Source organism: Kitasatospora sp. NPDC001095, from assembly GCF_053598615.1.
This window is the reverse complement of sequence record NZ_JBSFKQ010000002.1, coordinates 171,509-285,242: the sequence shown is the minus strand read 5'-3', so window position 1 is coordinate 285,242 and position 113,734 is coordinate 171,509. Positions and strand designations below refer to the sequence as shown.

At 72.3% G+C, this 113,734-nt stretch carries 100 protein-coding genes, 4 tRNA genes, 1 rRNA gene and 1 pseudogene (2 of these 106 cut by a window edge); 32 read left to right on the top strand and 74 right to left on the bottom strand.

Translation table 11 applies throughout. From position 1 onward, the window contains the following. From ACWDBB_RS03160 to sigJ, 14 genes are all read right to left on the bottom strand, one after another. A protein-coding gene (locus ACWDBB_RS03160; protein WP_449787965.1) for a hypothetical protein crosses the window boundary here: on the bottom strand, window positions 1-975 show its start. Its footprint begins 1,650 nt before the window's first position; the window shows 975 of its 2,625 coding nt (coding positions 1-975); it begins with the start codon at window positions 973-975; its stop codon lies off the left edge, out of view. A gap of 234 nt (window positions 976-1,209) precedes the next feature. Then, a complete protein-coding gene (locus tag ACWDBB_RS03155) occupies window positions 1,210-1,800 on the bottom strand; it encodes a hypothetical protein (RefSeq protein WP_449787964.1) in 591 nt (196 codons plus the stop codon). A gap of 168 nt (window positions 1,801-1,968) precedes the next feature. Continuing rightward, complete coding sequence (locus ACWDBB_RS03150; RefSeq protein WP_449787963.1) at window positions 1,969-3,021, bottom strand: PstS family phosphate ABC transporter substrate-binding protein; 1,053 nt, start codon at window positions 3,019-3,021, stop codon at window positions 1,969-1,971. 465 nt (window positions 3,022-3,486) lie between these two features. Next, entirely contained in the window at window positions 3,487-3,891 is a 405-nt protein-coding gene (locus tag ACWDBB_RS03145; protein WP_392881564.1) for a hypothetical protein, read from the bottom strand. Continuing rightward, window positions 3,881-4,294 carry a hypothetical protein gene (locus ACWDBB_RS03140; RefSeq protein WP_449787962.1) on the bottom strand — a complete coding sequence of 138 codons (414 nt, stop codon included), beginning with the start codon at window positions 4,292-4,294 and terminating at the stop codon, window positions 3,881-3,883. Before ACWDBB_RS03140 ends, ACWDBB_RS03145 begins: the two co-directional genes overlap by 11 nt. Window positions 4,295-4,484: 190 nt before the next feature. Further along, window positions 4,485-6,299, bottom strand: a complete 1,815-nt coding sequence (locus ACWDBB_RS03135; protein WP_449787961.1) for a GAF domain-containing protein — start codon at window positions 6,297-6,299, stop codon at window positions 4,485-4,487. Between the two features lie 117 nt (window positions 6,300-6,416). Then, complete coding sequence (gene cydD, locus ACWDBB_RS03130; RefSeq protein WP_449787960.1) at window positions 6,417-9,908, bottom strand: thiol reductant ABC exporter subunit CydD; 3,492 nt, start codon at window positions 9,906-9,908, stop codon at window positions 6,417-6,419. Between the two features lie 4 nt (window positions 9,909-9,912). Then, complete coding sequence (gene cydB / locus ACWDBB_RS03125) at window positions 9,913-10,938, bottom strand: cytochrome d ubiquinol oxidase subunit II (protein ID WP_449787959.1); 1,026 nt, start codon at window positions 10,936-10,938, stop codon at window positions 9,913-9,915. A 34-nt stretch (window positions 10,939-10,972) separates the two neighbouring features. Then, a complete protein-coding gene (locus ACWDBB_RS03120; RefSeq protein ID WP_449787958.1) occupies window positions 10,973-12,517 on the bottom strand; it encodes a cytochrome ubiquinol oxidase subunit I in 1,545 nt (514 codons plus the stop codon). A gap of 416 nt (window positions 12,518-12,933) precedes the next feature. Further along, window positions 12,934-13,335 (bottom strand): EF-hand domain-containing protein, encoded by a 402-nt coding sequence (locus tag ACWDBB_RS03115; protein ID WP_449787957.1) that lies wholly within the window; start codon window positions 13,333-13,335, stop codon window positions 12,934-12,936. Window positions 13,336-13,497: 162 nt separating this feature from the next. After that, complete coding sequence (locus ACWDBB_RS03110; protein ID WP_449787956.1) at window positions 13,498-14,382, bottom strand: LAETG motif-containing sortase-dependent surface protein; 885 nt, start codon at window positions 14,380-14,382, stop codon at window positions 13,498-13,500. A 238-nt stretch (window positions 14,383-14,620) separates the two neighbouring features. Then, window positions 14,621-16,120, bottom strand: a complete 1,500-nt coding sequence (locus ACWDBB_RS03105) for a sensor histidine kinase (protein ID WP_449787955.1) — start codon at window positions 16,118-16,120, stop codon at window positions 14,621-14,623. A gap of 11 nt (window positions 16,121-16,131) precedes the next feature. Further along, window positions 16,132-16,920, bottom strand: coding sequence for a response regulator transcription factor (locus ACWDBB_RS03100; protein WP_392881539.1), 789 nt, complete (start codon window positions 16,918-16,920; stop codon window positions 16,132-16,134). A 191-nt stretch (window positions 16,921-17,111) separates the two neighbouring features. Then, complete coding sequence (gene sigJ, locus ACWDBB_RS03095) at window positions 17,112-18,107, bottom strand: RNA polymerase sigma factor SigJ (protein WP_449787954.1); 996 nt, start codon at window positions 18,105-18,107, stop codon at window positions 17,112-17,114. A gap of 194 nt (window positions 18,108-18,301) precedes the next feature. On the opposite strand from sigJ, the gene ACWDBB_RS03090 reads away from it, so the two are divergent. The 3 genes from ACWDBB_RS03090 (at window position 18,302) to ACWDBB_RS03080 (ending at window position 20,591) form a co-directional block, all read left to right on the top strand. Then, the gene (locus ACWDBB_RS03090; RefSeq protein WP_449787953.1) at window positions 18,302-19,444 is read left to right on the top strand and encodes a nuclear transport factor 2 family protein; all 1,143 of its coding nucleotides are present in this window, start codon (window positions 18,302-18,304) and stop codon (window positions 19,442-19,444) included. 84 nt (window positions 19,445-19,528) lie between these two features. Next, window positions 19,529-19,645, top strand: a 5S ribosomal RNA gene (gene rrf, locus ACWDBB_RS03085). A 232-nt stretch (window positions 19,646-19,877) separates the two neighbouring features. Beyond that, window positions 19,878-20,591, top strand: a complete 714-nt coding sequence (locus ACWDBB_RS03080; RefSeq protein ID WP_030246527.1) for an IclR family transcriptional regulator — start codon at window positions 19,878-19,880, stop codon at window positions 20,589-20,591. 98 nt (window positions 20,592-20,689) lie between these two features. Here ACWDBB_RS03080 and aspS read toward each other — a convergent pair whose 3' ends face one another. From aspS to ACWDBB_RS03040, 8 genes and pseudogenes are all read right to left on the bottom strand, one after another. After that, a complete protein-coding gene (aspS, locus tag ACWDBB_RS03075) occupies window positions 20,690-21,997 on the bottom strand; it encodes an aspartate--tRNA(Asn) ligase (protein ID WP_449787952.1) in 1,308 nt (435 codons plus the stop codon). Between the two features lie 127 nt (window positions 21,998-22,124). Next, window positions 22,125-23,231 (bottom strand): methyltransferase domain-containing protein, encoded by a 1,107-nt coding sequence (locus ACWDBB_RS03070; RefSeq protein WP_449787951.1) that lies wholly within the window; start codon window positions 23,229-23,231, stop codon window positions 22,125-22,127. Continuing rightward, window positions 23,228-23,650 carry a hypothetical protein gene (locus tag ACWDBB_RS03065; protein WP_449787950.1) on the bottom strand — a complete coding sequence of 141 codons (423 nt, stop codon included), beginning with the start codon at window positions 23,648-23,650 and terminating at the stop codon, window positions 23,228-23,230. The genes ACWDBB_RS03070 and ACWDBB_RS03065 overlap by 4 nt, the downstream gene beginning before the upstream one ends. A gap of 111 nt (window positions 23,651-23,761) precedes the next feature. Continuing rightward, window positions 23,762-24,553 carry a helix-turn-helix domain-containing protein gene (locus ACWDBB_RS03060; protein WP_449788104.1) on the bottom strand — a complete coding sequence of 264 codons (792 nt, stop codon included), beginning with the start codon at window positions 24,551-24,553 and terminating at the stop codon, window positions 23,762-23,764. Next, entirely contained in the window at window positions 24,550-25,077 is a 528-nt protein-coding gene (locus tag ACWDBB_RS03055; RefSeq protein WP_449787949.1) for a DUF6879 family protein, read from the bottom strand. The genes ACWDBB_RS03060 and ACWDBB_RS03055 overlap by 4 nt, the downstream gene beginning before the upstream one ends. Beyond that, window positions 25,064-25,252: pseudogene (locus ACWDBB_RS03050) on the bottom strand (hypothetical protein); the annotation flags it as partial. The gene ACWDBB_RS03055 and the pseudogene ACWDBB_RS03050, both read right to left, overlap by 14 nt. Window positions 25,253-25,433: 181 nt before the next feature. Next, window positions 25,434-26,003 (bottom strand): hypothetical protein, encoded by a 570-nt coding sequence (locus ACWDBB_RS03045; protein WP_449787948.1) that lies wholly within the window; start codon window positions 26,001-26,003, stop codon window positions 25,434-25,436. Window positions 26,004-26,136: 133 nt separating this feature from the next. After that, the gene (locus ACWDBB_RS03040; RefSeq protein WP_449787947.1) at window positions 26,137-26,490 is read right to left on the bottom strand and encodes a UBP-type zinc finger domain-containing protein; all 354 of its coding nucleotides are present in this window, start codon (window positions 26,488-26,490) and stop codon (window positions 26,137-26,139) included. A 156-nt stretch (window positions 26,491-26,646) separates the two neighbouring features. Here ACWDBB_RS03040 and ACWDBB_RS03035 point away from each other — a divergent pair, with 156 nt between their 5' ends. Further along, window positions 26,647-27,219 (top strand): YceI family protein, encoded by a 573-nt coding sequence (locus ACWDBB_RS03035; RefSeq protein WP_449787946.1) that lies wholly within the window; start codon window positions 26,647-26,649, stop codon window positions 27,217-27,219. A gap of 69 nt (window positions 27,220-27,288) precedes the next feature. On the opposite strand, the gene ACWDBB_RS03030 is transcribed toward ACWDBB_RS03035, so the two are convergent. Both ACWDBB_RS03030 and ACWDBB_RS03025 read right to left on the bottom strand, forming a co-directional pair. Continuing rightward, window positions 27,289-27,492, bottom strand: a complete 204-nt coding sequence (locus ACWDBB_RS03030) for an EF-hand domain-containing protein (protein ID WP_449787945.1) — start codon at window positions 27,490-27,492, stop codon at window positions 27,289-27,291. 106 nt (window positions 27,493-27,598) lie between these two features. Beyond that, a complete protein-coding gene (locus tag ACWDBB_RS03025; RefSeq protein ID WP_449787944.1) occupies window positions 27,599-28,078 on the bottom strand; it encodes a ricin-type beta-trefoil lectin domain protein in 480 nt (159 codons plus the stop codon). 425 nt (window positions 28,079-28,503) lie between these two features. On the opposite strand from ACWDBB_RS03025, the gene ACWDBB_RS03020 reads away from it, so the two are divergent. Then, complete coding sequence (locus tag ACWDBB_RS03020) at window positions 28,504-29,142, top strand: nucleotidyltransferase domain-containing protein (protein ID WP_449787943.1); 639 nt, start codon at window positions 28,504-28,506, stop codon at window positions 29,140-29,142. 145 nt (window positions 29,143-29,287) lie between these two features. Here ACWDBB_RS03020 and ACWDBB_RS03015 read toward each other — a convergent pair whose 3' ends face one another. Together ACWDBB_RS03015 and ACWDBB_RS03010 are read right to left on the bottom strand one after the other, a co-directional pair. Further along, window positions 29,288-29,488, bottom strand: a complete 201-nt coding sequence (locus ACWDBB_RS03015) for a DUF397 domain-containing protein (RefSeq protein ID WP_449787942.1) — start codon at window positions 29,486-29,488, stop codon at window positions 29,288-29,290. Beyond that, window positions 29,481-30,347, bottom strand: a complete 867-nt coding sequence (locus ACWDBB_RS03010) for a helix-turn-helix domain-containing protein (protein ID WP_449787941.1) — start codon at window positions 30,345-30,347, stop codon at window positions 29,481-29,483. Before ACWDBB_RS03010 ends, ACWDBB_RS03015 begins: the two co-directional genes overlap by 8 nt. A 232-nt stretch (window positions 30,348-30,579) precedes the next feature. Between ACWDBB_RS03010 and ACWDBB_RS03005 the strand changes: the two genes are divergently transcribed. Both ACWDBB_RS03005 and ACWDBB_RS03000 read left to right on the top strand, forming a co-directional pair. After that, window positions 30,580-30,942 (top strand): ATP-binding protein, encoded by a 363-nt coding sequence (locus ACWDBB_RS03005; RefSeq protein WP_449787940.1) that lies wholly within the window; start codon window positions 30,580-30,582, stop codon window positions 30,940-30,942. After that, window positions 30,939-31,190 carry a hypothetical protein gene (locus ACWDBB_RS03000; RefSeq protein WP_449787939.1) on the top strand — a complete coding sequence of 84 codons (252 nt, stop codon included), beginning with the start codon at window positions 30,939-30,941 and terminating at the stop codon, window positions 31,188-31,190. Before ACWDBB_RS03005 ends, ACWDBB_RS03000 begins: the two co-directional genes overlap by 4 nt. 84 nt (window positions 31,191-31,274) lie before the next feature. Here the strand turns inward: ACWDBB_RS03000 and ACWDBB_RS02995 are convergent, their stop codons facing one another. From ACWDBB_RS02995 to hisC, 5 genes are all read right to left on the bottom strand, one after another. Continuing rightward, entirely contained in the window at window positions 31,275-31,946 is a 672-nt protein-coding gene (locus ACWDBB_RS02995; RefSeq protein WP_449787938.1) for a DUF5666 domain-containing protein, read from the bottom strand. 10 nt (window positions 31,947-31,956) lie between these two features. Next, entirely contained in the window at window positions 31,957-33,168 is a 1,212-nt protein-coding gene (locus tag ACWDBB_RS02990) for an ABC transporter permease (RefSeq protein ID WP_449787937.1), read from the bottom strand. Next, complete coding sequence (locus tag ACWDBB_RS02985; protein WP_449787936.1) at window positions 33,165-34,004, bottom strand: ABC transporter ATP-binding protein; 840 nt, start codon at window positions 34,002-34,004, stop codon at window positions 33,165-33,167. Before ACWDBB_RS02985 ends, ACWDBB_RS02990 begins: the two co-directional genes overlap by 4 nt. A 9-nt stretch (window positions 34,005-34,013) precedes the next feature. Beyond that, window positions 34,014-35,402 carry an efflux RND transporter periplasmic adaptor subunit gene (locus tag ACWDBB_RS02980; RefSeq protein ID WP_449787935.1) on the bottom strand — a complete coding sequence of 463 codons (1,389 nt, stop codon included), beginning with the start codon at window positions 35,400-35,402 and terminating at the stop codon, window positions 34,014-34,016. A gap of 356 nt (window positions 35,403-35,758) precedes the next feature. Further along, window positions 35,759-36,838 (bottom strand): histidinol-phosphate transaminase, encoded by a 1,080-nt coding sequence (gene hisC, locus ACWDBB_RS02975; RefSeq protein WP_449787934.1) that lies wholly within the window; start codon window positions 36,836-36,838, stop codon window positions 35,759-35,761. 343 nt (window positions 36,839-37,181) lie between these two features. Here hisC and ACWDBB_RS02970 point away from each other — a divergent pair, with 343 nt between their 5' ends. From ACWDBB_RS02970 to ACWDBB_RS02955, 4 genes are all read left to right on the top strand, one after another. Further along, entirely contained in the window at window positions 37,182-38,339 is a 1,158-nt protein-coding gene (locus ACWDBB_RS02970; protein ID WP_188296553.1) for a LacI family DNA-binding transcriptional regulator, read from the top strand. A gap of 421 nt (window positions 38,340-38,760) precedes the next feature. Further along, on the top strand, window positions 38,761-39,909 hold the full coding sequence (locus ACWDBB_RS02965) for a metallophosphoesterase (RefSeq protein WP_449788103.1): 1,149 nt from the start codon (window positions 38,761-38,763) through the stop codon (window positions 39,907-39,909). Window positions 39,910-40,198: 289 nt separating this feature from the next. After that, window positions 40,199-41,059, top strand: coding sequence for a hypothetical protein (locus tag ACWDBB_RS02960; protein ID WP_449787933.1), 861 nt, complete (start codon window positions 40,199-40,201; stop codon window positions 41,057-41,059). A gap of 144 nt (window positions 41,060-41,203) precedes the next feature. Next, window positions 41,204-41,767 (top strand): hypothetical protein, encoded by a 564-nt coding sequence (locus ACWDBB_RS02955; RefSeq protein WP_449787932.1) that lies wholly within the window; start codon window positions 41,204-41,206, stop codon window positions 41,765-41,767. A 24-nt stretch (window positions 41,768-41,791) separates the two neighbouring features. Here ACWDBB_RS02955 and ACWDBB_RS02950 read toward each other — a convergent pair whose 3' ends face one another. Continuing rightward, window positions 41,792-42,721, bottom strand: a complete 930-nt coding sequence (locus ACWDBB_RS02950; RefSeq protein WP_449787931.1) for a LysR family transcriptional regulator — start codon at window positions 42,719-42,721, stop codon at window positions 41,792-41,794. Between the two features lie 130 nt (window positions 42,722-42,851). Between ACWDBB_RS02950 and ACWDBB_RS02945 the strand changes: the two genes are divergently transcribed. Continuing rightward, a complete protein-coding gene (locus tag ACWDBB_RS02945; protein WP_449787930.1) occupies window positions 42,852-43,238 on the top strand; it encodes a VOC family protein in 387 nt (128 codons plus the stop codon). 63 nt (window positions 43,239-43,301) lie between these two features. Here the strand turns inward: ACWDBB_RS02945 and ACWDBB_RS02940 are convergent, their stop codons facing one another. From ACWDBB_RS02940 to ACWDBB_RS02905, 8 genes are all read right to left on the bottom strand, one after another. Continuing rightward, the gene (locus ACWDBB_RS02940; RefSeq protein ID WP_449787929.1) at window positions 43,302-43,739 is read right to left on the bottom strand and encodes an SRPBCC family protein; all 438 of its coding nucleotides are present in this window, start codon (window positions 43,737-43,739) and stop codon (window positions 43,302-43,304) included. A gap of 149 nt (window positions 43,740-43,888) precedes the next feature. Continuing rightward, window positions 43,889-44,311, bottom strand: a complete 423-nt coding sequence (locus ACWDBB_RS02935) for an LppU/SCO3897 family protein (RefSeq protein ID WP_449787928.1) — start codon at window positions 44,309-44,311, stop codon at window positions 43,889-43,891. A gap of 251 nt (window positions 44,312-44,562) precedes the next feature. Further along, window positions 44,563-44,961, bottom strand: a complete 399-nt coding sequence (locus tag ACWDBB_RS02930; protein ID WP_449787927.1) for a type II toxin-antitoxin system VapC family toxin — start codon at window positions 44,959-44,961, stop codon at window positions 44,563-44,565. Between the two features lie 37 nt (window positions 44,962-44,998). Continuing rightward, window positions 44,999-45,226 (bottom strand): AbrB/MazE/SpoVT family DNA-binding domain-containing protein, encoded by a 228-nt coding sequence (locus ACWDBB_RS02925; protein WP_449787926.1) that lies wholly within the window; start codon window positions 45,224-45,226, stop codon window positions 44,999-45,001. A 119-nt stretch (window positions 45,227-45,345) separates the two neighbouring features. Then, window positions 45,346-47,160 (bottom strand): phosphomethylpyrimidine synthase ThiC, encoded by a 1,815-nt coding sequence (gene thiC / locus ACWDBB_RS02920; RefSeq protein ID WP_449787925.1) that lies wholly within the window; start codon window positions 47,158-47,160, stop codon window positions 45,346-45,348. Window positions 47,161-47,472: 312 nt separating this feature from the next. Beyond that, window positions 47,473-47,673: a DUF5326 family protein gene (locus ACWDBB_RS02915; RefSeq protein ID WP_049653234.1), complete on the bottom strand. Its 201-nt coding sequence runs from the start codon at window positions 47,671-47,673 to the stop codon at window positions 47,473-47,475. Between the two features lie 224 nt (window positions 47,674-47,897). Next, window positions 47,898-48,569, bottom strand: a complete 672-nt coding sequence (tenA, locus tag ACWDBB_RS02910) for a thiaminase II (RefSeq protein WP_392881434.1) — start codon at window positions 48,567-48,569, stop codon at window positions 47,898-47,900. Window positions 48,570-48,613: 44 nt separating this feature from the next. Beyond that, on the bottom strand, window positions 48,614-48,931 hold the full coding sequence (locus tag ACWDBB_RS02905) for a cupin domain-containing protein (protein ID WP_392881927.1): 318 nt from the start codon (window positions 48,929-48,931) through the stop codon (window positions 48,614-48,616). A gap of 120 nt (window positions 48,932-49,051) precedes the next feature. On the opposite strand from ACWDBB_RS02905, the gene ACWDBB_RS02900 reads away from it, so the two are divergent. After that, window positions 49,052-49,432 carry a phage holin family protein gene (locus ACWDBB_RS02900; protein ID WP_449787924.1) on the top strand — a complete coding sequence of 127 codons (381 nt, stop codon included), beginning with the start codon at window positions 49,052-49,054 and terminating at the stop codon, window positions 49,430-49,432. An 83-nt stretch (window positions 49,433-49,515) separates the two neighbouring features. Here ACWDBB_RS02900 and ACWDBB_RS02895 read toward each other — a convergent pair whose 3' ends face one another. After that, entirely contained in the window at window positions 49,516-49,941 is a 426-nt protein-coding gene (locus tag ACWDBB_RS02895; RefSeq protein WP_449787923.1) for an SsgA family sporulation/cell division regulator, read from the bottom strand. A 196-nt stretch (window positions 49,942-50,137) separates the two neighbouring features. Beyond that, complete coding sequence (locus ACWDBB_RS02890; RefSeq protein WP_449787922.1) at window positions 50,138-50,941, bottom strand: IclR family transcriptional regulator; 804 nt, start codon at window positions 50,939-50,941, stop codon at window positions 50,138-50,140. Between the two features lie 241 nt (window positions 50,942-51,182). Here ACWDBB_RS02890 and ACWDBB_RS02885 point away from each other — a divergent pair, with 241 nt between their 5' ends. Next, window positions 51,183-51,743 (top strand): NUDIX domain-containing protein, encoded by a 561-nt coding sequence (locus ACWDBB_RS02885; protein ID WP_449787921.1) that lies wholly within the window; start codon window positions 51,183-51,185, stop codon window positions 51,741-51,743. Here the strand turns inward: ACWDBB_RS02885 and ACWDBB_RS02880 are convergent, their stop codons facing one another. The 4 genes from ACWDBB_RS02880 to pdhA all read right to left on the bottom strand — a co-directional run bounded on the left by ACWDBB_RS02880 (window position 51,744) and on the right by pdhA (window position 57,050). After that, on the bottom strand, window positions 51,744-53,354 hold the full coding sequence (locus ACWDBB_RS02880) for a globin domain-containing protein (protein ID WP_449787920.1): 1,611 nt from the start codon (window positions 53,352-53,354) through the stop codon (window positions 51,744-51,746). 233 nt (window positions 53,355-53,587) lie between these two features. Further along, on the bottom strand, window positions 53,588-54,910 hold the full coding sequence (locus ACWDBB_RS02875) for a dihydrolipoamide acetyltransferase family protein (protein WP_449788102.1): 1,323 nt from the start codon (window positions 54,908-54,910) through the stop codon (window positions 53,588-53,590). Then, complete coding sequence (locus tag ACWDBB_RS02870) at window positions 54,910-55,878, bottom strand: alpha-ketoacid dehydrogenase subunit beta (RefSeq protein ID WP_449788101.1); 969 nt, start codon at window positions 55,876-55,878, stop codon at window positions 54,910-54,912. The genes ACWDBB_RS02875 and ACWDBB_RS02870 overlap by 1 nt, the downstream gene beginning before the upstream one ends. Before the next feature lie 29 nt (window positions 55,879-55,907). Then, entirely contained in the window at window positions 55,908-57,050 is a 1,143-nt protein-coding gene (gene pdhA, locus ACWDBB_RS02865) for a pyruvate dehydrogenase (acetyl-transferring) E1 component subunit alpha (protein WP_449787919.1), read from the bottom strand. Between the two features lie 164 nt (window positions 57,051-57,214). On the opposite strand from pdhA, the gene ACWDBB_RS02860 reads away from it, so the two are divergent. After that, complete coding sequence (locus ACWDBB_RS02860) at window positions 57,215-57,661, top strand: Lrp/AsnC family transcriptional regulator (RefSeq protein ID WP_449787918.1); 447 nt, start codon at window positions 57,215-57,217, stop codon at window positions 57,659-57,661. Between the two features lie 7 nt (window positions 57,662-57,668). On the opposite strand, the gene ACWDBB_RS02855 is transcribed toward ACWDBB_RS02860, so the two are convergent. After that, window positions 57,669-58,253 carry a TetR/AcrR family transcriptional regulator gene (locus tag ACWDBB_RS02855; protein WP_359823956.1) on the bottom strand — a complete coding sequence of 195 codons (585 nt, stop codon included), beginning with the start codon at window positions 58,251-58,253 and terminating at the stop codon, window positions 57,669-57,671. A gap of 139 nt (window positions 58,254-58,392) precedes the next feature. Between ACWDBB_RS02855 and ACWDBB_RS02850 the strand changes: the two genes are divergently transcribed. The 6 genes from ACWDBB_RS02850 to ACWDBB_RS02825 all read left to right on the top strand — a co-directional run bounded on the left by ACWDBB_RS02850 (window position 58,393) and on the right by ACWDBB_RS02825 (window position 68,642). Then, window positions 58,393-59,661 carry a hypothetical protein gene (locus ACWDBB_RS02850; protein WP_449787917.1) on the top strand — a complete coding sequence of 423 codons (1,269 nt, stop codon included), beginning with the start codon at window positions 58,393-58,395 and terminating at the stop codon, window positions 59,659-59,661. Between the two features lie 161 nt (window positions 59,662-59,822). After that, on the top strand, window positions 59,823-61,523 hold the full coding sequence (paaN, locus tag ACWDBB_RS02845) for a phenylacetic acid degradation protein PaaN (RefSeq protein ID WP_449787916.1): 1,701 nt from the start codon (window positions 59,823-59,825) through the stop codon (window positions 61,521-61,523). 146 nt (window positions 61,524-61,669) lie between these two features. Then, window positions 61,670-63,160 (top strand): FAD-dependent monooxygenase, encoded by a 1,491-nt coding sequence (locus ACWDBB_RS02840; protein ID WP_449787915.1) that lies wholly within the window; start codon window positions 61,670-61,672, stop codon window positions 63,158-63,160. Window positions 63,161-63,592: 432 nt separating this feature from the next. Next, on the top strand, window positions 63,593-65,749 hold the full coding sequence (locus ACWDBB_RS02835) for a protease pro-enzyme activation domain-containing protein (protein WP_449787914.1): 2,157 nt from the start codon (window positions 63,593-63,595) through the stop codon (window positions 65,747-65,749). A gap of 300 nt (window positions 65,750-66,049) precedes the next feature. Further along, entirely contained in the window at window positions 66,050-67,057 is a 1,008-nt protein-coding gene (locus ACWDBB_RS02830) for an XRE family transcriptional regulator (RefSeq protein ID WP_449787913.1), read from the top strand. A 268-nt stretch (window positions 67,058-67,325) separates the two neighbouring features. Beyond that, window positions 67,326-68,642 carry a peptidoglycan-binding protein gene (locus ACWDBB_RS02825; protein ID WP_449787912.1) on the top strand — a complete coding sequence of 439 codons (1,317 nt, stop codon included), beginning with the start codon at window positions 67,326-67,328 and terminating at the stop codon, window positions 68,640-68,642. A 39-nt stretch (window positions 68,643-68,681) separates the two neighbouring features. Here the strand turns inward: ACWDBB_RS02825 and ACWDBB_RS02820 are convergent, their stop codons facing one another. From ACWDBB_RS02820 to ACWDBB_RS02800, 5 genes are all read right to left on the bottom strand, one after another. Next, window positions 68,682-69,428, bottom strand: coding sequence for a TrmH family RNA methyltransferase (locus ACWDBB_RS02820; protein ID WP_449787911.1), 747 nt, complete (start codon window positions 69,426-69,428; stop codon window positions 68,682-68,684). A 335-nt stretch (window positions 69,429-69,763) separates the two neighbouring features. Then, on the bottom strand, window positions 69,764-71,968 hold the full coding sequence (locus ACWDBB_RS02815) for an FUSC family protein (protein WP_449787910.1): 2,205 nt from the start codon (window positions 71,966-71,968) through the stop codon (window positions 69,764-69,766). A gap of 9 nt (window positions 71,969-71,977) precedes the next feature. After that, on the bottom strand, window positions 71,978-73,213 hold the full coding sequence (locus tag ACWDBB_RS02810) for an HTTM domain-containing protein (RefSeq protein ID WP_449787909.1): 1,236 nt from the start codon (window positions 73,211-73,213) through the stop codon (window positions 71,978-71,980). After that, on the bottom strand, window positions 73,210-73,872 hold the full coding sequence (locus tag ACWDBB_RS02805) for a DUF5819 family protein (protein ID WP_449787908.1): 663 nt from the start codon (window positions 73,870-73,872) through the stop codon (window positions 73,210-73,212). Before ACWDBB_RS02805 ends, ACWDBB_RS02810 begins: the two co-directional genes overlap by 4 nt. 106 nt (window positions 73,873-73,978) lie before the next feature. Then, a complete protein-coding gene (locus ACWDBB_RS02800; RefSeq protein ID WP_449787907.1) occupies window positions 73,979-75,178 on the bottom strand; it encodes a rhodanese-like domain-containing protein in 1,200 nt (399 codons plus the stop codon). A gap of 278 nt (window positions 75,179-75,456) precedes the next feature. On the opposite strand from ACWDBB_RS02800, the gene ACWDBB_RS02795 reads away from it, so the two are divergent. After that, on the top strand, window positions 75,457-78,201 hold the full coding sequence (locus ACWDBB_RS02795) for a SpoIIE family protein phosphatase (protein WP_449787906.1): 2,745 nt from the start codon (window positions 75,457-75,459) through the stop codon (window positions 78,199-78,201). Between the two features lie 79 nt (window positions 78,202-78,280). Here ACWDBB_RS02795 and ACWDBB_RS02790 read toward each other — a convergent pair whose 3' ends face one another. Together ACWDBB_RS02790 and ACWDBB_RS02785 are read right to left on the bottom strand one after the other, a co-directional pair. Continuing rightward, a complete protein-coding gene (locus ACWDBB_RS02790) occupies window positions 78,281-78,994 on the bottom strand; it encodes a hypothetical protein (protein ID WP_392868717.1) in 714 nt (237 codons plus the stop codon). A 256-nt stretch (window positions 78,995-79,250) separates the two neighbouring features. Next, a complete protein-coding gene (locus ACWDBB_RS02785; protein WP_449788100.1) occupies window positions 79,251-81,020 on the bottom strand; it encodes a phosphatidylglycerol lysyltransferase domain-containing protein in 1,770 nt (589 codons plus the stop codon). A 398-nt stretch (window positions 81,021-81,418) separates the two neighbouring features. On the opposite strand from ACWDBB_RS02785, the gene ACWDBB_RS02780 reads away from it, so the two are divergent. Together ACWDBB_RS02780 and ACWDBB_RS02775 are read left to right on the top strand one after the other, a co-directional pair. Beyond that, window positions 81,419-82,072, top strand: a complete 654-nt coding sequence (locus ACWDBB_RS02780; RefSeq protein ID WP_234348583.1) for a response regulator — start codon at window positions 81,419-81,421, stop codon at window positions 82,070-82,072. Further along, a complete protein-coding gene (locus ACWDBB_RS02775; RefSeq protein WP_449787905.1) occupies window positions 82,069-83,214 on the top strand; it encodes a sensor histidine kinase in 1,146 nt (381 codons plus the stop codon). The genes ACWDBB_RS02780 and ACWDBB_RS02775 overlap by 4 nt, the downstream gene beginning before the upstream one ends. A gap of 95 nt (window positions 83,215-83,309) precedes the next feature. Here the strand turns inward: ACWDBB_RS02775 and ACWDBB_RS02770 are convergent. Further along, window positions 83,310-83,393 (bottom strand) — tRNA-Leu (locus tag ACWDBB_RS02770). A gap of 422 nt (window positions 83,394-83,815) precedes the next feature. On the opposite strand from ACWDBB_RS02770, the gene ACWDBB_RS02765 reads away from it, so the two are divergent. The 6 genes from ACWDBB_RS02765 to pknB all read left to right on the top strand — a co-directional run bounded on the left by ACWDBB_RS02765 (window position 83,816) and on the right by pknB (window position 92,295). Continuing rightward, on the top strand, window positions 83,816-84,676 hold the full coding sequence (locus ACWDBB_RS02765) for an FhaA domain-containing protein (RefSeq protein WP_392868713.1): 861 nt from the start codon (window positions 83,816-83,818) through the stop codon (window positions 84,674-84,676). 46 nt (window positions 84,677-84,722) lie between these two features. Next, the gene (locus tag ACWDBB_RS02760) at window positions 84,723-85,268 is read left to right on the top strand and encodes an FHA domain-containing protein FhaB/FipA (protein ID WP_449787904.1); all 546 of its coding nucleotides are present in this window, start codon (window positions 84,723-84,725) and stop codon (window positions 85,266-85,268) included. Window positions 85,269-85,321: 53 nt separating this feature from the next. Then, the gene (locus ACWDBB_RS02755; RefSeq protein WP_449787903.1) at window positions 85,322-86,929 is read left to right on the top strand and encodes a PP2C family protein-serine/threonine phosphatase; all 1,608 of its coding nucleotides are present in this window, start codon (window positions 85,322-85,324) and stop codon (window positions 86,927-86,929) included. 160 nt (window positions 86,930-87,089) lie between these two features. Next, window positions 87,090-88,466, top strand: a complete 1,377-nt coding sequence (locus ACWDBB_RS02750) for an FtsW/RodA/SpoVE family cell cycle protein (protein ID WP_449788099.1) — start codon at window positions 87,090-87,092, stop codon at window positions 88,464-88,466. Further along, window positions 88,463-89,920 carry a peptidoglycan D,D-transpeptidase FtsI family protein gene (locus ACWDBB_RS02745; protein WP_449787902.1) on the top strand — a complete coding sequence of 486 codons (1,458 nt, stop codon included), beginning with the start codon at window positions 88,463-88,465 and terminating at the stop codon, window positions 89,918-89,920. Before ACWDBB_RS02750 ends, ACWDBB_RS02745 begins: the two co-directional genes overlap by 4 nt. A gap of 260 nt (window positions 89,921-90,180) precedes the next feature. Next, window positions 90,181-92,295, top strand: coding sequence for a Stk1 family PASTA domain-containing Ser/Thr kinase (pknB, locus tag ACWDBB_RS02740; protein ID WP_449787901.1), 2,115 nt, complete (start codon window positions 90,181-90,183; stop codon window positions 92,293-92,295). 143 nt (window positions 92,296-92,438) lie between these two features. Here the strand turns inward: pknB and ACWDBB_RS02735 are convergent, their stop codons facing one another. The 5 genes from ACWDBB_RS02735 to ACWDBB_RS02715 form a co-directional block, all read right to left on the bottom strand. Then, the gene (locus ACWDBB_RS02735) at window positions 92,439-93,305 is read right to left on the bottom strand and encodes a class E sortase (protein ID WP_449787900.1); all 867 of its coding nucleotides are present in this window, start codon (window positions 93,303-93,305) and stop codon (window positions 92,439-92,441) included. A gap of 37 nt (window positions 93,306-93,342) precedes the next feature. Next, the gene (locus ACWDBB_RS02730; RefSeq protein WP_449787899.1) at window positions 93,343-94,377 is read right to left on the bottom strand and encodes a class E sortase; all 1,035 of its coding nucleotides are present in this window, start codon (window positions 94,375-94,377) and stop codon (window positions 93,343-93,345) included. A gap of 5 nt (window positions 94,378-94,382) precedes the next feature. Next, window positions 94,383-95,048, bottom strand: coding sequence for an aminodeoxychorismate/anthranilate synthase component II (locus ACWDBB_RS02725; RefSeq protein ID WP_449787898.1), 666 nt, complete (start codon window positions 95,046-95,048; stop codon window positions 94,383-94,385). Window positions 95,049-95,102: 54 nt separating this feature from the next. Then, the gene (locus tag ACWDBB_RS02720) at window positions 95,103-95,282 is read right to left on the bottom strand and encodes a hypothetical protein (RefSeq protein WP_392925213.1); all 180 of its coding nucleotides are present in this window, start codon (window positions 95,280-95,282) and stop codon (window positions 95,103-95,105) included. Window positions 95,283-95,351: 69 nt separating this feature from the next. Beyond that, window positions 95,352-96,116: a DUF881 domain-containing protein gene (locus ACWDBB_RS02715; RefSeq protein ID WP_449787897.1), complete on the bottom strand. Its 765-nt coding sequence runs from the start codon at window positions 96,114-96,116 to the stop codon at window positions 95,352-95,354. A 167-nt stretch (window positions 96,117-96,283) separates the two neighbouring features. Between ACWDBB_RS02715 and crgA the strand changes: the two genes are divergently transcribed. Continuing rightward, entirely contained in the window at window positions 96,284-96,532 is a 249-nt protein-coding gene (gene crgA, locus ACWDBB_RS02710; protein ID WP_049656797.1) for a cell division protein CrgA, read from the top strand. Between the two features lie 337 nt (window positions 96,533-96,869). Here the strand turns inward: crgA and ACWDBB_RS02705 are convergent, their stop codons facing one another. Further along, window positions 96,870-97,787, bottom strand: a complete 918-nt coding sequence (locus tag ACWDBB_RS02705; protein WP_449787896.1) for a rhomboid family intramembrane serine protease — start codon at window positions 97,785-97,787, stop codon at window positions 96,870-96,872. A gap of 339 nt (window positions 97,788-98,126) precedes the next feature. On the opposite strand from ACWDBB_RS02705, the gene ACWDBB_RS02700 reads away from it, so the two are divergent. Further along, entirely contained in the window at window positions 98,127-98,864 is a 738-nt protein-coding gene (locus tag ACWDBB_RS02700) for a DUF5324 family protein (RefSeq protein WP_449787895.1), read from the top strand. A gap of 82 nt (window positions 98,865-98,946) precedes the next feature. Here ACWDBB_RS02700 and ACWDBB_RS02695 read toward each other — a convergent pair. The 13 genes from ACWDBB_RS02695 to dnaA form a co-directional block, all read right to left on the bottom strand. After that, a tRNA-Ala gene (locus ACWDBB_RS02695) sits at window positions 98,947-99,019 on the bottom strand. Window positions 99,020-99,203: 184 nt separating this feature from the next. Further along, window positions 99,204-99,332 carry a DLW-39 family protein gene (locus ACWDBB_RS02690; RefSeq protein ID WP_014137031.1) on the bottom strand — a complete coding sequence of 43 codons (129 nt, stop codon included), beginning with the start codon at window positions 99,330-99,332 and terminating at the stop codon, window positions 99,204-99,206. Between the two features lie 402 nt (window positions 99,333-99,734). Further along, a tRNA-Ile gene (locus tag ACWDBB_RS02685) sits at window positions 99,735-99,808 on the bottom strand. Window positions 99,809-99,918: 110 nt separating this feature from the next. Then, a tRNA-Ile gene (locus ACWDBB_RS02680) sits at window positions 99,919-99,995 on the bottom strand. 16 nt (window positions 99,996-100,011) lie between these two features. Then, window positions 100,012-101,406, bottom strand: coding sequence for a class I SAM-dependent methyltransferase (locus ACWDBB_RS02675; protein ID WP_449787894.1), 1,395 nt, complete (start codon window positions 101,404-101,406; stop codon window positions 100,012-100,014). Between the two features lie 260 nt (window positions 101,407-101,666). Then, on the bottom strand, window positions 101,667-102,476 hold the full coding sequence (locus tag ACWDBB_RS02670; protein WP_449787893.1) for a DUF3566 domain-containing protein: 810 nt from the start codon (window positions 102,474-102,476) through the stop codon (window positions 101,667-101,669). 99 nt (window positions 102,477-102,575) lie between these two features. After that, window positions 102,576-105,113, bottom strand: coding sequence for a DNA gyrase subunit A (gene gyrA / locus ACWDBB_RS02665; protein WP_449788098.1), 2,538 nt, complete (start codon window positions 105,111-105,113; stop codon window positions 102,576-102,578). Window positions 105,114-105,244: 131 nt separating this feature from the next. Then, entirely contained in the window at window positions 105,245-107,260 is a 2,016-nt protein-coding gene (gene gyrB, locus ACWDBB_RS02660) for a DNA topoisomerase (ATP-hydrolyzing) subunit B (protein WP_449787892.1), read from the bottom strand. 269 nt (window positions 107,261-107,529) lie between these two features. After that, on the bottom strand, window positions 107,530-108,099 hold the full coding sequence (locus ACWDBB_RS02655; protein WP_449787891.1) for a DUF721 domain-containing protein: 570 nt from the start codon (window positions 108,097-108,099) through the stop codon (window positions 107,530-107,532). A gap of 145 nt (window positions 108,100-108,244) precedes the next feature. Further along, complete coding sequence (gene recF, locus ACWDBB_RS02650; RefSeq protein WP_392868691.1) at window positions 108,245-109,378, bottom strand: DNA replication/repair protein RecF; 1,134 nt, start codon at window positions 109,376-109,378, stop codon at window positions 108,245-108,247. Between the two features lie 41 nt (window positions 109,379-109,419). Further along, complete coding sequence (gene gnd / locus ACWDBB_RS02645; RefSeq protein ID WP_392868689.1) at window positions 109,420-110,295, bottom strand: phosphogluconate dehydrogenase (NAD(+)-dependent, decarboxylating); 876 nt, start codon at window positions 110,293-110,295, stop codon at window positions 109,420-109,422. A gap of 171 nt (window positions 110,296-110,466) precedes the next feature. Beyond that, on the bottom strand, window positions 110,467-111,597 hold the full coding sequence (gene dnaN, locus ACWDBB_RS02640) for a DNA polymerase III subunit beta (RefSeq protein ID WP_392868688.1): 1,131 nt from the start codon (window positions 111,595-111,597) through the stop codon (window positions 110,467-110,469). A gap of 945 nt (window positions 111,598-112,542) precedes the next feature. Beyond that, window positions 112,543-113,734: the 3' portion of a chromosomal replication initiator protein DnaA gene (dnaA, locus tag ACWDBB_RS02635; RefSeq protein ID WP_449787890.1), read on the bottom strand. Its footprint extends 644 nt past the window's final position; the window shows 1,192 of its 1,836 coding nt (coding positions 645-1,836); its start codon lies off the right edge, out of view; its stop codon occupies window positions 112,543-112,545.

Here is a 113,734-nt window from a genome sequence, read left to right as displayed (position 1 = left end):
CGCCCGGGCCTGCGGCTCACCGCCGGCCGGGATGTAGCCCACGGTCATCGGGGACTCGCCCAGGCACAGGCCCGAACGCCACTGCTGCATCGCCCGGTTGGCCATTTCGAGGCCCGCGACACCGAAGTCCTGGGCGCTCGCGACGCAGGAGTCCGGGGTGGGCGCGAAGGAGAGCGGGACCACCGTGCGGTGGAGCCAGGCGCACTGCTCACTGGTGCGGTTCTTGGTCTTCGAGTTGATCCGGCCGGGCTTCATGACGCCGTCGGAGGCGGCGTTGTAGAACCGGTCCCGGTCCATCCGGTGGTCGTTGCAGTCCGCCTTGCCGCCCCGGATGTTGTAGAGGTCCGTCGGGTCGCCGCCGTAGTTCGGCTCGACCACGATCGAGCAGGGGTGGGTGGCGTCGCAGCCGAGCGACGGGCTCTCCTTGGAGCTCCACACCTCGATGGCGGCGGTTCCGGACCCGTCCGGTCCGGTCGGCGCCAGCACCATGTTGGTGGGGAAGTCCGGCGTCTCGGTGTGCACGGGCCGGGCCGGCTGCTCGAATCCCAGACCGCGGTCACCGCCGTAGAGGGTGCTGCCGTAGCAGTCCGTCACGGCGGGGTCGAGCCCGCGGCACTGGTAGACCCGCACCGTGTACAGGTTGAAGGTCGAGTTCACGGGCGTGCTCGTCACCGGACCACCGGTCTGGGTGATGCTCGGCGTGAAGCCGCTCCAGGAGACCTGGAGGACCTGGTTGGTCAGGTTGGTCGTCTGGGAGACCGTCACACTGCCCTCGTCGCCGTACGTCCCGCCGGCCGGGATCCAGACCTTCGGACCGGTCACGGTCGTCGAGGAGTCGGCGTGAGCCTGCGGCGCCGCGCCCAACCCGATCGGAATGACGGCGAGCGCCGCCACCACCGCCTTGGCGAGGGCCAGGGCCGGCAGTCGACGGCGCCACCTTCCCCGACCTCTTCGGTCGGGTACGCGGGTTCTCATGCGGGGCCTCCGGGAGATGCGGGCCGCCGAGGGAGGCGGCGCGAGGGCGTCGGATCGCGCTGGGGACGGACGATTCCGTGCGTACTATTCGGCCAGCCGGACATGGCGGGATCCGGTCGGCCAGGTGTACGAGACCACAACGCGGCGACTCCGTACCGGAGTTGGAAGGTCCGCATGCGGGCGGGCCCGCGCCGAGGCGCGGGCCCGCCGGACTGCGGCGACGCGGTGCCCCGATCAGGCGGCCGGGGTGAAGGTCAGCGCCAGCGAGCCCACCTTCTGGCCACCCGTGAAGTACGTGGTGCCGAGGGTGGTGTCCAGGTAGTTCGCACCGGCCGGGTCCACCTGGAAGCTGTCGGACTTCAGGTTCTGGACGGCACCGTTGCGGTTGATCACGTTGCTGCGCGGGTCCAGCAGCGGCACCGGGGTGTCCGAGCCGTTCGGGACGCCGGTGAAGTAGCCCTTGGAGACCGAGAAGTCGATCTGCTTGAAGGTCACGCTCTTGCCGGTCTTGAGGTTCAGGAACAGCAGGCCGCCGCCGAACTGCACGTGGCCGTAGAAGGACGGGATGTTCGCGGCGCCACCGGTGACCGGGAGCGTCACGGTGAGACCGGTGGCCGGGTCGGCGTTCGGGTCGGCCGGCTGCAGCGGGATGACCAGGACGCCGTTCAGCGCGGCGTTCGTCAGGAAGTCCAGGTCGGCGGTGATCACGGCCTGGCCGCCGGCGGGGGTGGGGGTGGTGTCGGCGACGGCCGCCCCGCTCGCGGCGGTCACGGCGAGGACGACGGCGGCACCGGTCGAGGCCAGGCGGGCACTGATGCGGGACATGCCGAACTCCTTGGGAGAGGGAGAGGGAGAGGGGTCGTGCGGTTCGAAGAAGCTCATGCGTGGGTGACACCGCCGCAGGCGGGCACGGCCGGCCGGACGCGGGCTCGGGCGGCCGGCGGCCGCAGGGGGCGGAGGGCCCCTGCGGCCGCCGGGATGGTGCGGGGTGGGTCAGGAGGTGGTGACGCTGCCGCAGCCGAAGTCGAGCGGCAGGAAGCCGAAGCTCTTGATGTCGGCGGTGCCGTTGGTGCAGAACCAGCCACCGTCACCGAAGATGCCGCGCAGGGTGGCGGCGCGGGTGGTGTCGACCGCGGGGGCCCAGTCGTCCTTGCGGAAGACGTTGTAGACCACGCGGCCGTACAGGGTGTCGGCGTAGTTGCTGTTGATGACCTTGTTGGTGGTGTCCACCGGGCCGCCGACGACGCCGTCGATGTTGCGGATGGTCAGCGGGCCCTGGACGTCGGCGCCGCTGCCCTTGCCGAAGTACACCTGGCCGATGTAGTGGGCGACGGAGTAGGGGACCACCGCGTTGACGTCGTTCAGCAGGGCGTCGCTGCCCTGGTTCTCCTGGACGCTGCTGTTGACGCAGGCGCCCGGGGTCAGGGCGGTGACGCCACCGTTGATGGCGGTCAGGAAGAAGGAGCGGGTGCCGGAACCGGTCTGCGGCAGGAAGGGCTTGATCGTGGCGTTCGGGAGGGACGCGTTGATCTGGTTCCACTTGGTGACGGTGCAGGTGTAGATGTCCTTCAGGTTCGCCGTGGTGAGGTTCGCCGGCGCGTTGCCACCGCTCTTGGCGGCCCAGGCCACCGCGTCCTTCGCCAGGGCGACGAAGTTGTCGGTGGTCGGGTCGGTCGCGACCGGGCCGCGGGAGGAGCGGGCGAAGTCCACGGTGGCGTTGGTGTTGGCGTTCAGCGCGTTGATGCCGGCGCCGGAGCCGTTCGGGCGGGTGATCGCGGTGGCACCGGTCTTGGTGGTGATGGTGCCGGTGGGGATCGCGTCCCAGCTGTAGACGCGCGGGGCGGTGGAGCTGGTCAGCGACGCGTTGTAGTCGGTGGCGAGCTGGTTCAGGAGCGCCTGGGTCGTGTCGGAGCCGACACCGACGAAGTCGATGGCGCGGGGGGTGACACCGGCGGCCGGGTCGGCGACGGCGGTGCCGCCGGCGACGGTCGCGACGGAGGTCGCCAGCGCGGCGACGGTGAGCAGCTTGGCAGCGGTCTTGCGCATGTTCCTCTTCCTCCGGGGGAGAGACGTACATCGCGTGAACCCGTACTCCGTCCGGGAGTTCGGGGCCGTGTGGCCGCGTCCGCTGCGGCCTCGCCGGCAGTGCCGATCCTGTCCGGCGGGGAGGTTCCGCCGGAAGAGAGGTCGACTCCGGCCGGGAATGTCGACTCATCGGTTCGGCGAGGTTTAGTCACTGGTCAGCGCGCACGTGACAGGGGCACCACCTGGCCTCGAAACCCGGTCGACGTTCTTCTGCAGGAGGCTGCTCGGGGTGTTGCCGGAAACCTCCCCTTCACCGGAACAGCACGCGGGGAGATCCGATGCGGGGGAATCGCTTCCGGCACCGCGCCGCCCGGCGGCCGCCTCCGGGAACGCTTCAGGCAACGCCTCCGGGGCGCTTCCGGGAACGCCTCCGGGAACACTGACATGACGGTCCGTCGAACGACCGACCGTCATGGAGCCGGTCACCTACAGCGGCCGGCGGCCGTCCCGTCCGGAGCGCCGCAACTCCTGCCCCACCCACTGCAGTCCGGCCAGGAACCCGTCGATCCCCGCCTGGCACTGGTCCCGCCGCAGGTACCCGCGCGCGCTGCGGGCGACCGGAACGGCGTCGGCCGCCCCCGGCCGGGTGCTGCGCACCGGCAGGTAGGCAGCCCAGACCCACTGGCGCCCTTCGGACTGGCCGACCGAACATCGAAGCGCGGCCCGTTCGATCAGCAACTCCCGTACGGAATCGGCGAGTTCCTCCTCGCTACGATAGGTCCGCACGCCGACCCCGAGCGGCCGCCCGTTGGCGGCCCGCAACGCCCAGCCGAGGCAGCGGTCACCCGCCGGCACGATCAGCAGCCGCGGACCGCGCCGCTCAGCGGCCATCGGTGCGTCTCGACGTCACGGCGGGCTCCGGCAGTTCGCTCGGCGGCTGCTTGGAGAGCAGCACCACGAACCTCCGGAAGGCGTTCTGGCAGGTCGCGTACCGCTCGTACGCGCGGCTGGACCGCACCTCGGGGAGAGCGCGCGAACCCGGGACGACCCAGATCCAGCCGATGCCCTCCCGTACGTGGGTGATCCGCGCGGTGAGCCCGGCCGCCGTGGCGCGCAGGTCGTCGAAGCCCCGCTCGGCCTCCCCCGCCGTCTCGAACGCGGCCGGGGTGATCGCGACCACCCGCCCGTTGGGCGCCTTCAGTTGCCAGCGGTAGCGCCCGTCCGCCGCCCGTTCGGCGCGGAACCCCCCTCGACTTGCCCCTGCTGCGGTGTGACCGCGGCCGGCAGCGTCCACTGCCCCCTCCGTCCGGTTGCCCTCCGGATTCCCCTCCGAGCGGGAGCAAAGCTATGTGTGCACACGGAGGCCCCGAAAGCCCAGAACGTTCACAACTTGCGCTGTTGGCCGGGAAGTTCTCCCTCGTTTAACTTTCACTTGTTCCGCTCGGAAGCGGTCCGGAAGTCGGTCGGAAAGCGGCCTGGAACCGTCAGAGCCGGGCCGTCCAGCGCACCATCGTCCCCTTCCGGTACGGCCCGCTCTCGTGCCACGCGTCACCGCCGAGCGCCTCGGCGCGCCGGGTGAGGTTGAGCAGGCCGCTGCGCCGCCCGCCCTTCGGGATGCCCACCCCGTCGTCGGTCACCGTGAGCAGCACACCGGGCCGCCCGCCCCGGTCCAGCGACTCCGGGTCGCCGCCCATCGGGCGGCCGTCCTCGTCCAGGTGGGCGGTCGCGTCGATCTCCACGCCGACCCGGGAGGCGCGTGCGTGCCGGGCCGTGTTGGAGAGCATCTCGCGCAGGGCGGCCAGCAGTTGGCGTCCGGTCTTCTCCCCCACCAGGCTCTCCACCGGCCCGACGAAGCTCACCGAGGGTTTGAAGCCGAGCGCCGCCGAGGCCTGGCTGGCCTCCCGCAGCACCCGGGTGCGCAGGGTGTCCGGGGCGTCGCCGTGGTTGTCGTGCTGGAGGGCGTAGATGGTGGTGCGGACCTCCTGGATGGTGGCGTCCAGCTCGTCCACCGCCTTGCCGATGCCGACCCTCACCTCGGGGACGACCGCCCGGCGGGCGGCGCTCTCCAGCATCATCCCGGTGGCGAACAGCCTTTGGATCACCAGGTCGTGCAGGTCGCGGGCGATCCGGTCGCGGTCCTGGAAGACGGCCAGTCGCTGCTGGTCGCGCTGCCCCTCGGCGAGCCGCAGGGCCAGCGCGGCCTGCGAGGCGAAGGTCTCGGCGAGCTGCTTCTCGCTGTCGGTGAACGGCGCCGCGCCGCAGGGGCGCCAGACGCAGAGCCCGCCGAGCACCCGGCCCGCGGCGACCATGGGTACGGCCATGGACGGGCCGAAGCGGCGGGCGAGCCGGATCACCACGGTCGGGTCGCTGGACATGTCGTCCAGGTAGACGCTCTCCCCCGCGAGCAGCCGGGCCGCGAAGCTCTCCCTGGGCAGCAGTTCGCCGCGGACGTACTCGGCCAGCTCGCCGGAGGCGTGCGCGACCCGCATCTGCCCGTCGTCCTCGCCGCCGTCCTCGGGGCCGGTGGGCAGCAGGATCATGCCGAGCGCGGCGTCCGCCAGCTCCCGCACCTGCTCGGCCGCGACGGTCAGCGCGGTCTCCGCCTGCTCGGCGGAGAGCAGGGCGGTGGTGACGGCGGCGGCGCCGGCGATCCAGCGTTCCCGGCGGCGGCCCTCCTCGTACAGCCGGGAGTTCTCGATGGCCACGCCGGCCGCGGCGGCGAGGGCGTGCACCACCTGCTCGTCCTCGGGGGTGAAGGCGCCGCCGCCCTTCTTCTCGGTGAGGTAGAGGTTGCCGAACACCTCCGCGCGGACCCGGATCGGCACGCCCAGGAAGGTCCTCATCTGCGGGTGTCGCGGAGGGAACCCGGAGGAGCGCGGGTCGGCGCCGAGGTCGGTCAGCCGCAGCGGCTCGGGACGGTCGATGAGCGCGCCGAGGACGCCCCGGCCGGTGGGCAGTTCGCCGATCTCGGTGGCGGTCTCGTCGTCGACCCCGACGTGGATGAAGTCGGCCAGGCCGGTGCCGCCGGGGGCGACCACTCCGAGCGCCGCGTACCGGGCGTCGACCAGTTCGGCCGCCCCCATGGCGATCCGGTGCAGGGTGGCGTGCAGGTCCAGCCCGGCCCCGATGGAGACCACCGCCTCCAGCAGCCGCTGCATCCGGTCGGTGACCGCGGCGGCCGACTGCAGGCGCTCGGCGACCTCGGTGACCAGGGTGTCCAGCCCGAGCGAGGCGATCTCGGGCACCCGATGGGGCGTCGGCTCGGCAGTGGCCTCGGGAAGGTCCGGCGTGGGGTCCATGGAGAAAGCCTAGTTTGTACGCTTTTCAGCCGAAGGACGGCGTGAGGGCCGGGCGGACGAGCGGTGCGACGGGCAGGCCGACGGGCGGCGCGACGACCGACCCGACCAGCGGCCCGACTAGCGGTACGAGGGGACGGCCTCCAGCAGCCCGTCCGCCTCCCGCTCCCGCCGCCACATCGCGTGCAGCCGCCCGTGCGGGTCGGCGACCAGCTCCGACCAGCGGCCCCGCTCGGCCACCCGTCCCCCGTCCAGCACCAGCACCTCGTCCACCGTGGCGTCGTCCAGCCCGGCCAGCCGGTGGGTGATCAGCACCGTGGTGCGGCCCGCGGTGGCGGCCAGCAGGTCGGCGGTGAGCGCGTCGGCGGTGGGCAGGTCGAGGTGCTCGGCCGGCTCGTCCAGGACCAGTACGGGGAAGTCCGCGAGCAGCGCTCGCGCGAGCGCCAGCCGCTGGCGCTGGCCCCCGGAGAGCCGGGCGCCGTGTTCGCCGACCATGGTGTCCAGGCCGTCGGGCAGGCTCTCGGTCCACTCCAGCAGCCGGGCGGCGGCCAGCGCGGCGCGCAGTTCCTCCTCCCGCGCCTGCGGCCGGGCGAGCCGCAGGTTCTCCCGCAGCGAGCTGTCGAAGACGTGGGCGTCCTGGGCGCAGAGCCCGATCACCCGGCGGACGGACTCGCCCGCCAGCGCTCGGGCGTCCACGGCCCGGGGGCCGCCGTCGGCGAACCGCACCTTCCCCGCGCTCGGCTCCAGGAAGCGCAGCAGCGCCTGGGCGAGGGTGGTCTTGCCGGAGCCGGACGGGCCGACCACGGCGATCCGCCGCCCGGCCGTGAGGTCGAGGTCGACCCCGGTGAGCGCGTCCACCGACTGCCCGGGGTGCCGGACGGTCAGTCCGCGCACCGCGACGGGCAGCGGCTGCTCGGGCAGCGCCGCCGGCTCGGCGGGCTCGGTGACCGGCTCCGGTGCGTTCAGCACCTCGTCCAGCCGGGCCCGGGCGGCGCGGCTGCGCTGGCGGGCCTGGACGGCGAGCGGCATCCCGGTGACGGCCTCGAAGGCGGCCAGCGGAGTCAGCACCACCACCGCCAGGCAGACCGGCGCCAGCGCCCCGTCGCGCACCCCCTGGACGCCGACGGCGGCCGCGGCGGCCACGGTCAGCCCGGTGAGCAGGGCGACCAGTCCGGTGCCGAGCGCCGTGGTGGCGGCCGAGCGGGCGGCCAGCCGGGTCAGCGCGGCGTCGGCGGTGCGGACGGCGGCCAGCCGGCCGGGCAGCGCGCCGGCCACGGTCAGCTCGGCGGTGCCGGTGAAGGCGTCCACCACGGTGGTGGCCAGCCGTCCGCGCGCCGGGGCCTGGCGCCGCTCGGCGCCGGCCGACCAGCGGGCGGCCAGCGCGGGCACCAGCACGCCCGCGAGCAGCAGCCCGAGGCCGAGCACCAGCCCGGCGGCGGGCAGGAAGGCGGCCATCGCCACCGTCGAGGCCAGGGCGACCACCCCGGCCACCGCGGCCGGCAGCCGCCAGCGCAGGTAGTGGTCCTGGATCGCGTCCACGTCGGCGACCAGTCGGGAGAGCAGGTCACCGCGCCGGAAGGCGGGCAGCCCGGCCGGGGCGAGCGCGCTCAGCCGCCGGTAGACGGCGGCCCGCAGGGTGCCGAGGGTGCGCAGCACCGCGTCGTGCGAGACCAGCCGCTCGGCGTAGCGGAAGACGCTGCGGCCGATGCCGAAGGCCCGGACGGAGGTGACGGCCATCATCAGGTAGAGCACCGGCGGCATCTCGGAGGCCCGGGAGATCAGGTAGCCGGAGGTGGCCATCAGCGCGACGGCGCAGCCGAGGGCGAGCGCGCCGAGCAGGATCGAGAGTGCCAGTCGGGGGGTGCTGCCGCCCTCGGCCCCGGTCTCCTCCGCGGCGGCGGGGGCGGGGGTCGGGCGGCCGCTGTGGGCGAGCGGGGTGACCGGCGCCGCGGGTGCGGACGGGGGACCCGCCAGCCGTACCCGCCGGTCCACGACGGCCAGCAGCGCCGGTCGGTGCGCGACCACCAGCACGGTGCGCGCCGGATCGGCGGCGAGCGCCCGGACGGCGTCCACCACGGCCTCCTCGGAGGCGCCGTCCAGGTTGGCGGTCGGCTCGTCCAGCAGCACCAGCGGCCGGTCGTCGGCGAGCAGCACCCGGGCGAGGGCGAGGCGCTGGCGCTGTCCGGCGGAGAGCCCGGCGCCGTCCTCGCCCAGGACGGCCGCCAGGTCGGTCACGAAGTCGAGCGCGTGCGCGGCCCGCAGCGCCGTCCACAGCTGCTCGTCGGTGGCGTCGGGCCGGTAGAGCCGCAGGTTCTCGGCGACCGTGCCGGCGAACAGGTGCGGGTGCTGCGGCACCCAGGCGATCTGCCGCCGCCAGCTCTCCGGCTCCAGTTCGGCCAGGTCGTACGGACGGCCGTCGGCGGCGGTGATCCGGACGGTGCCGGCGGTGGGGGCGGTGAGGCCGAGCAGTACGGCCAGCAGGGTGGACTTGCCGGCGCCGCTGGGGCCGGTGAGCGCCGTGCTGGAGCCCGGGCGCAGGGTCAGGGCGGCGCCGTCCAGGGCGGGCTCGGTGCGCCCGGGGTGCCGGACGACCAGGCCGTCGGCGGCGATCACGGCGCCGGCGAGGTCCGGCGCCGGGGTGGTGCCGGCGGCGGGCAGCGGGGTCTCCAGCACCCGGAACAGTTCGTCGGCGGCGGTCAGCCCCTCGACGCTGGAGTGGTAGAGCGCGCCGACCTGGCGGATCGGGAAGTACACCTCGGGGGCGAGCACCAGGATCAGCAGCCCGGTTTCCAGCGCGAGCGTGCCGTCCACCAGCCGGAACCCGACGGTGACGGCGACCAGCGCGACGGACAGGGTGGAGAGCAGCTCCAGGGTGAAGGAGGAGACGAAGGCGATCCGCAGGGTGCGCAGGGTGGCCCGGCGGTAGTCGGCGGTGATCCGGGCGATGGTGGCGGCCTGGGTGCGGGCCCGGTTGAACACCTTGAGGGTGGGCAGTCCGGCGACCACGTCGAGGAAGTGGTGGGACAGCCGGGACAGGGTGTTCCACTGCCGGTCCATCCGGGACTGGGTGGCCATCCCGATCAGCACCATGAACAGCGGGATCAGCGGCAGCGTCCCGGCGATGATCGCGGCCGAGGTGAAGTCGGCGCCGACGATCCGCAGCAGCACGATCACCGGGACGACCACGGCCAGCGCCAGCTGCGGCAGGTAGCGGGCGAAGTAGTCGTCCAGCGCGTCGATGCCGCGGGTGGCGAGGGTGGTGAGTTCGCCGGTGCGCCGGCCCGCCAGGTAGGACGGGCCGAGCGCGGTGGCGTGGTCGAGCAGCCGGCGCCGCAGGGTGGACTTCACCCGGGCGACGGTCCGGTGCGCGGTGAGTTCGGTGAGCCAGCCGACCAGCCCGCGCCCGACCGCCGTCAGGACGAGCAGCAGCAGCGGCGTGGTCAGCTCGCCGAGCGTGGCCCCGCGCTGGAAGGCGCGGACGACGATCTCGGCGATCAGACTCGCCTGGGCGACCACCAGGGCCGCGCCGACCGCGCCGAGCAGCACGGATCCGGCGAGGAAGGCCCTGGTGGTGCGGGCGTACCCGAGGAGTCGGGGGTCGACGGGCTTCACGACGTCAGCCCTGGTCGAGCCGGGCGGCCGGGTCGTGCCCGGGGATGTGCTGGACGCCGATCCGCTTGCGGAACACCCAGTACGTCCAGCCCTGGTAGAGCAGCACCAGCGGGGTGAAGACCGCCGCGACGACGGTCATCACCTTCAGCGTGTACGCCGAGGACGACGCGTTGCTGACGGTCAGGCTCCACTCCGGGTTCAGGGTGGAGGGCATGACGTCCGGGAAGAGCGCCAGGAAGAGCATCGCGACCGCGGCCACGACGGTCACCCCGGAGAGCGAGAACGCCCAGCCCTCGCGCCGCAGTTGGTTGGCCGCGAGGGCACCGACCAGGGCGACCACCGCGACGATCATCGCGGCGAGGCTGCGGCCGTTGCCGTGGTCGGCCTGGGTCCAGATCAGGAAGACCAGCGCCAGCACGGCGGTGGCCAGCCCGGACAGCAGCGCGGCCTTGCGGGCCCGCTCCCGGATCTCGCCGACCGTCTTGAGCACCGCGAACACCGAGCCGTGGAAGGTGAACAGGGCGAGCGTCACCAGGCCGCCGAGCAGCGCGTACGGGTTCAGCAGGTCCCAGAGGGTGCCGGCGTAGTTCTTCTGCGCGTCGATGTCCACGCCGCGCACGATGTTGGCGAAGGCCACGCCCCAGAGGAAGGCAGGGAGGAGGGAGGTCCAGAAGAGGGCCTCCTCCCAGTTCCGCTGCCAGCGGGCGCCGTCGTGCTTGTGCCGGTACTCGAAGGCCACGCCGCGGATGATCAGGCAGACCAGGATGACCAGCAGCGGGATGTAGAAGCCGCTGAAGAGCGTCGCGTACCAGTCCGGGAAGGCCGCGAAGGTGGCGCCGCCGGCGGTCAGCAACCAGACCTCGTTGCCGTCCCAGACCGGGCCGATGGTGTTGATCAGCACCCGCCGCTCGGCGGTGTTGCGGGCCAGCGGCTTGAGCAGTACGCCGATCCCGAAGTCGAAGCCCTCCAGGAAGAAGTAGCCGATCCACAGGACCGCGATCAGCACGAACCAGACGTCGTGGAGTTGCATGTCAGATCCTCAGTTCCCCGGTGGTCCCGGCGCCTCAGTAGGCGAAGGCGAGCGGCTTGTCGGCGTCCTCGTCCGAGGACGGCCCGCGCAGCGACGGGTCCTTGGTGGGCGGCTGTTCGGTCACCACCGGGCCGGCCTTGGCGTACTTGACCAGCAGCTTGACCTCGACGACGGCGAGGATCGCGTACAGCGTGGTGAACGTGGCCAGCGCCCCGATCTGGGTGCCGATGCCGACGGTGGGGGAGACCGCGCTGGCCGTGGTCATCAGGCCGAAGACCGCCCAGGGCTGGCGGCCCATCTCGGTGAAGATCCAGCCGAAGCTGTTGGCGATCAGCGGGAAGCCCATGGTCAGGATGCCGATCCGCCAGCTCCACTTGGTCAGCGTCGGCCCCAGCTCGCGACTGGGGGTGAGCATCAGCCGGGGCACCTCGGTCTCGCCGGTGCGGAAGTCGGGGTGCAGGAAGAGCCTCTTCCGGGTGGTCCACAGGCCGATCAGGCCGGCCAGGAAGGAGGTCATCCCGAAGCCGATCATGAGGCGGAAGCCCCAGTACGTGACGAAGATGCTCGGGATGTAGTCCCTGGGGTTGCCGCCGTGCTGGGCGGCCTCGGCCGCGGCGGTGTCGTTGATGCCGGGGACGGTGGAGCTGAAGTCGTTGTGGGCGAGGAAGGACAGCACCCCGGGGACCTCCAGGGCGACCGAGTTGTGGCCCTTGCTGACGTCGCCGACCGCGAAGACCGAGAACGGCGCCGGCGACTGGGTCTCCCACAGCGCCTCGGCGGCGGCCATCTTCATCGGCTGCTGCTCGAACATGACCTTGCCCAGGGTGTCGCCGCTGAGCGCGGTGCCGAGGCCGAAGACCACCGCGAGCACCAGGCCGAGCCGCAGCGAGGTGCGCATCGCGGCGGTCCGCTTCGGGTCGGCGGTCTCGGGCTTGCGCTTGGCCTTCCAGAGGTGGAAGGAGGCGATGCCGACGACGAAGGCCGCGCCGGTGAGGAAGGCGGCGGTCAGGGTGTGGAAGACGACCACGAGGGTGGTGTTCTGGAACAGCACGCGGACGACATCGGTGAGCTGGGCCTTGCCGGTGACCGGGTCGATCGCGTAGCCGACCGGGTGCTGCATCCAGGAATTGGCGGCCAGGATGAAGTAGCCCGAGAGCACGGTGCCCAGCGACACCATCCACATGCAGGCGCAGTGGATCTTCCTGGGCAGCTTGTCCCAGCCGAAGATCCACAGGCCGATGAAGGTGGACTCGAAGAAGAAGGCGATCAACGCCTCCATCGCGAGCGGGGCGCCGAAGACGTCACCGACGAAGCGGGAGTAGTCGGACCAGTTCATGCCGAACTGGAATTCCTGGACGATGCCGGTGACCACGCCCATCGCGATGTTGATGAGGAAGAGCTTTCCCCAGAACTTGGTCGCGTGGAAGTACTTCTCCTTGTTCGTCCGGACCCAGGCGGTCTCCAGACCGGCCACGATCGCGGCCAGGCTGATCGTGAGCGGGACGAAGAGGAAGTGGTAGACGGTGGTGATGCCGAATTGCCATCGCGCGATGGTCTCGTGAGCGATTGCCAGTTCCACGTCGCCCTCTCTCCCAACCTGCCCGCGTGATGACGGGCATCTTCCGGACAAACTTCATCTAAAGCCGTAGACCGTTGCGCAACCACGCAAGCTTGTCCGCTTGTGAACGTGAACACGTTCACAAGGACCAGTATCCATCATCCTTACGGAGGAACTGCAGGTGGGGTGGGGTTGACAGCCGGTTGACGGCCCCGTGCGGTGCGTCACGGCCCGCGGTGCGGTCCGCCCAGTCTGCGGACCGACCGCGGGCCGGGGCAACGAACGACCGGGCGGATGGCCGGAAGTTGTTGGCCGAACCGGCGCTTGACAGGCTCCCGAGCCGGTCGCGCCGGCTCGATCTGCGTGCTAGGCCCGCGCGCCGGCCGCAGCGCTCTCCGTTCCAGCGCTCTACGCCCCGGCGTTTGACGCCCTACGCCCTACGCCCGGCCGAGGAGCTCGGTGCCCGGGACTGAGTCGGCGCGTGCGGTGAAGAAGCCGGTGAAACCGGCCAGGAACTCCTCGCGGGTGATCCGCCCGTCCCCGTCGGCGTCCATCACCGCGCGCAGCTGCTCCCACCAGCTGTCGAAGGCCTCGTACACCCGGGCCTCGCCGGCCTCGTCCAGTTCCAGCTGCCAGCACACGTTGTGCGCCATCGCCCGCAGGTCGTGCACGGTGATCGAGCCGTCGCCGGTCTGGTCCAGCACCTCGCGGAAGAAGCGGTCCAGCCGGGGCCCGCGGCCGTCCCGGTGCGGGCGGCGGCGCTTCGGCCGGGGCCCGCGGCCGTCCCGGTGCGGGCGGCGGCGCTTCGGCCGGGACGGCTCCGGGAAGCGGTAGCGCAACCGGTCCGGGAGGCGGGGGACGACGGCGCCGGGTGAACGGGCGGGTTCACTCGATCGGGGAGTTCGGGGGCCGGGAACGGCGGAACCGCAGGACGGGCCGGGGCCTGTCCTGCGGTTCCGGGGTGGTCGCGCCCTCCTCCCGAGCGGGCGCGAACGGGTGGGTCAGGAGGTGGTCCGGGTGGCCGGCTTGCGGCGGGAGACGTAGAGGGCGGCGGCGCCGAGGCTGAGGGCGAGGCCGGAGCCGAGGGCGAGGTACGGGGTGGCCGGGTCGGAGCCGGTGTCGGCGAGTTCGATGGCCGAGCCGGTGGTGGCCCGGGTGGTGGTCGAGGCGGCCGACCTGTTCCCGGTGCTGGTGGTGGAGGAGGTCTTGTTCGTGCCGGTGGTCCTGTCCGAGACCGGGGTGACGGCGGCGGGCTTCTCCGCCGGCTGCTCGGCCGGCTGCTCGACCGGCTGCTCGGGGGTCGCCTTGGCGTCGGCGAGCGCCTTTTCCGCGGCGGCCTTGGCGGCGGCCGCGGCCTTGGTGGCCTGCTGCGACTCGTGGATCCGCCGGAACGCCGCGACCCTGGCGTCGTCCATGGCGTTCCCCGCGGCGGTCACGACGGCCTTGGCCTTCTCGTTCGCCTCGGAGGCCGCGTTGGCGGCGGCGTACGCCTTGGTCAGCCGCTCCCTGGCCGCGGGCAGCTCCTCGTCGGTGGCGAGGCGGTACGCCTCGGAGGCCGCCTCGGCCTCCTTCCGCGCGGCCCCATCGGCGGAGGCGGCCTTCGCCGCGGCGGCCTTCGCCGCCTGGTACTCGCCCAGGTAGGGCTGCGAGTCCTCGAGGAAGGCGGCGGCCTCGGCCTGCACCTTGGCCTCGTTGGCGATGGCGGCCGTGTAGGCCTTGGCGGCCTCGGCGGCGGCCCGCTCCAGTTCGGCGATCGAGCCGTTGTCACTCCCGGTCTGCGCCGCCGACGCCGACGCGGCGAGGGCGGGGGTGGCGCAGAGCACGGCGGCGGGCGAGACGACGGCGACGACGAGGGCGGCCGAGACCAGCGAACGGCGGAGGTTCACGATGACCCCTTTCGGGTCCAAAGGAAGGCAAAAGCCTTGACCCGGAGGATTTCCGATGCCCGGGCAGCGCCGATCTTAGGCATGCGCATTCTTGACGCTCCATGCCGGATTCCGGCAATGATCGGGCACCGAACCTTCCCGGTTCTCGGGAGAATTGACGAGTCGACAAAACCGAGGCCGGCTACGCGTCCGTTCCGCCCGGATTCCCGGGATTCGGGCGGAACGGAAGGAAATCCGGTCAGCGCTGGCGGGGGAGTTCGACGCGGAAGGTGGCGCCCTCCCCCGGGGCGGTGTGCAGGGTGAGGGTGCCGCCGTGGGCGCGGGTGAGGGCGGTGGCGATGGCGAGGCCGAGGCCGGCGCCGCCGCCGTTGTCGCGGCTGCGGGAGGGGTCGACCCGGAAGAAGCGGTCGAAGACCCGCTGGGCCTGCTCCTCGGTGAGGCCAGGCCCGGAGTCCGCGACCTCCAGCAGGCAGATGCCGCCGGGGCCCGCGCCCACCCCGATCCGGACCGGGGTGCCGGCCGGGGTGTGCTTGACCGCGTTGCCGACCAGGTTGGTGACCACCTGCCGCAGCCGCGCCTCGTCACCGATGACGGGCGCGGCGCCGGGTGCGCCGGTGCCGGCCGGGCCGGTGAGCGCGACCGGGCGGCTGGGGTCGAGGGCGGTGAGGTCGTGCAGCGCGTCGGCGGCGAGGGTGCGCAGGTCCATCGGGGCGAGGTCGAGCGGGCGCTCCTCGTCCAGCCGGGCGAGCACCAGCAGGTCCTCGACCAGGGCGCCCATCCGGTCGGCCTCGCTCTCGATCCGGGTCATGGTCCGCTTGACGTCGGCCTCGGTGGGCAGCGCGCCCATCCGGTAGAGCTCGGCGAAGCCGCGGATCCCGGCCAGCGGGGTGCGCAGCTCGTGCGAGGCGTCCGCGACGAAGCGCCGCATCCGGGCCTCGGATTCGGCGCGGGCCGCGAAGGCCGCCTCGATCTGGGTGAGCATCCCGTTGAGCGCGATCGCCAGCCGGCCGACCTCGGTGCCCGGGGAGAGCTCCGGCATCCGGTGCGACAGCTCGCCGGCCGCGATCCGTTCGGCGCCCTCCTCGATCCGGCGCAGCGGCCGCAGTCCGGCCCGCACCGCGAAGAAGCCGAGCGCGGCGATCAGCACCAGGACGCCGCCGCCGATGGCCAGGAAGGAGGTGTTCAGCTTGTCGAGGGTGGCGTCGATGTCCTCGCGGGAGACGGCCACCATGACGTGCGTCGGGGTGACCGCCGGCGCGGCGTACGCGCTGGGGGCGGCGGCCTGCCCGCGGGGCGGCTGGAGCGGCAGCACCAGCACCCGCCAGCGGTGGTGGCCGCGCTGGTCGGGCAGGTCGAAGGGGACGTCGGGGGCGGTCCTGGCCGGGTCCAGCCCGGCCAGCTGGGGCGCCGGGTCGCTGTCCGAGACGGGCTGGCGCATCAGCGCCTGGACCTTGCCGTCCGAGGAGAGGTACTGCACCAGGTACTGGCTGGGCAGGCTGACCCGCCGGCCGGCGACGGCTGGCTTTCCGGCGGCCGGCGCGGTCAGCTGGCCCGGTGGCTTGCGGGAGAGCGGCGGCCCGTACCGCTGGAGCTGCTCGTCCAGCTGCTGCACCAGCTGGCTCCGTACGGTGCCGAGCACGAAGGTGTCGCTGACCACGAGCCCGGTGGTGACCAGCGCGAGCGCCAGCACCAGCAGCCGGGCGCGCAGCGACAGCCGGGAGGAGAACCGGGCGAGCACGGGCGGGCCGGTCAGCCCTGCGGGGGGCGGCGCAGGGCGTAGCCGATGCCGCGCACGGTGTGGATCAGCTTGGGGCCGTGCGCCGGGCCGGAGTCGAGCTTGCGGCGCAGGTAGGAGATGTACGACTCGACGATGGAGAGGTCCCCGCCGAAGTCGTAGGCCCAGACGTGGTCGAGGATCTGCGACTTGGAGACCACCCGGCCGACGTTGGCCATCAGGTAGTGCAGCAGCTTGAACTCGGTCGGGGAGAGCGAGACGGGGGTGCCGCCCCGGGTGACCTCGTGGGCGATCGGGTCGAGGCTGAGGTCGGCGACGACCAGCCGGCCGTCCTCGGCGGGCCCGCCGGCCCGGCGCAGGATGGCGCGGATCCGGGCGATCAGCTCCTCCAGGCTGAACGGCTTGGTGACGTAGTCGTCCGCACCGGCGGCCAGGCCCTGCACCTTGTCGCCGACGCCGTCCTTGGCGGTGAGGAAGAGCACCGGCAGGTGGTCGCCGGGGTGCCCGTGGGCCGGTCCGGCTATCTGTCCGCGGCTGGTGCGCTCGCGCAGCTTCTCGACGACGGTGAAGCCGTCGAGGTCGGGGAGCATCACGTCGAGGACGACCAGGTCGGGGCGCTCGGCGGCGACCAGTTCCAGCGCCTCGGTGCCGCTGGCGGCGGAGGCGACGCGGAAGCCGGAGAAGCGCAGCGAGGCGGAGAGCAGTTCGCGGATGTTGGGCTCGTCGTCCACGACGAGCAGGAACGCTTCGCCCTGGCCCCCGGCCACCGTGGAGCCGCCTGGTGTGGTGACAGTGCCTTGCACGGGGCTTTCGCCTCCCGGTCGGACGATGACGTTCAGCATGAGGCTAGCCCCCGGAGGCTATGCGGCATGGATGAATGTTGGATTAACACCTTATCGGTCGGTTTTTGGGCGAGAGGCGCGCAGGGGTGGGCTCGGTGGTGTGCGTACGGGCGTGAACACGCCCAGCGGGCGCGTGCCGGGCATGACGCGCCTCACTTCTGCGCCCCGCTCCCGCTCGGCCCCAGCCCGCTCGCGCTCGGCCGCAGCCCGCTCCTGCGCGAACGCCCCTCCGTCCAGGGCCGGAGCTTCTCCGGGTTGCGCACCGCCCAGATGTGGGTGATCAGCCCCTCGGCGATCCGGAACGCGAACACCGTGACGGTGACGCCGTCCACCTGGGCGACCAGGCCGGGCCCGCCGTTGACGGTGCACTCCAGCAGCGTGATCCCGGGCGCGAAGCGGTCGGAGTCCAGGTGGGCGGCGGCGATCCGCTCCCGCCCGGTCAGCGGGTGCGGCAGCGCACCGACCAGACCGCCACCGTCGGCGATCACGGTGGCCTCCGGGTCCAGGACGCCCATCAGCGACCTGAGGTCCTTCGCCTCCCAGGCCCGCTTGAACTCCCGGACGACGCCGGCCTGCGCGCCCGTCGGCGCCGCCGGGGCCCGCCCGGCCCGGATCCGGCGGCGGGCGGAGGTGGCCAGCTGACGGCAGGCCGCCGGGGTTCGGCCGACGATCGCGGCCACCTCGGCGAAGGGGTAGCGGAAGACGTCGTGGAGGACGAAGGCGACGCGCTCGGCCGGAGTCATGGCCTCCAGGACCACCAGGAACGCCATGCTGACCGACTCGTCCAGGGTGATCCGGTCCGCCGGATCCGTCCCCGGGCCGCCGGCGGGATCCGTCCACTCCCGGCTGTCCGGCAGCGGCTCGGGGATCCACTCGCCCACGTAGCGCTCCCGCCGCACCCGGGCCGAGCCGAGCAGGTTGAGGCAGACCCGGCTGGCCACCGTGGTCAGCCAGCCGCCGGGCGAGACGATCGCCTCCCGCTCGCGCCTGGGCAGCGCGTACCAGCGGGCGTAGGTCTCCTGCACCACGTCCTCGGCGTCGGCCAGTGAACCGAGCATCCGGTACGCCAGGTTGGTCAGCCGGCGCTGCTCGCCCAGGATCGCGCCCGGGCCCGGCCCGGTCGTGGTGCCGCCCTCTGCTTCCCGCACCGTGTCCCACCCCTTCGCCTCGTTCGACTCGTTCGACTCGACGGTTCCCCGCTCCCCTTATGACAGGGCGGCGGCCCGGAATGTGACACCTCCCCCACGCCCTTTCCCCGCCACCTCACAATCCGAGCGGCTGTCCTGTCGTACCCGTCGCACCGGTCGCACGGACGCACCGGTCACGCGGAACGGAGAACCCGATGAACGACTTCCAGGCGATCGCCGACCGCGTCGAGATCACGGCCCTGCAGGCCGAGTTCACCGACGCGGTGATGATGCGCGACCGCGCCCGCCTCGCCGCGCTGTTCACCCCGGACGGCGTGCTGCGGATGCCCGACGTCCCCGTCGAGCTGACCGGCCCGGAGCAGATCCGCGTCGGCGGCGAGAAGCTCCAGGAGCAGTGGGACTTCTTCATCCAGAACACCCACCCGGGCGCGATCCGGATCGACGGCGACACCGCGACCGGCCGCGCCCACATGCATGAGATCGCCCGTCTGAAGAACGGCTTCCAGGGGCTCAACTACGCCGTCTACCACGACCGTTACCGGCGTACGGCGGACGGCTGGCGGTTCACCGAGCGGGTCTACGAGACCCGGTACCTGGACCGCAGCCCGCTGACCGGCTCGGCACCGGACTCGTCCGGCCCGGCCGACTCGGCCGGTTCGACCGACTCGACCGGTTCGGCGCCCGGCCCGACCCGTCCGGCCGCGCACATCGACCCGACGCACACCGACCCGGCGTACACCGACCCGGCACCCGCCGACCGCCTGGAGCGGGCGGCCGCCGCGCTGGCGGCGAACGGCTTCACCGTCGAGCTGCTGGACGACGCCGCCGCCGCGCGCACCCGGGTCGCGGAGCTGATCCCGGCCGGCGCCGCCGTCTTCACCGGGGCCAGCGAGACCCTCCGGCTCTCCGGCATCGAGGAGGACGTCAACGGCGGCGACCGCTACCGGGCCGTGAAGCCCCGCGCGCTGGCCATGGACCGGGCCACCGAGGGCGACGACATCCGCCGGACGGTCGCCACTCCCGATGTCGCGCTCGGCAGCGTCGCCGCCGTCACCGAGACCGGCGCGCTGGTCGTCGCCTCGGCCACCGGCAGCCAGCTGCCCGGCTACGCCGGTGGCGCCGGGCGGGCGATCTGGGTCGTCGGGGCCCAGAAGGTCGTCCCGGACCTCCCCGCCGCCCTGCGCCGCCTGGAGCACCACGTCCTCCCGCTGGAGTCCGACCGCGCCCGCGCCGCGTACGGCGGGCCGAGCGCCGTGAACCAGCTCCTGGTGCTCAACGCCCCGGCCCGGCTCACCCCGGGGACCGTGCTGCTGCTGCGCGAGGCCGTCGGCTTCTGAGGGGCGGAATCCCTCCGTTCCCCCCTGCTATGATTTGCGTCGAGGCGAAGGCAGTGCTTTCGAGCAATTGCCCGGCCCGATCATTTCGGTGGTCATAGCGTGAGGGAAACGCCCGGTCACATTCCGAACCCGGAAGCTAAGCCTTACAGCGCCGATGGTACTGCAGGGGGGACCCTGTGGGAGAGTAGGACGCCGCCGAATTCTTCTTACGGCCCCTGCCGTGTCCGACAGAGACACGGCAGGGGCTTTTTCATTTCCCGGCACTTCCTCCGCCATTTCGCTTTCCCGCTGCCCCGCGCGCCGCGGCGCACGCTCCGGCGCATCCGGCATGTGAGACGTCGGGTCCCGGAAGAGCCGCTTTGCGGGGATCTGAGAGGATGGCGAACATCGAAACAGACTTGCGTCTCGCCAACTGAGACTGCAATATCATGGTATGGACAACACTAGCGGCGTCGGCGTTCTCGACAAGGCCGCTCTGGTGCTCAGCGCACTGGAGTCGGGCCCCGCCACGCTGGCGGGGCTGGTCGCCGCCACCGGTCTGGCGCGCCCCACCGCCCACAGACTCGCCGTCGCACTCGAACACCACCGCCTGGTCACCCGTGACATGCAGGGCCGGTTCATCCTCGGCCCCCGCCTGTCCGAACTCTCCGCCGCCGCCGGCGAGGACCGACTGCTCGCCACCGCGGGCCCCGTCCTCACCCACCTGCGCGACGTCACCGGAGAAAGCGCGCAGCTCTACCGCCGCCAAGGCGAGATGCGCATCTGCGTCGCCGCGGCCGAACGACTCTCCGGCCTGCGCGACACCGTCCCCGTCGGCAGCACCCTGCCGATGAAGGCCGGCTCCGCCGCCCAGGTCCTCCTCGCCTGGGAAGAACCCGAGCGCCTCCACCGAGGCCTCCAGGGCGCCCGCTTCACCGCCACCGCACTCAGCGGCGTCCGCCGCCGCGGCTGGGCCCAGTCCATCGGGGAACGCGAGCCGGGCGTCGCGTCCGTCTCCGCCCCCGTCCGCGGGCCCTCCAACCGCGTGGTGGCCGCCGTCTCCGTCTCCGGCCCCATCGAGCGACTGACCCGCCACCCGGGCCGGCTGCACGCCCAGGCCATCATCGAAGCCGCCAACCGGCTCACCGAGGCCCTCCGCCGCAGCTGACGGAACCCGGCTTGACGGAGCACGACGGAAAGGGCCGCGTCCGAGGATCCGATCTCCTCGCACGCGGCCCTTTCCGTCTTCTCGGCCGTCCGTTCCTCCTACGGTTCGAGGCGGTGCGGGCCCCGGAAGAGGAAAGTCGCCTCGCGGATCGACGGCAGGCCGAGGGCGAGCATCAGCAGCCGGCCGAGTCCGAGCCCGAAACCGCCGTGCGGCGGAGTCCCGTAGCGGAAGCAGTCGAGGTACCCGGAGAGCGGCGCGGTGTCCATGCCCTTCTCCCCGGCCTGGGCGACGAGGCGGTCGTACCGGTGCTCGCGCTGGGCGCCGGTGGTGATCTCCACGCCCTTCCACAGCAGGTCGAAGGACTCCGTGACGGTCGGGTCGTCCTCCGGCCGCAGGTGGTAGAACGGCCGCACGGCGGCCGGGAAGCGGGTGACGAAGACGAACTCGTGCCCGGTCTCCTCGGCGATCAGGGCGCACAGCCTGCGCTCGCCCTCGGGGTCGAGGTCGTCCTTGACGCCCTCCGGGTCCCAGCCGGTGGCGCGGAGCCGGGCCAGCGCGTCGGCCATCGTGATCCGGGGGAACGGCAGTTCGGGAACCGTCACCGGGGTGCCGAAGTGCTCGGCGATCGCCGAGCCGTGCCGCTCGGCCACGGCGGCGAGGACGCGGTGCAGCATCCGCTCCTCGAAGGCCATCACGTCCTCGACCCCGTCGATCCAGGCGATCTCGGCGTCGACCCCGGTGAACTCGGTGGCGTGCCGCGAGGTGAACGACGGCTCGGCGCGGAACACCGGCCCGATCTCGAAGACCTTGTCGATGCCGCCGGCGATGGCCATCTGCTTGTAGAACTGCGGGGACTGGGCCAGGTAGGCGGTCCGGCCGAAGTAGCCCACCTCGAATACCTCGGCGCCCGACTCGGAGGCCGTCCCCATCAGCTTGGGCGTGTGCAGCTCGGTGAACCCCTCCTCAGCCGTCACCTCGCGCATCGCGCGCTCGACGGTGGTCTGGACGTCGAAGACCAGGTGCTGGGAGGGGCGCCGGATGTCGAGGAACCGCCAGTCCAGGCGCTGGTCGATGCCGGTCTTCTCGTCGATCGGCAGCTTCGGCTCGGCCGGCGAGACGATCTCCACCCGGGACGGAACGATCTCCAGGCCGCCCAGCTTCACCTGCGGGTTGGCGACCACCTTCCCGGTGATCTTCACGGCGGACTCGACCGTCACGCCCTCGAAGGCCGCCTCGACGGCGTCGCCCTCCCCACCACGGAGGTGGGTGACCTGCACGAGCCCGGTGTGGTCCCGGACCAGCACGAACTGGATGCGCCGCTGGAGCCGGAGCGTGTTGACCCACCCGTAGACGGTGACCGTCTCCTGGAGGTGCTCGGGCAGCTCGGCGACAAGGGTGCGCGTCATGACAGGGAACTCCCTGGGTTTGCGGGCGCGTTGGTCGCGCCACGTCGACGGGCGGTAAACGGCCGCCCTGGGCGAGATCACCGTAGGGGATCAAGCCCGTACGAGTCGCCCCGTTTTCCCCCGTGTGTCAGAGATCCCACCTGCTCCGCGTGCCGTCGGGCGCCGTGTAGCCGACGAACTGGCCCTCCGGCCCGGCCTCGACGGTGAACCACTCCCGGCGGGGCCGGTTCCGGTCGAGCCAGGTCCGGTGGGCGGCCTCGACCGTCCGCCAGAGGTCCCGGGGGCCGCCGAGAACGACCGTCCGGCCCTGCCCGTGGGCGGTCGAGCCGTCCGCACTGTCGCGCAGGGCATGGCCGTCGCGGACGACGGTGGGGCCGAGGTGGAGATCGGCCCAGAACGCGAACCCCGGGTCGTCCAGGACATGCGAGTCGGTCTCCGTGGCCCTGCTGTTCGCCTGCGGCCCGGGCCCCGTCCGCGCGGCGTCCGTTCCGTCGCGCAACGGCATGAAGCCGACCGGACGGTGCAGGAAGCGCCCGACCGCACGGCCGTCCGGCAGCTTGGTCAGCCTGGCCACCGCGCCGCCGACCGGGGCGACGATGAGGCCCCCGGGCGCGCACTGGTCCAGCCAGCTGCGGGGGATGCGGCGGACGGCGCAGGTGGCGATGATCCGGTCGTACGGCGCGGCGGCCAGGTACCCGTCGGCCCCGTCGGCTTGGACCACGGTGGGCTCGAACCCGGCCTCGCGCAGCCGGGTTCGAGCGGTGGCCACCAGTTGCTCGGTGCGATCGATGGTGGTGACGTGCGCCGCACCGGCGAGGTGGCAGAGCAGAGCGGCGTTGTAGCCGGTGCCGGTACCGATCTCCAACACCCGGTCCCCGGGCCGGACGTCCAGCGCGTCGAGCATGTCGGCCATCAGGCTCGGCAGCGTGGACGAGGAGGTCGCCGGCCCACTCACACCCTCCGGCCCGGCGTTCTCCGCGTGCACGCCGTCGACCTCGGTGACCAGCACCCGGTCCGCGTACACCTCCCGCAACCAGGCCTCGTCGTCCCGCCACGGCCGGTGGACGCCGGATTCCTCGCGGTAGAACACCGGCACGAACGGATGCCGGGGCACGTTCAGGAACGCCTCGACCACCCGCGAGGTCAGCACGGCGTTCCCGCGCTCGACCTCCGAGGCCAACGCGATGCGCGCTCGCAGGAGTTGGTCTTCGCCGTAGCGGGTGGTCGTCGTCATGCCAGGTCGGTCCCTTCCAGGTAGTCGCAGATGGCGGCAGTGATGGGCAGACCGGTCGCCTGCTCGACGAACCCGTACTGCCCGTTGGGGTTCACCTCCAGGAAGGTCCAGTCCCCCGAGGTGGACACGACGAAGTCGAAGGCCCCGTAAGGGAGTTCCAGCTTGCCGAGCATCCGGAGGACCGCCTTCGCCACCTCGGGCGGCGGATCGCACACCCGGTACGTCAGGCTGTCGTAGTCGCTGCGCCAATCCACCTCTGCTGCTTCGGAGTTCGCGTGGATCTCGGCGGCAAACAGCCGTCCTCCCACGGCCGTGAGGCGCACTTCGTGAGCTTTGGGAATCCATTCCTGGAACAGATGTGCCGTGGTGGAGATCGACGGATGCTCGACCTCATCCTCTTGCAGCACGCTCGCGTACACGGCAACCGACCGGCCGCCGACGGTCCCGCGGACGGGGGGTGAAGGGCTTGTAGATCACGGGAGCCCCGATGCTCTTCGCGAACTCCCTTGCGGCTTCCGGGCTGTTGGTGATCATCGTTCGCGGGACCCGGAGCCCTGACTCGGCCGCCACCCGGAGCTGGAACGGCTTGACTCGGCGTCGGCCGCTCGGCCCGGTGGCGGCAGCCACCGGCAGGGCAGCGCCGACAGCAGGCCCCCGAACCCTCGGCGCGCCTCGGCGGCGGCCACACTGCGGGCCTCAACAGGCATCTCTTCCGGGAACTCCGGTGCCGTGGGCCGGCGGTAGTAGACCGACCGAACCGCCGAGAGGTCGAGCGTGCGCCGATCGGTGGTCAGCGTCCCGGCCCAGCCGGCCCCCGTCCCGTCGAGGCCGGCCGCCACGGCCAGCCTCGACGGGAACGCCGTGTCCGTCCGGAAGACGGGAGTTCCACGCCGGTTCAGCTCCTCGATCACGAGGTCGGCAGTGGGATCGAACGTCCCCGTCAACACGAGGACGGCATCGGCGGTCGGCATGTCAGTCGTTGCTGCTTCCCGGGTCGTCCGGCGCGTCCATCTCGCCGGACGGCTGCGTCGGGCCGTAGGCTGCTGTTTGCGATGGTGGCCGAGGCGTCGGATCAGCCGCCAGGCCGTTGCTTCTGTGGCCTGTGCCCGTGCGCCGGCCATGTACTCGGCCTTGACCTCCTCGGGCACTCCTATGGCCGTGAGGATGCGCTCCACGTCCACGACAGTGGGCGATACCTTGCCGGTCTCGATCTTGCTGAGCTTGCTGGGAGACATGACGGCACTGCGGGCCACGGCTTTCGCTTCCTTGCCGGAAGCCTGCCGAAGTTCCCGCAGCGCCGCCCCGAGCTGGGTTCTGTTCACTCGCTGTGCTCGGCCCACCATTCCGAGAAGGGCACCGCATGTGCCATCGCGGTGTCCCGGTACGCCTTGAAGTCGGCTGCCCGACTTCCTTCGAGGAACTCGGCGCCGAGGTACTTGCCGTTCTCGTCGTAGGCCATCGAGACGGCGGTCTCGTCGTCGAAGAGCCAGAAGTCCGGGGCCTCGGGAAGCGGGTTCTCCCGACCGGTGGTGTCGAGGATGAAGAACTCCTCGCCGGCCGCCATGTTGCGGTGGTATCCCCAGGCGAGTTCGAACCGGAGGTAGTCCGTGAGCGGCCGCGAGAGGATGTGCACCCGGTACATGCGCTTCCCGGCCTTCGCGGCTGCGGCCACCGTCCCGACCCACCCGGCGTTCCTGTAGTCGTCCGGCTGCTCCTCGCCCGCGAGGAAGGCACGATAGGCGTCGACTCCACCGGACTGGCTGTAGTCGTCGAGCGTTTCCAGCCGGAAGGCCTCCCGCTCGAACGCCGAGAACCAGTCCCCGAGGGGCCTGGATGAGGTTGTCACGGACGGCCTTTCGAATGAGTTCGACAGGAATCTCGACCACGGACTCATGCGCCGGGATCCGGAGACCGTGTTCAGTCATGTGCTCGCCCTGGACGGCGATGGTGCCGCGATCCGTGAGGTACAGGGTCGGGCACTCGCCCTCGTCGCAGGAACCTGCGAGCCGGGTCAGCTTCACAGTGCCTCCTTGCTCGTTCCGGTCTCCGGACGATGCTCCCGAAGTGAGCCCGGTGCGGGCAAGACGTTCACGTTGCCGGTTCTGGAAACTGGGCCAGCTTCGAACACCTGCTGGAAAACGTAGCGCCACACGGACGCGCCGGCGGCCAGTTCACAGAGCGGAAGCCCCGCCCTCGGCCGGGTCAAACGGAACAGCTGACGCCGAGCCGGCCGGCGGCCTGCTGGGCGTCCTGCCAGTGGGAAACGGCGCCGCCGAGGTCGGAATTCGCTGCCGCAACCGCCAGAATCACGCTGTCCAGATCGGCCACATTGGCGGAGCCGAGGTCCGCAGAGGCCTTGTAAACGCTCTGCGAGCCAGCCGCCTGCGCATTGATGATCGCATCCACATTCGACTTGTCACTTCCCGGGCGAGGTATCGCCTGGAGGTCGCCCACGAGCTTCTGCTGGTCCCCCGCAAGGGAGTTGACCGCGTCTGTGAGGTTGTTGAAATCGCCTTGCGGGACCGATCCCGTTTGGGCGTCCTGAGCCACCACTGCGATCGCTTCCTGCGTACTTCTCAGGTCCTTGTTGACGTCTCTGGCGTCCACGTTGCACACACTTGTAGCCTTTGACGTCCATTCACCGATCGAAGGCGGTTTCGGCCACAGCGTGAAATAGAGGGTCAGGGCCGCCGCGATCGCCGCCACGATTCCGGCCAGCCATCCTATCTTCCCTGACAGGCCGCTCTTCTTGGTCGCTTGGTTCTCGCTCATCCTGCACCATCGCACAGAGGATTAGCACCCCTGAAAAGGCGCTCGCGAAAACGGATAGCACGTGCCCTCGCCCATTTCCTTCTCAGGGAAATCGAGAGCACCGCGGGTGCCTTCCGAACGCGGACACGGGGCGTCAGTGGAGCTGGGACTGCCAGTCGGCGGGGACCCTGCCGGCGGGGCCCGGGGTGGGTTGGGTGGTGGGGTGGGCGGTCGGGGGTGCCAGGGGCGGGCCTTCGTAGTAGGCGCCGGTGTCGAGGTTCCAGAACCAGTCCTCGCCGGGCTCGAAGCTGACCAGGAAGGGGTGGCCGGCCTGGCGGGCGTGCTTGGTCGCGTGCTGGGCGGGGGAGGAGTCGCAGCAGCCGATGTGGCCGCAGGCCGCGCAGCGGCGCAGGTGGAACCACCAGCCGTCGTCGGCCAGGCACTCCTCGCAGCCGTCGCCGCTGGGCACCGCGGTGGGGTCGATTCCGGGGATCGGGTCGCCGGTCATGCCTGCCTCCTCGGCTGGGCGGTCCGTCCCCACCAGCGTGGCCCCGCCGTGGTGGTGCTGCCAGTCCGGCGTGGTCCTACGCTGGCTGAGGGGGCTCGGGGCACCACCGGCATCACCGGCAACCGGCATCAACCGGCACCACCTCACGGAGTCGCCATGGCCACCACGAAATGGTTCTTCGAGCCCAGCCACACCGGCGCGGAGTTCCGCGCCCGGCACATGATGGTCACCTACGTGCGGGGCCAGCTGAAGAACGTGCAGGGCTTCCTGGAGGTCGATCCGGACGCCCCGGAGAAGGCCCGGGTCGAGGCGACCATCGACGCGACCCAGGTGTACACGGGCGCGCCCGAGCGGGACGCGCACCTGCGCAGCGCCGACTTCTTCGACGTCGAGCGCCACCCGACCTGGACGTTCGTCGGGTCGAAGGTCCACCAGGTGAGCGCGAGCTGCTTCGAGGTCACGGGGGAGCTCACCATCCGCGGTGTGACCCGCCCGGTCACCTTCGACGTGACGTACCTCGGGCAGTGGGACACCCCGTGGTGGGAGGACGGGCGCGACCTGGGCCCGCGGCGGCGCGCCGGCTTCACCGCGACCACCCGGATCAACCGGCAGGACTTCGGCGTGAGTTGGAACGACGTGGTGGACCGGGGCGGTGTGGTGGTCGGCGACATGGTCGACGTCGAGGTCGATGTCGAGGCGGTCCTGGACACCGAGGGCGGAGCCGCCTGACCGCCCCACGGGAAAGCCGGGCGCCCCGATGCAGCGGGGCGCCCGGCCGCTGAAGCCGGATGGAGCCGACTACCGGACGAACTCGGCGTATTCCTTGAAGCTGATCTGGCCGTCGCTGTTGTCGTCCGCCCACTTGAAGATCGCCTCGGCGTTGGCGTCGCTCACCTTGGGGTCCTGCTGGACGTGGGCCTTGAGCTCGGCGGCGCTGATGAATCCGTCGCCGTCGGTGTCGATCTGGTCGAATGCGGCCTTCTTCTCGGCTTCGCTGGTCATGATCTTCCTTTCGGGGGAGGTGGCTTCGCGCCCGGAGCACCCCGTAACGGCGTCCACTGCTACGGGGTGACGATCGGGAGCGGCGGGTCGGGAGGGCCGGCGGGTATCAGGCGAGCGCCAGGCTGATCTGCTCGTTGAAGACCACCCAGTGCTGGCCCGGGTCCTTGGCGTCGCACGGCTTGGTGGAGACGTTCGGGGTGCCCCAGGCGTTGGCCAGGCAGTAGGCCGGGGCGAAGGTCAGCGAGATCTGCTGGCCGTTGACCGTCCAGTACTGCCCCTGGTCGTTGGGGTTGCAGGCCTTCGTGGAGACGTCCGGGGCGTTCCAGGTGTTGGCGAAACAGTAGGCCGGCGCCTTGGCGAGGGAGATCTGCTCGCCCGAGAGCTTCCAGTGCTGGCCGTTGTCGTTGGCGTCGCACGGCTTCGTGGAGACGTTCGGGGTGCCCCAGGCGTTGGCGAGGCAGTAGAGCCCGGGGGTGCGCGGGGCGCGGTGGGTGGTGTCGGCGGCCCCGGCCCCGCCGGCCGGCAGGAAGGAGGCCGTCAGGGCCAGCGTGGCGACGGCGAGCGTCTTGCGGAGTGCGATGGCCATGAGGCGGATTCCGTTCTCGCTGGCGGCCGTGCGGTTCGCGCACAACCATGAGGGTTCTTTCCCTGCTCGGGCCCGAGCGCAAGGAAAGTGATAGCAGCGATCGAGGACGAACCACTGCTGACGTGCACCGTGTTCATCCGAACGAGTAACCCGGTGCGCCGGCGCTGACGGGAAGCGATGAGGGGGAACGGCTTCAGCGGGTCCGTGAACCATACGGCCCCGAAAATCGAATAGACCGCGTCCGATCTTTCGGCGGCCCCTTGCGGAGAGAAAGGGGCCGCCGGAACGCACCGCGCCGGTGTCCAGGCATGGCGGCGCGGGGAGTCGGCCGGGCCGACTTCCCGCGCGGGGAGCCTTCGGAGCGGCCCTGAGCCGTGGCGGCCGGGCCGGCGCGCTTCGGCTGGTGCGGCACGTAGGTTGGCATGGTGACCGACTCATTGCCGCCCGGCGGCGTCGTGCTCGATGCGGACGAACTGGCAGCCCGGTGGGCGGACCCGTGGCGGCCGGAACAGGTCGCGGAGCGGCTGGCCGGCGTGAGCACCAGCTGGTGCGTCGCGGCGGGGTGGGCGCTCGACCTGTTCCTCGGGCGACAGTCGCGGCCGCACGGCGACCTGGAGATCGCGGTGCCCACGGCGGGATTCCCGGAGGTCCGGGGCCGCTTCCCGGACCACGTGTTCGACGCGGCCGGTTCGGGACGGGTCTGGCCGGCGGCCGGTGCGGAGGCCCTGGCGGCCACCCACCAGACCTGGCTGCGGGAGCCGGACAGCGGGCGGTTCCTGCTCGACGTCTTCCGCGAGCCGCACGACGGCAGGACCTGGGTCTGCCGACGGGACGAGCGGTTGCGGCTGCCGTACGAGGACGTCATCGAGCGGACGCCCGACGGGATTCCTTACCTGGCGCCGGAGTTGGTGCTGCTGTTCAAGGCGAAGGCGGCACGGCCCAAGGACCGGGCGGACTTCGACACCGTGCTGCCGCTGCTGAGTCGGGCGAGGCGGGAAGCCCTCGGCGGGTGGCTGGAGCAGATCCACCCCGGGCATCCGTGGCTGGTGGAGCTGGCAGGGTAGCGGACACCGCGAACGTCGTGGCCCCGTCGAGCAACAGCTCGACGGGGCCACGGCGCTACGGGCCTAGAAGTACACGAGGGTCCCGAGCCAGTGAGCCTCACGCTCTGGCCTGTCGCGCAGGAGCGACAGGCCAGAGGACGGGTCGCTAGGCGGTGGTGGTCAGGTGGTCGAAGTCGCCGGCCTTCGCGCCCTGGAGGAAGGCGGCGAACTTGCGCACGGTCGTGCGGACGATGACGTCGCCCTCGTCGGACTCCCGAAGTTCGATCACGCCATCAGCCGCACGGACCTCAACACATTCGGAGTTGGCGGCCGAGTAACTGGACTTCTGCCAGGTGGAGTCAGACATGTTTGCTTTCCATATCCTTCTTGATGGTTTGAATGAAATCCCGAGACTCTTCCTCCGAGAGGGCCGCCGAATCGAGCCGGTCGAGCCGGGAGCGGAACTGAGCGATTTGGGCCGGAGCGTCGAAGATCACGCTGTCGAGGCCTGAGTCCATCTGCACCGTGTCGAGCTCGGGGATCGGGCCTTCAACGTACGTGAAGTTCTCGTAGTTGACCGGGAGCGTGTCCACGTCGAACAGGACGACTCGGATCGATACGGTCGACTGTTCGGAGTCCTCGATGAGGCCGCCAAGCTGCTCGGCTTGGACCTTGGGGCCGCTGAACTGCATGCGCAGCGCCGCCTCATGGATGAAGGCTGAGTACGGAGTCTCGCCAGAACGGACCACGTTCTGCCGCTGCATGCGGAAGGCGGCCCGCAGGTCAACCTCGTGCTGGGGAAGGTGCGGGACTCCTCGGGCAAAGACTGCAGAAGCGTAATTCGTGGTTTGGAGCAACCCGGGGATGAAGGCCATGGTGTAGGTCGAGAGCGCGCGGGCACGGCTCTCCATCTCGGCCATCTCCAGGAAGTGCTGCGAGAGGCGCCCGCGGTACTCCTCCCACCAACCGCCCCTGTCACGGTCCGTGATGATGTCCGTCAGCGCATCGATCAAGGGCTCGTTCACGCACATGCACAACGCGGCGATCGTCCGCAGGCGTTCGACGCTGATGCCGGTCTTCCCGCTCTCCATCTGGGTCACGTGGGCGGGGTTGATACCAAGAGCGCGAGCGAGTTGGCTGCCGCCGAGACCGGCCTGCTCCCGCATCCTGCGCAGCTCTGCGCCCAACCGCAGCTGACGGAGGGTCGGGTTCGATCGTAGGGCCATGGGATCAGTCTGCCTCAGAGCGGTAGCCACGTCCGGGTGAACTTCTTGCGGATCGCCACAAGTTTGTGGCGATCCGCGCTATCGTCATTCCCAGATCGATCCGACGGATCGTCAGCATCCCATGATTTCCGGGCAGTAGGCGCCTGCTGCCCTCCTGCCGAAGAGCAACCGCATCCCGGCCTGGCTCACGGCTCCCTTCTCCTCCCCACACCACAGCCTCGCGGAGGTTCCCGTGTGCACCCGTATCACCCCCTCGATCACCCTCACCCGGCAGGCCCTGCGGGACGTCCTGATCCGCGCCGCCTGGGACCCCGAGACCATCATCGCCGCCGAGTTGGCCCTCGACGAGCTGATCGTCAACGCCTGGCGGCACGCCGACACCGCCTCGCCCGTCGTCTACTTCTCCCTCCTCGGCCGCACCCTCCGGGTCTGCGTCGCGGACGAGAGCTCCATGCTCCCCGACGAGCAGTCCCGCAACCTCCTCGCCGAGTCCGGCCGGGGTCTCCAGCTCGTCGCCGGGCTCACCCACCGCTGGGGCGTCGACCCCCAGAAGCGTGGCAAAACGGTCTGGTACGAGCTGGACTCGGCCGCGTGACCCGCGAGCCGATCGCGCCGGACGACCCCCGGATGCGGGACTTCACCCCCTCCCACATCACCGCCCTCCTCGGCGAACTCCACCGGCGAGGTCTCCCGTACGGACTCCTCTGGGGCTCCGCCTCGGCCGGCGAGACCATCCTCGACGGGCGCCTCCTGGTCGACTTCGGCAACGCGCCCGTCTCCACCCTCCTCAACCTCCTCCACCTGCTCCGGGAGCTGGACCGGGAGGCGGCGTGGGAGCGGTGAGACGCCTCGAACCGCGCTGAGCACATGCGGAGGCCCTCGCCCGGGGAAGGGGCGAGGGCCTCGCGGTCGTCCGTCGGCTCCGGGTCAGCCGCCGGACGGGTTCCTGGGCGCGCCACCGCCACCGAAGCCCCCGCCACCGAAGCCCCCGCCACCGAAGCCGCCCGCACCGGCAGCCCCTTCGACGAGCTGGCTGGCGGTGTAGCCACCGTTGGCGTCGGGGGTGCCGACGACGGTCACGCTCTGGCCGGGCTGGAGGTCGGCGACCTTGCCCTCCTTGTTGAGCTGGACCTTCGTCGCGTCGCCGGTGGTGACCTTGATGGTGTTGCCGTTGGAGTCCGTCAGGTAGACGGTGTTGCCGTCCACGGCCTTGACCGTGCCACGAGCGAAACCACCCTGGCCCTGGCCCTGGCCCTGGCCGCCCTGCCCCTGGCCCCTACGGCCGGAGCCGCTCTGCCCGTAGCCGCCCGCCCCGTATCCCCCCGCCGCGGAGGCCGCAGCCGGCCGGGAGGCGGAGGACTTCCCACCCCCCGAGGAGGACCCCTGGTTCTGCTGGAACCAGACCCCGCCCGCGAACGCGCCGGTGGCGATCACGCCACCCGCCAGCACCAGGCTGAGCCAGGGCAGCTTCCTCCTCGGCGGCGCGGCCAGTTCGGCGCTCACGTCCCGCGCGTCCGGCGGGGTGGCCAGCAGGGCGACCTGCTCGGCCGGCGTACCGGCCTCGGTCGTGGCGACCGTGGCGATCTCTTTGCTGCTCATGGATGGAGTCCTACTCGTGCCGGAGGGCGTCGATCGGCCGCAGCGAGGCGGCCCGGTTGGCGGGGTAGCTGCCGAAGAACAGCCCGATGGCGACGGCGATGGCGAACGCGCCCAGCACGCTCTCGGGGATCACCACCGGCTTGATGCCGACGATGCTGAAGTGCGAGCCGGCGATCCCGGCCGCCACCCCCAGCCCCGCGCCGATCACCGACAGCAGCGTCGACTCGGTGAGGAACTGCCCCAGGATCACCGCGCGCGGCGCGCCGAGCGCCTTGCGGATGCCGATCTCGCGCGTCCGTTCGGTGACCGTCACCAGCATGATGTTGGTGATCCCGATCCCGCCGACCAGCAGCGAGATCGCCGCCACCGCGCCGAGCAGCACGGTGAAGGTCTTCGTCGTGCTCTCCCTCGCCGTGAGCAGCGAGGCCTGGCTGGTGATCCGGAAGTCCGCCTTGGCCGGGTCGGCGATCGCGTGCGTCCCGAGCAGGACCCGGGTGATCTCCGACTGGGCCGCCGTGGTGCTGTCCGCGGACGAGGCCTGGACCAGGATCTGGTTGACGGAGCCGAAGCCGGTGAAGGCGTTCTGCACCGTCGGCAGGGGGGCGATCACCACGTCGTCCGGGTCGGTGAAGCCGCTGCCGCCCTTGGCCTGGAGCACGCCGACCACGGTGAACGGCGTGCCGCCCAGGACCACCGACTTGCCGACAGGGTCCTCGGTGTCGAACAGCTGCTTGGCCGTCGTCGCGCCGAGCACCGCGACCTTGCGCGAGGCGAGGACGTCGTCGTCGGTGAAGTACTCGCCGTGCGCGACCTTCTGGTTGGCGGTCTCGAAGTACGACGGGTAGGTGCCGACGACCGAGCCCGGGCTGTACGAGATGTTCCCGTAGAGCGCCGTCGCGCTGGTGGTGACCACCGGGGCGACGGACCTGATCGCCCCGCTGGAGGAGTCGCTCGCCAGCGCCTTGGCGTCGGCGACCGTGAGCTTCTTGACCGAGGAGGTGGCCCGGGAGCCGCCGTTCGCCGAACCGGAGCTGACCGTCAGCGCGTTGGTGCCGAGCGAGGTGATCGACTCCTTCACCGCCACCGACGAGCCGTTGCCGACGGCCAGCAGCAGGATCACCGAGGCCACGCCGATCAGCACCCCGAGCATGGTGAGCGCCGAGCGCACCTTGTTGGCGGCCAGGCCGCCGACCGCGAAGCGGAGCGTCTGCCAGAGGATCACGCCGACACCCCCGCCTCGTACGACGCTCCTGCCTCGTACGACATCCCTGCCTCGTCGAGGAAGGGCGGCGGGCCCTCGACCGGGGCCTGCCGGAGGTCGCTCACGATCTGCCCGTCCACCAGCCGCAGCACCCGCTTGGCGTGCCGCGCGACCTCGTCCTCGTGGGTGATCAGCACGACCGTGCGGCCGGTGGCGTTGAGCCCGTCGATCAGGGCCAGCACCTCCTCCGTCGAACGGCTGTCGAGGTTGCCGGTCGGCTCGTCGGCGAGCAGCATCGCGGGCGCGGTCACCAGCGCCCGCGCCACCGCGACGCGCTGCTGCTGGCCGCCGGACAGCTCGTTGGGCTTGTGGCCGGCCCGCTCGGCGAGCCCGACCAGGGAGAGCGCGGCCATCGCCCGGCGGCGCCGTTCGGCGGTGCGGACGCCCGCGTAGGCGAGCGGCAGCTCGACCTGGGCGAGGGCGGTGGTGCGGGGCACCAGGTTGAAGGACTGGAAGACGAAGCCGATCTTGCGGTTGCGCACCAGCGCGAGCTGGTGTTCGTCCAGGTGGCCGACGTCGGTGCCGTCCAGCAGGTACTGGCCGGAGGTCGGGACGTCCAGGCAGCCGAGGATGTTCATCAGGGTGGACTTGCCGGAGCCGGAGCTGCCCATCACGGCGACGTAGTCGCCCTGCTCGATGTCCAGGCTGACGCCCTGCGGTTCGCCGCTCCGCGGGTCGGACGGGCCGCGCAGCGCGTGCACGGTGGCGTCGCCGTGCCCGTACGCCTTGGTGAGCCGGCGGAGCCGGATCACCGGGACGGGGTGGGCCGGGACGCGCTTGTCGATGACGTGACGCATGACCTGGTCTCAGCCCCTGCCGCCGCGGCCGGTGCCCCCACCGGCCCCACCGGCGCCGCCGGACCCGCCGCCCGGGAAGACCTGGCCGCCACTGCCGCCGCGGTTGCCGCCGACCCCAGGGAAGGAGGCGTTCGGGAAGCCGTTCCCGCCGCTGGTGGTGGGGAGTTCGACCTTGTCGCCCTCCTTCAGCCCGGAGACCACCTGCACCGTGCTGTCGCCCTCGACCCCGACGGTGACGGTGACCCGCTCGGAGGCGCCGTCCGGCCGCACCAGGGTCGCGGTGCGCGACGCGCCGGTGCCAGAGAGCGCGGAGGTGGGCAGCGAGAGCGCGTTGTCGGCCTCGCCGGTGATCACCTGGACGGTGGCGCTGAGGCCGGTGCGCAGCGTGCTGGTGTCGCCGGAGAGCTGGAGCGTGGCCGCGTACTGGACGGCGGCGGAGCCCGCCGCACCGCCGGAGCCGCTGCTGCTGGGCAGCGAACTGACCGACAGGACGGTCGCGTTGAGCTTGGTGTCGGACTGGGCGTTCAGGGTGACGGTGGCCGCCTCGCCCTTCTTCAGCTTGAGCGAGTCCAGCTCGGAGAAGTTGGCGGTGACCTGCATCCCGGTCGGGTTGGTGAGCACGATGAAGCCGCTCGGGGCGGCCGTCGAACTCGCGCCCGTCCCCGTGGACTTGCCGGAGGAGGAGGTCCCGGAGCCGGAGCCGGTGGCCCCGACGGTGTCGCCGACCTTGCCGGAGATCGAGGCGACGGTGCCGTCCACCGAGGCGGTCAGGGTGGTCCCGGCCAGCGCCGCCCGGGCGTTGGCGAGGTTGGTCTGGGCGGTGGTGACCTGCTGCTGGGCCTGGGCCACGGCCGCGTCGTCGACCTTGGTGGTGGTGATGGTGGTGGTCTGCGGGGCGGGCGTACTGCTCCCGCCCGCCCCGCGGCCGCCGCCACCGCCGCCGGCCCCGGCGCCGGGAGAGGCGTCGGAGGTGGCACCCGGCAGCGGCTCGGTGGTCGTGGTGGTGACACCCGCCTGAGCCTTGGCGAGGTTGGCCTGGGCCGTGGTGAGGGACGCCTGGGCGGCGTCCACCTGCTGCTGGGCCGCCGTGGTGTCGACGGTGGCGAGCACCTGCCCCTTCTTCACTGCGTCCCCCACCGCCACCTTCAGCGCGGTGAGCCGGCCGCCGGTGGTGAAGTCCTGGGCGGCGTCGGTCGGTGAGACCAGGGTGCCGGTTCCGGACACGGTGGCCAGGACGGTGCCCTTGGACACCGTCGCGGTACGGGCCGCGGGCTTGGCGGAGGCCGGGCCTGAGCTGCCGCTGACCGTGGCGTACACCAGGGCGGCCCCGCCCAGCAGGGCCACGCCGAGCGCGGAGTTGACGAGGACGGCGCCTCGCCGCCGTGGGAGCACCTTCATGCCGGACAGCTTCCCGGTGCGCTCTTGCGCTGCCCTGGGCACCGGCTGGGAGAAGACTGACCGACCGGATCCGGGCATTCCGGACAGATGCCCCGGCCTCCGTCGGCGCCTTGGCCGCTCCCTGGCCAGCCGTTGGCCGAACTCCCAGCGGGCTCCCAGCGACCCACAGCCTTCCGGGAGGAGACTCGGCCGGGCGTCGAAGGACACGCCGAAGGACGCCGAAGGGCCTCGAAGGGCCTCGAAGGGCCTCGACGATCCGGGCGGAACGCCGCAGGGGCGCGCCGGAGAACCGGCGCGCCCCTGCGATCAACAGCAGGACGTCAGAGACATCAGAGACATCAGAGACGTCAGGAACGTCAGAGCGACTTGCGGAAGGCCTCCGCCACCGACAGGAAGATCGAGTTGCCCTCGGCCTCGCCGATCGACACCCGCACGCCCTCCGGGAACGGCCGCACGACCACGCCGGCCTCGGCGCACGCGGCGGCGAACTCGAACGAGCGCTCACCGAGCCAGAGCCAGACGAAGTTGGCCTGCGAGTCCGGGATCTCCCAGCCCTGGGCGCGCAGCCCGGCCACCACCCGGGTGCGCTCCGCGACCAGCGCCTCCACCCGCTCCAGCAGCGCCTCCTCGGCGCGCAGCGAGGCGACGGCGGCGTTCTGGGCGAGCTGGCTCACGCCGAACGGGGTGGCGACCTTGCGCAGCGCGGCGGCCACCGGCTCGTGCGCGATCGCGAAGCCGACCCGCAGGCCCGCCAGTCCGTACGCCTTGGAGAAGGTGCGCAGCACGCAGACGTTCGGGCGGTCCCGGTAGAGGTCGATGCCGTTGGGCACCTCGGGGTCGCGGATGAACTCGATGTAGGCCTCGTCCACCACGACCAGGACGTCGCTCGGGACGGCGTCCAGGAAGGTCTCCAGCTCGGCGCGGTGGATCACGTTGCCGGTGGGGTTGTTGGGGTTGCAGACGAAGACCAGCCGGGTGTTCGGGGTGATCGCGGCGAGCATCGCGTCCAGGTCGTGGTCGCCGTTCGCCTTGAGCGGCACCGGGACGGGGGTGGCACCGGAGACGGTGGCGACGATCGGGTACGCCTCGAAGGAGCGCCAGGCGAAGACCACCTCGTCGCCCGGGCCGGCCGTGACGAGCACCAGGGACTGGGCGATGCCGACCGAGCCGGTGCCGGTGGCGATGTGCTCGGCGGGCACGCCGAAGCGCTCGGCCAGCGCCGAGGTCAGCTCGGTGACGCCCATGTCGGGGTAGCGGTTGAACGAACCGGCCGCCTGGACGGCCGTCTCCAGCACGCCGGGCAGCGGCTCGTAGGGGTTCTCGTTCGAGGACAGCTTGTAGGCGTCGGCGCCGGCCGGCTTGCCGGGCTTGTAGGTGGGGATGCCGTCGAGGGTCGGCCGCAGCCGCGGGCCCTGCGCTGACGTACCACTGCTCACGGTCGTACTCCGTTTCCAGTTGCGGAACTCTCCGGTGCGCTCGCCCGCCACGGACGGGTTCGCCTCCGTGCCCGGGACCTCGTGTCGCACGCGGACCACCCCGGTCGGGTGTCTTGCACGATACCGATCGCCCCTCACCCGTAGGAGTGAGATGCCCGGTCGGGTTACAGGCGCAGTTCAGCCATTCTGCCCCGTTCCTTTGGCACATGTCAGAGGTAAGAGGACCGGTTCCGGGTGGGTATCGAAGGGGCGAACCCCGGCTCACTCTTGGAGAAACGTATCTCCGAGGGCTCCCGATGCGCCGGTCACAGACCCTTGTCAGGAGCCATACGATCGGTCCGCCATGACAGCAGCAGCCAACCAGAGCGGTCGGCGACCCACCACCTCGCGGCGTCTGGAGCGGGCCGGCATCCGGGATGTGGCAGCAGCCGCCGGAGTGTCGATCACCACTGTCTCCGACGCGCTGAACGGAAAGGGCCGCCTGCCCGACGAGACCCGCAGCCGGGTGCGCGAGGTCGCCGAGCGCCTCGGCTACCGCCCCTCCGCGGCCGCCCGCACCCTGCGCACCGGCCGGTCCGGCCTGATCGGGCTGACCGTCACGACCTACGGTGAGGAGCCGTTCACCTTCACCGAGTTCGCGTACTTCGCCGAGATGGCCAGGGCCGCCACCAGCGCCGCCCTGGGCCGCGGTTACGCGCTGGTGGTGCTGCCCGCCTCCTCCCGCCACGACGTCTGGGGCAACATCGCCCTGGACGGCACCGTGGTGATCGACCCGCCCGACCAGGACCCCCTGGTGAGCGAGCTGTACCGGTCCGGCGTCCCGGTGGTCAGCGACGGCAAACCCGGCAACTGCCCGGTCACCGCCTGGGTCGACAACGACCACGAGGCCGCCGTGCTCGGCATCCTCGACCACCTCTCCGAAGCCGGCGCCCGCCGGATCGGCCTGCTCACCGGCACCAGCACCGACACCTACACCCGGCTGTCCACCGAGGCCTACCTCGGCTGGTGCGCCAAGGTCGGGCAGGAGCCGGTGTACGAGACCTACCCTGCGCACGACCCGGCCGCCGGCGCCGTCGCCGCCGACCGGCTGCTCGCCCGCCCCGACCGGCCGGACGCGGTCTACGGACTGTTCGACCCCAACGGCACCGACCTGCTGGCCGCCGCCCGCCGCTACGGCCTGCGGGTGCCGGACGACCTGCTGCTGGTCTGTTGCAGCGAGAGCGACGTCTACGCGACCACCGAACCGCCGATCACCACGCTCTCGCTCAAGCCGCGCAAGATCGGCACCACCGTGGTCAACCTGCTCATCGACGCGATCGAGGGCGTGGACTCCGGGACGGGCGTCGACATCGCCAGGCTCTTCCCACCGCGGTTCCGCACCGCCGGCACCGGGCCGCCGCCGGGCACCCTGATGCCGACCGAGCTGATCGTCCGCGCGTCCTCCCAGCGCCGGAGTCCGCGCACCACCGTCAGCCCGCCCCGCCCCCCGGGCGAGGTTTAGACCACCGCGCAGCAGCAGCCCCGACGCCGGAGCACGGTACCCGGCCGGGGCTGACGAGACCGTACCGAGCCGGGACAAAACGGACCCTGCGGGTCCGCCCGGCTGACGCTCCGGAGGATTGGATACCCACCAGGTGACGACGCCGGGAGAGTGGTCTTCCTATGATGGGCGAATGACACCCGAGGACCGCTTCCCCGGGCCCGAGCACCCCCACCCGGGCCCCCGCCACCAGCCGGACCTCGACGTGCTGCCGTACGGCACCTATTACGAACCCGACCCCGCCCCGGGCTACCAGGCCGCCCCCTATGAAGGGGAGGGCTACGACGGGGAGACCTACAGCGGCTACGGCGGAGCCCGCTACCTGGAGCAGCACTGGCCCGCCGACGGCCAGGGGCACACCGTGCACGCCCAGGGGATCGGCATGGACCACAACCCGAGCTTCTCGCACCCGGGCAGCGGGTACGAGGGGCGGGAACAGGGCGGGTACGACGGCCAGGACCAGAGCGGCTACGAAGGCCAGGAGTACGACAGCCAGGAGCAGGGCGGCTACGACAGCCAGGACCAGAGCGGCTACGAAGGCCAGGAGCCGAGCGGGTACGACGGCCGCGAGCAGGGCGGCTACGAGCCCACCCTGCCCGACCAGCCCTCCCCGGCGCTCCAGCTCGCCGGCCGCGACGACCCGCCGACCATCGAACTCGGCCCGCCGCTGCCCGACCCCGCCGCACCGACCTACCCGTACCCGGCCCCCGGCCCCGGCGAGCCGCCCGGCCCGGTCTACGTCGTCGGCGACGTGCACGGCTACCTGGAGGAGCTGCGCGCCGAACTGCGCCACCAGGGCCTGATCGACGACGACGGCCACTGGTCCGCCGGCCGCGCCCGGATCTGGTTCCTCGGCGACTTCACCGACCGCGGCCCCGACGGCATCGGCGTCATCGACCTGGTCATGCAGCTCGCCGCCGAGGCCGCCGCGGCCGGCGGCTACTGCCGCGCCCTGATGGGCAACCACGAACTGCTCTTCCTGGGCGCCGCCAAGTACGGCGACGAGCCCGTCCAGTCCACCGCCGGCACCGCCTCCTTCCTCGCCGCCTGGCGGCTCAACGGCGGCCAGCAGAACGACCTGGACCGGCTGGAGGCGCACCACATCAGCTGGCTCTCCCGGCTGCCCGCGATCGCGCTGGAGGACGGCCACCTACTGCTGCACTCCGACACCACCGCGTACCTGGAGTACGGCGAGTCCATCCCCGACGTCAACGACGCCGTGCACGGCCTGCTCGCCGACGGCAGCGTGGACGACTGGTGGGACTGCTTCCGCCGTTTCACCAAGCGCTTCGCCTTCCGCGGCGACGCCGGGCCGATGGCCGTCCACGAGCTGCTGGACACCTACGGCGGCACCCGGATCGTGCACGGGCACAGCCCGATCCCGTACCTCACCGGCGCGGTGCACAACGACGACGGCCAGCCGCCGCACATCCCCGGGCCGTACGTGTACGCGGACGACCTCGCGGTGGCGATGGACGGCGGCGTCACCATGGAGGGGCGGCTGCTGGTCGCCCGGCTGCCGATCGGCTGAGCGGCGGCGAGTGGGCCGGGCGGCCGCCGAACCGGACGCGTCCGCCGACCGGTCGTCAACCCACCATCGTCGCAGAACAGTTGTTCCCGGCGCTCGGGCCGTCGCACGCGCGCGTCCCGGGGCGCGAAATTCCGGAAACCGACTGTCAGCCCGGGCGCGCCCGCCCCTACCATGAGGCACACCACACCCGGCCGCCCGTCCGGCGGCCCGCCTCCGCGCCCGTTCCGGCGCCCTGAGGGCCGCGCGCCCCCGGGGCGCGGCGAACGGGGTCCGCACGAACGGGGTCCCCATGTCCAACCCCCCGCCACTGCTCGCCGAGGACCGCGCGGAGTACGAGCGCCTCCTCACGGAAGCCCTGCGCGACCGCACCGTCCTCACCGCCCTGCGCGCGCCCGGCGCGCTCACCACCGACCAGCTGCGCATCAGCGCCCTGCGCGACGCCGACCGGATCAACGCCGCGGCCGCCACCGAGTACACCCACTACACCCGGCTGCGCGAGAGCCTGCACAGCGCGCCCCCGCCGACGCCCGGCAGCGACAGCGCGGCACCCGGGCTGCTCAGCCAACTGCGCTCCGGGGGCGGCGCCGGACTGTTCCCCGCCCTCACCGTGCTCACCCCGATCCTGGCCTGGGCCGCCGCCCTGTTCCTGCTGCTGATCGGCTACCTGCTGCGCGCCACCAGCCCGAACCTCGCGCTCGCCCACTCCCTGGTCACGGCCGGCTGGGTGGCGCTCGCCGCCGGCGTCGCCGCGATGGCCATCGGCATCGTCGGGCTGCTGCTCACCGCCCTGCGCGAGGGCGCCGCGACCGCCCCGGCCGGCACCGACCCGGAACTCGCCGCCGAACTCGGCGACGCCCACCGCGAGTGGCGCACCGCGCTGCGCGAGCGCGGACTCGTCCCGTACCTGCTCGACGCGCTGCCGCAGGTGCCCGGCTCGGCGGCCCGGACCGCGGCGGGCACCGGGCCCGACTTCAGCAGCCCCGACTTCAGCAGGCCCGGCTACAGCTCCCCCGGGTTCACCAGCCCCGGCCCCGAGGGGCTGACCGACCCCCACGGCCGTACGCCCCGCCCTGCCGCCTTCACCCCGCCCGACTTCACCGGGCCCGGGTACACGCCGCCCGACTTCACCGGGCCCGACGAGGTCGGCTGAGCCTTCTCCCGCAAGGGGGGCGTCCCGCTCCCCCGCCCGGGGGAGCGGGTTCAGCCCGGGTGAGGACGCCCCCGCCGGCGGATTCCGGGAACGTCGGAGCCGGTGGCGGACGGACGGCGTCCGCCCGGGGCGGGAGGCGGAACCATGGGCGCACGGACGATCGGGGCACGACTGCACGGCACACCCGCCCCGGGCGTGCCCCGCTGGGCGGTCCGGACCGGGTACGCGATCACCCTGGCCGTCCTGCCCTCCTGCCTCTGGCGGATCGGCGGCTTCATCCTCGGACTGCCGCTGTTCGAACCCGGCCCGACGCCCCCGGAGCAGGACCCGACCTCCTTCGACGGCGGCTGGGCGTACATCCTCGCGCTCAGCGTGGTCAGCGAGGCGCTGGCCCTCCTCTGCTTCGGCCTGGTCGCCCGCTGGGGCGAGGTGTGGCCGCGCTGGATCCCCGTCCTCGGCGGCAGGCCGGTCCCGGTGCTGGCCGCCGTGCTCCCGGCCGGGCTGGGCTCGGCGGCGCTGATGGTCTTCCCGTACTCGATGGTGATGTTCGCGTTCGGCCTGACCCTCCGGGGCGACCGGGCCTCGGGGCTGATCACCCACGGCTGGCAGACCGTCGCGTTCTGGGCCGGCTACCTGCCGCTGGCCGCCTGGGGCCCGCTGCTCGCCGTACTCACCGTGCACTACTACCGTCGCCGCAGGGCGAGTTGAGCCGCTTCCCCGGGAGCCTTCCGGTCAGTCCGTCGCCGCCACCACGCACAGCGGCGCCGCCTCGGCGGTCGCCTCCGGGACCACGTCCGCCGCCGCCCGGACGAAGGCACGGACCCGGGCGGTGGTGTTGCTCTCCAGCCAGACCGGGCCGCGCTCGATCGGCGGCGCGTCGTGGATCGGCACGTACGCGACGTCCGGGCGCGGATAGTAGCGGCGGGAGTGCTCGCCGACCGGGAGGACGCCGCGGCCCAGCGCCACCAGGCTCAGCAGCTCGGAGAAGGTCGCGCCGGACGGCCCCTTGGGCACCGGACGGCCGGACGGGGTGCGCTCGGGCGTGCGGTCGCGCTTGAAGGCCGCCGAGGTGACGGCCGGGTACTGCACCACCGGGTGGTCGCCCAGCACTTCGAGCGACACCGACCGCTCCGCGGCCAGCGGATGCCCGGCGGCCACCGCGAGGACCCGCCGCTCGGTCAGCAGCACCGGGCCGCGGGCCATGCCGTCGAACGGGTAGGAGGCGATCAGGACGTCGACCGAGCCGTCCTCCAGGCTCGAACGGGAGTTGGCGAGCTGCACCTCGCGCACGTCCACCCGGCACTCCGGGTGCCGCTCGCCGAACAGCGCGACCGCCCTGAGCAGCACCGGCGCCGTCCACTCGCCGAGGAACGCCACCCGGAGCTCCCCGGTGACGCCCCGGCCGGCGTCCTCCGCCCGGCGCAGCGCCGCCTCCATCGCCGCCACCAGCGGGACCAGGTCGTCGGCCAACTGCCGTCCCACCGCGGTGAGTCGGACCGAGCGGCTGGTGCGGTCGAACAGCTTGCCGCCGATCCTGCGCTCCAGCTTCCGCACCACCTGGCTGACCCGTCCGGTGGTCAGGTGCAGCCGCTCGGCCGTCCGGCCGAAGTGCAGCTCCTCGGCGAGCGCGAGGAAGACCTCGGCCTCCAGCCGTTCCAGCATCCCGGCCCCGCCCCTCGATCGTTGAATCCGGCTCAACGATCGTACGGCGATCCGGCATTGATCACGCGTGCGGCCCGGAGGATCGTGGAACCCGTCCCCAGCAGTCGCACCCGAGCGGAGCCGGTCACCCATGCGCGTCGTAGCCTTCGACCACCTCGTCCTGAACGTCGCCGACGTCGAGCGTTCGCTGGCCTTCTACTCCGGCCTCCTCGGCCTGGCCCCCGTGCGGGTCGACGAGTGGCGGGCCGGACAGGTGTCGTTCCCGTCCGTCCGGATCACCCCCGAGACGATCATCGACCTGGTCCACGGCCCCCGGCACGCGTCCAACGTCGACCACATCTGCCTCACGGTCGAGCCCCTCGACTGGCAGGAGGTCATCGACGCGGGCACCTTCGACGTCCTCGAAGGCCCGGTCCCCCGCTTCGGCGCCCGCGGCACCGCCACCTCCGTCTACGTCCGGGACCCAGACGGCAACACGGTCGAGCTCCGCTGGTACCCGCAGGACGCCACCGCCTGAACGGGTGCCGTCCCGGCCCCACGGGGGTGGACCGGGACGGCACCGAAACGCCCTGCCCGCCGGTCAGTTCCGGCCGGCGAGGTGCTCGACCAGCCGGTCGAAGCTGGAGTTGAGCCCCGCCTCGGCCTCCGGGCCGCGGAACATCTCCGGCACCTCGGTCTGGTGCAGCACCACCTGGGTGCGGCCCCCAGCGAGCTCGGTGAAGGTGAGCGTGGAGCGCATGCCCGAGCCCTCCTCCACCATCGTGAAGGACTCGCCGGCCCGGAACTCGGCGATCTCCGCCTTCACCGGGTACTGCTCGCCGGTCTCGTCGACCACCATGGTGCTGTCGTAGCGACCGCCCACCCTGGCCTCGACGGTCACGCTCTCCAGCGGCACGTGGGTACCGACCGGACCCCAGAAGCGGACGAACCGCTCCGGCTCGAAGTACGCCTCGAACGCGTCCGCCGGGGTGCCGGGCAGCTCGCGGGTGATGGTCAGCTCGCCCAGGTTCTCGGTCATCTCGCTGTCTCCTGCGTGTCGGGTGATCGCTTGCACAGGGGTAGACCGGGACGGCGCCGAGAACTCATCGCTCCCCGCGAAACTTTTTTCGACGACCCGCTCCGGGAGGCCCGCCCGGGGCGACCCCGGGCGGGCCTCTCGGCGTCAGGTCACTTCTTCGGGGTCAGGCAGAGCACGAACTTCTCGCTGTCCATCTGCTGGGCGAGCGCGTCGAAGTCGCCGCCGCAGGCGTTCACGTCGAAGGTGTCGTCGACGACCTTCGACACCGTGTGGGTGGCCTTGCTGTCACCGCAGCCGACCGTGTCGACCTTCGGGTGGTTCTCGCTCCCGGTGACCTGCACGCAGTCGCCGACCTTGGCGCGCACCGGCCCGTCGGCCGCGTCGAGGACGGCGACCTTGACGATCGCCACGATGACGATCACCACGAGCGTGCCGAGCACGGAGAGCACCTTCTTGCGCTTGCTCTTCGTGGGCGCGGGCGCCGGCGCCTGCGCGGCCTCGGCGTACGGGGACGGAGCCGCGGCAACCGCCTCGGGGGACGACGGGGCCTGGGGGGTCTGCGGGGTGGTCATGAAATCCTCTGATGTGCGCAAGGTAGCTGATGGGGACGCCGCACCCTATCGGCGCCCGACCTGCGCGTTTCCGGCATTCACGGTGATACCAACCCGCGCGTGACCCAAGTGAGATGCAAAGACTCGGCAATGCACCGAGGCGTCGAACTCGGTGTTCACGGCGGTGGATCGGGCGCCGTGCTCGTCGCGGATCTTCTGGGAGATCTTCATCGAGCAGGACTTGAGCAAAACCGCCATGAGCCGAACAGCCGTCAAGGGCAGATCAACTGAAGGGTCGGGAAGTAGGTGCGGTAGCGCGTGGCATCCCGAGTGAGCAGGCGGTGGTTCCGGACAGCCGCGTGCGCGCCTATGTAGAAGTCCGGAAGCGGAGCGGTTTTCTGACCTCCACGTTTGCGGTACTGCAGGAAGGCCTTGCCGGCCAGGAACCCGGCCTCGTACGGGAGCGGCTCTCGGGCGAAGGCCTCAGCGGGGAGGACCGCGTCGAGTTCCTCGATCGCCGCGTAGGCCACTGAGACCTCGGCGTAGACGATCGGGTTGATCACCACCTGTCCCTCGTCCTGGGCCTTGGCGAGCTCGACTTCGGACCAGTCGGCCCAGGTGGGGTCGTTCGTCATGAGGTCCAGCAGCACGCACGAGTCGACCAGGGTCACCGGCTGAGTCCGCTCCTGTTCCACAAGCCTCAACCGGCTACTCGCCACGCAACAGCCCCATGATCTCGTCGGTCGACATGCCGCCCGCAGCGGTTCCTCTCATCCGCCGCGCCAGTCGCTGGCCCCGTGTGCCCGTCCCGATCCGGCGCACTATCCGCAAAACGCCGTCCTCCTCGATCACGTCCACCTCGTCCCCGGGGCGGAGACCGCACTTCTGTCGAAGTTCTGCAGGGATCGTGACCTGACCTTTGCTGTTGAGTCGCATCTCAGGGCTCCTCTTGGTATCCCGTATTACCCCTACTACGTAATACCACGCGCGGGCAACGAAGCGCCGCCCGAGAAGCGGAAGCTCCCGGGGCGGCGCTCGGTGTCAGATGTCCTGCGTCAGTCGGCGAGCGGGAGGTACACCCGGTTGCCCTGCGCGGCGAACTCGGCCGACTTCTCGGCCATGCCGGCCAGGGCCTCGGCGTCGAACTCGGTGTTCACGGCGGTGGATCCGGCGCCGTGCTCGTCGCGGATCTTCTGGGAGATCTTCATCGAGCAGAACTTCGGACCGCACATCGAGCAGAAGTGGGCGGTCTTGGCGGGCTCGGCGGGGAGGGTCTCGTCGTGGAACTCGCGGGCGGTCTCCGGGTCGAGGGCCAGGTTGAACTGGTCCTCCCAGCGGAACTCGAAGCGGGCGTCGGAGAGGGCGTCGTCCCAGGCCTGGGCCCCGGGGTGGCCCTTGGCGAGGTCGGCGGCGTGGGCGGCGATCTTGTAGGTGATCACGCCGGTCTTGACGTCGTCGCGGTTGGGCAGGCCCAGGTGCTCCTTGGGAGTCACGTAGCAGAGCATCGCGGTGCCCCACCAGGCGATCATCGCGGCGCCGATGCCCGAGGTGATGTGGTCGTAGCCGGGCGCGACGTCCGTGGTGAGGGGGCCGAGGGTGTAGAACGGCGCCTCGTCGCAGATCTCCTTCTGGAGATCCATGTTCTCCCTGATCTTGTTCATCGGGACGTGCCCCGGGCCCTCGATCATCACCTGGACGTCCCGCTCGCGGGCGATCCGGCCGAGTTCGCCGAGGGTCTGCAGCTCGGCGAACTGCGCCTCGTCGTTGGCGTCCGCGATCGAGCCGGGCCGCAGACCGTCACCCAGGGAGAAGGTGACGTCGTAGGAGGCGAGGATGTCGCAGAGCTCCTCGAAGTTGGTGTAGAGGAAGTTCTCCTGGTGGTGGGCCAGGCACCAGGCCGCCATGATCGAGCCGCCGCGGGAGACGATGCCGGTCTTGCGGCGGGCGGTGAGCGGGACGTAGCGCAGCAGCACGCCGGCGTGGACGGTCATGTAGTCGACGCCCTGCTCGCACTGCTCGACGATGGTGTCCCGGTAGACCTCCCAGCTCAGCTCCTCGGCCTTGCCGTCCACCTTCTCCAGCGCCTGGTAGAGCGGCACGGTGCCGATCGGCACCGGCGAGTTGCGCAGGATCCACTCACGGGTGGTGTGGATGTTGCGGCCGGTGGAGAGGTCCATGACGGTGTCGGCGCCCCAGCGGGTGGCCCAGGTCATCTTCTCCACCTCCTCCTCGATCGAGGAGGTGACGGCCGAGTTGCCGATGTTGGCGTTGATCTTCACCAGGAAGTTGGTGCCGATGATCGCCGGTTCCACCTCCGGGTGGTTCACGTTGACCGGGATGACGGCCCGGCCGCGGGCCACCTCGGCGCGCACGAACTCGGGTGCCAGGCCCTCGCGCAGCGCCGTGAACTCCATCTCCGGCGTCACCACGCCCCGCTTGGCGTAGGCGAGTTGGGTGACGGCTGCGCCACCGCGGGCGCGCAGCGGGCGGCGCGGACGGCCGGGGAAGACGGCGTCCAGGTTGCGCAGGTTCCCGCCGCGCGGCGAGGTGTGCTTGATCCCGTCGTCCTCGGGGCGCGACTCGCGGCCGTCGTACTCCTCGACGTCGCCGCGCTGGCGGATCCAGGCGTCCCGCAGCGCGGGCAGGCCGCGCCGCACGTCGGGCTCGTAGGACGGGTCGGTGTACGGACCGGAGGTGTCGTACAGCGGGACGGACTTGCCGTTGGTGAGCCGCACCTCGCGGTACGGGACGCGCAGGTCGGGGCGCGATCCCTCGCGGTACGCCTTGCGCCAGGCCGGAGTCGGGTAGCCGGTGCGCTCGCTGCTGGGGGCGCCCTGGGCAGACTGCGGCTGTGCTTCGAACGTGGTCATCTGACCTCTACTCCCTACGCCGGCATTACCCGGTCAGGTTCCTGCGGTCGACGCAGCCGTCGGTCCGTCCGTCGACGTCCCGGTCAGCGTCCTCTCAGCCCGGTGCTCCGAGCTCCCGCGTCGCAGGCGGTGTTGCCTGCACACGACGCCCAACACCGTAGCGAGCCGATCGCCGCAGGTCCAGAGCGCAACGGCCGGGCCGGCCGGCCTCCCCGGGGGATCGGACCCCCGCGAGATGCGGGAAACGGCCGAGGCCCGGCTCCCCCGTCTCGCGGGGGGCCGGGCCTCAGGGCGGCGGTACGGGGCGAACGGTCAGCTCTTGGCGGCCTTCTTCACCAGGACCACCACGGCGGCCGCGATGCCGACCACCACCAGCAGCTTGATCACGATCGAGAGCAGTGCGCCGACGACGCCGAACACGAAGGCGACGATGTTCCAGGCCAGCACCAGGACCAGCACCGGGATGACGATGTTGCGCACCCAGGAGGGCAGCGACTTCCAGAGCTCAGCCATGTCGGTTCCTCTTCTCCCCTCGGGTCGGCCGCCGTCCGGTGCCGCATCCCGCTTGCTTTCGTACTCCGATCGTACGGTGGCGCGAGTGCCGGAACGAGGCCCGACGGCCCGGAGAGAACCCCGAGATCACCCCGAGCCCGAACCCCCGGGTGACCCCCGAGATCCCGCCCGGCCCGCGGCCCGACCCACCCCGGACGGCCGGGACGACGGGGCTCCCGTGCCGTTCAGACCGGCCAGCGCTCACCGCGCCAGGCGGCGTCCCAGAACATCCACTCGTAGCGCGAGGTGGTCACGAAGTGCTCGACCACCTTGCGGCGTTCGGCCGCGGACAGCTCCTCGCCCAGCCGGTCGGTGAGCGCCAGCACCCGGCGGACCACCGCCTGGAAGGCCTCGTCCCCGTAGGTGGCGATCCACTTGGCGTACAGCGGGTCGGGCGAACCCTGGGCGAGCAGCGTCTCGCCGACCCGGGCGTAGATCCAGTAGCAGGGCAGCACCGCGCCGACCGCCTCGGCGAAGGAGCCGCCGTAGACGGTGGCCAGCAGGTAGCTGGTGTACGCCCGGGTGGTGGGCAGCACCGGCTCGGCGGCGGCCTGCTCGGCGCTGCCGCCGAAGGCGGTGAGGAACTCGGCGTGCATGCCCTGCTCGGCGGCCAGCGCGCCGACCGCGTCGTCGGCGAAGGCCCGGACGTCCTCCTCGCCGGGTGCCTTGGCGGCGCAGACGGCGAGGGCGCGGGCGTAGTCGCGCAGGTAGTGCGAGTCCTGGACGACGAAGTGGCGGAAGGCCTCGCGCGGCAGGGTGCCGTCGGTGAGCCCGGCCAGGAAGGGGTGGGCGAGGATCTCGGCGTACACCGGCTCGATGGCCGCCCAGAGTTCTTCGGTCAGCGTCTTGGTGCTCATGACGCGACCCTAACCGCCGGGGTTCTCGGCGAGCGCCGGAGTCCTCAGTCCTCGGGCGGGGAGAAGACCACCAGGACCCGCAGTTCCTCGGTGACGTGGTGGAACCGGTGCGGGGTGCCGGCCGGCACGTACACCACGGTGCCGCGCCCGACCGTCGCGGTCTCGGCGCCGACGGTCAGCTCGGCCCGGCCGCTGATCACCTGGTAGATCTCGTCCTGGTCGTGCGCGGTCTGGGTGTCGGTGTCGCCGGGGGCGAGCGCGTACAGCCCGGCGGACATCCGGGGTTCGCGCAGGAACCGCAGGTAGGCACCGTCGTTGGCCGCCCGTTCGGCGTCCAGTTCGTCCAGCCGGAAGAGCTTCACCGCCGCCGTCCTCCCTCGTCCTCGGAGCCGTCCGTCCACCTCGCGGACCAGGGGCATTCAACACCACCCCGCCGTCCGGTGGTTCCGCCGGGACCGTGGTCCCTGTCAGGCTTGGGCGGCATGAAGGGTTTCGTCATCAAGACACTGATCAACGCGGCGGCCATCTGGGTCGCCGCCTGGATCGTCAGCGGCATCCGACTCGCCCAGGGGGACGCCGACTGGCAGCACAAGACGCTGACGGTGCTCGGCGTCGCCGTCGTCTTCGGCGTGGTGAACTGGCTGATCAAGCCGGTGGTCAAGCTGTTCTCGTTCCCGCTGTTCATCCTCACGCTGGGCCTGATCACTTTCGTGATCAACGCCCTGATGCTGATGCTCACCTCCTGGGCCTCCGGGAAGCTGAACCTGGACTTCCACGTGGTCAACTTCGGTGCCGCGCTGGTGGGTTCACTGATCATCAGCCTGGTCGCGTGGGGTCTGCACCTGGCCCTGGACGACGACTGACCGGTGTCGTGAGGACGACAGGAAGGGGCCCGCACCCGGGTGTTCCACCGGGTACGGGCCCCTTCGACGTTCCCGCGCAGCGTTCAACCCGCGTTCTCACGCCCTCTGAGCAGGTCCGCGAGCTGGGCGTCGATGTCCCGCCCGGAGAACTCCTGCCCCATCGGCACCAGCCGGTCGGTGCGCGCCAGGAAGGCGATCAGCGGCGCGGACGGGGCCCGCAGAAGGGCGTCGCCGTCGGGGGAGCGCAGCACGATGGAGACCTCCGAGAGCTCCTCGCCGACCGGGCGGACGTGCACGTCGCCCTCGCCGGCCGGTCCGCTGATCCCGTCGAGCAGCAGCTCCCTCGCGAAGTACCAGGTGACCGGGGCGTCGCCGGGCAGGTGAAAGGTGAGCCGGACGGCGTACGGGTCATCGGCCTCGTACGCCAGGTCCACCGGGAGACGGAAGGAGAGCTCGTGCGAGACCACGAGGTTCATCACCAGGTGACCCTGGACTGTGCTGTGCTGCATGGCGCCGGTACCTCTCGTTCTGCCCGCGCCGTCGGTCCCTGGTCCGATGGCGGCCGGACATCCTTTCGACGGTTTTTGTGACGGTTTATGCAACCAATCCACGTTCGATCATCATCGTCCCCGTTTGGGGATGTAGTGGACAAGGCGTGCTTTTTCAAATGGTGAACGAGCCGCAGCAGGTCCAGACCAAGTGGCGTCAGAAGATAAATGTCGGGCTCATCGCCCCCACACCGCAGCGAAGTTGACGGGCCGCCGGACCCAATCGGTCGGCCTGTTCGACCGGCAGCGACAGGGCCATGGTGGCGACCACCGGGCCGATGGTGATCGGGACCGCCGCGCAGACCGTGCCGAGCGCGTACTCCTGCCGCTCCAGCACGGGCATGGTCGGCCGCAGCGAGGCGAGCCGGCGCAGCACGGCGCTCTCGCCGGTGAGGGTGGACGGGGTGAGCCCGGCCGGCGGGTGGCGGGCGAGGTGGTCACGGCGGGCCTCCTCGGGCAGCTGGCCGAGCAGGCACTGGCCGATGGCATGGGCGTGGGCGGTGGCCCGGAAGTCGGCCCAGGGCTCGACGGCGGGGCGGTTCGGGTCCTCGGCCACGTCCACCACCTGGACCTCGCCGTCCCGGTAGAGCGCGAAGTAGACGGCGGCGCCGAGTTCGTCCCGTAAGCACTGCATCCGGGCCCGGAGGTCGGGATCGCCGGACCGGGCGCGGGGGCCGGCGATGCCGTCGAGCGCTTTTTCGCCGTGGAAGAAGCGCCCTTCGGAGCGCCGCAAGTAGCCCTCGTGGGCCAGGGTGCGCAGCAGGTGGTAGGCGGTGCCGAGGGGCAGCTCGGCGGCGCGGGCCAGCTGCTTGGCGGTGGCGCCCTGCCGGAAGTCCCCGACGGCCTCCAGCAGCCGCAGCGCCCGCCGGACGGAACCGATCAGGGTGGGTCCGCGCTCCGCCGCCGGCCGCTGTGGCACGGCCTCCCGCGTGATCTCGAACTGTTGTGCGATCCGATCCATGTCACCCGACCCCCAGCAGCCCGAGTCCCTCGTGCAGGTCCGTGCCCAGAGCGGGCACGCGGAACGAAACCTCCCATTTGCCCGATGGCTGCTCATTGCAGCACAGCGGACCCCCGAACGGATGCACCTGCCCGGATCGGCGTTTCGACCCGATCCCGGCGCGTTTCGCCCCGTTCCCCTGGTTTCGCCCGCTCCCCGGCGCGGGAGACTCACGCACAACGCGCCAGCCCCGGAGGTCGCCATGGGCCCCGAGAAGCACACACCGCCGCCGAAGCACACCCCGTCGCCGCGCCCGGTCGTGAAGCGCACCGCGCGGGCGATCCTGCTGGAACTGGATCCGGACGATCCGTACGGTCCGGCCTCGATCGTGCTGATCCGGCGGGTCCGGCCGGGCGCGCCGCACCCGTACTGGATCACCCCCGGCGGCGGCGTCGAGCGCGAGGACCGCACGGTGGTCGAGGCGCTGCACCGCGAGGTGGACGAGGAGCTCGGCGGCAAGGTCGTGGACGTGGTGCCCGCCTTCGTCGACACCATCAGCCACACCGACCATGACGACGGCACCCCGCCGCACCCGCACGGCGTCAAGGTGCAGCACTTCTTCGTCTGCCGGCTCGCCTCGATGGACCTCAGCCGGCGGCACGGACCCGAGGTGACCGACCCCAACGGCGAGTACGAGGTGGTCCGGCTGCCGTTCACGCGCGAGGGGGTCACGTCGGTCAACCTTGTCCCGCCCCGGCTGCGGGCGTACCTGGCGGCCAACATCGAGGGCATCCGCGCGCTCCTCGCCCCCGACCTCGGGTGATCAGCCGACGGCCGGCTCGCCGACCGGGTCGTGCCGGATCCGCCCGGCCGGCAGACCGGCGCGCAACAGCACGCCCACGCCCCGGCGCACCATCGCGGGCGGCCCGCTGAGCACCGCCTCGCGGCCGCCCCACGGGCCGAACCGGCCCACCACCTCGGGAAGTTCACCCGTCAGCAGGCCCCCGGTCGGACCGAGGGCGACACCGGACAGCACCGGACGGACCGTCAGCCACGGGTGCCGAAGGGCCAGTTCGCGCAGCCCGTCCAGCTCGTAGAGCTCCTCGGCCCGGCGGGCCCCGTAGAACACCTCGACCCGGCGGCCGGACGCACCGTACGCGACGGCCTCCTCGACCAGGGCGCGGATCGGCGCGATGCCGGTACCGCCGCCCAGGCAGAGCAGGTCGGGGCCGGCGGCGTGGTCGACGGTCATCGAGCCGGCCGCCGGGCCCAGCCGCAGCACGTCCCCCGGCACGGCCCGGTGGACCAGCGCGTTGCTCACCCAGCCCGCCTGGACGGCCTTGACGTGGAAGGTGAGCAGCCCGTCCGGGCGGGGCGCCCCGGCGAAGGAGTAGTGCCGCCAGACCCGCGGCCACCAGGGCGTCTCCAGGGCGGCGTACTGCCCGGCCCGGAACGGGTACGCCTGGTCCGGGCGGACGGTGATCGCCGCGACGTCCCGGGTCCGGCGCTCGTGCCGGACGATCTCGCCCTGCCACCAGGGCGGCGAGGTGCGGGCGTCCTCCTCGGCGGCCTCGATCATGACCGAGGAGATCATCCGGCAGGCGCGGAGCCAGGCCGACTCGGCCTCGGCGTCCCAGCAGCCGGCCGCGTACCGGGCCAGCGTCCGCACCAGGCACTCCTCCACCGCGGCGCAGTGGCCGGCCGGCGGGCCGTACCGGCGGTGGCCGCGGCCGAGTTCGGCCAGCGTGGCGCGCAGGGCCGCCGGCCGGTCCAGCTCGCGCACGACGGCCAGCAGGGTGCGGAACAGCCGGTCGCGGTGGACGTCCATGGCGGCGGGGAAGAGCGCGCGGAGCTCGGGGTGGCGCAGGAAGAGCAGCGCGTAGAAGTGCGCGGTGGCCCGGTCCGCGACCGGCTGCAGAGCGGCGACGCCGGCCCGGACCAGCTCGACCTCCCGGGCGGTGAGCGGCGCCTGCTCGACGGCCCGACCCGGCCGGGCGGTCGGCAGCGCGGCGGACGGGGGCGTCGCCGGGAGCTGCCCGACCGGGGTCCGCACGCCCCAGGCCTCGCTCCACCGGTCGCCCGGGCCGGCCCAGTTGCGGCCGGGCGTGTCCGCGAACGGCGGGCGGAAGGCATGGCCGGGGAGAGGAACGGGCGCGGGGGCGGGAGCGGGGACGGGCGAGTGGACCGGGACGGTCGGCGGCTGGGTCGGCCGGGCCGGGATCACCGGACGGACCGGCTCCAGCAGCGACGCCAGGAGCACCGGGGGCACCGACGCCACCGGGGGCACCGACGCCACCGAGGGCACCGACGCCACCGGAGGCAGCACCGCCGTCGGCGCGTCCGCCTCCGGTGCGGCCGTCGACAGGCCCGGGACGGAGGTGACCCCCGCCGAGCCGTGCCCGGTGCGGACCAGGACTGTCCCGCGGGACTTCACCGCTACGTTTCGAGTACCCAAGTGAATCGTTTCGCCTCCGGCCGGCTGCGCCACCACCTGGCTTGTCCCTGTTGGCGCCAGGGCAGCGTGGCACGGCCGGACCGCCCGTCCGACGAATCACGCGAAGCCCTGACAGCCGGGCCCGGAACGCGCTACTCTCCCCGGCCGCGGTCGCCCTGGGCGCCTCTCCGCGCACCCAGGGCGACCATGGCCCCGCGGGTCGACGGCCGGGCTCAGAGCTGCCGCAGCAGCATCCCCGGCTGCTCCACGCAGTCCGCGACGAACCGCAGGAAACCGCCGGCCGTCCCGCCGTCGCAGACCCGGTGGTCGAAGGTGAAGGACAGCTGGGTCACCTCGCGCACCGCCAACTCCCCCTGGTGGACCCAGGGTTTGGCGACGATCCGGCCGACCCCGAGCATCGCCGCCTCCGGGTGGTTGAGGATCGGGGTGGATCCGTCCACGCCGAACACGCCGTAGTTGTTCAATGTAAAGGTGCCGCCGGTCAGTTCGGCCGGAGTGAGCGCACCGCTGCGCGCCGCCTCGGTCAACCGGCCCAGCTCCTCGCCGAGTTGTTCGGTGCTACGGCTCTGCGCGTCCCGCACCACCGGGACGACCAGCCCGCGCTCGCCCTGCGCGGCGAAGCCCAGGTGCACCGACGCGTGCCGGACGATTCCCGAACCGTCCTCGGTCACCGAGGAGTTGAGCTCGGGGAAGCGGGCCAGCGCGACCGTACAGATCCGCGCCAGCAGCGCCAGCACGCTCACCTTCGGCCCCGGCGTCGCGTTCAACTGCCTTCGCAGGGCCATGAGTTCGGTGGCGTCCGCATCCACCCAGCAGGTCGCCGCCGGGATCTCCCGGTGGCTGCGGCTCAGCTTCTCGGCCACCGCCCTGCGCAGCCCGCGCAGCGGGACGACACCGTCCTGCCCGGCGGGCCCGGCGGGCGCCGGAGCCGCCACCTTGGCCGCGACCGCCCGTTCGACGTCCGCGCGCATGATCAGCCCGTCCGGCCCGCTCCCGGTGAGCGAGGACAGGTCGACCCCCTGCTCCCGGGCCAGCCGCCGCACCAGCGGCGAGATCACCGGCACCACCGCCGGAGCCGGCACCGTCGGAGCCTGCACGGCCACGGCACCGCCAACCGCACCGGCCCCCGCCGAGGCCGGCTCCGCAGCCGCAGCCGAGGCCGGCACCCCGACCCGGCGACGCCGCCCGCCCCGGCCCGGCTCGGCGACCCCGAACCCGACCAGCGGCCGCTCCACCTCGGCGGTCACGACGCCCGGCTCGGCCGGAGCCTGCTCGGCGCTCCCCTCCGCCGGCGCCACCGCGACCGTCACCAGCGGAGCGCCGACGGCGATCTCCTCGCCCTCCTCGCCGTACCGCGCGGTGACCACCCCGCCGTACGGGCAGGGCACCTCCACCACGGCCTTGGCGGTCTCCACCTCCACCACCGGTTGGTCGACCGCGATCACCTCGCCGACCTCGACCATCCAGCGCACCACCTCCGCCCCGGTGAGTCCCTCACCGAGGTCGGGCAGCCGGAACTCCCGCACGACGGGCATCATCCTCGGTCCTCCCACTGGAGCCGGGCGACCGCGTCCAGGATCCGGTCCACCCCGGGCAGGTGGTGGTGCTCCAGCATCGGCGGCGGGTACGGGACGTCGAAGCCGGTGACCCGCAGCACGGGCGCGGCCAGGTGGTGGAAGCAGCGCTCGGTGACCCGGGCCGCGATCTCCGCGCCGGTGCCGCCGAAACCGCTCGCCTCGTGCACCACCACGGCCCGGCCGAGCGAGCGCACCACCCGGCAGACCGTCTCGTCGTCGAACGGCACCAGGGTGCGCAGGTCCAGCACCGCGAGGTCCCAGCCCTCGGCCCGCGCCGCCTCCGCCGCCTGCAGGCAGACCGGCAGCGACGGGCCGTAGGTGATCAGCACGGCGGAGGTGCCGGTGCGCCGCAGCACCGCCCGGCCGATCGGCTCGACCGGCGCCGCCGGGTCGAAGTCGGCCTTGCCCCAGTAGAGCCGCTTGGGCTCCAGGAAGACCACCGGGTCGTCGGAGGCGATCGAGGTGCGCAGCAGCCCGTACGCGTCGGCCACCGTCCCCGGGGTGACCACGTGCAGGCCGGGGGTGCTGGTGTAGTACGCCTCGGAGGCGTCGCTGTGGTGCTCGACGCCTCCGATGCCGCCGCCGTACGGGATGCGGACGGTGATCGGCAGCGGGAGCCGTCCCGCCGTGCGGTTGCGCATCTTGGCGACGTGCGAGAACAGCTGCTCCAGCGCCGGGTAGGCGAAGGCGTCGAACTGCATCTCGACCACCGGGCGCAGCCCGTACATCGCCATGCCGATCGCGGTGCCGAGGATGCCCGCCTCGGCCAGCGGGGTGTCCAGGCAGCGCTCCGGGCCGAACTCGGCGGTGAGCCCGTCGGTGATCCGGAAGACACCGCCGAGCGCGCCGACGTCCTCGCCCAGCACGTGCACCGACGGGTCCTCGCGCATCGCGTCCCGCAGCGCGGAGTTGAGCGCCTGCGCCATGGAGGCGGTGTTCGACAGAACTGCGGGGCTCACCGGTCCGCCACCTCCGCCTCGGCGGCCAGCTCGGCGGCCAACTGGGCGGCCTGCTCTCGCAGTTGCGGGGTCGGCTCGGCGAAGACGTGGGCGAACAGCGACATCGGGTCCAGGTCCGGGTCGGCGTGGAACTCGGCCCGCATCCGGGCGGCCAGCGCCTCCGCCTCCTCGGCCGCGTCCCGCACCAGGCCGTCGTCCAGCACGCCGAGTCCGCGCAGCGCCCGCTCCATCAGCAGGATCGGGTCGTGCTCGCGCCAGGCGGCCACCTCGGGTTCGGTGCGGTAGCGGGTGGCGTCGTCGGCGTTGGTGTGGGCGTCGATCCGGTAGGTCAGCGCCTCGACCAGGGTCGGGCCCTCGCCGGCCCGGGCCCGCTCGACCGCCTCGGTGAGCACCGAGTGCACGGCGGGCGCGTCGTTGCCGTCCACCAGCCGGCCCGGCATGCCGTAGCCGACGGCCTTGTGGGCCAGGCTCGGGGCGGCGGACTGGGCGCTGAGCGGGACGGAGATCGCGTAGCCGTTGTTCTGCACCAGGAAGACCACCGGGGCGCTCAGCACGGCCGCGAAGTTCAGCGCCTCGTGGAAGTCGCCCTCGCTGGTGCCGCCGTCGCCGAGCATCGCCAGCGCGACCACCGGCTCGCCGCGCAGCCGGGCGGCGTGCGCCAGCCCGACGGCGTGCGGGGCCTGGGTGGCGAGCGGGGTGCAGAGCGGGGCGGTGCGGCTGGCCCGCGGGTCGTAGCCGGTGTGGGCGCTGCCGCGCAGCAGGGTCAGCGCCTCCAGCGGGTCGACGCCCCGGGAGACCACCGCGAGGGTGTCGCGGTAGCTGGGGAAGAGCCAGTCGTGCTCGTCGAGCACCAGCGCGGCGGCGACCTGGCAGGCCTCCTGGCCGGTGGACGCCGGGTAGACGGCGAGTCTGCCCTGCTTGGTCAGGGTGGTGGCCTGCTGGTTGTACCGGCGGCCGACGACCAGGCGGCGGTACAGCTCGCGCAGCAGGGCCGGATCGTACTTCTCCAGCGCGGGGGTGCCGAACGTCCGGACCGGGGAGGGGTCCGGGAGGAGGGGTGCCGGGTCGGTGCGCGGGGCGGTGGCCCCGGGCATCCAACCGGGCACGCCCGTGTGGTGTCTGTGGTCGAGAACGGTCATCTCGGGGCACCTCCAGGGGTGGCGGGGGCTCCCTACCGATTGTTCGGTCGTCTGTTCATCTTGACCAGAAGCGTGACAAGGTGGTGGACATTCGGCCCGTTCGGCGGTCGACTGGTGGCAGTGCGTCCAATCGGTGGGGGTGGGGGGTCATGTCGGCTGAACAGATGTCCAGACTCGACCGGGTCGACCGGTCGATCCTGCGGCTGCTGCAGCAGGACGGTCGCGCCTCCATCCGCTCGGTGGCCGAGCGGGTGCACGTGTCCCGGGCGAACGCGTACGCCCGGATCTCCAGAATGGTCGAGGACGGTGTCATCCGCGGCTTCACTGCCAGGGTGGACCACGAACGGGCGGGCCAGACCGCGTCCGCGTACGTCACCCTGAAAATCGTCCAGAACTCCTGGCGGACGGTGCGCGAGCAGCTGCTGGCGCTGCCCGGGGTGGCGCACATCGCGCTGGTCGGCGGGGACTTCGACGTCCTGCTGCTGGTGCACACCGCCGACAACCAGGCGCTGCGGGAGCTGGTGCTGGGCAGCATCCAGTCCATCCCCCAGGTGCTCGGCACCCGGACGATGCTGGTCTTCGAGGAGACGGACCAGGTGCCGCCGCTCTAGAGCCGGCTCAGCGCGCCCGCAGCCCGTCGAAGGCCAGGTGGACGACCGCGTCCGCGACCCCGTCGGCGGCCTTGAGCCCCGGCCGGTACCACTCCACGATCGAGTTGATCATCCCGAACAGCAGCCTGGTGGCCAGCCTCGGCTCCACGTCCGCGCGCAGCGCCCCGTCCGCGACCGCCGCCCGCAGCAGCTCGGCGACCTGGTGGTCGAAGTCCCGCCGGCGCTCCAGCGCCCACTGCTCGGTGGCAGTGTTGCCGCGCACCCGCAGCAGCAGCGTCACGTACGGCAGCTCGTCCAGCAGCACCTCGGCGGTTCGCCGCACCACGTGCTCCAGCCGCTCCACCGCCGGGCCCTCGACCGCGGCCGGCTCGGCCAGGATCCCGAACAGCCCGTCCAGCGCCCGCCCGACCGCCAGCCGCAGCAACTCCTCCTTGCCGCGCACGTGGTGGTAGATGGAGGACTTGGAGATCCCGGCCGCCCGGGACAGGTCCTCCATGGAGGTGCCGTCGTAGCCGCGCTCGTTGAAGACGTCGACGGTCACCGCGAGCAGTGACTCCACGGTGTAGGCGGTGCGCGTGGTGTGATCGGCCATCCTCCGAGTATCCCCGGCCGTACGCGGCGGTACGCGATCGGGTCCGACTGGTCCGGACCAACCAGGGGTGCCGGGCGGGGGCAGGCCCTAGAATCTCCGGACGATCCGTCCACGTCCAGAGCACTGGGGTCCACGGCTGATGAACGCAATACCGGCAGTCGCCTCCGACGTGCCAGAGCAGCGCAGCGAGGATCCGGAGGGGACCTCACGCACCTGGCAGGAGCGCGGCCGCGCCCTGGTGGTCCGGTTCGGACCGGCCGTGTGGTGCTACGCCGTGCTGAAGCTGGTGGGCTTCACCGTCTTCATGAAGCTGCTGTCCTTCGCCGGGGAGTACGCCAAGAAGCCGGCCCGGTTCGGAGGCGGCGCCAACCCCTGGGACGTGGTGGCCAGCTGGGACGGCTGGTGGTACCAGCAGGTGGCCCAGTACGGCTACCACCCGGCACTCGTCCCGATCCCGAACGGCCCGGTCGGCTTCAGCATCGAGCAGAACTCGGCCGCCTTCTTCCCGCTCTACCCGGGCCTGATGCGGCTGACCTCGGACGTCACCGGCCTCGGCCTGTACGGCGCCGGGATGCTGGTCTCGGTGGTGGCCTCGCTGTTCGCCGCGGCCGGCATCTACGCCGTGGTGGAGAAGCTGACCGGCGACGTGCGCTCGGGCGTGATCGCGGCCGGCATCTGGGCGATCGCCCCGGGTTCCGGCGCCGAGTGGGCCGTCTACTCGGACTCCCTCTTCGTCGCGCTGGCCGCCTGGGCCTGCTACTGCGTGATGACCAAGCAGTGGATCGCGGCCGGGGTGGTCACCCTGGTCGCCGGGCTCAACCGGCCGACCTCGGCGGCGCTGATAGGCGCCGTCGGCCTGGCCGCGCTGGTCGAGCTGTACCGCCGGGAGAGCGGTGTCCTGCGCCCGCTGGCCGCGATGCTGCTGGCCCCGCTCGGCCTGCTCGGCTACGTCGGCTGGGTGGGCTGGCGGACGGGCGAGTGGGGCGGCTACTTCCGGCTCCAGCACGACGCCTGGCTGCACTACTTCGACTGGGGACAGGGCACCTGGCACGCGATCCGCGGGGTCCTGCTGGGCCGCAGCGACTACCCCTTCGCCTTCCCGCTGCCGGACCTGTTCGCCACCCTGATCGTGCTCAGCCTGCCGATGCTGATCGTGCTGCTGGTCCGGCTGCGCCCGCCGCTGGTGCTGACCGCCTACACGGTGGCGACGATCGTCTCGGTGCTCGGCAGCCTCGGCATCTTCGGCAACGTCTCCCGCTACCTGCTGCCCGCGTTCCCGCTGTTCATCGCGCTGGCGGTGGGAATGCGCAAGCTGAGCCTGCCGGTGCTGGCCACCGTCCTGGGCACCGGCGCCATCGCCTCCGGCTGGTACGCCGGGTACGTGATCTTCGAACTGGGCGTGCCGTAACCCCGGACCACCCGAGCCCGCGGGGGCGCGTCCGACCCGGACGCGCCCCCGTTCCGTCTCCCCGGATTCCCCTCGCCACACCCTCTTGAGCCGACCGATCGTTCGGTTACCCTGTGACGTGTCCCGTCCTGCTTTTCGAGGCCCTCCCAGGAGCGCACAAGATGTCCGCAGCGGTCACCCACCCCCTCGTCAGCGAGCTGGTCGAGCGCCACCAGGCCACCCTGGACGCCGCGCTCGCCGCCGCCGCCAAGCGCGACTACTGGTCGCCCTACCCCGAGTTCCCGAAGGCGTACGGCGAGAGCGGGCCGGCGGACGGCAAGGCCGCCTTCGACGCCCTGCTCGGCAAGCCCTTCACCCTCGACGGCCACCCCACCGACGGCGACCAGGTCGGCGGCGAGGCCTCCCCGTACGGCGTCGAGCTCGGCATCACCTACCCGCACGCCGGCCCGGACGCGCTGATCGCCGCGCTCACCGCCGCCCGCCCCGGCTGGGCCGCCGCCACCCCGCTGGAGCGCGCCGCCGTCTGCCTGGAGATCCTGCACCGGATCAACGCCCGCTCCCACGAGTTCGCCCAGGCCGTCATGCACACCACCGGCCAGGCCTACGGCATGGCCTTCCAGGCCGGCGGCCCGCACGCCCAGGACCGCGGGCTGGAGGCCGTCACCTACGCGTACGCCGAGCAGACCCGGCTGCCCCGGCAGGCCGGCTGGACCAAGCCGCAGGGCAAGCGCGACCCGCTGGTGATGACCAAGGACTTCACCGTCGTCCCGCGCGGCCTCGCGCTGCTGATCGGCTGCAACACCTTCCCCACCTGGAACGGCTACCCGGGCCTGTTCGCCTCGCTGGCCACCGGCAACCCGGTGCTGGTCAAGCCGCACCCGAGGGCCGTGCTGCCGCTCGCGCTGACCGTACGGATCGCCCGCGAGGTGCTCGCCGAGGCCGGCTTCGACCCCAACCTGGTCTGCCTGGCCGCCGAGCACGACGGCGGCACCGTCGCCGCGACCCTCGCGGTCCGCCCCGAGATCAAGCTGATCGACTACACCGGCTCCACCGCCTTCGGCGACTGGCTCGAGGAGCACGCCAAGCAGGCGCAGGTGTACACCGAGAAGGCCGGCGTCAACACGGTGGTGATCGACTCCACCGACGACTACAAGGGCATGCTGGGCAACCTCGCCTTCGCGCTGTCCCTCTACAGCGGCCAGATGTGCACCACCCCGCAGAACGTGCTGATCCCGCGCGGCGGCATCGCCACCGACCAGGGCGACAAGTCCTACGACCAGGTGGTCAACGACCTGGCCGGCGCCATCGAGGGCCTGCTCTCCGACGACACCCGCGCCGCGGCGATCCTCGGCGCCGTGGTCAACCCCGGGGTGCTCCAGCGCTCGGCCGCCGCCGCAGGCGGCGAGTACGGCGAACTCGCCCTCGCCCCCCGCGCGGTGACCTCGCCGGACTTCCCCGGCGCGACCGTCCGCACTCCCGCGCTGGTCAGGCTGGACGCCGACAAGCCGGACGACCGCGCGCTCTTCCGCAGCGAGTGCTTCGGCCCGGTCTCCTTCGCCGTCGCCGTCGAATCCACCACCGCCGCGGTCGAGTTGCTGCGCACCACGGTCCGCGAGAAGGGCGCCATGACGGCCTCCGGCTACACCACCTCGCCCGAGGTGGAGGCGCTGCTGGTCGAGGCCGCCCTGGACTCCGGCGTCTCGCTCTCGCTCAACCTGACCGGCGGGGTCTACCCCAACCAGACCGCCGCCTTCTCCGACCTGCACGGCACCGGCGCCAACCCGGCCGCCAACTCGGCCTACTGCGACGGCGCGTTCGTCGCCAACCGGTTCCGCACGGTGGAGATCCGCCGGCACTCCTGAGCCCCGTGGCGGCACCTCCCGGGCCCCGGCGGTCACCCACCGCCGGGGCCCGGCGGTTCACGGCCCCGACGGCGCCCGCGATGATGGAGGCTGGGAGAACGCCGGGAACGGCGTACGACCGCCCTCCGAACAACGGGAGCTGATACATGGCCGTGAAGCCGACGAGCGAAACCGACGTCCTGATCGTCGGCGCCGGACCGACCGGACTGCTGCTGGCCGGCGATCTCGCCGCCGCCGGAGTCGGCGTCACCGTACTGGAGAAGCGGGCCGCCGAGTCCAACCTCACCCGGGCCTTCGCCGTGCACGCCCGCAGCCTGGAGCTGCTGGACGCCCGGGGCCTGGCGGAGGAACTGATCGCCACCGGCCGGCCGCTCTCCGAGCTGCGGATGTTCGACCGCTTCGGGATCGACCTCGGTTCGCTGCCCACCCGCTTCCCGTTCGTCCTGATCACCCCGCAGTACAACGTCGAACGGCTGCTGCTGGAACGCGCGGAGCAGGCCGGCGCCACCGTGCTGCGCGGCGCCGAGGTCACCGGACTGCGCCAGGACGCCGAGGGCGTGACCCTGGATACCCGCGACGGGCAGAGCCACCGCGCCGCCTACGCGGTCGCCACCGACGGCGTCCACTCCACCGTCCGCGACCTGCTGGGCATCCCGTTCCCCGGGGAGTCGGTCGTCGACTCGGTGGTGCTGGCCGACGTCCGGCTGGACCGCGAGCCCGCCCAGGCGATCACCGTCGGCGCCAACCAGGCCGGCTTCGCCTTCATCGCCCCGTTCGGCGACGGCTGGTTCCGGGTCATCGCCTGGGACCGCGAGGAGCGGTACCCGGACGGCACCACCCCCTCGGCCGAGCAGCTCACCGCCCTCGTCCGGGCCATCCTCGGCGAGGACTACGGCCTGCACGAGGTGCGCTGGAGCTCCACCTTCCACAGCGACGAACGGCAGGCCCCCAACTACCGCTCCGGCCGGGTCTTCCTGGCCGGCGACGCCGCGCACTGCCACTCCCCGGCCGGCGGCCAGGGCATGAACACCGGCCTCCAGGACGCCGCCAACCTCTCCTGGAAGCTCGCCGCGGCGGTCCGGGGCCACGCCACCGACGCCCTGCTGGACACCTACCAGACCGAGCGGCACCCGGTCGGCAAGACGGTGCTGCGCACCTCCGGCGCGCTGATCCGGCTGGCGCTCGCCGAGTCCGCCCCCACCCGCGTCCTGCGCGGGGCGCTCACCGCGCTGGGCGGCCACCTCGACCCGGTCACCGAGCGCGGCGCCAGGCTGGTCTCCGGCATCGGCATCTCCTACCCCGCGCCCAAGGACAGCCACCCGCAGGTGGGCAAGCGCGTCCCGGACCTGCGGCTGACCGCGCTGAGCAAGCCCGCCGAGGGCGCCCCGGCCGGCCCCGACCGGCTCTACGAGGCGCTGCGCGCCGGGAAGTTCGTCCTGGTCAGCAATGACGAGCTGGCCGCCGCCGAACCCTGGGCCGACCGGATGGTCTCCGCCGCCCCCGCCGACCCGCACGGCAAGCTGCGCGACACCGTCCTGCTGATCCGCCCGGACGGCTACGTCGCCTGGGCCGCCGTCGACCCGGGCCAGGGCGAACTGCGCACCGCCCTCACCGACTGGCTCGGCACCCCGGCCTGACCGTCCCCGGGGCGGGCGCCCGGTCCACCGCGCGCCCGCCCGCCGAGGGCCCCTCGCCGCAATTCCGGCCCGCCGAGGCGCCTCGCCCCAACTCCGGCCCGCCGCAGGCCCGTCGGCCGAGCCTTCCCGCCGATCAGCGGCCGCCGGCCCCGCGGGTCCTGCCGCGCGCCAGTCAGCGCTCCCCTCGGCTCGGTCCGATTCCACGCCCGCTCCCAGCAGCCCGAACCGGCCCGGACCGGCTCCGGAATCACCGTCATTCACTGTATGGAACCGCCGAGTTCCCCACCTTCCACAGTTGACTGTTTTTTAGCAACGAATTGCTCGATCATGAGCCACTTCGCACACGGGTTCTGTCATGTTCGAGCCAGCGTTCTCGACCCCCTGAACGCCTGGTCCCTTGCCGGCCCCCACAGCCGGCCAGAGGAGGATCCGTTGCGCCCCCGCTCCCTTGCCCTCGCCGCGGCGATAGCCGTGCTGCCGCTGACCGCCGTCTCGCTCGGTGTCTCCACCGCGCAGGCCGCCACTCCCAACGCCACCCCGCGCGTCGCCCTGCCGAACACCGTGAACCCGGCGGTGGCCCACTCGGAGAAGAAGGGCGACGTCCCGGCCGCGCAGCAGATCGCGGTGTCCGTCAGCCTGAAGCTGCGCGACGCCGACGGCCTGGACCGCTTCCTCACCGCCGTCGCCACCCCGGGCACCCCGGAGTACGGCCACTACCTGACGCCGGAGCAGTTCACCGCGCGGTTCGGCCCGACCCAGGCCGCCGTCGACCAGGTCAGGACGTACCTGGCCCAGCAGGGCCTGACCGTCACCGACGTGAGCGCCAACCGCCAGGTCGTCAACGCCCACGGCACCGCCGCCCAGGTCTCCCAGGCCTTCGGCACCCACGAGAGCTCGTACCTGGACCCGCAGCTCCAGCGCGCCTTCTTCGCCAACGACGCCGCCGCCTCGATCCCCTCCGACCTCGCCGCCGTGGTCCAGGGCGTCAGCGGCCTGGACAACCACGCGGTGCGCAAGAACCGCCTGGCCACGCCGAAGGCCGTCACCCCGAACACCGCGAGCGCCACCCCGAGCGGCATGGCCCCGGCCCAGTACACCGGTGCGTACAACCTCAACAAGACCGGCGCGGACGGCACCGGCACCACGGTCGCGCTGTGGGAGTTCGACGGCTACCAGTCCTCGAACCTGACCACCTACGACTCCCAGTACGGCCTGTCCGGCCCGGCCGTCTCCACCGTCTCGGTGGACGGCGCCAACTACGACTCCGCCCCCGGCCAGGGTCAGGGCGAGGTCGAGTTGGACAGCGAGATCGTCCGCGGCGCGGCGCCCAAGGCCACCCAGCTGGTCTACGAGGCGCCCAACAGCGACCAGGGCGAGATCGACATGGCCAACAAGATCGTGACCGACAACAGGGTCTCGGTGATCTCGATCTCCTGGGGCTCCTGCGAGCCGGACACCACCGCCTCCTCGATGACGGCGGTCGACAACGCCTTCAAGCAGGCCGCCGCCCAGGGCATCTCGATCTTCTCCGCCTCCGGCGACGACGGCTCCCGCGACTGCACCCGCTCCACCAGCGGCTCCTCCGTCAAGGCGGTCGACTTCCCGGCCTCCAGCCCGCACCAGACCGGCGTCGGCGGCACCAACCTCAAGGTGTCCAGCGGCAACGCCTACTCCTCGGAGAGCGCCTGGAGCACCGCCGGCGGCGGCGTCTCCACCGTGTTCGCCAAGCCGAGCTGGCAGACCGGCACCGGCGTCAGCGGCACCATGCGCACCGTCCCGGACGTCTCCTCCAACGCCGACCCGGCCAGCGGCTTCGCGATCTACACGGCCGGCGCCTGGCAGGTCTACGGCGGCACCAGCGCGGCCGCGCCGCTCTGGTCCGGCTACGCGGCCCAGTTCAACCAGAAGGCCAAGGCCGTCGGGCAGCCGGTCCTCGGCGAGGCGAGCCCGCGGCTGTACTCGGTCGCGAACAGCAGCGGCTACGGCAGCACCTTCCACGACGTGACCACCGGCGCCAACCAGGACTTCTCCGCGAAGGCCGGCTACGACCAGGTCACCGGCTGGGGCTCCCCGGTCGCCGACGCGCTGACCACCGCCCTGCTCGGCGGCGGGACCACCCCGCCGTCCGGCGGCTGCACCGCCGCCCAGCTGATCACCAACGGCGGCTTCGAGACCGGCACCGCCTCCCCGTGGACCACCTCCAGCGGCGTGGTCGACAACAGCTCCTCCCAGGCCGCCCACTCGGGCAGCTGGAAGGCCTGGATGAACGGCTACGGCTCGGCCCACACCGACACCATGTCGCAGACCGTCTCGATCCCGGCCGGCTGCACCTCCGCCAAGCTGACCTTCTGGCTGCACATCGACACCGCGGAGACCGGCACCACCGCGTACGACAAGCTGACCGTCCAGGCCAACAGCACCACGCTGGCGACCTACTCCAACGCGAACGCCGCCGCCGGTTACGTCCAGCGCACCCTGGACCTGACCTCCTTCGCCGGCCAGACCGTGACCGTCAAGTTCACCGGCACCGAGGACTCCTCGCTGCAGACCAGCTTCGTGATCGACGACGTCGCGCTGAACGTCAACTGATCACCGGCAGGTAGCACCACCGAACCCCCGCCGGGGCGGCCGCCGTCATGGCCCGCCCCGGCGGTGTCCGTCCCGGCCCGCCGCAGGGGTGCGCGGGCCCGGAGCGGCGGCCCGTGTTTCCGGACTGTTTCAAGATCGCTAACCCTTCGGTCCACCTGCCGTGACCACTGTCATACGCACGACTGATGACGTAGCCTCTCGACCGTGCATAGGGTTCCCCAAAGCTCGGTGAAGCCGCTGGCGGCGCGCCCCGGCGCCGACCCGGTCCCGCCGAACTCACCTGGTGGGGAGGGTCACCGCATGGCCGCACAGCAACCTCAGGACGCCGCGCGGCTGCGGCTGGTCGGATCGCATACGGAGCGTCCGGGACCGCCCCCCGCCGCCGCCCCCGTCCCTGCGCCCAGCCGGCTCACCCCGGTCGGCGGCTTCGCGGACACCCTGCACCTGGCCATCGAGGCCAGCGGCCTCAGCCTGGACCGCATCCGCGCCGCCCTCGCCGGGCGCGGCGTCCGGGTCAGCGTCACGACCCTCAGCTACTGGCGGCGCGGCCGCAGCCAGCCCGAACGGGCCAGCTCGCTGCGCGCCGTCCACCTGCTGGAGGAGCTGCTCGGCCTGCCGCACAGCGCGCTCTCCTCGCTGCTCGGGCCGCCGCGCCCGCGCGGCCGCTGGGCCGCCGCGGCCAACACCTGCCACCTCGGACTGGAGGACGTCTGGCCGGGCGAACAGCAGATCGCCGACATCTTCGCCGAGCTGAACGCCCCGCCGGCCGGCGAGCTGGAGCGGCTGAGCATCCACGACTCCTACTACGTGGACGCCGAGCGCCGCGGCAACCTGCTGCGGATGCGCCAGGTGGTGCGCGCCACGGTCGGCGGCGTCGGCCGCTGCCTGGTGGTGCACATGGCCGACGAGGAGGCCGCCGGCTGCCCGGAGATCACCTCGGTGCGGCACGGCCGGCTGGGCCGGGTGCGCCGCCGCCCGGAGGCCGGGCTGATCGTCGCCGAGCTGATGCTGGACCGCCCGCTCGGCCTCGGCGACAGCACGGTCTTCGAGTACGAGGTGGAGATCCCGCCCGGCGGCCCGACCACGGAGTACAGCCGTCGCTTCGCCACCCCGGTGCGCGAGTACGTGCTCCAGGTGCACTTCGACCCGGCCGCCGTCCCGGCGCACTGCGAGCGCTACGACCGCGAGCCGGGCGCCGACGTCGACCACCGCCGCGAGCAGCTCTGGATCGGCGCCTCGGCGAGCGCCCACGTCCTCGCCCCGGACCAGCAGCCGGGCCACATCGGCATCCGCTGGGAGTGGGCGTAGTCCTTCCCGGGCCGGAAGCCCGAAGTCCCGAAGCCCCGTCGGACCGTCAGGATCCGGCGGGGCTCCGCTTGTCACGGGCGAGGCCCGCCCCGAACGCCCCGCCACGCCCGGGAGTCCCACGAGTCTCACCCGTTCGGCTCAACCCGCCGTGACGCACCCCGCCCGCTTTGGGACTTTGGTCCCGGTAACACGCGGAATCGGCCAGGGAAGGCCACTCCTGTCCCGCCGTCAGGCGGTGACCGGACAGACCGCAGGAAAGAGGCGGAGCATGACCCTGACCGACCTGTCCCCGCTCATGGAGTTCGACGACGTCGAACCGGCGGAGGACTGCATATGCGGGGGCTGCAACGCCCGCAGACGCGCCCGGCTGCACGCCGCGCCGGTCCACGAGGACGGACACGCCGCCGCCCGCAGCGTCCGCCGCCGGGCCGCCGTGCTGATGGCCGCCATGGGCACCGCGATCGGCGGCGGGACGGCCGCCGCCACCGCGGCGCCCGCCCCCGCGCCGGGCGACAGCAGCGCCCCCCGCTCGCAGAACCCCCAGGGCGAGATCAGCGGCCTCTACGGCCAGGCGCCAGGGGCCCGTTCCCTCGCCGCCCCGCGCGCCGCCGCGACGCCGCTCACCCGGGCCCAGATCATCCAGCGCGCCCAGAGCTGGGTCGACCAGGGCGTGCCGTACAGCATGAGCCGCTACTGGTCGGACGGCTACCGCCAGGACTGCTCCGGCTTCGTCTCGATGGCCTGGGGCCTGAACAGCAGCCAGACCACCTGGACGCTGCCCGGCTTCGCCGAGCGGATCGGCAAGAACGACCTCCAGCCCGGCGACATCCTCCTCTACAACAACCCGGCCAGCCCCCAGGCCGGCTCGCACGTGACGATCTTCGGCGGCTGGACCGACTCCTCCCGCACCAAGTACGTCGCCTACGAGCAGACCGGGCCCTCCACCAAGAAGCGCTCCACCCCGTACGGGTACTGGAACAACTCCGGCGCGTACGTCCCGTACCGCTACACCGGCCTGTCCGCCGGCGGCAACGGCAACGGCGGCGGCACCTCCTCCACCGCCTTCCCCGGCACGGACAGGTTCGGCCCCGGCGCCGACAACGCGTACGTCACCAGGCTCGGCCAGATGCTGGTGCAGCGCGGCGGCGCCGCGTTCTACTCCACGGGCCCCGGCCCCCGCTGGACGGACAGCGACCGCCGGGCCGTCCAGGCCTTCCAGCAGGCCCAGGGCTGGCGCGGCGGCGAGGCCGACGGCATCCCCGGCAAGGACACCTGGGACTACCTGGTCAACGGCAAGGGCCGCGACATCAACGGCGGCACCCCACTGCCGCCCCCGCCGCCCACCGCCGAGGGCTTCCCCGGCGCCCAGTACTTCGGCCCCGGCCAGATCAACGACCACGTCCGGCGCCTCGGCGAACAACTCGTCCGCAAGGGCTTCGGCGGCTCGTACAGCGTCGGCCCCGGCCCGCGGTGGACGGACAGCGACCGCCGGGCCGTCCAGGCCTTCCAGCAGGCCCAGGGCTGGCGCGGCAGCGAGGCCGACGGCTACCCGGGCCCCGACACCTGGCGCCGGCTCTTCTCCTGACACCCCGCCGAGGCGCGGTGCCCACCCGGGCGCCGCGCCTCAGCGCTTCCCCGACATCCAGTGGAAGAGGCCCATCGCGACACTGGTCGCCAGGTTGAAGCTGGACACCCCCGGCTGCATCGGCACCGCCACCAACCGGTCGGCGCGCGCCTTGAGTTCGTCCGACACACCGTGCCGCTCCGTACCGAAGGCCAGCAGCGCGTCGTCCGGGAAGGGCAGGTCCCGGATGTCCTCGCCCTCCGGATCCAGCACGAACAACGGCCCGTCCGGAAGCTCCGGCAGGCTCAACCGCTCGACCGCGGTCGCGAAGTGCAGCCCCGCACTCCCGCGCAGCACGCTCGGATGCCACGGATCCAGGTCCCCCGTGGTCACCACCCCGGTGGCGCCGAACCCGGCCGCCAGCCGGATCACCGCCCCGACGTTCCCCAGGTTGCGCGGGTTCTCCAGCAGCACCACCGGCGCCTTCCGCGGCCGCCGCCCCAGCACCTCCCGGTTCGCCTCCGCACCGGGCCGCACCGCCAGCGCCGCCACCCCCGTCGGATGCAACCGCGGCACCAGCCCCCGCAGCACCGGCTCCGGCACCTCCACCGCGAGCCCCTCCAACGCCGGAGCGACATCCGGCGCCAACTCACCCGCCAACGCCGCCAAGGCCTTTTGGTCGACGGTCAGCACCCACCGCACCTCGCCGCCGAACCGCAGCGCGTGCTTCAGCGCGTGGAACCCGTCCAGCAGCACCGCCCCCGGCTCCCGCTCGGCCGCCCGCCACCCACGCACCAGCTCGTCCATGCCGTTCACTCTCCCACCTGCTCCCCGGGCCGCCCCAACGGCCCGCCCACATCGCGGGCCAACCCGTCCAACCCGAGGTCGACGACACCACCCACCCACCCACCCCAGCGAGAGAACCGTCCCCACCCACAGCAACCACCCACCACCCCACCCCACCCCAGCGAGAGAACCGTCCCCACCCATAGCAACCACCCACCACCCCACCCCACCCCAGCGAGAGGGACGCGCTGCGGGAGGGGGCGGCGGAGGGGGTGGGTGCGGAGAGGGGCGTGGCGGGTGATTTTCAGACTGCCAACGGTCTCAACACCCCACCGCCAGGGTTGGCAGTCTGAAAATCATCCAGCCCCCGGAGCGCCCACCCCCGGAGCCGCCCCCGGCCCCCCACCCTCCCGAAAGCCCCCCTCCCGAAAGCCCCCCTCCCGAAAGCCCCCCTCCCCAGCCGACCCCCGCAGAGCCCGCTCCAGATCCCGAAGCGCCTGCCCCACCAACCGAGTCCCCGCCCTCACCACATCCCGCTGCACCCCCGCCGGAGCCACCGCCAACCCCTCCTCCAGCCACACCTGCGCATCCCGCACCGCCCGGAACTCCACCGGCTGCCCCGTCAGCACCGCCGCCGCCGCGAGCGCCGTCGCCAGCCGCAGCTCCTCCGCGTACGCCGCCGTCCCCGGGACGGGCTCCGCGTCCGCCGCCGGCAGGTGGGCCTCCAGCAGCACCGCCGCCCGCCCGAGGGCCCCCACCGCCGCCCGGGCCCGGTCGATCTGGCGCCGGCTCACCCCCTCCAGTCCGGACTCGTGCCGCCCCGGCTCGGCGTCGGCCCGCTGCATCGCCTGGTACAGCTCCGAGCGCGCCTCCCGCGAGTCCAGCAGCGCGCTCCGCACCACCCGCCCGCGCGGCGCCGCCGGCTTCTCGTAGCAGGCGATCACCGCCCCCGCGTACCGTCCGGCCGCCGCCAGCCACTCGGCGAGCCGTTCGCCCAGCCGGGCGGTCTGCCAGGTCGGGAACAGCGCGTACGTGACGAGCGCGATCGATCCGCCGAGCAGGGTGAGCCCGACCCGTTCGACCGCCGTCACCAGCGGGTTGCCCTCCTGCAGCCCGAGCAGGAACACCACGTACGTGGAGATGCCGACGGTGGTGAGCGCGTACCCGGTCCGGAACGCCAGGTACGACCCGCCGATGCAGACCACCGCCAGCGCGGCCAGCACCCACTCCCCGGGGTGGGTGAGTTGCACGACCAGCGTCGAGACCGCGACCCCGACCACCGTCCCGGCCAGCCGGGCGACGCCCCGGCTGTAGGTCTGGGCGAAGTCCGGCCGCATCACCATCGCGGCGGTCATCGGCGCCCAGTACCCGTGGTGGAACCCGATGAGCCGGGCCAGCAGGTAGGCGACGGTGACGACCCCGGCGAGCCGGACGGCGTGCTGGAAGATCGCCGAACGCGGGTGCAGCTGCCGCCGTACGGCCCGCGCCGCGACCGGCAGCATCCGGGCGATGGTCGGCCTGTGCAGAGCTCCCCCGGCCCCGACCACGGGGGTGGTGACGGTGTCCTCGTCGTTGCGGTCCAGGGTGTCCGCGGCCTTGCGCAGCAGCCCGCCGAGCCGTCGGGCGGAGCGCCGGGGTGCCCCCTGGAGCCGCGGTCCCTCGTCGTCCGGGTCGACCAGGGTGAGCGAGGGCGCGGAGCGGGGCAGCCGGACCGGGTCGCCGGTGCGGATCGCCCGGGCGAGGGCGTCCATGACCTCGGCGGCGGCCGCCAGTACCTCCCGGGCCCGGTCCCGCCCCGGCCCCTCCTCGGGGGCTCCCACCTTGGGGTCGGCGAGGGCGGCGAGCGTGGGCCGGATGCGCTCGGCGATGCCGCGCAGGCCGCGCAGCTCGGGCGGCCGGTGGCGGTCCTGCCAGGGGGTGAGGGCGGCCGCGTGGCGGGCCGTCATGAACGGCTCCGGGTCCACGTGCGCGGTCGGGTCCTGCCGCAACCTCCTCGCGTAGTCGGCGAGTTCGGCGTAGGTGTCGGCGAGGGCCTCGCGCTGGGCGGTCCAGCTGCCGATCGGCCAGACGGTGATGACGGTGGCCTGGACGACCCCGCCGAGGGCGGCGACCAGCCCGTGGCCGAGCGCGGTGCCCACGCTGACCGGGAGTTGCACGACGATCAGCATCACGGAGACGGTGTTGGTGGCGACCACCCCGGCGGTGGGCCCGATCGCCCAGGCCAGCCCGGCGCCGAAGGCCCACACGGCGAGCAGCACCGGGAACAGCCCGGGGACGCCGGCGGCCAGGTAGCCGAGGAAGGTGCTGATGCCGAGTCCGGCCCCGGCCGCGACGGCGAGGCTGGCCCGGGGCCGGAAGCTGCGCTGGAAGGTGGCCGAGCCGGCGATGAACGCGCCCATCGCGGCCGAGGTGGCGAGCGCGACCCCGCCGAGCGCGAGGGTCGGGAAGAGCACCAGTGCCACCGCGACCGCCCCGCGCAGCGCCCGCTTGGGGTCGGTCAGCGCCCGGTCCAGGGTGAGCCCGGTCCGCGCGGTGTCACGAAGTGCGGCGAACCAGGACATAGCGACATCCTAGGCGGGAGACCTCCGCCGGATCCGACTCAGCCGCGCCGCCGCCCACAGCAGCGCCCCGGTCGGCAGGAACACCGCGTCCGCCGCGATCATCGCGAGCGAGAAGACCGGCAGCCCGAGCACCACCGCGATCCCCGCGTGCTCCAGCATCATGACGGCCAGCAGGACGTTCTTGACCCGCCGGTTGACCAGCGTGAACGGGAACGCCACCTGGAGGATCACGGTGCCGTAGGAGATCAGGAAGACCGGCAGGAGCGCCGAGCCGACCAGCGCGGACAGCCCCGGCCAGGGGGTGAAGTAGTCCAGGTGCAGCGGGTAGTACAGCGCGGTGCCGTCCTGCCAGCGCGAGCCCTGCACCTTGTACCAGCCGGCCGTGGCGTAGATCAGCACCACCTCGACGGCGATCACCAGCATCGCGCAGTTGTGCACCATGTTCGCCAGCGCGTCGAGCACCGCCCGCGGTTCGCCGTCCGGCCGCAGCCGGCCGAGCGTCCACCACAGCCCGGCCACCGCCCAGAGCCCCCAGAACAGCGGCGACCAGCCGAGGTACGGGAAGGCCCGGTCGGTCCAGGTCAGGCTGTCGCCCGCGAGGCCGCCGAACTGACAGGCCGCCAGGGCGGCCCCGAGCACCGCCCAGAGCACCACCCCGGTCCGCCCGGGCCCGGTCCCGCGGGCGTCCAGCGACCAGACCTCGGCGCAGCGGGTGAAGACCAGGTAGACCGCCATCAGGTGGACGACGTTGTCGCCGCCGTCGCCGAGGAAGACGTCCCGGTTCTGCAGGGACAGCACGGTGACCAGGAACAGCACCGTGCTCGCCCTGGTCCGCCAGCCCAGCAGCACGGCCAGCGCCGCCAGCACCGCCAGGTGGTAGACCAGCTCGAACCAGAGCCGTCCGCCGAACCAGGGCAGCACGGTGAACGCCCCGTTGTCGGTCAGCAGCCGCTCGGCCAGCTCCATCGACCAGGGGGAGCGGTCGCCGTACAGCACCCGGCGGTGGGGCCACTCGCGCAGCAGGTGGGCCAGCCAGACCAGCCCGAAGCCGATCCGCACCACCGCGGCCTGGTGCCGGCCGAGCGGCCGCCCGGTGAAGGCCGCCATCGCCCGCCCCAGCGGCGCCCGCGGCCCGCGCGCCTCCGGCACCGCCCCGGCCTGCCGCGGCACACCGGCGGCCGGCCCCGCCCCGCCGGACGCCACGGCCCCGTCCGCCCGGTCGGCCCGCACCGTCGCCTCGTTCATCCGAGCAGCCCCCGGTAGTCCTCGTCCGACACCGACCACCACGGCAGCTCCCGCACCCGGGGCGCCGGCGGCGCGGGCTCGCCGCTCCAGGACGGCGGCGGGACGGTGGCCGCGGTCGACCGGAACCGGATCTCCACGATCCGCCCGCCGTCCGTCTCCCGGCCGATCCGCTGCAGGGCGATCCGTTTGAGGTACTGCTCGGCGAGCCGGCCGCGCGGGGAGGCCGGGGTCTCGTCCTGCGGGTTGTGGGTGCCGTCGTAGAAGTCCCAGGCCCGGCGCAGCAGGTTCTGCTCGACGTGGCTGGGCGCCGGGTTGCCCCGTATCGCGGCGACGTCCTGCGCGGTCAGCCCGATCCAGTCCCCGGTACGGGTGGCCCCGTCGGGCCCGACGGTACGGACCCGGGCGTCCACGGCCACGTTCTGCTGGAGGGGGTTGGGCGCGAACAGCTTCCAGTTCTGCTCGAACTCCGGGTACACCACGCCGTCGACCTCGTCCCGGTACTGCCGGGACACCGAGTTGGCGGGCGCGACGTGCAGGAACACCGCGGCGAGGAACAGCCCGGTGCCGCCGGCCAGCACCACCCCGGCGAAGCCGAGGACCAGCTGCGCGGGCCCGGACCAGGCCCGCCCGGCAGCCGGCCGGTCCGTCGTCTCGGTCATGGCCTCCCCGCCCGGTCGGCGGGCGCCGCCGGCCCGGTGCCGGCGCGCTCGCGCGCCCATCCTGCCGCACGGCGCGGGCGGCGGGCGCCGGGCCGCCGGGGAGCCGTCAGAGGACGAAGGCCTCCTGGCCGGTGCTGCTCACCATGGGACGGCCCGCGCTCTGCCAGGCGTACATCCCGCCGTCCACGTTCACCGCGTCCCGGCCCTGCTGCACCAGGTACTGGACGACCTGCGCGGAGCGGCCGCCGACCCGGCAGAGCACGTAGAGCTTCTCGTCCGGCAGCTCGCCGAGGCGGGCGATCACCTCGCCGATCGGGATGTGCAGCGCGCCGTCCACGTGGCCGGCGTCCCACTCGTCCTGCTCGCGCACGTCCAGCAGGGCGGCGTCGGCGGGCACGGAGGCGGCGTCGGAGGAGGGGATCTGCGGGAACATCGTGTGGCTCTCCTGGGGTTCGGTGGGGTGCGTGCCATTGTCGCCCACCGGCGCCGCACCGTGGCCGCCGGAGGCCGGGCCGCCGAGCAGCCGTTCCAGCTCGGCCTGCCGTTCGGCGGCCTTGGCCAGCAGCTCCTCGGCGAGCTGCTCCAGCAGCCGGTCCGGGTCCTGCGGGGCGAGGGCGAGCAGTTCGCCCATCGGGGTCTGCTCCAGCCGGACCTGCTCGGCGGCGGTCTCGGCGATCTTGGCGGTCAGCCAGTCCAGCCGGCGGCGCAGCCAGTCCGCGCGGTCGGGGGCGTCGACGGCGGGCGCGGCCTCCGGCGCGGTGGACCACTCGGCGGCCAGGGCGCCCAGCGCGGTCGCGTCCCCGTACGCGTAGGCCTCGTTGACCCGGGCCAGGAAGGCGGCCCGGCGCTGCTGCTCGTCCGGGTCGGTGGTCAGGTCGGGGTGGGCGCGGCGGACCAGCTCACGGTAGATCCGCTGGGCCTCCTTGCCGGGCCGCACCCGCTCGGGCGCGGCGGGCGGCGGGGCCGCCTCGCCCTCCTGGCCCGACTGCTCCCGCACCGAGTCGAACAGCGCGTCCAGGTCGGGCAGTTCCTCGACCTGCCGACGCGCCTCGGCGGCCCGGCGCAGGTCCTCCGGCCGGCCGGTGCGGGCCGCCACGGCCTCGGCGACCAGCGCGTCCAGCTCGTCCAGCCGGGCATAGAGCGGGCCGAGCAGCTGGTGGTGGATCAGCGCGAAGTTGTCGATCTCGACCCGCAGCGTCTGCACGTCCACGTCCATGCTGAGCCAGGCCAGCTCGGCGGCGGCGACCCGCTCCTCGAGTGCCTGCTGCTCCGGGTCCGTCCAGCGGGCGGGGCTCTGCGCGCTCACTTCTCGCCTCTGTCTCGTCCGGGCGGATGCGTCCTGCGGACCACTCGTACGGGCGGTCCGGCCTGCCACCCTACCGCCGTGTTCGCGGGCCTCGTCCGGATGAACCGGAGGCGCGGACCGGCGCGCGGCACGCGACACGCAACCGATCCTGAGGAATCTCCCCGTTTCGGTGTCGAGCCCGGCCCGGTCCGTGCTTCGCTGGTATCCGCACAGCGTGCCTTCCTCCGGAGATACGGCCGCCCCCGGGCGCGGCGGCCAGGCGGGAGCAGAGCGAATCCATGGTGGCCGAGTCCAACTCCACACCGCGGCCGGCGGGCGACGGAACCGCGCCGGGCGACCACCCGACGGGTGTGGCCGCCCTGGTCAGGCTGGCCCCCGTCCTGGTCGACCGGTCCGGCCGGATCACCCAGTGGGGGAGGGCCGCCGAGGAGCTGTTCGGCCATCGTGCCGACGTCGCCCACGACCGCCCGGCCTGCGGCCTGCTGCCCGCCCTGGAGTCCCGGGTGCGCGAACGCTGCTCCGTACGCCGCCACTGCGACACCTTCGCCACCCTCGCCGAACGGACCGCCGACGGCCGCCCCTGGACCGGCCGGCTGACCGTCACCGACCGCGAGGAACACCAGCGCGACGTGCTCTGGTGGGCCTACCCGCTGCCCGGCCCGGCCGGCGGACTGCTGGCGCTGGCCGCCGACGCCCGCCCGCTGCGCTCCACCGGGCCACGGCTGGCGCTCGGCGAGCGGCTGCTCCCCTTCACCGCCGCACCCGGCGCCCGGGGCGGCTTCCACACCCTGGCCGCGGCGCTCACCCCGGCGGGCCGGCCGGTGCCGGAGCACCTGGCCCGGCTGCTGCCCGCCGCCCACCGCACGGCGCTGCTGACCGCGCTGGAGCGGGGCGGGCTGCCCGCCCTGCGGCTGGACCCGGCCACCGTGCTGCCGGTGCTGCCCGCCGACGCGCAGACCGGTACGGCGCACGCGGCCGCCGGTCTCGGTCGCCGCTACCCGACGCCGCAGCAGCGCGCCGCCCGGGTCGGACCGCCGCCGCAGCCCGAGCAGGGCGCCCCCGGCCGCCGGCCGACCGGCCCGCTGCCCGTCCAGCGCGAGGCCGCCGAACGCCCCGCCGCCCAGTCCGCCGTCCGGCCGGTGCCCGCCGTCGCCGGCGCGGCGGGCGGCGGCCCGACCGTCCCTCCCCCCGCCACCGGCCGGGAGGTGCCACCGCCCACCGCAGGAGCCGTCGCCATCGAGTACACCGCCGTCGAGCCGTCCACCACCGACGGCCGCCCGCCCGCCACCGTCCCGGTCCCCGCCCCCGCCACCGGCGAGGGCCCGCCCGGCGGCCGGCTCGGCCCCTTCCTCACCAACGGGCAGGCCGGCGAGCAACTGGCCCTGCTGAACGAGGTCGGTGGCAAGGTCGGCACCACCCTGGACCTCGGCTTCACCGCCCACGAGCTGTGCCAGGTGCTGGTCCCCCGGGTCGCCGACTTCGCCTGCGTGGACCTGGTGGACGGGCTGATCTCGGACTCCGAACTGCCGGCCGCCCGCCCGGACGACGACACCATGCTGCGCCGGGTCGCCCTGGTCTACAACGAGACCGGCGGCGCCTGGGACCACGTGCTCTCCGAGGGCTCGCTGGTCAGCATGCCCCGCCGCACCCCGCCCGGGATGGCCCTGCAGCTGAACCAGCCGGTGCTGGTCCCTGTGGTCAGCCCGGACGTCGCGGTCGACTACGCGATCGCCCTCGGCGGCGCCCGGCTGGCGCCGGTGGTGACCGGCCGGTCGATGCTGGTCGTCCCGCTCTCCGCCCGCGGCACCGTGCTGGGCATCCTCAAGCTGCTCCGGCTGCCGGACCGCGCCCCCTTCGACGAGAGCGACGCCGCGACCCTCAAGGAACTGGCCGTCCGCGCCGCGCTGTCACTGGACAACGCCCGGCTGCACCGCGCCGAGGCCCGGGTCGCCACCACCCTGCAGCGCTCCATGATCCCGACCCGCCCGCCGCAGATCCCCGGCGTGCAGGTCGCCCACCGCTACCTGCCCGGCGATCCGAAAGCCGAGGTCGGCGGCGACTGGTTCGACGCGATCCAGCTGCCCGGCAGCCGGGTCGCCCTGGTGGTCGGCGACGTGATGGGCCACGGCCTGCACTCGGCGGCCGCGATGGGCCGCTTCCGCACCGCCATGCAGACCCTCGCCGCCCTGGACCTCCCACCCGGCCAGCTGCTGCGCCACCTGGACAACCTGGCCCACAAGCTCGGCGACGACCACCTCGCGACCTGCCTGTACGCGGTCTACGACCCCATCAACCGGACCTGCGAACTGGCCAGCGCAGGCCACGTCCCACCCGTCCTGGTGCACCCGGACGGCACCGGCGAGCTACTGGAGATCCCGGCCGGCGCGCCGATCGGCGTCGGCGGGGTGCCGTTCGTCGCCAAGACCATCGACGTCTCGGACGGCTCGATGCTGGTGCTCTGCACCGACGGCCTGGTCGAGGTGCGGGGCGGGGACATAGGAGCCGGCCTGGCCGCGCTCTGCGGCAACCTGATCGACCCGCAGCAGAGCCCCGAGCAGGCCTGCGACGAGGTGCTGCGACGGCTGCACTCGGACGACCGCAAGGACGACGTCGCCCTGCTGGTGGCCCGCTTCGACGGGGTCGCCCCGTCCGAGGTGGCCACCTGGGACCTCACCGTGGACCACCGCGAGGTCGGCCGGGCCCGCTCGCTGGTCCGCGAACAGCTGGCCGGCTGGCACCTGGAGGCACTCAGCGACACCACCGAACTGCTGGTCAGCGAGCTGGTGACGAACGCCGTACGGGTCGCCCGGGACACCGTGAAGCTCCAGCTGATCCGGGTGGACAAGCTGCTGGTCGAGGTCAGCGACGACAACCACAACCTGCCCTCGCTGGAACCGGCCGAGCAGCTCGGCGAGACCGGCCGCGGCCTCACCCTGGTCACCAAGCTCGCCGAACGCTGGGGCACCGCCCGCAAGGCGGTGGGCAAGGTCGTCTGGTTCGAACTACCGCTCCCCCACGCCTAGGAGCGGCGGGGCCCGTCCGGAACGCCGAACGGCCGCGTACGGGACCCGTACGCGGCCGGCGAAGCGCGATCAACGCCCGTCAGGGGATGACGGCCCCCGCCGAGCGGCGCCGCCGGGCCTCCACCGCGACCTCCCGGGAGGCGGCCGCGGCCACCGAGGTGGCGGCGCCGACCCCGGCCAGCACCCTCGGCCAGAAGTCCCCGAAGACCTCGACCGAGACGGCGATCAGCAGCGCGGTGATCACCGCGACCACGTGCTCCAGCCCCGCCAGGTTGGGCAGCACGACGGCCTCGCCGATCATCACCGCGACCACCAGGCCGGCGGTGCACCAGGCCCGGCTGCGGAACGCGACGCAGATCGCCAGTGCCACCACCGCGGCCGAGGGCCCGGTGTCCCGCACGTAGGCGACCCACTTCGGGAAGCCGAACAGGTGGTGCGGGCCGATCGCCACGCCGACCCGGGCGAACAGCGTGCCCGCCAGGGTGCAGGTGTAGGCGACCACCAGCGTCATCCGCCGGCCGAGCACGATCTCGGCGATCGCGAAGACCACGAACACCTGGGCCAGCGCCCCCCAGACCGGAAGGTCCAGCGCCGGCACGTACAGGGAGAGCGGGGTCCGCAGCAGCGAGACCTCCAGCGGCAGCGCCGCCCGCACCACCCCGATGTTGTTGACGAAACGCTCGCCGCCCGGCAGGTGCTGGACGATGCTGAACAGCAGGATCAGAAACGTCGCCACCGTGGCCAGCGGGGCGGCGGCGAACTTCCTTCGCACCACCGCATCCCTGACCGTCACGAACAACGTTCCCCACTCGGCGACAGCGGCCGATCTGACGATTGCCAGCGGCCCCTTTCGCACGCCCCCCGCGTGGGTCCTGTGAATCACAACCGTTTCTCCGAATCCCCGGACTCTCGACTACTCCAACATTAGAAGCCCGCTGACAAAGCCACATCGGCACGGATGGGGAGCCGCGTCATCCTCTGGGGGGAGGCAATACCCCCATCGGCCCCCCATTTCGACCGACCGGTTCCCTCCGCCCCCCGACGGAGGGCTACCCCTTCCCGTCCCGGGCCGTCGCCGGGACCCGGGGCGCCACCACGGCGGCCCGGGCGTGCCGGCGGCGGAACAGGGCGGGCAGGCTCGGCGCGACGATGAATCCCTCGGCGCGCGCGCTCGCGATGCCGATCCGGGGAATTTCGCTGCTCTTCTCGAAGAGCAGGTAGCGCGGTTCCCAGATCGGCCGGTACTTGGCATTGGCGCGGTACAGCGACTCGATCTGCCACCAGCGCGAGAAGAATCCCAGGGTCGAACGCCACAGCCGCAGCACCGGACCGGCGCCGAGGCGGGAACCGCGCTCGAAAACGGAGCGGAACATCGCGAAGTTCAACGACACCCGCTTCAGCCCGACCTCGTCGGCCCGCTGCAGCAGCTCGATGACCATGAACTCCATCAGGCCGTTCTCGGTGTCCCGGGCCCGGCGCATCAGGTCCAGCGAGAGCCCGTCCGGGCCCCACGGCACGAAGCTCAGCAGCGCCTTGAGCTCGCCGTCCCCGTCGTGGCACTCCAGCATCACGCAGCGGCCGTCGCCCGGGTCGCCGAGCCGGCCGAGCGCCATCGAGAAGCCGCGTTCGGTCGCCCCGTCGCGCCACTCGTCTGCCTTCGCCACCAGCTCGGCCATCTCCGCATCGGAGATGGACTCGTGGCGGCGGATGCGCACCGTGTACCCGGCCCGCTTGACCCGGTTGTAGGCCTGCCGGACCACCCGCATCGCGCGGCCGTCCAGCGAGAACTCGTCCAGCTCGACGATCGCCTCGTCACCCAGCTCCAGCGCGTCCAGCCCGTGCCGGGCGTAGATCACCCCGGCCTCCTCGGAGGCGCCCATCACGGCCGGCGCCCAGGCGTGCTCGCGGGCCTCGGACAGCCAGGCGTCGATCGCGCCCGGCCAGGCCTCCGGGTCGCCGATCGGGTCGCCCGAGGCGAGCGAGACGCCGCCGATCACCCGGTAGGTGACGGCCGCCTTGCCACTGGGGGAGAAGATCACCGCCTTGTCCCGGCGCAGCGCGAAGTAGCCGAGCGAGTCCCGCTCGCCCTGCTTGTCCAGCAGGCCGCGCAGCCTGGCCTCGTCCTCGGCGGTGAGCAGCTCCTTGCCGCGCGGGCTGCGGAAGGCCACGTACAGCACCAGCAGGAAGAGCACCGCGCCCATGGCGTTGATCGCGGCGTTCACCCAGGTCGGTGCGGCGATCACCGAGCGCAGGTGCTCGGACGGGGTGATCGTGATCATCCGGCCGACCGAGTACCGGAACAGGTCCCAGAAGCCGGCGCCGGAGAGCTCGTTGGTCAGCCAGACCAGCAGCGCGCCCACACCGCCGCCGAACGCCAGGCCGCCGACGAAGGTGGCCGCCGCCGTCTTCGGGTTGGAGCTGTCCCCCTTGGAGGTGAACTCCCTGCGCCCGATCAGCAGCGCCAGCACGAACAGGCAGGTCAGGACGGTGGAGATGTAGTTGAGCGGGTGGGTGTCGAAGCGCTCGGACGGCACCAGCATGGCCGCCAGGTACAGCAGCGCGAACATCCCGCCGAGCGCCGTGTTGAAGATCCACGCGGCGCGCTTGCGCCGCCGCATCGCGATCGCGAGGAACACCGACAGCACCGCGCTGCCCAGGCCGGCGGTCATCAGGTACGGGGTGAAGTACTCACCCTCGTTGTGCTCGTAGACCTGGTCGCGGAAGGGAACCAGCAGCACCGTCGCCACGTTCAGCAGCGCGATGAGCCGCAGGTACCAGACGGAGGCCGCGGCGGCCCTCGGGCGCCAGCGGTCGAGCACGTCTCCGGTACGGGGCCCGTGGGACGTGGCGGACGGCTCCGACTTCACAGTGGACGACACAGCTCAATTCCAAACGATCAGATGGTGGGGCGCATCCGCGAACGGCCCGGCGCCGGGCGCCCGCTCGGGCCCGACGGACTGACCGGTGACCTCCCCCGGCCGACCGCCCGATTGGAGAAGCGGCCGGAAAAGAGTCAGCCAACTCCATGGTTCACCACCGAAGCTGAGAATTGCGTGAACCGGGTAGCGGATTCCCACCCCCGCCGAACGGCGGGGGTGCACACCCCCCGGACGTTCGGCACCCCGCCTCCGTAGCCCCTACTCTCGAGACGACCCCACGCGGACCGCCCCGACCCGGCCGCCCGAACCGAGGAGGCACCATCACCACCACCCGCGTGCTGATCGTCGACGACGAGATCCTGGTCCGCTCCGGCCTGGGCCTGATCGTCGGCTCCGCCGCCGACCTGGAGGTGGTCGGCGACTGCTCCGGCGGGCAGGCCGAGGAGCACGTCCAACGGCTGCGCCCGCACGTGGTGCTGCTCGACATCCGGATGCCCGACCTCGACGGCATCTCGGTGCTGCGCCGGCTGCGCGCCCTGCCCGACCCGCCGGCCGTGGCGATGCTCACCACCTTCGACACCGACGAGTACATCGGCACCGCGCTGCGGGCCGGCGCGGCCGGCTTCCTGCTCAAGGACACCGCCCCCGACCAGCTGGTGCACGCCGTCCGGGTGCTCGCGGCCGGCGGCAACATCCTCTCCCCGACCGTCACCCGCACCGTGATCGGCGGCTACGTGGACGGCGGCGGCCCGGACGCCGAGGCCACCGCGCTCGCCCGCACCCTCACCGGCCGGGAACTCGACGTGCTCTCGCTGCTCGGCGAGGGCCTGTCCAACGCCGAGATCGCCGACCGGCTCTTCCTCGGCACCGGCACGGTCAAGGACCACATCAGCGCGATCCTCGGCAAGCTCGGCGCCGCCAACCGGGTCCAGGCTGCCGTACTGGCCCACCGGGCCGGCCTGGTCCGGCCCAAGCCCGGCGACGGGGCATGACGGCCGCCGACCACCTGCCGTCCAGACGGCTGCCGGCCTGGTGCACCGCGCCCTGGCTGATGCTGCTGCTGCCCGTCCTGTACTCCCTGCTGGACGCCGCGCTGGTGGCCCGGGAGGCCGCCTGGTGGCAGGTGGCGCTGTCCACGCTGGCCGCCGTCGCGCTGTTCCTCCGCCGTCGCTTCCCGGTGACGGCGCTGCTGCTCACCATGCCGGGCAGCTGGGTGGACGAGATCTGGCTGGCCCCGATAACGGCCGTCTACTCGGTGGCCGCCGAACGCCCCCGCCCCCGGATCGTGATCCCCTGCGGCATCCTGTTCGCCCTGGTCGAGTTCTTCCACTGGCCGCTGCCCGCGAACCTGATCGACCTCAGCCGGGCCACCGCGCTGGACGCCATCCAGGCCGTGATGCTGGCGGCCGGCCCGGCCGCCACCGGTCTGCTCGCCCGCACCCGGCGGGAACTGGCCGTCCGCCTGGACGAGCTGACCCGCGGCCAGGAGCGGGAGAGCCGACTGCTGGCCGAGCGGGTGCTGATCAGCGAGCGCGGCAGGCTGGCCCGGGAGATGCACGACGTGGTCTCGCACCAGGTCAGCCTGATCAGCATCCAGGCCGGCGCGCTCCAGGTGAGCAGCCCCGACCCGGCCGCCGTGACCGCCGCCAGGACCATCCGCGAGCTGTCGGTACGGACCCTGGACGAGCTGCGCCAGATGGTCGGGGTGCTGCGCGGCACCGGCGGACTGCCGGACGCCCCGCTCGCCCCGCAGCCCCGGCTGGCCGACCTGCCCCGGCTGATCGAGGAGAGCGGCCTGGCCGCCGACACCGAGCTGGTCCCCGGCGACCGCCCGTGGCCGGAGGCGGTGGAGCGGGCCGCCTACCGCACCGTGCAGGAGGCGCTCACCAACATCACCAAGTACGCCCCGGACGCGGAGGTGCACGTGCGGGTCCGGGCGAAGGGCCGCCGGCTGCGGGTCGAGGTCCGCAACGAGGCTCCGCCGGTGCACCCGGCCGAGACCCTGCCGGGCGGCGGCCACGGCCTGGTCGGCCTGCGCGAGCGCGCCCAACTGCTGGGCGGCACCCTCACCGCCGGGCCGACCGCGGACGGCGGCTTCGAGGTCCGCGCCGAGCTCCCGGCCGGCCACGGCTGATCCGGCCCGCCCCCGAAACCGGTGCGGCCGGGCCCGGGCCTTCCGGCCGAGAACGAGAAAGCCCCGCAGATCCGTAGATCTGCGGGGCTTCGCTGTGCGCGAGGGGGGAGTTGAACCCCCACGCCCTTTCGGGCACTGGAACCTGAATCCAGCGCGTCTGCCTATTCCGCCACCCGCGCATGGGTGTCGTCTTCGTTGCCGACCGATCTTCCGAACCGCTCGGTACCATCGGTACTTCGCGCTTCCTTGGACCGGCCTCCCTTCCGGGCGGCCCTTCCGACGTGGAAAACATTAGCACGACCTGGGGGACTACTCCGAATCCGTTGTCCGGGGAGGCCTACGGCATCCGAACCGATGCCCGACGAACACCCGCACGACTGCCGGAAGGGTGCTCCGGCGGGGACGTCTGGCGTGCCGTACCCGAAATGCGTCACCCTGTGTGTCCGAGCCCACCCCCGGGCACCACACGGTCCGGGAACCGTACGGAAGGGCCCGGCGTGGATACGATCAGTACGGAAGTACCGCAAGTAGGAGGCGCGACCGGGTCCCGGGCGGGATCCGGCCGGCAGGCAGGCGAACGAACCCTGGAAGGGGGTGCCCCATGGGAGTGCTGAAGAAGTTCGAGCAGCGGCTCGAGGGTCTCGTCAACGGCACCTTCGCCAAGGTGTTCAAGTCCGAGGTCCAGCCCGTGGAGATCGCCGGCGCGCTGCAGCGCGAGTGCGACAACAACGCGAGCATCTGGAACCGCGACCGCACCGTCGTGCCGAACGACTTCATCGTCGAGCTGAGCCCGCACGACCACGAGCGGCTGAGCCCCTACTCCGGGCAGCTCGGCACCGAGCTGGCCGGCATGGTCCGCGAGTACGCGGAGGCCCAGCGGTACACCTTCATGGGCCCGCTCCAGGTGAACCTGGAGAAGGCCGACGACCTGGACACCGGGCTGTACCGGGTGCGCAGCCGCACCCTCGCCGCCGAGGAGCCCCCGCAGCAGCAGTACGCGCCGCCGCAGCCCGGGTACGACCGCCCGCCGGCCGCTCCGGCCCCCGGCGCACCGTGGCAGCAGCCCGGCGCCGGCCAGTACAACGCGCCCCCGCCGCCGGCCGCGCCCCCCGCGATGCCCCCGGGGCCGCCCGCAGGCGGCAACGTCCGGGCCTTCCCGGGCGCCGGCCACGGCGGCACCGCGGTGCGCCGCTGGATCGAGGTCAACGGCTCCCGGCACCAGATCACCGGCTCGGCCTGCGTGCTCGGCCGGTCGACCGAGGCGGACGTGCGGATCGACGACCCCGGGGTCTCCCGCAAGCACGCCGAGATCCGCCCCGGCACCCCTTCGATGGTGCTCGACCTGGGGTCCACCAACGGCATCGTGGTGGACGGACAGCACACCCAGCGCGCTACGCTCCGCGACGGCTCGCGAATCGTCGTGGGCTCCACCACCATCGTCTACCGGCAGGTCGAAGGGTAGTGTCCGAATTGTTCGCGCGCCTCGCTCACCGACTGGCGGGACGGTCATGTCAGAACTGACCCTCACGGTCATGCGGCTGGGCTTCCTGGCAGTGCTGTGGCTGTTCGTCATCGTCGCGATCCAGGTGATCCGCAGCGACCTGTTCGGCACCAAGGTGAACCCGCGGTCCTCCCGTCGCGGCGCGGGCGCCACGACCGGTGGCGGCGCCGCCACCGCGACCGCCGCGCGGGCCGCGGCGCCGACGCAGGCCGGCCCGGCGGCGGGCCAGACCCAGGGCGGCGGCGGGCGCCGCCGCGGAGGCCCGACCCAGCTCGTCGTGGTCCAGGGCTCGCTGGCCGGCACCACGGTGGCGCTGCAGGGCCAGACCATCACGCTCGGCCGCGCGCACGACTCCACCATCGTGCTGGACGACGACTACGCGTCCTCCCGGCATGCCAGGATCTATCCGGATCAGACTGGGCAGTGGACGGTCGAGGATCTAGGCTCCACCAACGGCACCTATCTGGACCGGCAGCGCCTGACCGCGCCCACTCCGCTCCAGCCGGGCATGCCGATCCGTATCGGCAGGACCGTCATCGAACTGCGGAAGTAGTAGCGCATGAGGGACAGCATCCCGTCCATGACCCAGAGGGGGGCAAAGGTCGCATGACCCTGGTGCTGCGCTTCGCCGCCGGCTCCCACAAGGGACTGATCCGGGAGGGGAACGAGGACTCCGGCTACGCCGGGCCGCGGCTGCTGGCCGTGGCCGACGGCATGGGCGGCGCCGCGGCCGGCGAGGTCGCTTCCTCCGAGGTGCTCGGCTCGATCGTCCGGCTGGACGAGGACGTGCCGGGCGCGGACCTGCTGACCCTGCTGGGCGACGCCGTCCAGGGCGCCAACGACCGGCTCCGGCAGATGGTCGAGGAGGACCCGCAGCTGGAGGGCATGGGCTGCACCCTGACCGCCATGCTGTGGACGGGCCAGCGGATGGGCCTGGTGCACGTCGGCGACTCCCGCGCCTACCTGCTGCGCGACGGCGCCCTGGTGCAGATCACCCAGGACCACACCTGGGTGCAGCGCCTGGTCGACGAGGGCCGGATCACGCCCGAGGAGGCCGAGACCCACCCGCAGCGCTCCCTGCTGATGCGCGCGCTGGACGGCCGCGGCCAGGTCGAGCCCGACCTGTCCATCCGCGAGGTCCGGGCCGGCGACCGCTACCTGATCTGCTCCGACGGCCTCTCCGGCCCGGTCAGCCACCAGACCCTCCAGGACACCCTCGGCAGCTACTACGCGCCCGAGCAGACCGTGCAGGAGCTGATCCAGCTCGCGCTGCGCGGCGGCGGTCCCGACAACATCACCTGCATCGTGGCGGACGTCATCGACGTCGGCGCCACGGACACCATGAGCGGCCAGTTCAACGACGTCCCGGTGGTGGTCGGCGCGGTCGCCGACGCCCCGCCGTCCTCGGCCGCCGCCGACCGCTCGATCGCGGACACCCCGGCCGGCCGCGCCGCCGGCCTCGGCCGCGGCCCGCAGGGCGCCTTCGGCCCGGCCGAGGGCTACGAGGAGGGCTACGGCGCGCAGGGCGGTTTCGGCCCCGCCGAGGGGTACGAGGGCGAGTACGGCTACGGCTCCGGCGAGCCCTCGGTGTACGGCACCGAGGACTTCGACGAGGGGCGGCCCAGGAAGCGCAAGCGCAAGGGCCTGACGATCTCGCTGGCCGCCCTGGTCGCGCTCGGACTGCTCGGCGGCGCCGGCTGGTTCGGCTACCAGTGGACCCAGGACCAGTACTACGTGGGCACCCAGGAGGACCACGTCGCGATCTACCAGGGCATCAACCAAAACCTGGCCGGTCTGAGCCTGTCCTCGGTGCACTCCTCGTACAGCAAGATCCAGCTGAAGTGGCTGCCCGAGGACCAGCAGGCCCACGTGAAGAAGACCATCTCGGTCGGCAGCATGAAGGACGCCCAGTCGACGGTCAACGAGCTCGACGGCTGGGTCCAGCTCTGCCAGCGGGCCGCACGGGCGAACACCCCGGCCACGCCGCCGGCCACCCAGGCGGTGTACCTGGCCACGACGCCCACCCCGACCGAGAAGAACCGCGGCCCGGCCGCGGCTCCGACCGCGTCACCCTCGACCACCCCGACGCCGACCACCCCGGTGGCACCCACCCCGGCACCGAACGCAACCCCTCCGGCCGGCGCCGCGCAGGGCGACCAGGCCCCGCTGAGTGAAGAGGAACTCAGCCGGGCCAACTCCTGCCCGAAGCAGTGACGTCCGTGATCCGACATAGGACCGCCCCGAGCGGTCTTGCCGGCCGTCAGGGAGCGGTCACCACGTGAGCAGCTACGACCTGAGCGAAGAGTCCACCCGGGCCGGCCGGCGCCGGGCGACGGCCGAACGCGCCGTCCCCCGCCGGCGCGGCAACACCACGATCTCCCCGCAGGAGACGCCCAACCGGCGCAACACCGAGCTGGCCATGCTGGTCTTCGCGGTGCTGCTGCCGGTCCTCGCGTACGCCAACGTCGGCCTCGCGATGGACGGCAAGCTGCCCGCCGGCATGCTCGGCTACGGGTTCGGCATGGGCGCCCTGGCGGTGGTCGCCCACCTGCTGGTGCGCCGCTTCGCGCCGTACGCGGACCCGCTGATGCTGCCGATCGCCACCCTGCTCAACGGGCTCGGGGTGGTGATGATCTGGCGGCTGGACAAGGCGGGCAAGCTGCTCAAGGGCAACTACCCGGCGGCCGAGAACCAGCTGATGTGGTCGGCCCTCGGGATCGCCGGCTTCATCGGGGTGATGGTGCTGCTGAAGGACCACCGGGTGCTCCAGCGCTACACCTACATCTCGATGGTGGTGGCCCTCGTCCTGCTCGCCGCGCCGGCCTTCTTCCCGGCCAGGGCGGAGGACTTCGGCGCGAAGATCTGGATCCGGATGGGCAGCTTCTCCATCCAGCCCGGCGAGTTCGCCAAGATCGTCCTGACCGTGTTCTTCGCCGGCTACCTGATGGTCAAGCGGGACGCCCTCGCGCTGGCCAGCCGCCGGTTCATGGGCCTGTACCTGCCGCGCGGCCGCGACCTCGGCCCGATCATCGTGATCTGGCTGCTCAGTCTGCTGATCCTGATCTTCGAGAACGACCTGGGCACGTCCTTCCTGTTCTTCGGCCTGTTCGTGGTGATGCTCTACGTCGCCACCGAGCGGACCAGCTGGATCCTGTTCGGCCTGCTGATGTCGGTCGGCGGCGCGGTCGCGGTCGCCTCGACCGCCAGCCACGTGAAGGTCCGCATCGACGCCTGGCTCGACCCGATGGCCGCCTTCGGCCCGAACCCGCCGAAGGGCTCCACCGAGCAGATCGGCCAGTCGCTGATGGCGCTCGGCTCCGGCGGGGTCACGGGCTCCGGCCTGGGCCAGGGCCGGTCCTGGCTGATCGCCTTCGCCGCCAAGAGCGACTTCATCCTGGGCTCGTTCGGCGAGGAGCTCGGGCTGACCGGCCTGATGGCGATCTTCCTGCTGTACGCGCTGCTGATCCAGCGCGGCCTGCGCACCGCGCTCGCCGCCCGCGACCCGTTCGGCAAGCTGTTCGCCGTCGGCCTCTCCTCGGCGATGGCGATCCAGGTGTTCGTCGTGGCCGGCGGTGTCACCGGGCTGATCCCGCTCACCGGTATGACCATGCCGTTCCTCGCCCAGGGCGGTTCGTCCGTGGTCGCCAACTGGGCGCTGGTCGCGATCCTGCTGAAGATCAGCGACAGCGCCCGCCGCCCCGGGGCCGAACCGGCCCCGGCCCCCGAGGGCCAGGGAGGACCCGCCCGATGAACAAGCCGATCCGCCGGGTCTCGATCTTCTGCCTCGTGCTGATCCTGGCCCTGATGGTGCGCACCAACTGGGTGCAGGGCGTCCAGGCCGAGGCCTGGGCCACCAACAAGAACAACAAGCGCCAGCTGTACGACCGGTACGCCCACCCGCGCGGCAACATCATCGTCAGCGGCCAGCCGGTCACGAAGTCGGACTTCGTCAACGGCCTGCGCTACAAGTACAAGCGCTCCTGGGTCGACGGCCCGATGTACGCCCCGGTGACCGGCTACTCCTCCCAGGCCTACGGCTCCAACCAGTTGGAGAACCTGGAGGACGGCATCCTCTCCGGCACCGACGACCGGCTGTTCTTCCGCAACACCCTGGACATGCTGACCGGCGAGCAGAAGCGCGGCGGCGACGTCGTCACCACCATCAACGCCAAGGTCCAGAAGGCGGCCTTCGACGCGATGGGCAACAAGAAGGGCGCGGTGGTCGCCGTCGACCCGAAGACCGGCGCGATCCTGGCGCTGGTCTCCACCCCGTCCTACGACCCCGGCACCTTCGCCGGTGGCGAGGCCGCCGACACCAAGGCCTGGACGGACCTCAACGCGGACCCCAACAAGCCGATGCTCAACCGGGCGCTGAAGGAGACCTATCCGCCCGGCTCGACCTTCAAGCTGGTCACCGCCACCGCCGCGTTCGAGAACGGCCGCTACCAGAGCATCGACGACGCGACGGAGACGCCCGAGCCGTACATCCTGCCCGGCACGAACACCCAGCTGAAGAACGAGAGCCCGAACGAGCGCTGCGAGAACGCCACCATCAAGTCCGGGATGGACCAGTCCTGCAACACGGTCTTCGCCAAGATGGGCGCCGACCTGGGCAAGGAGCGGATGCGGGCGCAGGCCGAGAAGTTCGGCTTCAACAGCACGATCGACACCCCGATCCGCTCCGAGAAGAGCGTCTTCCCGGACAGCCCGAGCCCGGACGGCACCGCCCAGGACTCGATCGGCCAGCACGACACCCGCGCCACCCCGCTGCAGATGGCCATGGTCTCCGCCGCTATCGCCAACAACGGCAGCCTGATGCAGCCGTACCTGGTCGACCAGGAGCGCTCGGCCTCGCTGACCACCGTCTCCAAGCACACCGAGAAGCAGTTCTCCCAGCCGATGAGCCCGGCCACCGCGCAGAAGATGCAGGACCTGATGGTCTCGGTGGTCGAGAACGGCACCGGCACCAACGCCAAGATCCCCGGCCTCCAGGTCGGCGGCAAGACCGGCACCGCGCAGCACGGCGAGGACAACGCCGGGCTGCCGTACGCCTGGTTCACCTCCTGGGCCAAGACCCCGGACGGCCAGTCGGTCGCGGTCGCGGTGGTGGTCGAGGACGGCTCCCAGAACCGCGACGGCATCAGCGGTGGCCGGCTCGCGGCCCCGATCGCCAAGGCGGTGATGCAGGCCGCACTCGGCAAGTAGGAGCGCGGATCAGGGGTGAGGGAAAAGTCACGATCGGCAGCCCCGTCCGGATACCGGTCTGATATCGGCCGACGGCTGACTCCGGTCCGATGCGGTACGACCGGTAGCGTATCCGCCAGCAGCGGGTGTGCCCGTTGCCGCCCGCGAGGCACCGCACGGCCCGGCCGGAGAACCGGTCGCGGACGGCGCGGCGTCACCCAGAGCGTGCGGGGACACCTACGTCACAACCTCACCGGCGGGTGAGGGAGAGGGTCGGATCTATGGAAGAGCCTCGTCGCCTCGGCGGCAGGTACGAGCTCGGCGGCGTCCTCGGACGCGGCGGCATGGCCGAGGTCTACCTCGCCCATGACACCCGGCTCGGCCGCTCCGTCGCAGTGAAGACGCTCCGGGCCGACATGGCCCGGGATCCGTCGTTCCAGGCCCGCTTCCGCCGCGAGGCACAGTCGGCGGCGTCCCTGAACCACCCCGCGATCGTCGCCGTGTACGACACCGGCGAGGACTACATCGACGGCATCTCCATCCCGTACATCGTGATGGAGTACGTCGAGGGGTCGACGCTGCGCGAGCTGCTGCACTCCGGCCGCCGGCTGCTGCCCGAGCGCGCGCTGGAGATGACCATCGGCATCCTCCAGGCCCTCGAGTACTCGCACCGGGCCGGCATCGTGCACCGCGACATCAAGCCGGCCAACGTGATGCTGACCCGGCAGGGCAACGTCAAGGTCATGGACTTCGGCATCGCCCGTGCGATGGGCGACGCCGGGATGACCATGACGCAGACCTCGGCCGTCATCGGCACCGCCCAGTACCTCTCCCCCGAGCAGGCCAAGGGCGAGCAGGTCGACGCCCGCTCCGACCTCTACTCCACCGGCTGCCTGCTCTACGAGCTGCTGACCGTCCGCCCGCCGTTCGTCGGCGACTCGCCGGTCGCGGTGGCCTACCAGCACGTCCGGGAGGAGCCGCAGCCGCCGTCCGTCTTCGACCCCGAGGTGCGCCCCGAGGTCGACGCGATCGTGCTGAAGGCGCTCGCCAAGGACCGCGACTACCGCTACCAGACCGCCGACGAGATGCGCGACGACATCGAGCGCTTCCTCGACGGCCTGCCGGTGGCCGCCGCCCAGCAGGCCGGGTACGGCATGGGCCCGGCCGGCTACGGCTACGACCAGAACGGCTACCCGCAGCCGCACGACCCGTACGGCCAGACCAACGTGCTGCCGCAGCAGCCCGGCGGCCCGACCACCGTCCTGCCGCAGGCCTCCGGGCAGCCCGGCTACGGGCAGCAGGGCGGCTACCAGGACGACGGCTACGGCCAGACCTACGCCGGCGCCCCGGGCGGCGCGGGCGACGGCTACGACGACGGCTACGGCCGCGGCGGCCGCCGGGGCGAGGAACCGCCGAAGAAGAGCAACACCTCCTGGATCGTGCTGGCGGTCGCCGCCGTACTGGTCCTGGTCGGCACCTTCTTCGTCGCCCAGGCGATGTTCTCCGACAAGGACAAGGAGGCCGCGAAGGTCACCGCCCCGAACCTGGTCGGCAAGACGCTGGCCGAGGCCAAGGCGGCCGCCGCCGGCGTCGGCCCCAAGCTGGTGGTGGCCGAGGGCGAGAAGGTCGCCTGCCCGGACGCCAACATCAAGAAGGACCAGGTCTGCACCCAGAACCCGCCGGGGGGCGGGCAGGTCGTCGAGACCGCCACCATCACGGTGCAGATCTCCTCGGGCCCGGCCAAGGCGCCGGTGCCCGCGGTGGTCGGCAAGCCCAAGGACCAGGCCACCAAGGCGCTCGCCGACGCGGGCTTCGCCAACGTCACCACCGAGTACAAGGACGACGACACCGCCGCGCAGGACACCGTCACCGCCCAGGACCCGGCGGCCAACGCCGCCGTCGACCCGAGCACCCCGATCAAGCTGACCGTGTCGCAGGGCAAGACCAAGGTGAACGTCCCGAACGTGGTCGGCTCCCAGAAGGAGGACGCCACGGCGACCCTCCAGGGCCTCGGCTTCCAGGTGGACGCCTCGAAGACCACGCCGGCCCCCGACCCCTCCAAGGTCAACACCGTCGCCGCGCAGTCGGTCCCGGCCAACAACAAGGCCCCGGCCAACACCAAGATCACGCTGACCATCTACAAGGCGCAGGACAAGCCGCAGGTCCCGCCGCTGGCGAACGTCAAGCTGAGCGACGCCGCGAACCAGTTGAAGGCGCTCGGTCTGACCTACACGGTGGTCAACGGCCAGCCGGACCCGAACGCGACGGTGCAGGCGAGCAACCCGCCGGCCGGCACCCCGGTCGACCCGAACACCCAGATCCAGCTGTACATCAAGGCGGCCGAGCCGCCCAAAGGGGGAGACCCCACCACCACACCCCCCAAAGGGGACCACTAAGCATCCGGTATTCCCCTGGTTCGGCTGAGCCGGGGGCCGGAGCCCGGGTGACTCCCCAGCACGTCCGAGGGCCCGCCGCAGTTCATCGCGGCGGGCCCTCGGGCGGTTCCCCTTCCCTGGCCCCAGGAGGCCCAGGAAGGGGCTCAGGAGTGCCGCAGCTCCGGCGGCGGGGTGCGCTTGGCGTCCATGTCGTCCACCCGCACCAGGCTCCCCCAGACGGCCATCCGGTAGCGCGAGGTGTACACCGGGGTGCAGGTGGTCAGGGTGATGTAGCGGCCGGGGCCGGCGTAGCCGGAGCGGGGCGGGACGGGCGCCACGATGCCGGTGTCGTACTTGGTCGTCTCCGGCAGGGTGTTGTCGATCTTGTAGACGTACCACTTGTCCCGGGTCTCGACCACGACCGCGTCGCCCTTGTGGACGGCGTCCAGGTCGTGGAACTTGGCGCCGTGGCCGTCCCGGTGGGCGGCCAGCGCGAAGTTGCCCTGCTCGTCCCACGGCATCGCGGCCTTGTACGGCTGCTCGTAGACGCCCGCCACGCCCTCGTCCAGGACCTCGGTGGAGGTGCCCATCCGGATCAGCACCTGGAAGTCCCTGCCCATCGCCGGGACGTGCAGGAAGCCGACGTCGTCCCCGACCGCGAACTGCCTCGGCGCGGCGCCGGGGGCACCCGGGGCGGCGGACCCACCGGGCGCGGCGGACCCACCGGGCGCGGCGGACCCACCGGGGGCAGGGATGGCACCGGGCCCGGCCGAGGGGCCGGCGGCCGGGCCGGCGGCCCAGTCGCTACGCAGCCGGTCGCCGGCCGCCGAGGCCGCGCGGTCCGCCTGCACGTTGGTCCACCACAGCGAGTAGGCCACGAACAGGCCCAGCACCAGGCCCAGGGTGATCAGCAGCTCGCCGAAGACCCCGAGCGCGGCCAGCGCCCGGCTCCGTCCCCGCCCGGCCCGCGGCTCGGGCGGGGGAAAGGCCTCCTGCGCCGGTTCGGCCGACAGCTCGGTCTCGTCCTGCATCTGCGGTGCTCCCCCTCCGGGCCGGACGGCCGGGCGGCTACCCGCCCGTGATGGCGGCCGGCTTGCCCTGGGCACGCGGCCGTTCGTCGATCATCTTGCCAAAGACGATGAGACGGAACTTGGAGGTGAACTCCGGGGTACAGGTCGTCAGCGTGATGTAGCGGCCGGGACCGGCGTACCCGGCGCCGTTCGGCACCGGCTTGATCACGCTCACGTTGTTGGGGGACGTCTCCGGGATGCCCCCGGTGACCTCGTAGGTGTAGTAGCCGGCGGAGGTCTCCACCACGATCTTGTCGCCCTTGCCGAGCTGGTTGATGTACCGGAACGGCTCGCCGTGGGTGTTGCGGTGGGCGGCCAGCGCGAAGTTGCCCGTCTTGTCGCCCGGCATGCCGGTGTTGGCGTAGTGCCCGACCAGGCCCTTGTCGAGCACCGCCGACTTGGAGGTGCCCTCGGCGATCGGGAACTTCAGCCCCAGCTTGGGCAGGTAGATGATGGCGAAGCCCTTGCCGGGCTCGAACACCTCGGGCTTGTTCGGGTCCGGGGCCGGCTGCCCCGGCTGGGTGGGCGCGGCGGGCGCCGCGTCGAACTGCTGCTCCAGCTGGTTTCGGGCCCCGTCGGCGGCCTCGTCGGCCTGCACGTTGGTCCACCAGAGCTGGTACGCGACGAAGAGCAGCATCACCAGGCCCAGCGTGATGCACAGCTCGCCGACGCCCCGGGCGGCCACCACCAGCACGGACTCCTTGGGGCGCGCCCGCCCGGCGGCGCGGCCGCCCGCCCGGCGCCGACCACTGCCGGAGCGCAGCGAGGTGCGGCCCCGGGCGGCGCGGCGGCGCTCGGCCCGGCCGCCGGTGGGGACCGGTTCGGCGGCCGGTGCGCCGAGGTCCGCGGGCAGCCGCAGCTGGAGGGTCTGGTCGGGCAGCCAGGGGTACTCGGGCCCGTCCACCAGGGGCTCCTGGGCCTGCTCGTACACGCCCCAGGCGTCCTCGGGCGCGGTCTGCACCGGGAACTGCTGCACGGTGCCGTACGGGTCCGCCTCCGGCTGGAAACGTCCCTCCGGACGCAGCGCGGTCACGCCGGTCAGCCCCGGCCGATCACCGGGGCGAGCCCGGCCGACCGGTCGACCGCCTGCGGGAAGCCGCACTCCGCGAGCCAGTTGGCGAGCATCCGGTGACCGCCCTCGGTGAGCACCGACTCGGGGTGGAACTGCACGCCCTCGACCGGCAGTTCACGGTGCCTCAGGCCCATGATCACACCGCTGTCGGTGCGCGCGGTGACCACCAGCTCGGCCGGCACGGTGTCCGGTTCGACCGCGAGCGAGTGGTAGCGGGTCGCGGTCAGCGGCGAGGGCAGGCCCTCGAACACCCCGCCGTCCTCGTGCTCGACCGGCGAGGTCTTGCCGTGCAGCAGCTCGGGCGCCCGGTCGACCACCGCGCCGTACGCCGCCGCGATCGACTGGAGGCCCAGGCAGACGCCGAACACCGGCAGCCCGATCCGCGCGCAGTGGTGGACCATCTCGATGCAGACCCCGGCCTCCTCGGGGGCACCGGGCCCGGGGGAGAGCAGCACGCCGTCGAAGCCCTCCTCGCCGGAGCGGCGGACGGCGTGCTCGACGGTCACCTCGTCGTTGCGCACCACCTCGCAGGTGGCACCGAGCTGGTACAGGTACTGGACCAGGTTGAAGACGAAGCTGTCGTAGTTGTCCACCACCAGGATGCGGGGCGGAGTGGTCGGCCGGGTCGTCATGCGCGCGTGGTCTCCGTGGGGTGCGGTGCTGGAAGGGGTGCCGGGCCCGCCGGCTCAGCCGGTCGCGGCGCCGTCGCCGCCGTCCACCGTGACGTCACCGAAGGGGAGCAGCGGTTCCGCCCACGGGAAGACGTAGGTGAAGAGGAGATAGACGATCCCCAGGACGAGGAGCAGCGAGACGACGGCTCGGACCAGGGTGTTTCCCGGAAGGTGACGCCAGATCCAGCCGTACATGGTGCTCCCTCGACGCAGCGGACTGGGTTAAAGAGTAGACCCGCGGTGCACGGCCGCGGGGCCGGTCCGCTACTGCTGTCCGCCCGCCGACCGCAGCTCGGTGGTGCCGGAGTAGCCGGGTAGGGTCAGCTCGCCGCTCTCCTGGACCTTCCAGCCCAGCCCGTACGCCTGGACGTACTGGAGGTAGTTGCGGATCGTCGGGTCGGCGTCGACGGCCGAACGCAGGGCGTCGGTCTTCCCGACCGCCTTGACCACGTACGGCGGGGAGTAGACCCGGCCCTGGAGCAGCAGCGTGTTGCCGACGCAGCGGACGGCGCTGGTGGAGATCAGCCGCTGGTCCATCACCTGGACGCCCTCGGCGCCGCCGCGCCACAGCGCGTTGACCACGGCCTGGATGTCCTGCTGGTGGATGACCAGGTCGTTGACGCCGGGCTCGGGCACCCCGGGGATGCGCGCGGTGGCGTTCGGCGGGGCGTCGTTGAGGGTGACGGTCAGGCCGCCGCCCTGGAGCGGCTCCAGGGCGGCGCCGGCGCGCAGGCCGTCCAGCTGCGCGGCGTCGGCCGGGTCGTGGCCCTGCTGCTCGGTGAGCTGCTGGGCGCGGGCCTGGAGGTCGGCGAGCTGGGACTGCGCCTGCTGGTTCTGCCCGCTGCGCTGGCGGATCACGTCGCCGAGGCTGAGCAGCGAGTTGTCGGTCCGCAGGTCGGTGCCGCGGGCGGTCTGCGCGCTGATGTAGAAGAGCAGGCCGGCGAGCGCGAAGACGGCGCAGGTCAGGGCACGGCCGACAATTCGGGTGCCGGAGCGGCGGGTACGGGCCGGTTCAGGGGGAATCGACAAATTAGTCACCGTACCCTTATCTCCTCAACACCCGCCGAGCCACTACGCTAACGGACGCCGGTGGCATGCGGCGGAGCGGTCCCCGGACCGTCCTCCGCAACAGACCCGGCCGATTCCCCCCGTTGCACCCCGCGCGGTCTCACAGCGCATCGACAGGAGAGCTCCTCGTGCCGAAGTCTCGACTCCGCAAGAAGTCCGACTACACCCCGCCGACCACGGCCGCGGTGAAGATCAGTTCGGGCCGCGGTTGGGTCGCGCCGCTGATGCTGGCACTGTTCCTGATCGGACTGGTGTGGATCGTCACCTACTACGTGACCAGCGGCACCTACCCGGTCGAGAGCTGGCGCAACTGGAACATCCTGGTCGGCTTCGGCTTCATCGCCGCCGGGTTCGGCGTCTCCACCCAGTGGAAGTGACGGCCCGACCGTCCTGAGGCTCGGTCCCGAGCCACTCCCCGCCGTTCCGGATCGTTCGTCCCGGGACGGCGGTCAGGCGTGCCCGCAGCCGGGCGGGAATCCGGTCGGTTGTTCCCACCATCGGACTGGCGTGCTTATCCACATGGTTATCCACACTGGGGAAAAGTCCCCCCGGCCTGTGGATAACTTTCCCGGACAGAGCCGTCCACAGCTGTGCACAACTCCCCGGGAACGGGAGAACCGCACAGCAGGACACGCGTAGAACAGCAGTCCACAGCCGGGTGGTCGCACAGCTTGTGCACAACCCCGCACCCGCTGTGGACAAACGCTCGAAGGGTCACGCCCCGTACAGGGCCATCCCGGCCAGCAGCATCCCCGCCTCGACCGCCAGCGCGCCCACCACCGTCAGGGCCTGGACCAGGCCGCGGCGCTCGCGCGGGGCGTACATCAGGCCGGCCGCGGTCAGCGAGCCGAGCAGCAGGCCGCCGATGTGCGCCCGCCAGTCGATGCCCGGGCGGGAGAAGGTGACGATCAGGTTGAAGACCAGGAACGCCATCGCCGGGCCGAGCGGGCCCTTGTCCCGCAACTGCATCACGATCGTGGCGCCGATCAGACCGAAGACCGCCCCGGAGGCGCCCAGCGAGCTCATCTCGTGGCCGGCCACCAGGAAGGCGAAGGTGCTGCCGCCCAGGCCGGCGACCAGGTAGACGGCCAGGAAGCGCAGCCGGCCGAGCGCCTGCTCCAGTGCCGGGCCGAGCCAGAACAGCACCAGCATGTTCATCCCGACGTGCCACCACTCCAGGTGCAGGAAGGTGGCGGTCAGCAGCCGGTACCACTGGTGCGGGCCGTCGGCGACACCGGCCGGGCCGCCGAGGGTGTCCGCCCCCGCGCTGATCAGCAACCAGATCTGGCCGAGCCGCGGGGTGAGCACGTAGGCCGCCAGCACCCAGACCACGACGTTGATCCCGATCAGCACCCGGGTGACCAGCCCGCCGTCGGCGGCCAGGGCCCCACCGAACCGGGTGGTCGCCCGCCGCGCCCCGGCGTGGCCGTTGCCGACGCACTCCGGGCACTGGAAGCCCACCGAGGCGGTCACCATGCAGTGCGGGCAGATCGGCCGCTCACAGCGGGAGCAGGAGACCCCGGTGGGGGTCTGCGGGTGCCGGTAGCAGCCGGGCAGTCCGGCCTCCGGGGACCGATCGGCCGTCGGCCGCGGCTCGTCCGGGAGCATCAGCGGGGTCCCCTTCCCGTACATGACCTCAAAGCCGCCAGCCTACTGCCGCACCCCCCGTCCCCGGATCGGACTCCCCAGTCCTCCCCCACCGGCCCGCCCCGCAAGGGCCCACGCACGGCCCACCCCGAACCCTGCCCGCACCTCGCCTCCCCACCGGCCCGCCCCGCAGGGACCCCACGCACGGCCCACCCGACACGCCCAACCCCACACCCGGCCCACACCCCACCTCACCACCGACCCGCCCCGCAGGGACCCCACGCACGGCCCACCCGACATGCCTTCGGACAAATCAGGATGCATGATCAGTATTCAGGTGGATATGTGCATATAGGACGGGACGCCACCCAGGAGGAGAGACTCGTGAGCTTTTCGGATTCGGCCCGAGAGACGGCCACCAGGACCCGGGACACCGCCGCACACTTCGCGGACGGCGCCAAGCAGCGCCTCGGCCCCGCCTTGGACGCCTTCGGTCCGAAGGCCGCCCTGGCCGCCCACAACCTCCGCGGCCAGTACGACAGGCACCTGGCCCCGCAGTTCCGCCACGCCTTCGCCAGCCTCCCGCCGGAGGCCCAGCAGAACGCCCTGAAGGCCCTGCACCGGGCCCAGGAGGCCGCCCTGGCGGCCCGGCTGTCCGCCGCCCGGGCCGCGGACCAGACCCGCGCCACCGTCGTCCCCAGGGTCACCCAGGCGGTCGAGGAGGCCCGCGCCACGGTCGTCCCGGTCGCCCAGGAGGCCCAGGCCCGCGGCGCCGCCGCACTGACCGCCCTCCACGGCCACGTCAGCTCGGCCGAGATCAGCAAGCTGGCCGCCCGGAACGCCAGGAAGGAGCGCTGCAACCGCCTGGCCGCCGGCCTCGCCGTGGCCGGCCTGCTGGCGATCGGCGGCGGCGTCGTCGCCTGGCAGTGGTGGCACCGGCACAGCAACCCGGAGTGGCTGGTCGAGCCCCCGGCCGCGCAGGAACCCCGGCCGGCCGGCGCACACGCCACCTCCGGCCCGGTGAACGGCTCCGGCCCGGAGGCCACCTCCGAACCGACGGACGGGGCCCCGGCCGCCGGGAGCGACGGCCCCTCCGCCGAGGACGACCCCGGGCCGCGCTGAGCGGACGGGAAGGACCGGAAAACGCCGATCGGCCGTCGACCAGGATCCTGGTCGACGGCCGATCGGCTATCGCTGTGAACTGTGGAGCATAGGAGACTCGAACTCCTGACATCTGCCTTGCAAAGGCAGCGCTCTACCAACTGAGCTAATGCCCCTCGACGGCACCGCGCGTGCCAACGGGCACTAGCGTACCGGGTTCCGGCGCGATTCCCAGCGCCCTCCCCCGGGAACCGTGCCGTTCCCTGGGGTCGGCCGGTCCGGTTCTTCGACCGGGCCGGCCGGCCCGGGAGGCGCTGAGGGGCGCCTCCGGAATTCGTCGATCGTCAGATCGCCGGTTGCTCAGCGACCGGCCGGGACCGGGTCGGTGGCCTCGGTCCACAGGTCCTGCTCGGCGCGGTCCGCCTGGACCTGACGGTAGACAAAGAAGCCGCCGAGGGCGACCAGGGCGACCAGGAGAAGCTTCTTCACCGCGGGACCTCGTCCTTCTTGCGTTGGTGGACTCAACAGCCGGATCCGGCCGGACTGACCGGGCCGACGAGTCCAGTTGTGTTTCGAGCGCGAACGGGGCGGCCGGGTGCCAGACTGCCCTTGCGGCCGATGATACACACCGGTGTCCCAATCGTGACCAGCCACCGGCACGGCCAACCCGGCGGTCCGGTCCCAGGATTGACGCCGCACCTCCTGTCGGGCGGTCCGACCGGCTCCGGAGCGGCCTGGCGCCCCAGGTCAGGTCCGTCCCGCCGCCGGGTCCGCGGGGCTCTCCGGCGCGACCGCCACCGCCACGGCCGTGCCGTTCGCCGGAGCCACCCCGGCCCGCGGCGGAAAACGCCGAAGGGCCCGGAGTGGATCACTCCGGGCCCTTCGGGGAGGTGGGCCTAACAGGACTTGAACCTGTGGCCTCTTCCTTATCAGGGAAGCGCTCTAACCGTCTGAGCTATAGGCCCTCGCCGAACAGAGATCGTACCGGATTCCGGCCGACCCGTCGCTCCGCCCGATCTCGACGAGATCGGGAAGATCGAAGGGCCCGGAGTGGATCACTCCGGGCCCTTCGCGGTGGTGGGCCTAACAGGACTTGAACCTGTGGCCTCTTCCTTATCAGGGAAGCGCTCTAACCGTCTGAGCTATAGGCCCTTGCCGCACTGAAAGATTAGCGGACCGACGGCCGATCTCCCAAATCCGGGTCGGCCGGGGCTGCGGCGGCACCCCCCGCGACCAGCTGCGGCACGCCGGAGGAGGGGCGCAGCAGCCACTCCTCGCGGGTCGGCGGCAGGCCCGCCGAGCCCTCCTCGGTGCTGCGGACGGCGAGCACCTGGTTGATCCCGATCCGGTTCTGCTCGAAGGCGAGCGCGGAGGCCGCCATGTAGAGCCGCCAGACCCGGGCCCGGCCGCGGCCGACCAGCCCGACCGCCTCCGTCCAGTGCGCCTCCAGGTTGGCCACCCATTCGCGCAGGGTCAGCGCGTAGTGCTCGCGCAGCGACTCGACGTCCCGGACCTCGAAGCCGGCCTCCTCCAGCCGGGCCACGGTGGAACCGACGGGGGAGAGCTCGCCGTCGGGGAAGACGTAGCGGTTGATGAAGGGGCTGGTGCGGTGCGGCTCACCGGGGTGATCGGGGCGGCGGGCGATCTGGTGGTTGAGCAGCCGGCCGCCGGGCACCAGCAGCCGGTACAGGCCCTCGGCGTAGACCCGGTACTGCTCGGAGCCGACGTGCTCGGCCATCCCGACGCTGGAGATCGCGTCGAAGGGCCCGTCGGCGATCTCCCGGTAGTCCTGGAGCCGGACCTCGACCCGGTCGGACAGCCCGGCCTCCTCGACCCGGGCGCGGGCCAGCGCGACCTGTTCCCGGGAGATGGAGACCCCGACCGCGGTGACCCCGTAGTGCTTCGCCGCGTGCAGCAGCAGCGAGCCCCAGCCGCAGCCGACGTCCAGCAGGCGCATCCCGGGGCGCAGGCCGAGCTTGCGGCAGATCAGGTCGAGCTTGGCCTCCTGGGCGGCCTCCAGGCTCTTCGCCTCGGGCGTCCAGTAGGCGCACGAGTAGACCATCGAGGAGCCCAGCACGATCCGGTAGAAGTCGTTGCCGACGTCGTAGTGGTGGCTGATGGCCGCGCGGTCCCGGCTACGGCTGTGCAGCCGCCCCTGGGCCTTGCGGACCTCCTCGCGGGGCGGCTCGGGCTCCGGACCGACCGCCCCGGCCCGCAGCGCGGCGACGAGCACCCGGCGGCCCCTGGCGCCGAGCACGTCGCGCGGCCCGAGGACCAGGGTGCGGATCTCCGGACGCTCGGCGAAGCGGGCGACGGCGGAGAGCGTCTCGTACAGGTCGGTGCCGGGGGCGACTTCGAGGTCCCCCGCGACGTAGGCGCGGGCCAGGCCCAGCTCGTCCGGCTGCCAGATCAACCGGCGCAGCGCCCGGCGGTTGCGCAGGACCACGGTGGGCGCGCCCGGCGGCCCCGCGACGCTGCCGTCCCACACCTGGACCCGCAGTGGTACCGGGACCCCCAACAGCCCTTCCAGGGCCTCGACCAGTTGACCTGCGAGCTTCGCCACCGCGCGCCTCCGTCCAGTCGTCCTTCGGAACCTCAGCTGACCCGGTCGTGCGGACCGGGGGGCGGCCTGCGGCACTCCCAGGCGCGGGACGGGTGGCAGCAGCTAATCCCACCGCGGCCGCCCGGTTTCCGGGCGGCGCGCCGCGGGCGGCCGGCTGTCACCCGAAATGCCGACGGGCCCCACCGGCAACAACAGCCGGTGGGGCCCGTACATTCCGTCCCCGGACGGGAAACTGAGCGAACGTCAGGTTCCGGCCAGGATCAGTCCTCTTCGGCCAGGGTGAGCTCGACGCCGCCGGTGAAGCCGGCCGCCGCGTTGTAGATGAAGGCGGAGAGCGTGGACAGGGCGGTCAGCAGGACGACGTCGACCACGGAGATCAGCGTGGTGAAGGTCATCACCTTGCCGAAGCCGACGTAGTCCATCAGGTTGAGACCGCCGTTGCTGTCCGAGCCGGTGACGTCCTTGAGGGTCTTGGTCAGCGAGTCGAAGACGCCGAGCGAGTCCAGCGTCATCCACAGCACGGCCGAGGCCACGATGAGGATGATGCCGACGGCCAGCGACAGCAGGAAGCTGACCTTCATCACGGACCACGGGTCGACCTTGGTCACCCGCAGCCGGGCCTTGCGGGTCCGGCCGAGACCGGGGCCGCCTGCCGCCGCGGCGGCGGGGGCGGGTGCGGGCCGACGCGCCGCCCCGCCGGCGGGGGCGCCGCCCACCGGGGTTCCGCCGGCCGGGGTGTTGCCCCCGGTCCGGGTCCCCCGGGGCGGGGTCGGCTGCCCCTTGGCGTACGTGGTCGGCTGCGAGAAGCCGCCCGAGCCGGGGGCCTGGCTGCTCGACGACGTGGGCGTCTGCCCGCCGTAGGTCGCACCGCTCTGGCCCGCTCCGCCGACCGGTGGCATCAGCGAGGTGGACGCGGCCGGGTGCTCGTTCGGCGGCTGCGGCACACCGTACGAACCCCCGCCCTGCGCGCCCGGACGGCCGCCGGAGGTTCCTCCCGCAGCACCCGTGGCTCCACTCACCTGGTCCTCCCGCACTTCCACCAGGACGGCGGCGCCGCCCTGCTTCGTCACTCGTCATCCAGCGCCCGGCGGGATTGCCCGGAACTGGTCGGCGTCCGGTGCCGCCGCGTCCATCCATTCGGACGCGGCGGCACCGGTCTGCGGTTCGGATCAGGCCTCGACGTCTCCGCCGACCGCCGTCTCCGCACCCTCGGCCGTGTCGGTGGACTCGGTACCCGCCACCTCGTCCTCCGCCGTCTCCTCGTCCTCGGCCTCCGCGTTGCGGGCCATGCCCACGACCGCGTCGCGCTTTCCGAGGTTGATCAGTTGGACGCCCATGGTGTCACGTCCGGTTTCACGAACCTCGGAAACCCTCGTGCGGATCACCCCGCCCGAGAGGGTGATCGCCATGATCTCGTCGGATTCGTCGACCACGAGCGCGCCGACCAGCGACCCCCGGCCCTCGACGATCTTCGCCGCCTTGGTGCCGTAGCCGCCGCGCCCCTGGACACGGTACTCGTCCACACCGGTGCGCTTGGCGTAGCCGCCGTCGGTGGCGGTGAAGACGTAGGTGCCCGGTCGGACGACGTTCATCGAGAGCAGCTCGTCGTCCTCGCGGAAGGCCATGCCCTTGACGCCGGAGGTGGCGCGGCCGGTGGGGCGCAGGGCGTCGTCGGTCGCGGTGAAGCGGATCGACTGGGCCTTCTTGGAGACCAGCAGCAGGTCGTCCTCGGCGGAGACCAGCTCGGCGCCGATCAGCTCGTCGTCCCGGCCCTCCTCGTCCTGGCGCAGGTTGATCGCGATCAGGCCGCCGGAGCGCGGGGAGTCGTAGTCCTTGAGCGGGGACTTCTTCACCAGGCCGGCCCGGGTGGCGAGGACCAGGTACGGCTTGTCCTCGTAGGTGCGGACGGCCATCACCTGGGCGATGTGCTCCTCCGGCTGGAAGGCCAGCAGGTTGGCGACGTGCTGGCCGCGGGCGTCGCGCCCGGCGTCCGGCAGCTCGTAGCCCTTGGCCCGGTAGACCCGGCCCTTGTTGGTGAAGAACAGGATCCAGTTGTGGGTCGTCGTCACGAAGAAGTGGTCGACGATGTCGTCCTGCTTCAGCTGGGCACCGCGCACGCCCTTGCCGCCGCGCTTCTGCGAGCGGTAGAGGTCGGAGCGGGTCCGCTTGACGTAGCCGCCACGGGTGATGGTGACGACGATGTCCTCCTCGGCGATGAGGTCCTCGATGGAGAGGTCGCCGTCGGAGGGGATGAGGGTGGAGCGCCGCTCGTCGCCGTACTTCTCGACGATCGCGGCGAGCTCCTCGGAGATGATCTCCCGCTGGCGGGTCGGCGAGGCCAGGATCGCGTTGTACTCGTCGATCTTGCGCTGGAGCTCGTCGTGCTCGTCCATGATCCGCTGGCTCTCCAGCGCGGCCAGGCGACGCAGCTGCATCTCCAGGATCGCGTTGGCCTGGAGCTCGTCGATGTCGAGCAGGCCCATCAGGCCGGTGCGGGCGGCGTCGGCGCTGGCCGAGGCCCGGATCAGCGCGATGACCTCGTCGATCAGGTCCAGGGCCTTGAGCAGGGCGCGCAGGATGTGGGCGCGCTCCTCGGCCTTGCGCAGGCGGAAGGTGGTGCGCCGGACGATGACCTCGACCTGGTGGTTGACCCAGTGCCGGATGAAGGCGTCCAGCGACAGGGTGCGCGGCACGCCGTCGACCAGGGCCAGCATGTTGGCGCCGAAGTTGGTCTGCAGCTCGGTGTGCTTGTACAGGTTGTTCAGCACGACCTTGGCCACGGCGTCGCGCTTGAGCACGACCACCAGGCGGGTGCCGGTGCGCGACGAGGACTCGTCGCGGACGTCGGCGATGCCGGCGATCTTGCCGTCCTTCACCAGGTCGGCGATCTTCAGCGCGAGGTTGTCCGGGTTGACCTGGTACGGCAGCTCGGTGATCACCAGGCACTGGCGGCCCTGGATCTCCTCGACCTCGACCACGGCGCGCATGGTGACCGAGCCGCGGCCGGTGCGGTAGTAGTCGTCGATCCCGCGGCGGCCGACGATCAGCGCACCGGTCGGGAAGTCCGGGCCCTTGATCCGCTCGACCAGGGCGTCCAGCAGCTCCTCGGCGGAGGCCTCCGGGTTCTCCAGGTACCAGAGTGCGCCGGAGGCGACCTCGCGGAGGTTGTGCGGGGGGATGTTGGTGGCCATGCCGACCGCGATGCCGGTGGCACCGTTGACCAGCAGGTTGGGGAAGCGCGCGGGCAGGACGGTGGGCTCCTGCGAGCGGCCGTCGTAGTTCGGCGCGAAGTCGACGGTCTCCTCGTCGATGTCGCGCATCATCTCCATGGCCAGCGGCATCATCTTGCACTCGGTGTAGCGCATGGCCGCTGCCGGGTCGTTGCCCGGGGATCCGAAGTTGCCGTTGCCGTCCACCAGCGGCATCCGCATCGACCACGGCTGGGCCAGGCGGACCACGGTGTCGTAGATCGAGGTGTCACCGTGCGGGTGGTAGTTGCCCATGACGTCGCCGACGACGCGGGCGCACTTGTAGTAGCCCTTCTCGGGGCGGTACCCGCCGTCGTACATCGCGTAGAGCACGCGGCGGTGCACCGGCTTGAGGCCGTCGCGGACCTCGGGCAGCGCACGGCTGACGATCACGCTCATCGCGTAGTCGAGGTACGAGCGCTGCATCTCGGTCTCGAGCTCGACCGGCTCGATCCGCATCGTCGCCTGGGCGGTGGCCTCGGCGGTGTCGGGGGTCTCGGGCTGGTCGCCTTCGGGACGGTTGTCGTCGACCACTGGTGGTCAGTTTCCTTTCACGCGGACTGGAACGTGCGGGGCCTGGGGTGCAGGCGTCACACGTCCAGGAAGCGGACGTCCTTGGCGTTGCGCTGGATGAAGGAGCGGCGGGCCTCGACGTCCTCGCCCATCAGCACGGAGAACAGCTCGTCGGCACGGGCGGCGTCCTCGAGGGTGACCTGGAGCAGCAGGCGGTGCTCGGCGTCCATGGTGGTGACCCGGAGCTCCTCGGCGTTCATCTCGCCGAGACCCTTGAAGCGCTGGATCGCGTCGTCCTTGGGCAGCCGGCGCCCGGCCTCCACCCCGGCGGCGACCAAGGCGTCGCGCTCGCGGTCGGAGTAGGCGTACTCGAAGTCGTCCTTGCCCCACTTGATCTTGTACAGCGGGGGCATGGCGAGATAGACGTACCCGGACTCGACCAGCGGCCGCATGAAGCGGAACAGCAGGGTGAGCAGCAGGGTGCGGATGTGCTGTCCGTCGACGTCGGCGTCGGCCATCAGGACGATCTTGTGGTACCGCAGCTTGGACTCGTCGTAGTCCTCCTGGATGCCGCAGCCGAAGGCCGAGATGAGGGCCTGGACCTCGGTGTTCTGGAGGACCTTGTCGATCCGGGCCTTCTCGACGTTCAGGATCTTGCCGCGGATCGGCAGGATGGCCTGGGTGCGCGGGTCGCGGCCCTGCTTGGCCGAGCCGCCCGCGGAGTCACCCTCGACGATGAAGATCTCGCACTCGGACGGGTCCTTGGACTGGCAGTCGGAGAGCTTGCCCGGCAGCGAGGCGGACTCCAGCAGGCCCTTGCGGCGGGTGAGGTCGCGGGCCTTGCGGGCGGCGACGCGCGCGGTGGCGGCCTGAATGGACTTGCGGATGATGTCCGCGGCCTCGTTGGGATTGCGGTCCAGCCAGTCGTTGAGCTGCTCGTGGACGACCTTCTGGACGAAGGTCTTGGCCTCGGTGTTGCCGAGCTTGTCCTTGGTCTGGCCCTCGAACTGCGGCTCGCCGAGCTTGACCGAGATGATCGCGGTCAGGCCCTCGCGGATGTCCTCGCCGGAGAGGTTGTCGTCCTTCTCCCGGAGCAGCTTCTTGTCCCGCGCGTAGCGGTTGACCAGGCCGGTCAGCGCGGCGCGGAAGCCCTCCTCGTGGGTGCCGCCGCCGTGGGTGTGGATGGTGTTGGCGAAGCTGTAGACCCCCTCGGTGTAGGAGGAGTTCCACTGCATCGCGACCTCCACCGAGATCGCCTTGTCCTTGTCCTCCGCCTCGAAGTCGATCACCGAGGGGTGGATGACATCGCCCTTGCGGGAGTTGAGGTGGGCGACGAAGTCGGCGATGCCGCCGTCGTACTTGTACGTGACGGAGAGCGGCTTGCCCTCCTCGTCCACGTGCTCGGGGCGCTCGTCGGTCAGCGAGATGGACAGGCCCTTGTTGAGGAAGGCCATCTCCTGGAAGCGGCGGGAGAGCGTCTCGAAGGAGTAGACGGTGGTCTCGAAGATGTCGCCGTCCGCCCAGAAGGTCACCGTGGTGCCGGTGCGGTCGGTCTCCGCGCCCTTGACCAGGGCGGCGGTCGGCGCGCCCATCTTGTAGTCCTGGGTCCAGATGTGGCCGTCCTTGTGGATCTCCACGGAGAGCCGGGTGGACAGCGCGTTCACCACCGAGACGCCGACACCGTGCAGACCGCCGGAGACGGCGTAGCCGCCACCGCCGAACTTGCCGCCCGCGTGCAGGACGGTGAGCACGACCTCGACGGCGGGCTTGTCCTGGCCGGGGACGATGTCCACGGGGATGCCTCGGCCATTGTCGACGACGCGGATCGCGCCGTCGGCCATGATCGTGACGTCGATGGTGTCGGCGTACCCGGCCATCGCCTCGTCGACGGAGTTGTCCACGACCTCCTGCACCAGGTGGTGCAGGCCGCGCTCGCCCGTCGAACCGATGTACATGCCGGGGCGCTTGCGGACGGCGTCGAGGCCTTCCAGCACCTGGATGTTGCTACCGGTGTAGGAAGACTGGTCGGACTGGTCTGGGGTCTGGCTGGGGTTGCCGGAATCGGCCACGAAGCGCCCTCTCTGGCACAGCACGGGCCGCATGCCCACCCCGTGCGGGCGGGCGTGCGACCACAGCGTTTCGACTCGGTTGCCACTAGCAACAGTGTTTGGCTCTCAGTCTACCGGTACGACTGACAGAGATGGGCGTTTGGCAGCCCTTGAGGGCAGATATGCCGCCCTGAATCCCCTCTGCACATGTCCCGATACTCGACCGGGGGGCCCAGGGCGCCTGGAAGGGCTGTCAGGGATTCCGGAAGATCGCCATCCGTTCCGGGGCCCCGGGCGGCCGTCCGACTTCCCGGTCAGCCCCAGGTGTCGCCCGGCCCCTTGCTCCCCGGCGCGCGCAGCCGGCCATAACCGCGGGCGGGCGCCGCCGGGCCGAGCACCTTGATGGTCCGGACCGTCCCGTGCCCCAGCTCGTGGTTCAGGCGGGCCACCAACTGCCGTGCCAGCCAGCGCAGTTGGGTGGCCCAGGCGGTGGAGTCGCACTGCACGGTGAGCACCGCGGCGGCCTCGTCGTAGGAGGAGGGGTGGCAGTGCGCGGCGATGTCCGGGCCCACGATCTGCGGCCAGCGGCCCATCACCCCGCCGACGGCGGCCGAGGACTCCCAGCCGCGCTCGGTCAGCAGCCGGTTGAGCGCGGCGCCGAGCGGGACCGGGTCACGGCCGTCCGAGCGGGCGCCGCTGCGCAGGCCGTGCCGCTTCGCCTCGCGCTTCTCCCGGACCTGGTCGCCGCGCTGGCGGGCCTGGGCGCGGGCCGCCCGCAGCGCGGAGCGGGCGAGGTCGGCACCGGTCGGCGCGGGGGCGCCGGACTCGGCGGCACCGGGCTCGGGGGCACCGGGCCTGGGGGAGCGCTCCGCCGGCTCGCTCACGGCGATCTCCTTTCCCCAGCCTGTGGACAACGGTCGCGGTCGCGCGCCATTGAGCCGTCCAGCCTACGGGAGCGACCGGGCCCGGCGGGCCGGGGCCGGGGCCGGGGTGCACCGAGGTGCGGTGACGGTGCCGGTGTGGGCGCGGTCAGGCGTCGATCCGGCGCACCGCGCCGTCGGAGACCGCGAACCGGGCGCCGGCCAGCGCCTTGGGCACGTCCTCGGCGACCGCCGCGGTCACCAGCACCTGCTCGCCGTCGGCCACCAGCTCGGCCAGCCGGTCCCGGCGGGCGGCGTCCAGCTCGGCGAACACGTCGTCCAGGATCAGCACCGGCTCGCCGCCGTCGGCGCGCAGCAGCTCGTACGAGGCCAGCCGCAGCGCCAGCGCGAAGGACCAGGACTCGCCGTGGCTGGCGTAGCCCTTGGCGGGCAGCGGGCCGAGCTTGAGCACCAGCTCGTCGCGGTGCGGGCCGACCAGGGTCACCCCGCGCTCGACCTCCTGCTTGCGGACCGCCCGCAGCGCGTCCAGCAGCTGCTCCTCGGCCTGCTCTCGGCTGCTCGGCAGCTCCCCCTCGAAAGAGCTGCGGTACTCCAGGGCGGTCTCGCCGCCGCCGGGGGCCAGCTGCCCGTACGCGGCCGCCACCAGTGGCTGGAGGGCGGCCACCAGCTGGATCCGGAAGGCCGTCAACTCGGCTCCGGCACGGGCCAGATGGCCGTCCCAGACCTCCAGGGTGGACAGGTCCGCGCCCTTGCCGCCGCCGGCCCGGCGGGCCATCGCGGCGGTCTTCAACAGGGCGTTGCGCTGCTTGAGCACCCGCTCGTAGTCCTGCCGGACCCCGGCCAGCCGGGGGGCCCGGGCGGTCAGCAGCTCGTCCAGGAAGCGCCGCCGCTCCCCCGGATCGCCCTTGACCAGGCTGAGGTCCTCGGGGGCGAACAGCACGGTGCGCAGCAGGCCCAGCACGTCCCGCGGGCGGACGTTGTCGGAGCGGTTGATCCGGGCCCGGTTGGCCTTGCCCGGGGTGAGCTCCAGCTCGATCAGGGTGGAGCGGCCGCGGTCCACCACCGAGGTGCGGACCACCGCGCGTTCCGCGCCCAGCCGGATCAGCGGGGCGTCGGTGGCGACCCGGTGGCTGCCCAGGGTGGCGACGTAGCCGATCGCCTCGACCAGGTTGGTCTTGCCCTGGCCGTTGGGCCCGACGAAGGCGGTCACGCCCGGGTCGAGGGGAACCTCGGCCCGGGCGTACGACCGGAAGTCGGCGAGCGACAGATGCGCGACGTGCATGGCTGTGGACTGCGCCCGCCTTCTTGGGGAGGACCTGCTGGTTACTTGGACTCGACCGCGTGGCCGCCGAACTGGTTGCGCAGCGCGGCGATCATCTTCATCTGCGGCGAGTCCTCCTGGCGGGAGGCGAAGCGGGCGAACAGCGAGGCGGTGATCGCCGGCAGCGGCACGGCGTGGTCGATCGCGGCCTCGACGGTCCAGCGGCCCTCGCCGGAGTCGGCCGCCCAGCCGCGCAGCTTGTCGAGGTGCTCGTCCTCGTCCAGGGCGCGGACGGCCAGGTCCAGCAGCCAGGAGCGGATGACGGTGCCCTCCTGCCAGCTGCGGAAGATCTCGCGCACGTCGGTGACCTCGGGGGCGGCCTCCAGCAGCTCCCAGCCCTCGGCGAAGGCCTGCATCATCGCGTACTCGATGCCGTTGTGGACCATCTTGGCGAAGTGGCCGGCGCCCACCGCGCCCGCGTGCACCGAGCCGAAGTCGCCCTCGGGCTTCAGGGCGTCGAAGACCGGCTGGACCTTGGCGACGTGCTCGGCGTCGCCGCCGTACATCAGCGCGTAGCCGTTCTCCAGGCCCCAGACGCCGCCGGAGACGCCGCAGTCCACGAAACCGATGCCCTTGGCGGCCAGCGCCTCGGCGTGCTTGACGTCGTCGGTCCAGCGGGAGTTGCCGCCGTCGACCACCACGTCGCCGGGGGAGAGCAGCTCGGCGAGCTCGTCGACGGTCGCCTGGGTGGCGGCGCCCGCCGGAACCATGACCCAGACCACGCGCGGGCCCTGGAGCTTGGTGACGAGCTCCTGGAGGCTCTCGACGTCGGAGATGTCCGGGTTGCGGTCGTAGCCGATGACGGTGTGGCCGGCGCGGCGGATCCGCTCGCGCATGTTGCCGCCCATCTTGCCGAGACCGATGAGGCCGAGCTCCATGACCAAGTCCTTACCTGTGGTGACGTGCCTGCCGGCGGCGCCGTTGCCGCACTCCTTGAGCCTACGCGCTGGAGCGGACCCGGCCGTCTGCGGTCGGGCCGGGCGGGGGAGACGTCCACAGGCTGTGCACAGCGGGTGTGCACAGCCTGTGGACGGTCGGACGTGGCGGGATCAGCCGGAGAGGCGGACCGGCATGATCAGGTACTGGTAGGCCTTGTCCTCCTCGGCGTCCACCGAGACCTTGCCGCTGAGCAGCGCGGGCTTGGTCGGGGTGGTGAAGCTGAGCTGGGCGAAGGGGGAGTCGATGGCCTTGAGGCCCTCCTCCAGGTAGCCCGGGTTGAAGGCGATCGAGATGGCGTCGCCCTCCAGGGAGGCCTCGATCCGCTCGGTGGCCTGGGCGTCGTCGCCCGAACCGGCCTCCAGCGTCAGCACGCCCTCCTCGAAGTTCAGGCGGACCGGGGTGTTGCGCTCGGCGACCAGCGAGACGCGCTTGAGCGCCTCCAGGAAGGGCTGGGTCTGGATCGCGGCGACCGCGTTGAACTCGGTCGGGAACAGGCTGCGGAACTTGGGGAACTCGCCCTCCAGCAGCCGGGTGGTGGTCCGGCGGCCGGCGCCCTCGAAACCGATCAGGCCCTCGCCCGCGCCGCCCGACGAGAGCGCGATGGAGACGTTGTCGCCGCTGCCCAGGGACTTGGCGATGTCCTGGAGCGTCTTGGCCGGGACCAGCGCGACGGCGGAGATGTCCGACTGCTCGGGCTTCCACAGCAGCTCGCGGACGGCGAAGCGGTAGCGGTCGGTGGCGGCCAGGGTGATCCGGTCGCCCTCGATCTCGACCCGGACACCGGTGAGCACCGGGAGGGTGTCGTCCCGGCCGGCGGCGACCGCGGCCTGGCTGACGGCGGAGGCGAAGACGTCGCCGGAGACGGTGCCGGTGGCGGTCGGCATCTGGGGGAGCGCGGGGTACTCGTCCACCGGGAGGGTGGGGAGGGTGAAGCGGGAGCTGCCGCAGACCACGCTGACCCGCTGGCCGTCGGTGGAGATCTCCACCGGGCGGTTGGGGAGGTTGCGGGAGATGTCGTTCAGCAGCCGGCCGGAGACCAGGACGGTGCCGGCCTCCTCGACGTCCGCCTCCAGCTCGACCCGGGCCGACACCTCGTAGTCGAAGCCGGACAGCGCCAGACTGCCCTCCTGCGCGGTCAGCAGCAGGCCGGCCAGCACCGGCACCGGCGGCCGTGCCGGGAGGCTGCGGGCAGCCCAGGCCACCGCCTCCGCGAGGACGTCACGCTCCACCCGGAACTTCACCGGTAACCGCCTCCTGGATCGAGCGCTCCCGCTCGCACTCTGGTTCGTCTGATCTTGATCGTCGGTTCGGCTGTCCGCCGAGCTCGGTCGCTCCGCTTCCAGTCGCAAGGACAGTCTGACGTACTCCGCCGACAGACGGGGCAGACGGGCGGAAGCTTCCCGAACGGTTGTCGGAGGCCGGTTGTCCACAGATTCGGGGCCCACCCACTTTGAAAGCAAGTCCGGGGTCTAAATGTGTAGTGGTAGTAGTAGGGCCTGTGGAAACCGTGGATAACCCTGTTTCCGCAGGTCAGGGCCCGAATTTTGTCCACAGTGACTGTGGACGGCGGCTGTGGACGGGCAGGCCGCGCTGTGGACAGCCGAGCGTTACCCACAGGCCACGCTCGGTATCCACAGGTTATCCCCAGGGCTGTCCCCAGAACCGGGCCCGGTTATCCACGGGCGCCGGTCAACTTTTCGTGACGCCTTTCACACCAGGGTATGAACGCCAGTCCACGGTTGTCGAACTGTGGACGCCGCTGTGGACAACCTGGGGATAACCGGCCCGCCCCTGGGGACAACCGGTGGATAACCCGGATGGCCCACTGGCGGTCGGTCAACTGTCCACACCCTGTGGATAACCGTTGTGCACAAGTCCACAGGCACCTGACCTGCGCGGAAGAGCGTAGCGGTGACGGGCCTGTGGACGAATTCTGGATAACTCCGCACCCTCCACCCTGTGGACGGTGGAGAAGGGGCCGGTCCTGTGGACAACGGCCTTGCGCGCCCTCGGTTTTCGAATCACCGGTCAGTTGTTCGGCGCGGGCTGTGGACTGGCGGATCGTCCGTCGACCGCATCCCTGCCCCGTCGGGGCGCGGCGCACACCTGTGGACACGCGAAAGGGGCGTCAGGATTCGCTCCTGACGCCCCTGGGCCCGTCTCGTGGCGGCGCTGCGCCGCGCCGGCTAGCTCTTGATGCGGTTGGTGAGTTCGGTGACCTGGTTGTAGATCGAGCGCCGCTCGGCCATCAGCGAGCGGATCTTGCGGTCCGCGTGCATCACCGTGGTGTGGTCACGGCCGCCGAACTGCGCGCCGATCTTCGGCAGCGAGAGGTCGGTGAGCTCGCGGCAGAGGTACATCGCGATCTGCCGGGCCGTCACCAGCACCCGGCTGCGCGAGGATCCGCAGAGGTCGTCCACGCTCAGGCCGAAGTACGCGGCCGTCTGCTGCATGATGACCTGTGCGGTGATCTCCGGTCCCGCGTCCTCGTCCCCGCCCGGGATCAGGTCCTTGAGGACGATCCCGGCCAGCTCCAGGTCCACCGGGGCCCGGTTGAGGTTGGCGAAGGCCGTCACCCGGATCAGCGCGCCCTCGAGCTCCCGGATGTTCCGGGTGATCCGGGACGCGATGAACTCCAACACGTCGGCGGGAGCGTTGAGTTGTTCCTGGATCGCCTTCTTGCGCAGGATCGCGATCCGGGTCTCCAGCTCCGGCGGGGTGACGTCGGTGATCAGACCCCACTCGAAGCGGTTGCGCAGCCGGTCCTCCAGCGTGGTCAGCAGCTTGGGCGGCCGGTCCGAGGAGAGGACGATCTGCTTGTTCGCGTTGTGCAGGGTGTTGAAGGTGTGGAAGAACTCCTCCTGCGTGGACTCCTTGCTCGCGAGGAACTGGACGTCGTCCACGAGCAGGATGTCCATGTCCCGGTAGCGGCGGCGGAAGGTGTCCGCCTTGCCGTCCCGGATCGAGTTGATGAACTCGTTGGTGAACTCCTCCGAGGACACGTAGCGCACCCGGGTGCCCGGGAAGAGGCTGCGCGAGTAGTGCCCGATGGCGTGCAGCAGGTGGGTCTTGCCCAGCCCGGACTCGCCGTAGATGAAGAGCGGGTTGTACGCCTTGGCCGGGGCCTCGGCGACGGCCACCGCCGCCGCGTGCGCGAAGCGGTTGCTGGCGCCGATGACGAAGGTGTCGAACAGGTACTTGGGGTTCAGCCGGGCGGCCGGCTCGTCCTTGCGGGAGCCGCCGGCCGGGGGAGCGCCGGGCGGGGCGGGCACGCCGGGGACGCCGGGCCGCTCGGCGGAGCGTTCCGGGGCGGACTTCTCCGCCGGGCGTCCGCCGGTGGGGCGGGAGCCGCCGGCCCGGCGTCCTGCGCCGGTGCGC

What these genes read in the sequence shown, in the direction of transcription:
- cydB (WP_449787959.1), bottom strand. Translation starts at nt 10,938, where the DNA reads ATGCAACTCCACGACGTCTGGTTCGTGCTGATCGCGGTCCTGTGGATC.
- ACWDBB_RS03025 (WP_449787944.1), bottom strand. Translation starts at nt 28,078, where the DNA reads ATGGCCATCGCACTCCGCAAGACGCTCGCCGTCGCCACGCTGGCCCTG.
- ACWDBB_RS02875 (WP_449788102.1), bottom strand. Translation starts at nt 54,910, where the DNA reads ATGCCCGTCGTGCGGGAGTTCCGGCTGCCCGACCTCGGTGAGGGACTC.
- ACWDBB_RS02745 (WP_449787902.1), top strand. Translation starts at nt 88,463, where the DNA reads ATGAACAAGCCGATCCGCCGGGTCTCGATCTTCTGCCTCGTGCTGATC.
- ACWDBB_RS02760 (WP_449787904.1), top strand. Translation starts at nt 84,723, where the DNA reads ATGTCAGAACTGACCCTCACGGTCATGCGGCTGGGCTTCCTGGCAGTG.
- ACWDBB_RS03045 (WP_449787948.1), bottom strand. Translation starts at nt 26,003, where the DNA reads ATGAGCGAGAACCAAGCGACCAAGAAGAGCGGCCTGTCAGGGAAGATA.
- ACWDBB_RS02925 (WP_449787926.1), bottom strand. Translation starts at nt 45,226, where the DNA reads ATGCGACTCAACAGCAAAGGTCAGGTCACGATCCCTGCAGAACTTCGA.
- paaN (WP_449787916.1), top strand. Translation starts at nt 59,823, where the DNA reads ATGTCCGCAGCGGTCACCCACCCCCTCGTCAGCGAGCTGGTCGAGCGC.
- ACWDBB_RS03080 (WP_030246527.1), top strand. Translation starts at nt 19,878, where the DNA reads ATGGACAACACTAGCGGCGTCGGCGTTCTCGACAAGGCCGCTCTGGTG.
- ACWDBB_RS03135 (WP_449787961.1), bottom strand. Translation starts at nt 6,299, where the DNA reads ATGGACCCCACGCCGGACCTTCCCGAGGCCACTGCCGAGCCGACGCCC.
- ACWDBB_RS02900 (WP_449787924.1), top strand. Translation starts at nt 49,052, where the DNA reads ATGAAGGGTTTCGTCATCAAGACACTGATCAACGCGGCGGCCATCTGG.
- ACWDBB_RS02720 (WP_392925213.1), bottom strand. Translation starts at nt 95,282, where the DNA reads ATGTACGGCTGGATCTGGCGTCACCTTCCGGGAAACACCCTGGTCCGA.
- ACWDBB_RS02985 (WP_449787936.1), bottom strand. Translation starts at nt 34,004, where the DNA reads ATGCGTCACGTCATCGACAAGCGCGTCCCGGCCCACCCCGTCCCGGTG.
- tenA (WP_392881434.1), bottom strand. Translation starts at nt 48,569, where the DNA reads ATGAGCACCAAGACGCTGACCGAAGAACTCTGGGCGGCCATCGAGCCG.
- aspS (WP_449787952.1), bottom strand. Translation starts at nt 21,997, where the DNA reads ATGACGCGCACCCTTGTCGCCGAGCTGCCCGAGCACCTCCAGGAGACG.
- ACWDBB_RS03145 (WP_392881564.1), bottom strand. Translation starts at nt 3,891, where the DNA reads ATGGCCGCTGAGCGGCGCGGTCCGCGGCTGCTGATCGTGCCGGCGGGT.
- ACWDBB_RS02870 (WP_449788101.1), bottom strand. Translation starts at nt 55,878, where the DNA reads ATGGCGCAGGCGCTCAACTCCGCGCTGCGGGACGCGATGCGCGAGGAC.
- ACWDBB_RS02895 (WP_449787923.1), bottom strand. Translation starts at nt 49,941, where the DNA reads ATGCAGCACAGCACAGTCCAGGGTCACCTGGTGATGAACCTCGTGGTC.
- gnd (WP_392868689.1), bottom strand. Translation starts at nt 110,295, where the DNA reads ATGGAGCTCGGCCTCATCGGTCTCGGCAAGATGGGCGGCAACATGCGC.
- ACWDBB_RS02855 (WP_359823956.1), bottom strand. Translation starts at nt 58,253, where the DNA reads ATGGCCGATCACACCACGCGCACCGCCTACACCGTGGAGTCACTGCTC.
- ACWDBB_RS02970 (WP_188296553.1), top strand. Translation starts at nt 37,182, where the DNA reads ATGACAGCAGCAGCCAACCAGAGCGGTCGGCGACCCACCACCTCGCGG.
- ACWDBB_RS02725 (WP_449787898.1), bottom strand. Translation starts at nt 95,048, where the DNA reads ATGACGACCCGGCCGACCACTCCGCCCCGCATCCTGGTGGTGGACAAC.
- ACWDBB_RS03090 (WP_449787953.1), top strand. Translation starts at nt 18,302, where the DNA reads ATGAACGACTTCCAGGCGATCGCCGACCGCGTCGAGATCACGGCCCTG.
- ACWDBB_RS02735 (WP_449787900.1), bottom strand. Translation starts at nt 93,305, where the DNA reads ATGCAGGACGAGACCGAGCTGTCGGCCGAACCGGCGCAGGAGGCCTTT.
- ACWDBB_RS02995 (WP_449787938.1), bottom strand. Translation starts at nt 31,946, where the DNA reads ATGAGCAGCAAAGAGATCGCCACGGTCGCCACGACCGAGGCCGGTACG.
- ACWDBB_RS02805 (WP_449787908.1), bottom strand. Translation starts at nt 73,872, where the DNA reads ATGACCGAGACGACGGACCGGCCGGCTGCCGGGCGGGCCTGGTCCGGG.
- ACWDBB_RS02980 (WP_449787935.1), bottom strand. Translation starts at nt 35,402, where the DNA reads ATGAAGGTGCTCCCACGGCGGCGAGGCGCCGTCCTCGTCAACTCCGCG.
- ACWDBB_RS02820 (WP_449787911.1), bottom strand. Translation starts at nt 69,428, where the DNA reads ATGGACGAGCTGGTGCGTGGGTGGCGGGCGGCCGAGCGGGAGCCGGGG.
- ACWDBB_RS03070 (WP_449787951.1), bottom strand. Translation starts at nt 23,231, where the DNA reads ATGACGACGACCACCCGCTACGGCGAAGACCAACTCCTGCGAGCGCGC.
- ACWDBB_RS03150 (WP_449787963.1), bottom strand. Translation starts at nt 3,021, where the DNA reads ATGCGCAAGACCGCTGCCAAGCTGCTCACCGTCGCCGCGCTGGCGACC.
- ACWDBB_RS02955 (WP_449787932.1), top strand. Translation starts at nt 41,204, where the DNA reads ATGGGCGCACGGACGATCGGGGCACGACTGCACGGCACACCCGCCCCG.
- ACWDBB_RS02755 (WP_449787903.1), top strand. Translation starts at nt 85,322, where the DNA reads ATGACCCTGGTGCTGCGCTTCGCCGCCGGCTCCCACAAGGGACTGATC.
- ACWDBB_RS02815 (WP_449787910.1), bottom strand. Translation starts at nt 71,968, where the DNA reads ATGTCCTGGTTCGCCGCACTTCGTGACACCGCGCGGACCGGGCTCACC.
- ACWDBB_RS02830 (WP_449787913.1), top strand. Translation starts at nt 66,050, where the DNA reads ATGGCCGCACAGCAACCTCAGGACGCCGCGCGGCTGCGGCTGGTCGGA.
- thiC (WP_449787925.1), bottom strand. Translation starts at nt 47,160, where the DNA reads ATGACCACGTTCGAAGCACAGCCGCAGTCTGCCCAGGGCGCCCCCAGC.
- ACWDBB_RS02860 (WP_449787918.1), top strand. Translation starts at nt 57,215, where the DNA reads ATGTCCAGACTCGACCGGGTCGACCGGTCGATCCTGCGGCTGCTGCAG.
- ACWDBB_RS02825 (WP_449787912.1), top strand. Translation starts at nt 67,326, where the DNA reads ATGACCCTGACCGACCTGTCCCCGCTCATGGAGTTCGACGACGTCGAA.
- ACWDBB_RS02765 (WP_392868713.1), top strand. Translation starts at nt 83,816, where the DNA reads ATGGGAGTGCTGAAGAAGTTCGAGCAGCGGCTCGAGGGTCTCGTCAAC.
- ACWDBB_RS03155 (WP_449787964.1), bottom strand. Translation starts at nt 1,800, where the DNA reads ATGTCCCGCATCAGTGCCCGCCTGGCCTCGACCGGTGCCGCCGTCGTC.
- recF (WP_392868691.1), bottom strand. Translation starts at nt 109,378, where the DNA reads ATGCACGTCGCGCATCTGTCGCTCGCCGACTTCCGGTCGTACGCCCGG.
- pdhA (WP_449787919.1), bottom strand. Translation starts at nt 57,050, where the DNA reads ATGACCGTTCTCGACCACAGACACCACACGGGCGTGCCCGGTTGGATG.
- ACWDBB_RS02965 (WP_449788103.1), top strand. Translation starts at nt 38,761, where the DNA reads ATGGACCACAACCCGAGCTTCTCGCACCCGGGCAGCGGGTACGAGGGG.
- ACWDBB_RS02950 (WP_449787931.1), bottom strand. Translation starts at nt 42,721, where the DNA reads ATGCTGGAACGGCTGGAGGCCGAGGTCTTCCTCGCGCTCGCCGAGGAG.
- ACWDBB_RS02775 (WP_449787905.1), top strand. Translation starts at nt 82,069, where the DNA reads ATGACGGCCGCCGACCACCTGCCGTCCAGACGGCTGCCGGCCTGGTGC.
- pknB (WP_449787901.1), top strand. Translation starts at nt 90,181, where the DNA reads ATGGAAGAGCCTCGTCGCCTCGGCGGCAGGTACGAGCTCGGCGGCGTC.
- gyrA (WP_449788098.1), bottom strand. Translation starts at nt 105,113, where the DNA reads ATGCGGATCGAGCCGGTCGAGCTCGAGACCGAGATGCAGCGCTCGTAC.
- ACWDBB_RS02885 (WP_449787921.1), top strand. Translation starts at nt 51,183, where the DNA reads ATGGGCCCCGAGAAGCACACACCGCCGCCGAAGCACACCCCGTCGCCG.
- ACWDBB_RS02840 (WP_449787915.1), top strand. Translation starts at nt 61,670, where the DNA reads ATGGCCGTGAAGCCGACGAGCGAAACCGACGTCCTGATCGTCGGCGCC.
- ACWDBB_RS02890 (WP_449787922.1), bottom strand. Translation starts at nt 50,941, where the DNA reads ATGGATCGGATCGCACAACAGTTCGAGATCACGCGGGAGGCCGTGCCA.
- ACWDBB_RS03015 (WP_449787942.1), bottom strand. Translation starts at nt 29,488, where the DNA reads ATGTCTGACTCCACCTGGCAGAAGTCCAGTTACTCGGCCGCCAACTCC.
- ACWDBB_RS02795 (WP_449787906.1), top strand. Translation starts at nt 75,457, where the DNA reads ATGGTGGCCGAGTCCAACTCCACACCGCGGCCGGCGGGCGACGGAACC.
- ACWDBB_RS03030 (WP_449787945.1), bottom strand. Translation starts at nt 27,492, where the DNA reads ATGACCAGCGAAGCCGAGAAGAAGGCCGCATTCGACCAGATCGACACC.
- ACWDBB_RS03010 (WP_449787941.1), bottom strand. Translation starts at nt 30,347, where the DNA reads ATGGCCCTACGATCGAACCCGACCCTCCGTCAGCTGCGGTTGGGCGCA.
- ACWDBB_RS02945 (WP_449787930.1), top strand. Translation starts at nt 42,852, where the DNA reads ATGCGCGTCGTAGCCTTCGACCACCTCGTCCTGAACGTCGCCGACGTC.
- ACWDBB_RS02810 (WP_449787909.1), bottom strand. Translation starts at nt 73,213, where the DNA reads ATGAACGAGGCGACGGTGCGGGCCGACCGGGCGGACGGGGCCGTGGCG.
- ACWDBB_RS03035 (WP_449787946.1), top strand. Translation starts at nt 26,647, where the DNA reads ATGGCCACCACGAAATGGTTCTTCGAGCCCAGCCACACCGGCGCGGAG.
- ACWDBB_RS02935 (WP_449787928.1), bottom strand. Translation starts at nt 44,311, where the DNA reads ATGACCACCCCGCAGACCCCCCAGGCCCCGTCGTCCCCCGAGGCGGTT.
- ACWDBB_RS02960 (WP_449787933.1), top strand. Translation starts at nt 40,199, where the DNA reads ATGTCCAACCCCCCGCCACTGCTCGCCGAGGACCGCGCGGAGTACGAG.
- ACWDBB_RS03040 (WP_449787947.1), bottom strand. Translation starts at nt 26,490, where the DNA reads ATGACCGGCGACCCGATCCCCGGAATCGACCCCACCGCGGTGCCCAGC.
- ACWDBB_RS02940 (WP_449787929.1), bottom strand. Translation starts at nt 43,739, where the DNA reads ATGACCGAGAACCTGGGCGAGCTGACCATCACCCGCGAGCTGCCCGGC.
- ACWDBB_RS02705 (WP_449787896.1), bottom strand. Translation starts at nt 97,787, where the DNA reads ATGTACGGGAAGGGGACCCCGCTGATGCTCCCGGACGAGCCGCGGCCG.
- ACWDBB_RS02915 (WP_049653234.1), bottom strand. Translation starts at nt 47,673, where the DNA reads ATGGCTGAGCTCTGGAAGTCGCTGCCCTCCTGGGTGCGCAACATCGTC.
- ACWDBB_RS02850 (WP_449787917.1), top strand. Translation starts at nt 58,393, where the DNA reads ATGAACGCAATACCGGCAGTCGCCTCCGACGTGCCAGAGCAGCGCAGC.